Source organism: Micromonospora sp. WMMD812, from assembly GCF_027497215.1.
Lineage (GTDB): Bacteria > Actinomycetota > Actinomycetes > Mycobacteriales > Micromonosporaceae > Micromonospora.
In genome coordinates this window covers 3,161,645-3,274,806 of the sequence record NZ_CP114904.1, presented here as the reverse complement: position 1 = coordinate 3,274,806, position 113,162 = coordinate 3,161,645, and the positions used below count along the sequence as shown (strand labels likewise).

Here is a 113,162-nt window from a genome sequence, read left to right as displayed (position 1 = left end):
TGGGCACGCTCTCCGGCGGGCAGCGGGGCCGCCTGGCGCTGGCCGCGCTGCTCATCCGCCGGCCTGGCGCGCTGCTGCTCGACGAGCCCACGAACCACCTGGACGACGCGGCGGCGGCCTTCTGCGAGGAGCAGTTGCGTGGCCTGCCCGGCGTGGTCGTGGTGGCCACGCACGACCGGGAGTTCCTGGACGCGGTGTGCACCGACCTGGTCGACCTGGACCCGGCGGTCGACGGCCCGCTCCGCTACGGCGGTGGCTACACCGCCTACCTGGCGACCCGGCGCGCGGAGGCCGAACGCTGGCGCCGGCGGTACGACGAGGAGCAGAAGCAGCTCGCCGAACTTCGCCTGGCCGCCGCCGTGACCGGGCATCAGGTCGCCCACGGCCGTGATCCCCGGGACAGCGAGAAGATGGGGTACGGGCACACCGCCGGCCGGGTGCAGAACCAGATCTCCCGCCGGGTGCGTGACGCCGCCCGCCGGCTGAAGGTGCTGGAGCGCGATCAGGTGGCCGCGCCGCCGGAGCCGCTGCGCTTCCACGCACCCGTCCTCGCCGTCGGCGACGGTGACGCGGTCGTGGTCGCGGTGCGCCGGGCCTCGGTGCCGGGGCGGCTGCGGATCGAGCACCTCGACGTCACGGCCACCGACCGCGTGCTGGTGAGCGGGCCGAACGGGGTGGGGAAGTCGACCCTCCTCGCGCTCCTCGCGGGCACCCTGCGCGCGGTCGGAACCATCCGGCGGCGGCCTGGGCTGCGCGTCGGCCTGCTGGCTCAGGACACCGTCTTCGACGGCCCCGACCGGACCGCCCGGGAGATCTTCGCGGCGACCGTCGGCCCGGACCGTGCCGAGGAGGTGCCGCTGTCCTCGCTCGGACTGCTCGCGGTCACCGACCTGGACCGGCCGGTGTCGGAGCTGTCCGTCGGCCAGCGTCGCCGGCTCGCGCTCGCGCTGCTCGTCGCCGACCCGCCGGACCTGCTGCTGCTGGACGAGCCGACCAACCACCTTTCGCCGCGACTCTGCGACGAACTGGAGGAGGCCCTGGGCGTGGGTCCGGGCGCGATCGTGATCGCCAGCCATGACCGGCGGCTGCGGTCCCGCTGGCCCGGCCGGCAGCTCGCCCTCGCCGCAGAGCGGTGGGAATGAGCGGCCGGCGCGACATCACGCGGGCGACTTCTTCGTGGCCCCGCGCAGCCCGAGCAGGGCGATCAGGGCCAGGACGATGACGAAGACGGTGTACTCGTCGGCGGTGCGGGGCAGGCCGCCGCCGTTCACCACGAGGTAGCCCGCGATGACGGCGGGCAGGCCGAGGCCGATGTAGCAGACGATGTAGATCAGGGAGAGCACGCTGGCGCGCTCGTGCGCCTCGACCAGCGGCATCACCGTCTTGAGGCTGCCCTGGAAGGCGGCGCCGAAGCCGATGCCCCCGAGCGCGATGCCGACGAAGAAGCCGGCGACGGACTTGGTGTTGATCGACAGCATCGTGACGATCGAGCCCAGGACGAGGGCGGTGATCCCGGTGAGCATCAGGGCTCGGGCGGACGTGTTGCGCAGCACGAGGACGGTGACGGACGACAGGCCGGCGAGGACGAAGAGCGCCACCCCGCCGAACACGATCGAGGTGGGTCCGAGGGCGTGCACGAGGGCCGGGCCGAGCGCGCCGAAGAAGCCGGCCAGCGACCAGCCGGCGAAGAGCACCGGGGCGACCACCAGCACCGGCCCCCGTACGGAGCGGGGCAGGCTGATCTCCGGTCGCAGGCTGCGCAGCGCTCCCCGCATCGGGGTGACCGTCTCCGGCATCAGCAGCACCCCGATCCCCTGGATCAGCAGGATCACCAGCAGGACGACGTACACCAGCCGGGTCGGCGCGGGCAGGAACTGGACGAGCAGCGCCGACAGCAGCGCGCCGCCGCCGGTTCCGATGCCGGGAGCGATGGAATTCGCGAGGGTGCCGCGGGCGCGGTTGACGTCCAGCATCGCGGCGCCGATGGCGCCCGTGGCGGCGCCGGTGGCGAGCCCCTGCACGATGCGGGCGGTCAGCAGCGCGGGTACGCCGTTCGCGAAGATGAAGACGACGAGCGAGGCTATCTGGACGGTGATCGCGACGAGCAGGACCGGGCGGCGTCCGACATGGTCGGACAGCTTGCCGACGGTCAACAGGGTGCCCAGCACCGCGAGCGCGTAGATGCCGAAGATGACCGTGGTGGTGATCGGCGAGAAGTGCCAGTTCGCCTGGTAGATCGCGTAGAGGGGGGTCGGGGCGGCCGAGGAGGCCAGGAACGACACCAGGATCGAGGCGAGCAGGAACAGGGAGAGGGTGGGCGAGAGGCGTCGCCGTCCGGTGCCGGCCGTGGCGGCCGTGCCGGCGCGCGTGGTGCGGTCGCTACTCATGTCTCCTGCTTCTCGGATGAGCGGCGGGCGGGCTGCCCGGCGCGCTCGACCTGGACGCTTGCCCCGGTGGGCGAACGCGGCGGAGTACCCGATCTGCCCCGCCGCACGCAGCACGGAGGGCCGGCGAGGCCGTTTGCCCTCCGGGGACGCGGGTAGCCACGCTTCTCCGGAACGGGAAGGACGGGGCATGGCCGAGCTGAAGTTCTTCGACAAGGTGGCCGCCCGGGCGGGTGTCCCGGACGACACGGCACAGGCGCTGACCGAGGCCACTCTGCGCACCCTCGCGGAGCGGATCAGCGGCGGCCAGGCGGCCGACCTGTCCGCCCACGTGGCCCACGAACTCCGCCCGCTGCTGGCCCGCGCCGCGCCGGAGGAGCCGGAGTCGTTCGCGTACGACGAGTTCGTGCGCCGGGTGGCCGAGCGCGCGGGGGTGGGTCCGAGCCTGGCCGAGCGGGGTGCGGGGGCGGTCCTGCAGACCCTGCACCGGGTGGTCGGGCACAAGGAGTTCGAGCAGGCGATGGCGCAGGTGCCCACGGAGATCCAGGCCTTGGCGGAGCCCGTGCCGCAGGGCCCCTGACCGGGTCCGACACGAACGAGAGGCCGGTCCGCCGTGGACCGGCCTGTCGTCGTGGACCCGACGACACCGATTCGTCAACCGATGGTTGACGGGTGGAATGCGTCAACCTATGGTTGACGCATGAAGAATCCTGAGCCCGTGGGCAACCCCGTACGGCTGGACGAGATGATCCAGGCGATCAAGACGGCGCACAGCGAACCGCTCGACCAGCTCACCGACGCGGTCATCGTCGCCGATCACCTCGGCGAGGTGGCGGACCACCTGATCGGGCACTTCGTGGACCAGGCACGCCGGGCGGGCGCCTCCTGGACCGACATCGGCCGCAGCATGGGGGTCACCAAGCAGGCGGCGCAGAAGCGCTTCGTGTCCCGACCCGCCGAGGCGCCGCTGGACCCGCAGCAGGGGTTCAGCCGGTTCACTCCGCGCGCCCGGAACGTGGTGACGGCAGCGCAGGACGAGGCACGGGCCACCGGGCACGCCGAGATCCGCCCCGAGCACCTGGTGCTGGGGCTGCTCAGCGAGCCGGAGGCGCTCGCCGCCAAGGCGATCGTCGCGCAGGGCGTGTCGCTGGAGCGGGTGCGCGAGGTCGCGACCGCGGTGCTCGGGTCGCCCTCGTCGGGCGAGGTGCCGGAACTGATCCCGTACGACGCGCAGTCCCGCAAGGCGCTGGAGCTGACCTTCCGTGAAGCGCTGCGGTTGGGGCACAACTACATCGGCACCGAGCACATCCTGCTCGCTCTGCTGGAGTTGGAGGACGGGACCGGGGTGCTCGCCGGTCTCGGCGTCGACAAGGCCGCCGCCGAGACCGCGCTCCTCGCGGCGCTCGAGGCCGCCGTGCGGAAGCAGGCCTGAGCCGGCGGCTCAGGACGCGGTCGGGAAGCCGTACCGCGCGGCGTGCTCCGGGTCGGTCGGGTCGACCTGGCGGAGGCCGGCGTCGGCGAGGCGCTTGTTGACCTCGTCCAGGCGCTCCCGCACCAGGTGGGCCTCCTCCTCGGTGACGCGGCCCCGGTGTGGCTTGCCGGCGTGCTCGATGGTGGCGTAGTCGATCCGCTCCGCGCTCTTGCGGGCCTTGGGTGGGCGCACCCGCTCGGCGGTCCGCAGCAGTTGCGCCATCGGCACGTCGGTGGCCATCGCGTCGAACTCGCTGGCGGTGAGGACCACCCGGCGCGGCTCGCCACCACCGTGCCGGTCGTGGATCTCGACCACCGCCACGTCCAGCGCGGCGTCGTCGATGCTCTCCACCTCCACAGGGGTGGCGTCCAGTTGCACGGGCCCAGCCACCAGGTCAGGGTGCTCCAGCACGACGACGCGGACCGCCTCGTCGTCGGGCTGCAGAACCGTGCCGCTGAAGTCGGAGACGTGGATGGTCTTCTTACCCATGCGGGGAGCTTCTCCTGTCGTCGGCCGGGATTCCGGACCAGAAGACGTTACCCGACAGGTGTGCGAACGCCCCTGGTGGACCGTCCGGGTGTGTCGCCCGCGGTCAGCGGCTGTTGAGGCCGTGCCGGGCGGAGGCGCCGGCCGGAAGCTTGTTCAGCTCGGCCCAGCTCAGGGCGGCGTCGTCGGAGCGGGCGCCTCGGTGCGGCGGTTGGGCCGGGAACCGTCCGGCCTCCGGGACCCGCCAGAGTCGCTCGGTGTCCTGCTGGTACCGGTCATTCGGCTGATTCGGCATGACCATACCGTCCCAAAGAAAGTTGTCCATGTATGGAAATAGGTGTGACGCGATGTCTGGGCGTCCGGTTCCCCTGCGGGCAAAGGAATTCCCGCCGGTTGCGGCGTGCGGTGTCCGATACCCACCCGACGCCGCAGCCAAGCGCGCGACGCGGGAAGAAGTGACGCCGCGGGCGCGATGGGCGCCGGGCTGACCGACCCGCTGTTCTGGGGCGCGCTGGCCGGCGCGCTGGCGGTGGCCTTCCTGGTCACCGTCCCGGTCAACCGTGCGCTGATCGCCCGCAGGCGGGGGCACGCGGTGACCCACCGGTTCCACCACGGCGCCGGTGACCCGGCCGCCGCCGGTCACCCGACCGGGCCGGGTCACGACGCGCCCGGCGTCGGCCACCCCACTCCCGCCGGTCACGCCGCCCGCGAGGCAGCACGATCCGGCGCGGACGCGCACGCCGCCGAGGAGGCGGAACGTTCCGGCGCGGACGCGCACGCCGGCCACCACCGGCGCTGACGGATCCGCCCGCCCCGGCCGCCGCGCCCGGCGTACGGTGATCGGCGACGGCGCCCGGCGGGGCCGGACGCCCGCGCCGGACGGTGCGGCCCGGACCGGGACGGGTGGATCGCGGGAGGTGGTGGAGTGCTCGACCGGCGGCTCCACCTGCACCTGGCGACGTGGTTGGGGCAGTGGCCGGCTGGTCCCGGGCTGCACGTGGTCGGCACGGGGCGACGGGCCCGCCCGGCCTGGGACGGCCGTCTTCGGCCCGCCGTCGCCGTCGGCACCGGGCGCAGCACGGTGCTCTCGGTGCCGCCGGACCGGGCCGCGGCGGTACGCGCGCTCGCCGACCGCCCGGTGGACCGGCTGATTCCGGCGCTACCCGCCGCTGTCGGCCTGCCCGACTGGCCCACCCACGACGGCGCCTTCCGGTGGAGCCTGGCCCCCGCGCCGCTGCCGGACGTCGGGGAGTGGGTCGCGCCCACGTCGCCGGGGCTGCCTCCGTGGCTGCGGCTGTTCGACCGCGAGGTGCTGGTGGTCCACGGTTCCGACGGCCGCTACCTGGCCGGGGCTGGCATCAAGCGGCACGACCGGCACGGCCACGAACTGGCCGTCGGCACCGTGCCCGCCGCGCGGGGTCGTGGGCTGGCCCGACGGCTGGTCGCCCAGGCCGCCCGCCGGGTTCTCGACGAGGGCGCGGTGCCGACCTACCTGCACGACCGGAACAACCAGGCGTCCGCACGGGTCGCGGAGGCGGCCGGCTTCCCGGACCGGGGCTGGCGCTCATTCGGCGTGTATCCGGCCTGATCCGGGGCCGCGTGCCGGGCGGTGCGCGACCGGGCGATGGACGGCGGCGGCGTGACCCGGCGAGGGTCACGTGGCGACCGCGCGAGGGTCGGCGCGAGGCGGGAATCAGGCGGCGGCGCGGTGGGGGCGCAGAGCGCGGACCGTGGATCCCGGGCCGGATCCACGGTCCGCAGCCTCCCCCCAGGTCCCCGTGCGCGCGACCGACGGTGATGCGCCGGTCGCGTCTTGTGCTGATCACGCTACGTATTGAATCGGTCCGGGGCAAGACGCGCCGACCCGGTCCGGCGTGTCGAATAGTGGACTTGACCTGGAGCGGAGGCTGCGACCCGGAACGTGAGTCTCGGTGACGCAGCGTGCGGACGAGGCCGAGCGCCCGTCGAGTGAGGAGCTCCGAGGAATACGGGCTGGTCGGCGAGGTGGGTTCGGCCGCGGTCGTGAACCAGCTGGCCGCGTAGGGCCACTGCGGTGGCCGCCACCTGCCGGTATGGTCGGCTGGCGTCGGCGGTCGGCCGGTGCACCGAGGACCCTCAGCGCCGGAGAGGTGGCCGATGGACGTGCGCCTGTGGGACACCGGGCCGGGGCAGCTGACCGTGCAGCCGGTGGGCGAGGTCGACATGGCCACGGCGGACGCGCTCGACGCCGCCCTGGCCGATGCGCTGAGCCGGTCGGGCACGAGCGAGGTCGTCGTCGACCTGGCCGGCGTCGGCTTCCTCGACTCGAGCGGGATCCGTGTCCTCGTCAGCGCCGCAGCCACCGCCCGGCGTGGTGGCATCACCTTCCGGGTGGCCGATCCGCGGCCGATGGTGGCCCGGGTACTCCGGATCACCTCGGTCGGCGCACTCCTCGGGCTCTCCGCGGACGCCCCGCCCCCGTCGGCCGCGCGCGGCTTCCGCGGCCTCGAATAGGGGCCGTGGGCAGGCCGGCGCGTCGCGGTCGCCGTGCGGGCCGAGGTACCGTCGGTCGCCCGGTCACGGCTCGAGCCGCGCCGACGCCTCCGGCGACCACTCGACCAGCAGCAGCGTGGCGTCGTCGCGCAGTGGGCCGTCCTGGTGGCCGCTGACCGCGTGGCTGAGCCGGCGCAGCGTCTCGGGCGTGGGCAGGCCGGAGGCGACGTACCGCTCCGCGAGGTCGGCCAGTCGGGCCAGGCCGAACATGCGGCCCGCCGCGTCCCGGGCCTCGGTCACGCCGTCGGTGTGCAGCAGCAGTCGGTCGCCGGGCTCCAGCCGGGTCCGGGCGACGTCGCTCCGGTCGTCCGCCAGGCCGAGTGGGAGCCGCCGGCCACCGTCCAGCGCCTGCACCGCCCGACCACGGCGCAGCAGCAGCGGCGGCGGATGCCCGGCGTTGACGTAGCGCAGCAGGCCGCTGCCCGTGTCGAATTCGGCGAGCACCGCGGTGACGAACCGGCCGTCGCGCCACTGCCCGGCGACCGCCGCGTCGACCGCCCGGCCCAACCCGGCCAGGTTCTCCCCGGACCGTCGTGCGGCCCGCATCGCCGCCAGCGCGACCGAGGTGGTGAGCACCGCCGGGAGGCCGTGGCCCACCCCGTCGAGGATGGCCAGGGTGATCCGGTTCCCGTTCAGGCTGTAGTCGAAGGCGTCGCCGCCCACCTCGTAGCAGGGCTCCAGCACCGCGCTGATCGTCGCGTCCGGGGTGGCGAACGTCAGTGGTGGCAGCAACTGCCAGAGCAGTTCGGCGGAGACGCCCATCGGCCGGCTGCGGCGGGCCCGGTGCAGGCCGTCGCCGTACGCGCTCTTGCTGGTCATCAAATGCCCGATCAGTCCGGCGATCAGCCTGCAGCCGCCGCGAAGCGCCGCGTCGGTCAGCTCCAGGCCGGCGGGTGGAAAGACCTCCAGCAGCCCCAGCCGGTCGGTGCCGTCGACGAGCGGCACCCAGAGCCGGGGCGGTGGCCCCTGGCCGGCGTGCATCTCGACCTGGGTGAACGCGCGGCCGGCGAGGCTGGCGTCGATCGGCAGCGGGTCCGGTGCCGGCCGACCGGGCTGGGGCAGCGGTCGCAGGTCCCGCTGCTCCACGTCGACCAGGTAGATGGTCACCGCGACCCCCAGCGGCCGCAGCACCGTGTTGACCGCGTCCGTCAGATCGTCCGGCGGCAGCCGGTGCGACCGGGCCGTCAGGTCGGCCAGGGCCCGGAGCCAGAGGTCGTCGGCGGTCATCCCGCCCGTTTACCCCAGCTCGGCCCGGCCAAAGCCGGAACGCGAGCCGGGTAGGCCGGGACGCCCGGGTTGTCCGGTCTCAGCCGGCGAGGCCGAGCGCCTCGGCCGCGGCGCGACCGTTGGCGTGGCTCGCGCCGTACGTGGTGACGAAGGCCCGGACGCCCGCCGGTCGCCACTGTGCCGGCCAGCCCATCTCCACCACGGTCACCGGGTGCTCGGCGGCCAGCGCGGTGACCAGCTCGGGACCGCCCGGCAACCGGTGCAGGTGCCGGCCGACCAGGACGATCGGCCGGTCTCCGGCGAACCGGCGCAGGGTATCCGCATCCGTCTCGGCGGCGACCGCGCGGATCTCCTCGGCACCGGCCAGGTGCGGGCCGAGCCCCCAGGGCACGCGCCCCTCGGCGATGGTCGAGGCGGCGTGCAGCTGCACGACGAGGGGTCGGTCCAGCTCGGTCAGCACGCCCTCGATCCGCACCGCGCGGCGCGCTGCCGCGTACCCCAGGTCGGTGCCACCGCCGGCGGGCGGCCGGGTGGCGGCCCGGGTCCAGGCGGCGAGCGTGGCGGCGCGCCCGGCCGCCTCCTCCACGCGGGCGCGGTCCAGCTGGCCGTCCTCAAGCGCCGCCACGATCTCGGCGGCGACGTGCTCGACCAGCCCGGCGTCGACCTTGGCGCCGATGCAGAGCAGGTCCGCCCCGGCGGCGAGGGCCCGTACGGCGGCCGGCCCGACCCCGCCAGCGGCGACCGACGCGCCCTTCATCTCCAGCGCGTCCGTGATCACCGCGCCGGTGAAGCCGTACTCGGTGCGGAGCAGGTCGACCAGGACGGCCCGGCTGAAGGTGGCCGGGCCGGTGCCGGTCAGCGCCGGCACCCGGATGTGCGCGGTCATCACGGCTTGGGCGCCGGCGGCCACCACGGCGGCGAACGGCGGCAGGTCCCGCCGGCGCAGGAGGTCGAGTGGGACGTCCACGGTGGGCAGTTCGTGGTGCGAGTCGGCGACGGTCGCGCCGTGCCCGGGGAAGTGTTTGGCGCAGGCCGCAACGCCGCTCGCCTGGAGCCCGGCCACCGCCGCCGCCGAGTGTGCGGCCACCCGGACCGGGTCGGCGCCGAACGAGCGCGTGCCGATCACCGGGTTTTCGTCCGCGGTGTTCACGTCGACGGTCGGGGCGAGGTTCACGGTGATGCCGAGTCCGGCGAGTTCGAGGCCGATCGCCTCGTAGACCCGCCGGGTGAGTGCCACGTCGCCGATCGCGCCGAGCGCGGCGTTGCCGGGGTACGGGCTGCCCGTGGCGTGGGCCAGGCGGGTGACGTCGCCGCCCTCCTCGTCGATGGCGATCAGCACGTCCGCCCGCCCCTCGCGCAGCGTGGCGGTGGTCGCCGCCACCTGCGCCGGGTCGTGCACGTTGGTGCCGAACAGGGTGTGCCCGGCGAGGCCGTCGGCGACCAGGTCGACCGCCCAGTCCGGCGGGACCGGCCCGGAGTACGCGGCCAGCAGCGTGCCCAGCGCGAGCCGGCGCAGTCCTGGATCGAGCCCCACGTTCTCTTCCCCTTTCGGTGCCGTACGGCACGGATGTCGTACCGGGTCCCGGCCGTCCCGGTCGCGGAGCGCTGCCGGGTCGTCCGAGTACTCCCGGTCCGGGTGGCCGCTACGCTACGGCTACCCGTTCGCAGGTCGGTTTACAGTTAGCAAAGTTTACTAAATCTAGAGGACGTGGCATGAGTGCGACCCGGCTGCCCGGCACCCCCCGCCTGTTGCGGGCGCTCAACGACCGTGCGGCGCTCGAACTCCTGCTCGAGCGCGGGCCGCTGACGCGGGCCCGGCTGGGCGAGCTGACCGGGCTGTCCAAGGTCACCGCCTCGCAACTGGTCGAGCGCCTGGAGGAGCGCGGTCTCGTCACCCGGGTCGGCGAGCAGGCCGGCGGGCGGGGACCGAACGCCCAGCTCTACGCCGTACGCCCGGGCAGCGCGCACGTCGTCGGCGTGGACGTCGGCCCGGACCGGGTGGTGGCCGCCTGCGCGGACATCACAGGCGCGGTGATCGGCCGGGTGGAGCAGTCCACCCGGGACACCGACGATCCGGTGGGCGTGGTGCACAACGCGGTCGTCCAGGCGGCGAGCAGCGCCCAGGCGCAGCTGTCGAGCGTACGGCGCATCGTGCTCGGCACGCCGGGTCTGGTCGACCCGGGGACCGGCGACATCACCTTCGCCTTCAACCTGCCGCGCTGGCACAGCGGTCTCCTCGCGGCGCTGCGCGAGGACCTGCACACCCCGGTGGTCTTCGAGAACGACGTGAACCTCGCCGCGGTCGCCGAGGCGCAGTCCGGCGCCGCGCAGGGGGTGCAGGACTTCGTCCTGGTGTGGGTCGGCGCCGGCGTCGGCCTGGCGATCATGCTCGGCGGGCGGTTGCACCACGGCAGCAGCGGCGCGGCCGGCGAGATCGGCTACCTGCCGGTGCCCGGCGCCCCCATCCCGCGCGACGTCTCCCGCCGGGCGAAACCGGCGTTCCAGCAGCTCGCCGGGGCCGACGCCGTCCGGGCGGTGGCCCGCGAGCACGGCTTCCGCGCGGGCAACGCCGCCGCGGCCGTGTCGGCGGCGATCGAGGCCGGTGCGGCCGGTGGCGCGATGCTGGACGAGTTGGCCCGCCGGCTGGCGCTCGGGGTGGCGAGCACCTGCGTGGTGCTCGACCCGCCGCTGGTGGTGCTCGCCGGCGAGGTGGGACAGGCCGGCGGCCTGGCCCTGGCCGAGCGGGTGCAGCACGAGGTCGCGGCGATCACGCTGGTCCGGCCGCGGGTGGTGCCGACCGGGCTGACCGAGGAGCCGATCCTGCGCGGCGCGCTGCGCACGGCGCTGGACGCCGTCCGCGACGAGGTGTTCGGCTCCACCGTGGGCTGACCGGTTCCGGGGGGACCGGGCGACGGGGTCCCGGGCGCTCCCGCACCGACCGGCCCGGGCGGATCCCACCTGCGTCGGTCGGGTCCCGCCGCGGTCCGTCATGCGAAGGAATTCTTCACCATCGGCCCGGGCGCTGCAAGGTGTTGCCTTCGCGCCCGGGCCGGGCGTCGCCGCAGCTCAGATGAGGTCCCGGCGGCGGAAGGCGGTGAAGGCGGCCGTGGTCAGCGCGGCGGTCAACCCGAGCAGCACGACGAGCGCCGGCCCCCAGGTCAGCGTGTAGGAGCCGTCGCAGAAGCCGTTCCCGCTGCCGATGCAGGCCCGCGGGTCGTAGAAATGGGCCTCACCGGAGAGCCAGGCGCCGAGGTAGCTGGTCAGCATGAGCTGGTCCGGGCGGGCCGCGTCGACGATCTGCAGCACCAGCCGCGCGCCGAGCTCCCAGACCACCGCGTACGCGGCCGCCGCGCCGAGCGCGGCCGAGGTGTGCCGCCCCAGCGTGGCGAGGGCGAAGCCCGTCGCGGTGGCGAGCAGCACGAGCACCATCCCGCGACCGTGGATCTGACCGAGCTCCCGCCAGAACGTGCCGGTCAGCCCACCCGCCAGCCCGGCGGTCTGCCCGATCACCCAGAACGTGGCGAGGTACAGGGCGGAGGCGAGCAGCGACAGCACGAGCACCCCGCCGAGCAGCGTGCCCAGCTTCGCGCCGAGCACGGTAAGCCGCCGTGGCCGCCACAGCAGCAGGTTGACCACTCCGCCCGAATTGAGGTCGGCCCCGATGTAGGACGCCCCGATCAGAAACCCGAACAGCACCAGGAAGGCGATCAGGAAGTAGAGCAGCGGCCGGGCCTGGTTGGCGAAGGTGAACACCCCGATGAGGTAGTCCGCCGCCACCGGCAGCCGCTCCATGCGTCCCGGATCGACCTCGCTGCAGTCGGCCGGGAAGTAGTTCGTCTCCGTGCCAGGCTGCAGATTGCCGTTCACCCGGGCCACGCAGTCCTGGTACGTCGCCTCCAGCTTCTGCCGCTCCTGGGCGGCCAGGTTGCCGGCGGTGATCAGCTCCGACGAGGTCGGCCGGTGCGAGCCGGCCAGGGTGGTCGCCGCGGTGACGCCGAACGCCAGCACCAGCAGCACGATCATGAGCTGGACGAAGCGGCGCGCGCTCAACCGTTCCAGCTCGGCACGGACCAGGTTCACGCGTCCCCTCCTCTGCCGCCGACACCGGCGTCCAGGTCGATCACCGCTTCGCCGGCCGGCCCCGCCTGGTGCGGCGCCGAACCGTCGACCTGCCGGGGCAGCGCCGGGTGGCCGCCGTCGGCGGTCAACTCCAGGAAGACGCTCTCCAGATCGGGGCGCAGCGGGGTCAGCTCGCCCACCCAGAGCCCCTGCTCGCCGAGCAGCCGGCTGACCACGGTCGGATCGGTCACCTGGCCGACCACGAGGTGGTCGGGGTACTCGGCCACCGCCACCCCGGCGTCCCGCAACAGCTCCGCGGCCCGCTCCGGCTCGGCCACCCGGACCAAGAACTCGTGCTGGTCGAAGCCGGCCAGCACCTCGTCCACCCGGCCGGCCGCCACCCGGCGACCTCGCGAAATGATCGTCACGTGGTCGCAGATCAGCTGGATCTCGCCGAGGATGTGACTGGAGACCAGGACGGTGACCCCAGCCGCGGCCAGCGACCGCATCAGGTCCCGCATCTCCCGGATCCCGGCCGGGTCCAGCCCGTTGGCCGGCTCGTCGAGGATGAGCAGCTCCGGATCCTTGAGCAGCGCCGACGCGACGGCCAGCCGCTGCTTCATGCCGAGCGAATAGCCCTTCACCCGCTCGTGTCCCCGGTCGGCCAGGCCCACCTGCTCCAGCACCTCGTCCACCCGGCCGAGCGGCACACCGCCCGCCAGGGCGAGCAGGCGCAGCGTGCGGTGCGCGGTGAAGTTGCCGAAGAACTGCGGGCTCTCGACGATCGCCCCGACCCGCCCGGCCACCCGCGGCAGCAGCTCGGGCGACGGGGCACCGAGCACCGTCATCCGACCGCCGTCGGCGCGGACCAGCCCCAGCAGGGCACGCAGGGTGGTGGTCTTGCCCGAGCCGTTCGGGCCCAGGAAGCCGTGGACCTGCCCCGCCTCGACCAGCAGGTCGAAACCGTCGACAGCGACCCGGCGGCCCTGCCGCACGCTGTGGAAGGCCTTGCGCAGACCCTCGATCTCGATGACCGCGCTCATCCGCGCGGCTCCCTGCTCGAACCCGGCATCGACCGTCCTTCGGGTGTGGTGACCAACGACACGGCGCCTCACCCTATGGCCGGCGTGCCGCCCGTGGGGGGCACCACGGCGCTGCGTGGTTGGATGGGCGGGTGACTGGTGACCTGATCCCTGGCGCCTCCGGCGCCGCCCCCGCCGCCACCCCCGTGGACGCGGATCTGGTGGTCAGCCTCGACGGCGTCGGCGTACGCCGGTCCGGCACCGCGCTGCTGCACGACGTGACCTGGCGGGTCGAGCTGGACGAGCGCTGGGTGGTGCTCGGGCCGAACGGCGCCGGCAAGACGACGCTGCTCAACCTCGCCGCGGGTCGGCTGCACCCGACCATCGGCACCGCGCACGTGCTCGGCGAGCGGATCGGCCGGACGGACGTCAACGAGCTGCGGACCCGCATCGGCCTCTCCACCGCCGCGCTCGCCGAGCGGGTCCCCGCCGACGAGCGGGTCGCCGACGTCGTGGTCACCGCCGCCTGGTCGGTGGTCGGCCGCTGGCGGGAGAGCTACGACCGCACCGACGAGGCCCGGGCCCACGCGCTGCTCGGGCAGCTCGGCATCGGCGGGCTCGCCGACCGCCGGTACGGCACCCTGTCCGAGGGCGAGCGCAAGCGGGTGCAGATCGCCCGGGCCCTGATGACCGACCCGGAGCTGCTCCTGCTCGACGAGCCGGCCGCCGGGCTCGACCTCGGTGGGCGGGAGGACCTGGTCGCCCGGCTCGCCGAGCTGGCGTACGACCCGGACGCCCCGGCGCTGGTGCTGGTCACCCACCACGTCGAGGAGATCCCGCCGGGCTTCACCCACGCCCTGCTGCTGCGCGAGGGCGGCGTGGTGGCGCAGGGCCTGCTGGGGGACACCCTCACCGGGGACAACCTCTCCAAGACCTTCGGGCTGCCGCTGGTGGTCGAGCGCTCGGGCGACCGGTACACCGCCCGCGCCGCCTGAGGCGCGCCGCGCGTCCCGCCGACCCCGACAGGAGACTCCCGTGCCGCAGACCCGGGTGACCGTGGTGGGCAGCGCGAACATGGACCTGGTGGCCATGGCGCCCGCGCTGCCCCGGCCGGGGGAGACCATGCTCGGCACCGACTTCGTCATGGTGCCCGGCGGCAAGGGCGCCAACCAGGCCGTCGCCGCCGCCCGCGCCGGCGCGGCGTGCACCTTCCTCGGCGCGATCGGCTCGGACTCCTTCGGGGTCACCCTGAAGGCCCGCATCGCCGCCGCCGGGGTGGACACCGGGCACCTACGGGTGGTCTACGGCACCTCCGGCGTGGCCCTGGTGATGGTCAACGCCGAGGGGGAGAACGCGATCCTGGTGACCCCGGGCGCCAACGGCGCGCTGACCGGCCTCAGCGATGAGGAACTGGGCAGCGTACGGGCCGCGGACGTCCTGGTCGCCCAGCTGGAGATCCCGGTCGAGACCGTGACCGAGGCCGCGGTCGCCGCCCACGCGGCCGGTACCCGGGTCATCCTCAACGCCGCGCCGGCCCGCCCGGTCCCCGACGAACTGCTCGCCGCGGTGGACCTGCTCGTGGTCAACGAGCGTGAGGCGCAGGCGCTCACCGGGCGCGGCCGGGAGGCGCCGCATGCCCTGCTGGAGCTGACGCCCCGGGCCGTGCTCACCCTCGGTGCCGACGGCGCCTGGTACGGAGACCGGGACGGGACGGCCGTGCACGTGCCCGCGGTCAAGGTGGACGTGGTGGACTCCACCGCCGCCGGGGACGCGTTCACCGCGGCACTCGCCGTCGGCTGGGGCGAGGGGCGGGACCTGGTCGACGCGGTCCGGTGGGCGGCGGCGGCCGGCGCGGCCTGCACCCGCCGGCTCGGCGCGTCGGTGGCGCTGCCACACCGGCCCGAGATCGACGCGCTCTACACGCCGGCCTGACCCGCCGCGCCCGCCGTCGGCCCTCCACCGGTCCGGAACGCCCGCCGGTACGCCGACGGCGACGTGCGCATGGCCCGGCCGAAATGATGGCGGTAGGTCACCGGGGTGTCGAAGCCCATCGTCGCGGCGATCTCCTCGACCGGCGCGTCCGTCGTCTCCAGCAGCGCCACGCTGGCCCGCACCCGCTGGTCGATCAGCCAGCGGATCGGGCTCGTCCCGGTGGCCCGGGCGAAGTGCCGCAGGTAGGTGCGGGTCGACATGTGCGCCTGCCCGGCCAGCCGCGCCACGGTCAGCGGCTCGGCGAGGTGGGCCAGCGCCCACGCGATGCTGCCGGCGATCCGGTCGTCGTCCGGATCGTCCGGCACCGGCGCCTCGATGTACTGGGCCTGCCCGCCGTCGCGGTGCGGCGGGATCACCAGCCGCCGGGCGACCGCGTTGGCGATCGCCGCGCCGTGGTCCCGCCGGACCAGGTGCACGCAGAGGTCCAGCCCCGCCGCACTGCCGGCGCTGGTGAGCAGGTCACCGTCGTCGAGGTAGAGCACGTCCGGGTCCACGTCGACGGCCGGATACCGACGGGCCAGCAGGTCCGCGTACTGCCAGTGGGTGGTGGCCCGGCGCCCGTCGAGCAGGCCCGCGCCGGCCAGCGCGAACGCGCCCGAACAGATGGACATGATCCGGGCGCCCCGCCGGTGTGCCCGACGCAGCGCGGCGACGAGAGCGGGCGAGGGGTCCGCGGTGACGTCCGGAACCCCGGGCACGATCACCGTCCGTGCCGCGGCCAGCACGTCCAGACCGTACGGGGTGTGCAGGTTCGCGCCGCCGACCATCGGCACCGGGCCGGGCCGCTCCGCGCAGACCCGCAGGTCGTACCAGTCGACGTCGAACTCGGGCCGGGGCAGTCCGAACACCTCGGTGACGATCCCGGTCTCGAAGACCGACATCCCCGCGTACGCCAGCACCGTGACGCTGCGATCGGCCGGCGGGCGGCTGTCGGGCCCGGTCAGCGGACGGGGCGGAGCGAGCTGGCGGGGCATGGCGGGATGTTAGCGCAGGACGTCTTTCCAGCCACTCGTTTCACCCGACGCCGCCGCGCACGATCGGTGCCATGACGAACACCTTCGCCGTACCGGCGGCCGACCCCGCGTCCGCCGCCGCCCACTTCCGCGCCCGGCTCAGCTACGAGACCGACGTCAGCGACGTGCACGCCGACCTGACCGCCGGGGTGCCCGGCCTGGTGGTCGTCGACTCCCGGGGCGCCGCCGCCTGGGCGCAGGGGCACCTGCCGGGCGCCGTGCACCTGCCGACCGCCGAGATAGCCACCCGCGCCACCGAGCTGGTACCGGCCGGCTCGGCCGTGGTCACCTACTGCTGGGGGCCCGGCTGCAACGGCGCCACCCGGGCCGCGCTGGAGTTCGCCCGGCTCGGCCACCGGGTCAAGGAGATGCTCGGCGGCTACGAGTACTGGGTCCGGGAGGGGCTGCCGGTGGTGACCGGGACCGGTCTGACCCGACGCCCGGTCGACGACCTGACCGCACCCCGGTCGACGATCAGCTGCGACTGCTAACCGCTCTGCTCGGCGGTCTCGTCGACGAGCTTCTCGCCCCGCCGGCGCAGCATGCCCAGCCCCGGGATGCCGGCGACGGCGAGCTTGAGGTCACGGGTGACGTCCAGCAGATCGTGCAAATCCGGGCCGACCCGGTCGAGGGTGGCCAGGATCGGCAGGATGTCCGCCGTCAGGTGCTCCCGCAGCTTCGGCAGCTCGTCGATGAGCCGGATCGCCGCGGTCACCTCCTCGTGACTGAGCTGCTCGACGAACCGGGTCGTCATCGGCGCGGCCCGACGCAGCGCCGGCTCGTACGCCACCAGCAGCTCGGCCGCGGTCGCTGCCGCCTCGGCCGCGGTGCCCACCGCGGCCGAGGCCCGCCCGGCCACCGACTCCGCCTCGACCACCACCGCGCCGGCCGTACGGGACACCTGCTCCGCCTCCCCGACCACCACCGCGGCGGCGGTCGCGACCTCGGTGGCGGTCTCGATCGCGCTGGTCGCCGCGGCACTGATCACCGCCACCTCGCGGACCGCCGACTCGGCGTCGGTCAGCACCCGGTCGGTGCGCTCGAGGGTCCGCTCGATCCGGTCCACCACCCCGTTGATCCGGGCCAGCAACGCCTCCACGTCGTCCAGCACCGCGAACGCGCGCGCCGGCACGGCCGCGAACGAGGCGGCCGAACCGAGGGCCTGGTCGAGGGCGGACCGGGTGAGACCGACGACGGTGGACGGCCGGGGGAGGGGAATCGCCATGGCACCCAGTGTGCGTCGCCCGCGCCCGTGCCGCCCGCCGGCGTCCACCCGCCCGGCCGGTCAGCGCCGGTCCGGGTGCTGCTCCATGGCGCGCTGCACGGCCCGGTAGATCTGCCCGAACCGCAGCGCGTCCGGCGTACGCACCAACAACTCCTCCCGGCCGTGGTGCTGCACCCAGAGCTCGTGCACCCGGTTGCCCCGCTCGTAGGAGCGGTCCAGCCAGCCCAGCGGCACCTCCAGGAACGGGGTGAGGGCGAGCGCCCCGACCGCGCAGCCGGCGAGGATGATCAGCGCGAGCTTCCACTCGCCGCGGTCCTGCGCCGACCAGACCAGGGCGACGACGCAGACCAGCGCCACCAGGGGCGGCAGCGACAGCAGCAGGACCAGGACGCCCCGGCCCAGCACCCGGCCCCGCACGGCGAGCGTCGTGCGACCGCGGGCGTGCCAGACGTACGTCACGTCGGTGAGCGCCACGGCGTGCCCGCCCGCCCGGATCGAGTCGGAGGTCACCTGCACCGTGGCGTCCCGGTAATAGACCACCATCACTCAGCCTAACCACGCCCCGGCAACCTCACGCCGGGCGCGAATCCTGCCGGGCCGAGAGCGAGGACCGCCCGCACCAGCGGCTCTCCTCGGCAAGCCGGCGAGGCGACGGCGGCGGAGTGGGGCGGTGCGCGTCCTTTAGAGCTGAGTCGTCTACGACATCACGCAGGCGCCCGGCCCGGCGGATCGGGGAAACCCGGCACCACCGCGGGTGCCTGCCCCTTCGCGCGTCGCCGGCCGCCGGACAAGCTCCACGCGCGGCCGTAGGTGCCCTGCCCCTCCATCCTGCTCTCGCCGCCGGCCGCCGCACGGCGTCTCGGGCCGGGACCTCTCCGTCACCCCCGCGCCCGTGTGGTGGCGCCCAGCAGCCGGCGGATCGGTTCGGTGAATCGTTTACGTCATCAGCTCCAAAGGCTCCGCAGGACACCGGCGGACTCCTCCGGGGCCCCCCGGGTCGGGCGTCGGCCCCGGGGTCGGGGCGGATAGCGTCGCGGTATGACGGGGGAGGAGCGCAACGTCGAGGTCGTCCGTCGGTACCTGCGGACGTTCGTCACCAAGGACCTGGCCGAGCTGCGCGCGGTGGTCGCGGAGGACGTGCTCATTTACGGCTCCGGCACGGCCGTGCGAGGCCGCCACTTCGTGGAGCGGGCCGTCGCGTCACCCGGGCTCACCGTGCTCGACCAGCAGATCCACGAGCTTTTCCCGGCCGGCGACCGGGTCACCGTCGTGATGGCGCAGACCTACCGGCGGGACGCCACCGGCGCGACCGCGGTGCAGAGCGCCTGCAAGATGTACCGGCTGGCGCAGGACAGGATCGTGCAGTTCTGGGGCGAGCAGGACCTCTACGGCCTGCTGCGCGGCCTCGGCATGCTGCCGGACGAGCCGATCCGTTTCTAGCTCCGCCGCCCGCGGCTCGGCGCCCCGGCAGCCCGCGCCCCGGCGCGTACCGGCTGCCCCTGCTCCATCGCCCGCTGCAGGGCCCGGTAGATCTGGCCGAACCGGAGCGCGTCACCGGTACGCAGCAGCCGCACCGGTTGGCCGCGCCAGCGCGCCCAGATCTCCAGCTGGCGGCTGCCTCGGGCGTACGAGCGGTCGAGGTGTTCGAAGAGGAAGTCGGCGACCGGGCCGACCGCGAGCCCGACCAGCACGGACGCGCCGACGATGGCGATCGTGACGGTGGTCGAGCGGTCCAGCCAGACCGCCAGCGCGATCCCGAGGAGCGCCGCCACCAGCGGGCCGGTCATGGCGGCGCCGATCGCGCCGCGACCGGCGAGCACCCGCCAGGAGCGGCTGCCCCGCCGGTGCCAGACCATGCTGATCTCGGCGAGCGGGACGGTCCGGCCGTCCACGCGGACGGCGGTGGAGGTGACCTGCACGGATCTGTCGTCGTAGTAAGTGATCATCGCTGGCCTCCCGGGCCGGGGCTGCTACCAGACTACGTACCCAAACGAGGTGGGCCGTAAGGTTGGCACGCGACTTCGACGAGGAAGTGAGGGCAGCGTGAGCGAGTTCGTGCGGCTGGAGATCAAGGACGGGATCGGCACCATCCGGCTGGAGCGGCCGCCGATGAACGCGCTCAACACTCAGGTCCAGGAGGAGCTGCGCACCGCCGCGACGGCGGCCACCGCCGATTCCGAGGTCCGCGCCGTGATCGTGTACGGCGGCGAGAAGGTCTTCGCCGCGGGCGCGGACATCAAGGAGATGGCCGACATGTCCTACGTGGACATGGCGGAGCGGGCCGCCGACCTGTCCAGCGCGCTCGGCGCGATCGCCCGGATCCCGAAGCCGGTGGTCGCCGCGATCACCGGGTACGCCCTCGGCGGCGGCTGCGAGCTGGCCCTCGCGTGCGACTGGCGGGTGGTGGCCGAGGACGCGAAGCTCGGCCAGCCGGAGATCAAGCTGGGCATCATTCCCGGCGCGGGCGGCACCCAGCGGCTGGCTCGGCTCGTCGGCCCGGCCCGTGCCAAGGACCTCATCATGTCCGGCCGGATGGTGGACGCCCAGGAGGCGCTGCGGATCGGCCTGGCCGACCGGGTCGCCCCGGCGGCCGAGGTCTACGCGACCGCGGTCGAGCTGGTCCGCCCGTACCTCAGTGGTCCGAGCCAGGCGCTGCGGGCGGCCAAGCTCGCGGTCGACGGCGGCCTGGACATGGACCTGTCCTCGGGTCTGGCGTGGGAGAGCCAGCTGTTCGCCGCGCTCTTCGCCACGGACGACCGGCGTGAGGGGATGGCGGCGTTCGTCGAGAAGCGCAAGCCGAACTTCACCGGTCGCTGAACGGGCGACTGCCGGTCAGACCCAGCCGCGGCGGACCGCCTCCATGCCGGCCTGGAAACGGGTCTCGGCACCGACCATCGTCATGATCCGGTGCACCTGGCGGTGCACGGTCCGGACGCTCAGGCCCAGCGTGCGAGCGATCCGCTCGTCGGTGGCGCCGCCGGCCAGCAGGCCGATCAGCTCGATGTCCCGGTCGGACAGCCGGTCCGGGTGGTCCTCCGCGGCGCGGTCGCCGGTGCCGGCGCGGTCGGCAGTGCCGTTGCGGCCCACGACGTCGGACCGGTTGATCGCGACGGCCCGGGCCCAGAGCGCCTCGAACAGCTCGCTGAACGCGTCGAGCAGTGACGACGGGTGGACCAGGTACGCGGCGTCGGCCAGGGGGCCGTCCGCCATGACCGGGACGAGCGCGTAACGGTCGTCGCAGAGCACCAGCTTCATCGGTACGTCGCTGGCGACGCGGGCCCGCTCGCCGCTCTGGATGCCCCGCCAGATCTCCGCCATCCGCCCCGGAATGTCCAGCGCCGACCGGTCGTAGATGACCCGGTAGGTGAGGCCACGGTCGGCGAGCTGGTGGGTCTCCTCGGAGTTGCCGGTCACCGGGTTGTCGAGGTAGGGCCCCCGGTCCAGGCCACGGATCTGCACCTGTGCCTCGCGCTGGAGTCGGACGAGCGTGGCGCGCAGGTTCGCCGCGCCCTCGACCACCTCGACCAGTTCGGCGGGGTGCCGGCCCGTCCCGTCGCGCCGCCGGATCTCCTTGGCCAGGTGGTCGGCGTGCGTGCGCAGGCGGAGCAGGTCGCGCTCCCGTTCGGCGATCAGCGAGGTGGCCACCTGGTCCGGCGGCGTGGCCGCGTACCGGGTCGGACGCCCGGGCAGCCGGCTGGCCAGGCCGCGGTCGACCAGGCGGCCGAGCGTGCGGGACAGCTGCGCCTGGGAGAGCGCGACGTCGTCGACGAGGTCGGCCCGGGTCGCCTGCCGCCGACGGGTCAGCGCCTCGTAGACGCGCTCCTCGGGTTCGGACACACCCACCACATGCCACATCCGAAGCCTCCGTCGGGATCCGGCCAGCTGTCCGGAACAGGAATGTCCCGGGACATTGTCCGGCTCTTCGCGTGCGTGCCAAGATCCCCGGTCAATGGCCGCCAATTTCGTGTCAGGAATCATCTTCGATCTGGTGGCGGTGGTCGAGGTCTCCCCACAGCCGGGCGCGACCGTGCCGGCGGTGCGGACACCGGGGGTGACCTCGGTGGCGTCCGGCGGCCGGGGCCACGGTCGGTGCGACAGGTGACCGGTCGGTAACCTGTGACCCCGGCCACGGAGAAGGGGAGCGAGCATGACGGAGCGGATCGAGGGCCACGGCGGCGAACTGGCACTCGCGGCACTACGCGCACACGGCGTACGGGAGATGTTCACCCTCTCCGGCGGGCACGTCTTCCCGCTCTACGACGCCGCCCACAAGAACGACTTTCCGATCTACGACGTGCGGCACGAGCAGTCCGCGGTGTTCGCGGCGGAGGCGGTGGCGAAGCTCCAGCGCCGCCCCGGCCTGGCGGTGCTCACCGCCGGGCCCGGCGTGACCAACGGGATCTCGGGCCTGACCAGCGCCTTCTTCAACGCCTCCCCGGTGCTGGTGCTCGGCGGCCGGGCACCCGCCTTCCGCTGGGGCTCGGGCAGCCTCCAGGAGATGGACCACCTGCCGCTGGTCGCGCCGGTCACCAAGCACGCCGAGACCGTGTTCAGCACCGACGACATCCCGCGCGCGGTGACCGCCGCGCTCACCGCGGCGCTCACCCCGCACCGCGGCCCGGTCTTCCTCGACTTCCCGCTGGAGACCGTCTTCTCCGTCTCCGACGCGGACGTTCCGGCGCCGCCCGGGGTCGACCCGGTCGAGCCGAACCCGGAGGAGGTCGCCCGCGCGGCCGGCCTGATCGCCGCCGCGCAGCGGCCGGTCATCATCGCCGGGTCGGACGTCTACGCCGGCGACGCGGTGGCGGCGCTGCGCGAGGCGGCGGAGGCGTTGCAGGTGCCGGTCTTCACCAACGGCATGGGCCGGGGCTCGCTCCCGCCGGAGCACCCGCTCGCCTTCGCCAAGGCCCGTCGGGCCGCGCTCTCCGGCGCCGACGTGGTCGTGGTGGTCGGCACCCCGCTCGACTTCCGGCTCAGCTTCGGCGACTTCGGCGACGCCAAGGTGGTGCACATCGTCGACGCGCCCAGCCAGCGGGCCGGGCACGTCCAGCCGGCCGCCGCTCCGGCGGGCGACCTGCGGCTCATCCTCTCCGCGCTGGCCGACCACGCCGGCGACCGGGCGGACCACAGCGGCTGGATCGCCGACCTGCGCGCCGCCGAGGACGCCGCCAAGGCGCGGGACGCCGAGGAGATGGCCGCGGAGACCGACCCCATCCGTCCGGCCCGGATCTACGGCGAGCTGCGTAAGGTGCTGGCGCGCGACGCGATCACCATCGGCGACGGCGGCGACTTCGTCTCGTACGCCGGGCGCTACCTCGAGCCGGCGCAGCCCGGCACCTGGCTCGACCCCGGCCCGTACGGCTGCCTCGGCACCGGCATGGGTTACGCGATGGGTGCCCGGGTCAGCCACCCGGACCGGCAGATCTGCGTGCTGATGGGCGACGGCGCCGCCGGGTTCTCGCTCATGGACGTCGAGTCGCTGGTCCGCCAGAAGCTGCCGGTCGTGATCGTGGTCGGCAACAACGGCATCTGGGGGTTGGAGAAGCACCCGATGCGGGCGATGTACGGCTACGACGTGGCCGCGGACCTTCAGCCGGAACTCCGCTACGACCAGGTGGTGAGCGCGCTCGGCGGCGCCGGTGAGACGGTGGCGAAGGCCGCCGACCTCGGGCCGGCGCTCCAGCGCGCGTTCGACGCCGGGGTCCCGTACCTCGTCAACGTGCTCACCGACCCGGCCGACGCGTACCCCCGCTCGTCCAACCTCGCCTGAGCCGCCCGCCGCGCCGTCGCCGCAGGTCGGCGGCGGCGCGGGGCGGGCGCCGCTGGGCCCGGCCGCGCCCGCCCTCGATCACCTACACCTCCGGGCGGTCCTCCTCGCGCGGCGGCTCGCCCTCACGGGGGCGCAGCGCCTCCCCGCGCGGGCGCGGCCCCTCCGGCGGTGTCTCGTCGCGGCGGCGCAGGTCGTCCTCACGGCGGCGCAGGTCCTCCTCCCAGCGCCGGAAGAGCTCCTGGTCCTCCTGCCGAGACCGGTCGGCGATGGAGCCGAGGAACTCCGGGTCGTCGTCCGGGGCGACCGGGCGAGGGCGTTCGCGCGTCGGCGCCCACCGCTTGGGCCCGCCGGTCGCCGGGCGGCCGGGGGCGGCCTCCCGGCCGGCGACGAACCAGGCGATCGAGCCGACCAGCGGGAAGAACAGGATGATCAGCACCCAGGCGATCCGGGGCAGGGCGCGGATCTCGCCCTCCTCCGCGGACAGGCAGCTGATCAGCGCGCAGACGGCGAGGACGATCTGCGCCACGAAGAGGAGTGCGTACACCCGGACCATGCCTCCATCATCGCGCAACCGGCAGGGTCACCACAGCCCGCGCAGCACCAGCGACACGCCGAGCAGTGCCAGCAGCACGGTGCCCAGGGCGGCCAGCGGCAGGGACCGTCCACCGCTGGGCGCCGGCCCGGTCCCGGTGCCCCGCCGCCAGCAGAGCCGCAGCAGCGCGCCCCAGGTGAGCACCGCGATACCGGTGAGAACCGCGCCGGGCGCGCCGCCGGTCGACGCCAGCCGGACGGCCAGCGCGGTGACCACGGTGGCCGAGAGCGCCGTGCGCCGCCAGGCGAGCCGGGTGCGCTCGGGTTGCAGCCCGGGATCGCGCGGCGGTCGGCCCTGATCCGCTGCTCCTGGCGGTCGGGCGTACTCCCGCGGGCCGGGTGCGTCGGTCACTGGCCGCCGATCGCCCGGACGAGCACGGCGACCACCAGCAGCAGCGCGCCGAGGCCGACCGCGAGGGCGAGGACGGCCGGGAAGCGGGAGGCGGGCAGCTCCTCGCCGAGCCGGATGGCCCGCTCGGTCCGGGCCCAGTGGTCGACCGCGCGTACGGCGACTGCGCCGCCGAGCACGAGTAGCGCGATCGCGATCGCCTCACGCAGGTGCCGCAGCGGCAGCGGGGGCAGGAACTGGGCGGCGGCCAGCCCGCCCGCGACCAGCGCCAGGCCGGTCCGCAGCCAGGCCAGGAAGGTCCGCTCGTTGGCCAGCGAGAACCGGTAGTCCGGGGTGCTGCCCACCGAGCGCAGCTCCCGCGGGTCGAACCAGCGCCTGATCGACTCCCACACGTCACCGATTATCCGGTGGTGCCCGGTCGTAGCCTGAAGTGATGACGGATCTTGGTGCGACCACTCTGCGCATGGCGTACGACACCCAGCTGCGGCCGGAGCTGCCCGACCCGGTTCCGGCCGGTGTCACCGTCGAGCGGGACGGGCCGTTGCACCGGGTGCTCGGGCTCGGCCGCGGTGGTTTCCTCACCTACCGGGACCTGGGTGGGCTGACCGGCGCCGCACTGGACGAGCTGATCGCCCGGCAGGTCGAGCTGTTCCGGCAGCGGGGCGAGCAGGTGGAGTGGAAGCTCGCGGGGCACGACGAGCCGGCCGACCTCCCGGACCGGTTGCGGGCCGCCGGGTTCGTGCCGGAGGAGCGGGAGACCGTCGTGATCGGCCCGGTCGCGCCGCTGGCCGCCGCGCTGCCGGTGGTGCCCGAGGGCGTACGCCTGCGGGAGGTGACCGCCCGCGCGGACCTGGACCGGATCGTGGTGATGGAGGAGGCCGTCTGGCAGGCCGACCGCAGCCACCTCGCCGACGTTCTGGAGCGGGAGATCGAGGCCGATCCGCGGTCGATCGCCGTGGTGGTGGCCGAGGCGGAGGGGGCGGTGGTCAGCGCGGGTTGGATCCGCTACCTGCCGGCCACGGGTTTCGCCTCCCTGTGGGGCGGGTCGACGCTGCCGCAGTGGCGGCGCCGGGGGATCTACCGGGCGTTGGTGAGCTACCGGGCCCGGCTGGCCGAGCAGCGCGGACGCACGCTGTTGCAGGTGGACGCGTCCGACGACAGCCGGCCCATTCTGGAGCGGCTCGGCTTCGTCCCGGTCACCACGACCACGCCGTACGTCTACACTCCGTGATCATGGAGCAGCGATTGACGGACGAGGAGCGGCTGACCCTCAAGACCGGCGCGTTCGGGGCGGTCTTCCTGGTCTCGAACGCCGACCCCGGCGTGCTGTCGGTGCTGCGGGAGAGCGCCGCGGCGTCCGGGGCGTTCGCCGGCTCCAGTGGGGTGGTCAAGGAGGCGCTGACCACCGGGCCGTTGCCGAAGCTGCCTCGGGACTCGCCGTTGGAGATCGAGTCGACGGTGTTGCCGGCGCTCGGTCGCGCGGTGCGGATCCTGGCCGAGAAGTCGCCGGCGGACGTGGCGGCCTACCGGTCGGTGGTGCTCGCCGCCGCCGACCGGGTCGCCCGGGCGCACGCGGGAGTCGCCCCCGAGGAGGCGGCGATGATCGAGCGGATCAGGGACGCGCTGGCGGAATCGGCCTGAGTCCACCGCTCGCGCCGGTCCAGCGGTGACCTGTGTCACGCTGAGTGGCCGGAAGGCCGATGCTACTGGCAGGTAACATGGCGTCCGTGGGCAACCGCACAACAGCCCGTGGTTGACCGAGCGTTAAGTCACGCGGCAGGCTGCGCCCCAAGACCGGGCGAGCGAATCGCACCACCACACAGGAGGGTCGTCGAAGCGCGATGAACATCGTCGTACTCGTCAAGCAGGTGCCCGATTCGGGCGCGGACCGCAACCTGCGCAGTGACGACAACACCGTCGACCGCGGCTCGGCGAACAACGTCATCAACGAGATGGACGAGTACGCCATCGAAGAGGCGTTGAAGATCAAGGAGGCGCACGGCGGCGAGGTCACCATCCTGACCATGGGTCCGGACCGGGCGACCGAGTCGATCCGCAAGGCGCTCTCCATGGGCCCGGACAAGGCCGTCCACGTCGTGGACGACGCGCTGCACGGCTCCTGCGCCGTGGCGACCTCGAAGGTGCTCGCCGCCGCGCTGGGCACCCTCAACGCCGACCTGGTCATCTGCGGCGCGGAGTCGACCGACGGCCGGGTGCAGGTCATGCCGCACATGATCGCCGAGCGGCTGGGCGTGGCGGCGCTGACCGGCGCCCGCAAGCTCACCGTCGACGGCGGCACGCTCACCGTCGAGCGGCAGACCGAGGAGGGCTACGAGGTGGTCACCGCCTCGACCCCGGCCGTGGTCTCCGTGTGGGACACCATCAACGAGCCGCGCTACCCGTCGTTCAAGGGCATCATGGCGGCCAAGAAGAAGCCCGTGCAGACCCTCTCCCTGGGTGACCTCGGCGTCGCCCCGAGCGAGGTCGGCTTCGACGGCGCGACCAGCGCCGTGGTGGAGCACGCCAAGCGCCCGCCGCGCTCCGGCGGCGAGAAGATCACCGACGAGGGCGAGGGCGGCGTCAAGCTGGTCGAGTTCCTCGCCACCGAGAAGTTCGTGTGAGAGGTCTGGACATGTCTGAGGTTCTCGTCGTCGTCGAAGCCACCCGCGAGTTCGGCGTCAAGAAGGTCACCCTGGAGATGCTCACCCTCGCCCGCGAGCTGGGCACGCCCAGCGCCGTGGTGCTCGGCGGCCCCGGCGCGGCCGAGGCGCTGAGCGGCAAGCTGGGCGAGTACGGCGCGGAGAAGATCTACGCCGCGGAGAGCGAGGAGATCGACGGCTACCTGGTGGCCCCGAAGGCCACCGTGCTGGCCGAGCTGGTCCGCCGGGTCGAGCCCGCCGCCGTGCTGCTCGCCTCCTCGCAGGAGGGCAAGGAGATCGCCGCCCGGCTGGCGGTCAAGCTGGACAACGGCATCCTGACCGACGTGGTCGCGCTGACCGCCGACGGCACCGCCACCCAGGTCGCCTTCGCCGGCTCCACCATCGTCAAGAGCAAGGTCACCCGCGGCCTGCCGCTGGTCACCGTCCGGCCGAACTCGGTCAACCCGGCGCCGGTCGCCGCCACCCCGGCGGTCGAGCAGCTCACCGTCGCCGTGGCCGACGCCGACAAGCTGGCCAAGGTGGTGGACCGGGTCGCCGAGCAGAAGGGCTCCCGGCCCGAGCTCACCGAGGCGTCGGTGGTCGTCTCCGGCGGCCGCGGCGTCGGCAACGCCGACAACTTCAAGCTGGTCGAGGAGATGGCCGACCTGCTCGGCGGCGCCGTCGGCGCGTCCCGGGCGGCCGTCGACTCCGGCTTCTACCCGCACCAGTTCCAGGTGGGTCAGACCGGCAAGACCGTCTCCCCGCAGCTCTACGTCGCGCTCGGCATCTCCGGCGCGATCCAGCACCGGGCCGGCATGCAGACCTCCAAGACCATCGTCGCGGTGAACAAGGACGCCGAGGCGCCGATCTTCGAGCTGGCCGACTTCGGCGTGGTGGGCGACCTGTTCAAGGTCGTTCCGCAGGCCGCGGACGAGATCCGCAAGCGGAAGTGATCCGGTCCCGGCGGCGGTGCCGCCGGGAACCGACACGCGAGTGGCCATCCGGCACGCCGGATGGCCACTCGTCGTATCTGGGGCTGCGCGTCGTCGCGGACGAGGGAGCTGATCGGCGGGCCGGGGAGCTGAGCCGGCCCGCCGATCAGCCCGTCACGGTGCCCCTGGGCGTGCGGTCGCCGCAGGAGCCAGTTCGTGTCGTTCCGCTCGGCGGAGACGTCGACAACCGAGTATGCCTGACGCGCGCCGCCCGGTGGCGACCGTCTCGGCGCTTTCGGATGTGACGGCTCGAATCTTCCAGTACCCGCACACCCGCCGGAGATGCGTCGACGGCCGTCCGGGAACCGGCCGGAAGGACGGTCCGGCCGGCCGCGCGCCCCGGTGCCCTCGCCCGCCGGCCGCCGGGGCGCGGCCGTAGGCTGGACGGTGATGGCATACCTGGATCACGCGGCGACCACTCCGATGCTCGACGAGGCACTGGAGGCGTACGTCGCCACCGCCCGCGAGGTCGGCAACGCGTCGTCGCTGCACGCGGCCGGCCGGTGTGCCCGGCGCCGGGTCGAGGAGTCCCGCGAGCGGGTCGCCGCGGTGCTCGGCGCCCGCCCCTCCGAAGTGATCTTCACCGGTGGCGGGACGGAGAGCGACAACCTCGCGGTCAAGGGCATCTTCTGGGCCCGGCGGGCCACCGGTGACGGCCGCCGCCGGGTGGTCTCCAGTGCGGTCGAGCACCACGCGGTGCTGGACGCGGTGGACTGGCTCGTCGCGCACGAGGGCGCCGACGTGGGCTGGCTTCCGGTCGACGCCGCCGGGCGGCTCGACCCGCAGCGGCTTCGGTCCGAGTTGGCGGCGCACGCCGACCAGATCGCCGTGATCACCGCGATGTGGGCCAACAACGAGGTCGGCACGGTCCAGCCGGTCAGCGAGCTGGCCGCGGTCGCCGCCGAGTACGGCGTGCCGTTCCACACCGACGCGATCCAGGCGGTCGGCCAGGTGCCGGTCGACTTCGCCGCCAGCGGCGCCGCGGCGCTGACCGTGTCCGGGCACAAGCTCGGCGGCCCGGTCGGCGTCGGCGCCCTTTTGCTCGGCCGGGACGTCGCGGCGACCCCGCTGCTGCACGGCGGCGGCCAGGAGCGCGACATCCGGTCGGGCACCCTGGACACGGCCGGCATCGTCGCCTTCGCGGTCGCCGTCGAGGCCGCGGTCAAGGGCCAGCAGGAGTACGCGGCCCGCGTCGCCGCGCTCCGCGACGACCTGGTGGAACGGGTCCGCCAGGCGGTGCCCGAGGTGATCTACAACGGCGACCCGGCCGAAAGGCTGCCCGGCAACGCCCACTTCTCCTTCCCCGGCTGCGAGGGAGACGCCCTGCTGCTGCTCCTCGACGCCCAGGGGATCGCCTGCTCCACCGGGTCGGCCTGCTCGGCCGGCGTGGCGCAGCCCTCGCACGTGCTGCTGGCGATGGGCGCCGACGACGACCGGGCCCGCTCGTCGCTGCGCTTCACCCTCGGCCACACCTCCACCCGTGCGGAGGTCGACGCGCTCATCGCCGCCCTCCCCGCCGCCGTGGAACGCGCCCGCCGCGCCGCCGCCCACCGCACCCCCCGCTGACCCCGCCCGTCCCCGGTCGATCATGCAGTTGTGGTGCCCGTTCGCCGGTGGTGCGTGCCCTTTGTCCCCCACCACAACTGCATGATCGACCGCGGGGCCGAGCCCGGGCGGGTGGGGGCGGGCGCCGTGAGCGGGCGGTTAGGGTTGACGGGGCGAAGGGAGTGAGCTGGTGAGGGTGTTGGCGGCGATGTCCGGCGGGGTCGACTCGGCGGTCGCGGCGGCGCGTGCGGCCGAGGCCGGGCACGACGTGACTGGCGTGCACCTGGCGCTGGCGCGCAACCCGCAGACCTACCGGACCGGGGCGCGCGGCTGCTGCACCCTGGAGGACTCCCGGGACGCCCGGCGGGCCGCCGACGTGATCGGCATCCCGTTCTACGTGTGGGACATGGCCGACCGGTTCCACGCCGACGTGGTCGACGACTTCGTCGCGGAGTACGCGGCGGGCCGTACGCCGAATCCGTGCCTGCGCTGCAACGAGAAGATCAAGTTCGCCGCGGTGCTGAACCGGGCGGTGGCCCTCGGGTTCGACGCGGTGGTCACCGGCCACCACGCCCGCCTCGGCCCCGACGGCCTGCTGCGCCGCAGCGTCGACGCCGCCAAGGACCAGTCGTACGTGCTGGCGGTCCTCACCCGCGAGCAGCTGGACCGGTCGATGTTCCCGCTCGGCGACTCCACCAAGGCCGAGGTGCGCGCGGAGGCCGCCCGGCGCGGGCTGGCCGTCGCCGACAAGCCGGACTCGCACGACATCTGCTTCATCGCCGACGGCGACACCCGGGCGTTCCTGGCCCAGCGGCTGGGCGAGACGCCCGGCGACGTGGTCGACGCCGCCACCGGCGCGGTGGTCGGCAGCCACGCCGGCGCTTACGCGTACACCGTCGGCCAGCGGCGCGGCCTGCACCTGGACCGGCCGGCCGCGGACGGCCGCCCGCGCTACGTGCTCTCCATCACGCCGAAGACCAACACGGTGACCGTGGGCCCGGCGGAGGCGCTGGAGGTGTCCCAGGTCCGCGCCGAGCGTCCGGTCTGGACCGGCGGCCCCCGCCCGGGCGCCCCGGTCGAGTGCGAGGTGCAGTTGCGCGCGCACGGCGACGTCGTGCCCGCCACCGTCGTGCTCGACGGCGACACGCTCCACGCCGAGCTGCGCCGGCCGGTCCGGGGTGTCGCCGCCGGTCAGGCCGTGGTGGCGTACCGGCCGGATCCGGCCGGGGACGTGGTCCTCGGCTCGGCCACCATCGCCTCCTGAAGCGGAGCCCGCGCGCGGATCGCCGGCGCCGCCCGCGGGTTGCCGGCGTCGTGCGGCGGATCGCCGGCGGTGGGTCCCGGCCGACGGCGCACCGGATACCCTTCGGCCGTGACAGATCAGGCGTGGCCGTGGCCGGCCGGCGCGGCGACCGGCATCGGGTCGCTGCCCGGCACCGACATCGCCGAGGCACAGCGAATCGTCCTCGGTGAGCTCCCCGCCCTGCCCCACCTGCCGGAGCTGCCCGCCCGCGGCCCGGGCGCCGACCTGATCGGCCGCACCGCCGGCCTGCTGGTCGAGCTGCCCGTGGAGCTGTACGCGGCCCGCTGGCGGATCGCCCCGCGCCCCGGCCGGGACCTGCGCCGCGCGCGGGACCTGATGGAGCGCGACCTCGACCAGCTCGCCGAACAGGCCGAGGAGTACGCCGGACCGGTCAAGGTGCAGGCGGGTGGCCCGTTCACCCTGGCCGCAGCCCTGGAGCTGCCGATCGGCGGCCGCGTGCTGCGCGACCCCGGGGCGGTGCGGGACCTCGCCGGCTCGCTCACCGAGGGGCTGCGCGGGCACGTCGAGGCGGTCACCCGCCGGCTGCCCCGGGCGTCGGTGCTGCTCCAGCTCGACGAGCCGTCGCTGCCGGCGGTGCTCGCCGGGCGGATCCCCACCGAGAGCGGCCTCGGCGTCTACCCGGCGGCGGAGTCCGGGCTCGTCGCGACGCTGCTGCGCTCGCTTGTCGAGGCGGTCGGCGTGCCGACCGTGGTGCACTGCTGCGCGCCGGACGTGCCACTGGAGCTGATCCGCTCGACCGGCGCCGTCGCGGTCGCCCTCGACCTGGCGCTGGTCACCGACCTGGACCCGCTCGGCGAGGCGATCGACGCCGGGCTCGGGCTGCTGGCCGGCGCCGTGTCCACCCAGCCGCCGTCGACCGGTCGCCCGCCGACCTCGGCCCAGGTGGCCGACCGGGTACGCCAACTCTGGGACCGCCTCGGCTTCCCGCGCTCCCGCCTGGCCGAGCAGGTCGTGGTCACCCCCGCCTGCGGGCTGGCCGGCGCCACCCCGGAGTACGCGCGCGCGGTGCTCGCCGCGTGCCGCGACGCCGGCCGGCGGCTCGCCGAGGATTGAGGTTTCCTGTCGTACGTCGGGGGCAGCATGACCGGCATGATTGGACAGCTGCGTTCGACGGTGATCGACTGCCCGGATCCACGAGCCCTGGCCGCGTTCTACGCGGAGCTGCTCGGCCTCGACCTGATCGAGGACGACTCCGAGGGCGACGAGTGGGTGGTCCTCGGCGGCCACCCCGGCCACCAGCCGCGCCTGGCGTTCCAGCAGGCGCTCAACCTGCGCCCGCCGTCCTGGCCCGACCCGGAGCGGCCCCAGCAGTTCCACCTCGACGTCACGGTCGACGACATCGAGACCGCCGAGAAGGCGGCGCTCGCGCTCGGCGCCCGGCGACTGCCCGGCGAGGGTGAGGGCTTCCGGGTCTACGCCGACCCCGCCGGCCACCCGTTCTGCCTCTGCTGGGACTGAGTCGACGACGAGCCCGGCACGTGCGCGGGTGCTGCGACGTTGGCGCCGGCGGGCGGGGCCGACGACGTGCCCCGGGTGTTTCGCAGCGTGCCAGTGCTGGCGGGCGGCGTTGCCGGGCCCGTGGTTCCGAGGTGTGCGGTGCTGGCGGCCGGCGTCCGGCGTCCGGCGTCCGGCGTCGATGTGCCCACGGTTGGGTGGTGTGGCGGTGCTGGCGGCCGGCGGGCATGATCACTCGAGTGATCGACGCCTCGCTCGGCCGCGCCGCCGGCTCGCTCTTCGGCCTCGCCTACGGGGACGCGCTCGGCAAGGAGACCGAGTTCCTCCCGGTCGCCGAGATCGTCCGCCGCTACGGGCCGGCCGGCCCTCGTGACCTCGTCGGCGACCCGGCGCTGGTCACCGACGACACCCAGATGGCGCTGGCGGTCGGCTGGGCGCTGCGCGAGGCGCCGGCGCTCACGCCGGAGGCCGTGGAACCGGCGCTGCGGCAGCGCTTCCTGGCCTGGGCCGTGAGCCCGGAGAACAACCGCGCCCCGGGCATGACCTGCCTGCGGGCGTGCGGCGAGCTGGCGCGGGGGCTGCGCTGGCAGGAGGCGACCGTGGCCGGGTCGAAGGGCTGCGGGGCGAACATGCGGGTCACCCCGGTCGGGCTGCTCGACGTCGACCTGGACACGCTCGCCGGGCTCGCCCAACTGCAGGCCGGCCTGACTCACGGCCACCCCACCGGGCTGGCCGCCAGCGAGCTGACCGCGTACGCGGTGCGGGTGCTCCGCGAGGGCGCGGCGCTCGACGAGGTGCCCGCCCTGCTCACCGCGCGGGCCCGGGAACAGCGCACCCGCTACCGCGCCGACTGGCTCGGTGACCTGTGGCAGCGCGCCGGGGTGACGACGCCCGAGGAGTTCATCGCCCGGGGCTGGGACGAGTGCCTCGCGGCGCTGGCCCGGCTGGCCGGGGCGCTGGCGGCTCCCGACGACGGCGGTGACCCGTGCCGGCTGACCGGCGAGGGCTGGGTGGCCGAGGAGGCGCTGGTCACCGCGCTGTACTGCGCGCTGCGGCACGCCGACGACCCGGTCGGCGCGCTGGCCCGCGGCGCCACTACGGCGGGCGACTCGGACTCGATCGCCGCCCTCGCCGGCGCCTTCGTGGGCGCCGCCGCCGGCATGTCCGCCTGGCCCGCCGACTGGTCGACCCGCATCGAGTACGCCGACCAACTAAAGACCCTGACCATCTGACACCCGTCCCCACCCCCTCCCGCGATTCCCCTCCCGCGGTCCCCCGTGTTGATCATGAAGTTATTGCCGCGACATGCCGGTGCGGGGGGCAACAACTTCATGATCGACCGGGCGGGTCGGCCGGAGGCAGCGAGGGGTCAGGTGGAGAGGTGGGGGAGGGACTCCAGGCGGCGCCAGAGGGTGGGGTCGCAGTCGCCGGCGTGGTCCCGGAAGGCTGTCCGGGGCACCGGGATCGGGTCGCTCAGGTCCAGGTAGCTGTCGTGGTCGGCGTCCGGGTCCCAGTCCCGCGTGGGGATGCGGACGTGGTCGTCGCGGTCGCTCTTGTCCTGACTGGTGATTTTCAGGACGTCGGCGCTCCGGCCGTCGGCCCGCAGCACCAGGCACGGTCGGACCTTCGATCCGCTGCCGTCGGCGTACGGGACGTCGGCCCACCAGATCTCGCCGGGGCGCGGCGGCCCGGCGGCGGCCCGGCCGTCCGTCCGCGGCCGGGGCGGGGCGCCCGCCCGGCCCGCGTCCGGCCCGCGTCCGGCCGGGCGCTCCTCGTCGCCGCCGCGTCGGCCGGTGCGTTGCCGCCGGTCCTCGTCGTCGCCGCGCTGCCGCCGGTCCTGCCACAGCCAGCCGGCCGCGAAGGCGAGCAGTACCGCTGCCGCCCAGAGCATCCATTCCGGCATCCGTACCCCGCCTCTCGCCGCGCCGTCCGGCGATCCTCGCACGTCAGGGCGCCGGCCGCCCGGCCTGGCGCGGCGGGTGGCCGGTGGATTGTCCGACCGGCCGGCTACCGTGCCGGAGTAGCGTGATCAGGGGAGGTCGTAGCGGTGTCCGAAGGTGGCGGCGTGTCCGAGGAGCAGATCGGCCAGCAGGTCAGCGCGGCGCAGGAGGCGGCGGCCGGCGGCGAGCCGACCCCGGAGGCGCGGGAGCGGCACACCACGCTGAGCCGTGAGCTGACCGAGCACCAATACCGCTACTACGTGCTGGATTCGCCCACCATCACTGATGCCGAGTTCGACCGCCAGCTGCGCGAGCTGGAGGCGCTGGAGGCCGAGTTCCCGGCGCTGCGCACTCCCGACTCGCCCACCCAGCGGGTCGGCGGCACCTTCTCCACCGACTTCACCCCGGTCACCCACGTCGAGCGGATGATGTCGCTCGACAACGCCTTCGCCGACGAGGAGCTCGCGGCGTGGGCCGAGCGCGTCGAGCGCGACGCCGGCGGCCCGGTGCCCTACCTCTGCGAGCTCAAGGTGGACGGGCTGGCCATCAACCTCACCTACGAGGGCGGCCGACTGGTCCGGGCGGCGACCCGCGGTGACGGGCGCACGGGTGAGGACGTGACCGCCAACGTCCGCAGCATCCGCGACGTGCCGGGTCAGCTCACGTCGTCCGCCGAGTTTCCCGACATTCCGGAGTTCCTCGAGGTCCGGGGCGAGATCTACTTCCCGGTGGCGGCCTTCGCCGACCTGAACGCCGGCCTTGTCGAGCAGGGCAAGGCGCCGTTCGCCAACCCCCGCAACGCCGCGGCCGGCAGCCTGCGGCAGAAGGACCCGCGGATCACCGCGTCCCGTCCGCTGCGCCTCGTGGTGCACGGCATCGGCGCCCGGCGCGGCTTCCAGCCGGTCGCCCAGTCCGAGGCGTACGCGGCGCTGAAGGCGTGGGGCCTGCCGACCAGCGACCGGTGGCGGGTGGTGCCCGACCTCTCCGGCGTCGCGGAATACATCGCCTACTACGCCGAGCACCGGCACGACGTCGAGCACGAGATCGACGGCGTCGTGGTCAAGGTCGACCCGGTCTCGATCCAGGGCCGCCTGGGCTCGACCAGCCGCGCGCCGCGCTGGGCGATCGCCTTCAAATACCCGCCGGAGGAGGTCAACACCAAGCTGCTCGACATCGACGTCAACGTCGGGCGCACTGGCCGGGTCACCCCGTTCGCCGTTCTCGAGCCGGTCCGGGTGGCCGGCTCCACGGTCGCCCTGGCCACCCTGCACAACGCCCGCGAGGTCGAGCGCAAGGGCGTGCTGATCGGCGACACGGTGGTGATCCGCAAGGCCGGCGACGTGATCCCCGAGGTGCTCGGCCCGGTGGTCGACCTGCGGCCCGCCGACGCCCGGCCGTTCGTGATGCCGGCCAACTGCCCGGCCTGCGGCACGCCGCTCGCCCCCGCCAAGGAGGGCGACGTCGACATCCGCTGCCCCAACACCCGCAGCTGCCCGGCCCAGCTGCGGGAGCGGGTCTTCCACCTCGCCGGCCGCGGCGCGTTCGACATCGAGGTGCTGGGCTACAAGGGCGCCGCCGCGCTGCTCGACGCGGGGATCATCCACGACGAGGGTGACCTCTTCCTGCTCGACGCCGAGCAACTGCTCCGGTCTCCGTTCTTCGTCAACAAGGACGGCAGCCTCGGCAGCAACGCGACCAAGCTGCTCGACAACCTGGCCGTGGCCAAGGAACGCGACCTGTGGCGGGTGCTGGTGGCGCTCTCCATCCGACACGTCGGCCCGACCGCCGCGCAGGCGCTCGCCCGGCACTTCCGGTCCATCGACGCGATCGACAAGGCGAGCGAGGAGGAGCTGGCCTCGGTTGACGGGGTGGGTCCGACCATCGCCGCGAGTATCCGCGAGTGGTTCGCGGTGGACTGGCACCGCGAGGTCGTCCGCAAGTGGGACGAGGCCGGCGTACGGATGGCGGAGGAGGCGGTGGACGAGGGCCCCAGGCCGCTGGAGGGGATCACGGTGGTGGTCACCGGGACGTTGGCCGGGTTCTCGCGGGACCAGGCCGCCGAGGCGGTGCAGAGCCGCGGCGGCAAGGTGAGCGGCTCGGTCTCCAAGAAGACCAGCTTCGTGGTGGTGGGCGACAACCCGGGCTCGAAGGCCGACAAGGCGGCCAGCCTCAAGGTGCCGGTCCTCGACGAGGACGGCTTCCGCCAGCTGCTCGACGGGGGCCCGGAGGCCGCCCGCGAGGTGGCCCGCATCGAGGGCTGACGAGGCATCAGATGGTCGTCGTGCCCGGCTCACCGCGTATACCAAGTTAATTACGACTACGACCGATTCGTGACTGTCATACCGGGAAATCGGGCACCGAGGGCGTTTCATTGGTGCACGGCGTGTGAACGGGCACGTCGACCGTTGTCCGGGAGGTGTGATGGAGGTCGCCGACCCGCGCAACGTCGTCCCGCCCGGGCGGGTGGCGCCGTTCGCCACCTTCATCGCCACCGTCCTGGCGCTGGCCGTGCTGGTCTCGGCCGGTCCACTGGCGACGCTGCCGGATCAGCTGCCCCGGATGCCCGTGGCGTTCTGGACGATGGCGGCGCTCGCCGTCGTCTGCGACGCCCGGCCGTTCGTCCCGCCCGGTCGCCGGCAGTCGTCGGCGGTCTTCCCGTCCACCTGCTTCACGTTCGCCATCCTGCTCGGCTGGGGTCTCGGGGCCGCGGTGGCGGTGCAGGCGATCGCCGTGGTCGTCTCCGGCTGGCGGCTGCGTCACGCCGCCTGGCGGACGGCGTTCAACGTGGGCCAGTACGCCTGGGCGCTGGCCGCCGCGTACGCGATCACCCGCATCGGGCCGGGCCCCGTCTTCGCGGGCGGTGAGCTGCACGGCTCCGACGTGCTGGCGGTGGGTGGCGCGACGCTGGCCTGGTTCCTGGTCAACTACGGTCTGGTCAGCACCGCCGTGCGGCTCCGCTTCGGGGAGCGGTGGTGGCCGAGCTTCCGGCAGGGCCTCGGGTTCGAGCTGCTCTCGACCGGGTCGCTGCTGCTGCTCGCCCCGGTGCTGGTCGCCGCGGCGGCCACGAGCGCGGCGCTGATTCCGCTGGTGCTGGTGCCGCTCTTCGCCGTCTACCGGATGGCCCGGCTCACCGTCGAGCAGCAGCAGCTCGCGTCCCTCGATCCGCTCACCGGCCTGCCGAACCGCAAGGCGCTGCTGGCCGAGGTCGCCGAGCAGGTCCACCTGCACGCCGAACGCTCGGCGCGCGGCGAGCCCGACGGGCACCTCGCGCTGCTCCTGATCGACCTGGACCGGTTCAAGAACGTCAACGACGCGCTGGGGCACGCGGTGGGGGACCGCCTGCTGGTCGAGGTCAGCCAGCGGCTCACCGGAGTGGTGGCCGGCCGGGACATGGTCGCCCGGCTCGGCGGGGACGAGTTCGCCATCGTGATGACCGGCCTGGCGGACGTCGCCGAGGCCCGTGAGCTGGCCGACGAGGTGGTGCGGACGCTCGCCGAGCCGGTGCCGCTCGACGGCCTGCCGCTGGACGTGGGCGGGTCGATCGGCATCGCGCTCTTCCCCGAGCACGGCGAGGACTTCGCCACCCTCATGCGCCACGCCGACGTGGCGATGTACGACGCCAAGCACCGCAACGACACGGTCGCCGTGTACGCCGCGGAGTCCGACCACAACTCCGCCGAGCGGCTCGGCCTGCTGGCCGACCTGCGCCGGGTGCTGGAGTCCGGCCCCGTCCTCGACGCCAACCCGCACACCGACGCCCAAGCCGACCCGCACGCCGACGCCGACGCTCACACCGACGCCCAGGCCGACGCTCACACCGACGCCCAGGCCGACGTGCACGCCGGCGCCCACGCGCGCGCCAAGGCCCACGCCGACACCCATGCCCGCCCGCCTACCGGCGCCGACGCGATCGCGGAAGCCGGCGACGATCCGTCCGGGGTGGAGCCGGAGCAGCCGGTGGTCGCCGGGACCCGGGGCGGGGACGGAGCCGCCCTCGCCGCCCCCGATGACCCCGCGGGCGAGCGCGTGGACCTGACCGGGGCGCCCGCTCCGCAGGGGAGCCGGACCGGCCGGTGGTGGCCGCGCCGCCGCGGGCACCAGCCCGAGGTGGTGCCCGACGACGAACTCATCAGCCGGATCGTGACCGGCGCGGACCCGATCCGGCGCCGCGCCGGCCGGCCCGCCGCGGCGGTGGTCGACCGGGGCTCGGTCATCGACCGGAGGCCGGCGAACGGCCGCCGCCCGGGGGCGGACGCGGCCCACCCCGCCGTCGCGCCGGAGACGGCCGGGACCGGTGCCGGTGCCGCGGCGGAGCGTGGCGCCGGATCGCGCGGCCACGGCGGGTCCCGGCCGGCGGCCGACGCCGGGCGGCCGGTCGATCGGAGTGAGAGGGGCCGGCCCGGCGATCGGGACGCGGACGCCGAACCGGCGACCGACGCGGGCGAGATCACGATGTACTACCAGCCGCAGATCGCCATCGCGACCGGCGAGGTGGTGGGCGTCGAGGCGCTGCTGCGCTGGCGGCACCCGCGACGCGGGATGGTCGACCCGGAGGAGCTGATCCGGGTCGCCGAGCAGAGCGCGGTGATGCGGCTGCTGACCCGCCGGGTGGTCGACGACGTGGTGGAGCAGCTCGCCAAGTGGTCGGCCGCCGGCGTCGGGCTGCGCGCCGCGCTCAACGTGAGCGTCCGGGACCTGCACACCGGGGAGATCGCCGACCAGATCGCCGACCGGCTGGCGCGGTACGGCGTGCCGCCGGAGCGGCTGCAACTGGAGATCACCGAAGGGGCTCTGATGGCCGACCCCCGGCGGGTGCTGGCCACCATCTCCCGGCTGCACCGGATCGGGGTGGCGATCGCGCTGGACGACTTCGGCACCGGGTACTCGTCGCTGCAACACCTGCGCCGGCTGCCGCTGTCCGAGGTGAAGGTGGACCGCAGCTTCGTGCTCGGCATGGCCGACGACGCCGACGACGCCGCGATAGTCCGGTCGATGATCGAGCTGGCCGGTGCGCTCGGCCTGCGGGTGGTCGCCGAGGGGGTGGAGGACGAGCGGACCTGGCGGATGCTGCACGCCGCCGGCTGCGACGCCGCGCAGGGCTGGTTCTACGCCCGGCCGATGCCGGCCGAGGAACTGGTCACCTGGCTGGCCCGGTACCGCCCGGTCCGCCCGACCGGCGGCCCCGAACCGGGCACCCGCCGCCGGCACGCCCGCTAGACGAGACCGGCGATCCGGGCAGCGCGACCGGCCGCCGGAACCGGCCGGCCGCCGACCCGGACGGGCCCGGCGCTCGTGAGGCGTCGGGAAACCACCCGGGACGGCGGAGGGGGAGTCGGGGACGCGACGCCGACGCGGAACAATAGACTCGCTCCGGTCACCGCGCGTCACTCCGTACTGCCGCGCGGTCGGCAGACCGGCCGGACACAGACCGTTACGAAGGGGGCACCGATGGCCGCCATCTCCCGCGAGGAGGTCGCGCACCTCGCGCGCCTGTCGCGGCTCGCCGTCACCGAGGAGGAGCTGGACACGTTCGCCGGCCAGCTCGACGTGATCCTCCAGGCGGTCGCCCAGGTCGGCAAGGTCGCCGCCGCGGACATCCCGCCGACCTCGCACTCGGTGCCGCTGACCAACGTCCTGCGTGAGGACGTGGAGACGCCGTGCCTGACCCCCGAGGAGGCGCTCTCCGGCGCGCCGGACGCCGATCAGCAGCGGTTCCGCGTCCCGCGCATCCTGAACGAGGACCTGGCGTCATGAGCGAGCGGATCAGCATCATCACCGCGCGGCACGGTGCCGGCGAGCGAAGCGAGGCGGCGGCATGAGCGACCTGACGAGAATGACCGCGACGGAGATCGCGGGGCTGGTGGCCGGCGGGGAGACCTCCGCCGTCGAGGTCACCCAGGCCCACCTGGACCGGATCGCCGCGGTCGACGACCGGGTGCACGCGTTCCTGCACGTCGACGGCGAGGGCGCGCTGGCCGCGGCCCGGGCGGTGGACGAGCGGCGGGCCGCCGGCGAGCCGCTCGGCCCCCTCGCGGGCGTGCCGGTGGCGGTGAAGGACGTGCTCACCACCAAGGGCGTGCCGACCACCGTCGGGTCGAAGATCCTGGAGGGCTGGCGCCCGCCGTACGACTCGACGATCGTCGAGCGGCTGCGTGCGGCCGGCACGGTGATGCTCGGCAAGACCAACATGGACGAGTTCGCGATGGGCTCCTCCACGGAATACTCGGCGTACGGCGCGACCCACAACCCGTGGGACCTGAGCCGCATCCCGGGCGGTTCGGGCGGCGGCAGCGCCGCGGCGCTGGCCGCGTACGAGGCGCCGCTGGCGATCGGCTCGGACACCGGCGGCTCGATCCGCCAGCCGGGCGCGGTCACCGGCACCGTCGGCGCGAAGCCGACCTACGGGGGCACGTCGCGGTACGGCCTGGTGGCGTTCTCCTCGTCGCTGGACACGCCCGGCCCGTGCGCACGTACGGTGCTGGACGCCGCGCTGCTGCACCAGGTCATCGGCGGGCACGACCCGCGCGACTCGACCTCGATCCCGCAGCCGGTGCCGGACGTGGTGGCCGCGGCGAAGCTCGGCGCGACCGGTGACCTGACCGGCGTGAAGCTCGGCATCGTGACCGAGTTCGCCGGCGAGGGCGCCGAGCCGGGCGTGGTGGCGGCGTTCCGCGAGGCGGTCGACGCGCTGACCAAGCTGGGCGCGGAGATCGTCGAGGTGTCCTGCCCGCACTTCACCTACGCGCTGCCGGCGTACTACCTGATCGCGCCGAGCGAGTGCTCCTCCAACCTGGCCCGGTTCGACGGCGTCCGGTTCGGCCTTCGGGTCGGCGACGACGGCGCCCGGTCGCTGGAGGAGGTCATGTCGCTGACCCGGGAGGCCGGCTTCGGGCCCGAGGTCAAGCGGCGGATCATGCTCGGGACGTACGCGCTGTCGTCGGGTTACTACGACGCCTACTACGGCCAGGCGCAGAAGGTCCGCACGCTGATCACGCGGGACTTCACCGCGGCGTTCGAGCAGGTGGACGCGCTGATCTCGCCGACCACCCCGTTCGTGGCGTTCCCGATCGGGGCGCGCACCTCCGACCCGTACCAGATGTACCTGGCCGACCTGTTCACCATCCCGACCAACCTGTACGGCGGTCCCGGCATCTCGGTGCCGTGCGGCCTCTCCGACGGGCTGCCGGTCGGTCTGCAGGTCATGGCCCCGACGATGGCCGACGACCGGATGTACCGGGTCGCCGCCGCGCTGGAGAGCGCCGTCGGCACGTTCACCCCACCGGCACTGTGAGGCAGGAGAACCGATGACGACGACGCTGCCCGCGTACGACGAGGTCGTGGCGCGCTACGAACCGGTGATCGGCCTGGAGACCCACGTCGAGTTGGGCACCCGGACCAAGATGTTCTGCGGCTGCCCGACCGACTTCGGCGGCGAGCCGAACACCCGGACCTGCCCGGTCTGCCTGGGCCTGCCCGGCTCGCTGCCGGTGGCCAACAAGGCGGCGATCGAGGCGACGATCCGGATCGGCCTCGCGCTGAACTGCTCGATCGCCGAGTGGTGCCGGTTTGCCCGGAAGAACTACTTCTACCCGGACATGCCGAAGAACTTCCAGATCAGCCAGTACGACGAGCCGCTGTGCGTCGACGGCTACCTGGACGTGGAGGTCAACGGCGAGACCGTCCGGATCGGCATCGAGCGGGTGCACCTCGAGGAGGACACCGGCAAGACGCTGCACGTCGGTGGGGCCACCGGGCGGATCCACGGCGCGACCGAGTCGCTGGTGGACTACAACCGGGCCGGCATCCCGCTGGTCGAGATCGTCACCAGGCCGATCCCGGGCACCGGCGCGCTCGCGCCCGACGTGGCCCGGGCGTACGTGACCGAGCTGCGCGACGTGATCCGCTCGCTGGGCGTCTCCGACGTCCGGATGGAGGAGGGCTCGCTGCGCTGCGACGTGAACACGTCGCTGAACCTGCCCGGCCAGGAGTGGGGCACCCGGACCGAGACCAAGAACGTCAACTCGCTGCGTTCGGTGGAGCGGGCGGTCCGGTCGGAGATGCTGCGCCAGGCCTCGGTGCTCGACGCGGGCGGCAGGATCATCCAGGAGACCCGGCACTTCCACGAGGACACCGGCGACACCACGCCGGGTCGCTCGAAGGAGACCGCCACCGACTACCGCTACTTCCCGGAGCCGGACCTGGTGCCGCTCGCTCCGGACCCGGCCTGGGTGGCCGAGCTGAAGGCGGCCCTGCCGGAGCTGCCCCGGGTGCACCGGCGGCGGCTTCAGGAGCAGTGGGGCCTGTCCGACCTGGACATGCAGTCGGTGCTCAATGCCGGTGCGGTCGAGCTGATCGAGCAGACCGTGGCCGCCGGCGCCACCCCGGCCGCGGCCCGCAAGTGGTGGCTCGGCGAGCTGTCCCGGCGTGCCAACGAGAGCGGTCTCGAGCTGGCCGACTGCGGCGCGACCCCGTCGCAGGTCGCCGAGCTGCAGAGCCTGGTCGACGCGGGCAAGCTCAACGACAAGCTGGCCCGGGTCGTGCTGGAGGGCGTGGTGGCCGGCGAGGGCTCGCCCACGGAGATCATGACCAACCGGAACCTGGAGGTCGTCTCGGACACCGGCGCGCTGACCGCCGCCGTGGACGAGGCCATCGCGGCCAACCCGGCGATCGCCGACAAGGTCCGCAGCGGCAAGGTCGCCGCGGCCGGCGCGCTGGTCGGCGCGGTCATGAAGACCACCCGTGGCCAGGCCGACGCCAAGACCGTCCGCGACCTGATCCTGGAGCGCCTCGGCGTCCAGGGCTGAGCCCCAACCCCGGAGGCCGTCGCCCGACCGGCGGCGGCCTCCGGCCCGTTCTTCGCGCACGCGGACATCCCGCACCCCTCGCGAGGGCGTCAACGGCGACGCCCGGATGGAGCCACCGTGAACCAGCACGACCTCGACGTCCTCGACGAGATCCAGCGGCGGGTGCTCTGGCTCGCCACCCGCATCGTGGACGCGGCCAACCACGACCGGAACACCGGCGACGGGGTGAAGGTCGGCGGGCACCAGGCGTCCAGCGCGTCGCTGGTCACCGCGATGACCGCGCTCTGGTTCGCCCACCTCGACGCCGCCGACCGGGTGGCGGTCAAGCCGCACGCCTCCCCGGTTTTCCACGCGATCCAGTACCTGCTGGGCAACCTGGACCGCTCGTACCTCACGAAGCTGCGGGCGCGCGGCGGTCTCCAGTCCTACCCGTCGCGCACCAAGGACCCCGACGAGGTCGACTTCTCCACCGGCTCGGTCGGGCTGGGCGCGGCGGCCCCGCTCTTCGCCGCGGCGACCCGCCGCTACGTCGACGCGCACTTCGGCGCCCGGCCGCGGTCCCGCTTCATCGCCCTGATCGGCGACGCCGAACTGGACGAGGGCAACATCTGGGAGGCGGTCGCCGACCCGGCCACCACCGGCCTCGGCGACGTGATGTGGCTGGTCGACTTCAACCGGCAGTCGCTCGACCGGGTGGTGCCCGGGGTGCGGATCAACCAGTGGCGGGGGCAGTTCGAGGCGGCCGGCTGGCACGTTGTCGAGGTCAAGTACGGCCGCAAGCTGGCCGAGGCGTATGCCCGGCCGGGCGGTGCGGCCCTGCGCGACTGGATCGACGCGATGCCGAACGAGCAGTACCAGTCGCTGTTCGGGCTGGCCGGGCCGGCGCTGCGCAAGCAGTTCCTCGACGGCGCGCCGGAGGGCATCGAGGCGTTCATCGCCGACATCCCCGACGCCGAGCTGGGCCCGCTCGTCACCGACCTCGGCGGGCACGACCTCGCCGCGCTGCTCGACGCGTACGCCCAGTGCGACGCCGTCACCGACCGGCCCAGCGTGGTGTTCGCGTACACGGTGAAGGGCTGGGGGCTGCCCATCGCCGGCAACCCCCGCAACCACTCGGCCCTGCTCACCACCGAGCAGGTCGACGCGCTGCGGGCCGCGCAGGGCCTGACCCCGGAGACCGAGTGGGACCGGCTCGACCCGGCCACCCCGGCCGGCATCCGGGCCGGCGAGCGCCGGGAGTCGCTGTCCCGCGCGCCGCGCCAGCGGGCGCTGGGGGTCACCGTTCCGGAGACCACGAACGTACGCGCGAACAAGCCCATCTCCACCCAGGAGGTCTTCGGCCGGGTGCTGGTGGACCTGGCCCGCGACGCCGAGGTCGGCCGCCACCTGGTGACCACCGCCCCCGACGTCGCCACCTCCACCAACCTCGCCGGGTTCATCAACAAGACCGGGGTGTTCGCCCCGACGGCGCAGCGGTCCTGGACCGAGGACCGGATGCTGCGCTGGACCGAGGGCCCGACCGGGCAGCACATCGAGCTGGGCATCTCGGAGATGAACCTGTTCCTGCTGCTGGGCCAGCTCGGCCTGGCGTGGGACCTGTCCGGTCAGCCGCTGCTACCGGTCGGCACGGTCTACGACCCGTTCGTGCTGCGCGGCCTGGACGCCTTCCTCTACGGCACCTACTCCGGCTCCCGGTTCGTGGTGGCCGGCACCCCGTCCGGGATCACGCTGGCCCCCGAGGGCGGCGCGCACCAGTCGACCATCACCGCCTCGGTCGGGCTGGAGCTGCCCGGGGTGACCTTCATCGAGCCGGCGTACGCCGTCACCCTGGACTGGCTGCTCTGCGACGCGCTCGGCCAGATCGCCGCCGGCGCACCGGCCCCGGCGACGGCCGCGCCGGCCGAGGACGGGGCGTACTACTTCCGGCTCAGCACCCGGCCGATCGACCAGGCGCCGTTCGAGGCCGCCCGGGCCCGGCTCGGCGACGCGGTGCTGCGCCGGCAGGTGGTCGCCGGGGCGTACCGGTTGGTCGACGCCCACCAGGCGCATCCGCAGCTGGCCGACGCGCCGGTGGTGCAGCTCGCCGCCTCGGGCGCGGTGCTGCCCGAGGTGCTCGCCGCGGCCGCGGAGCTGGCGGACGAGGGCGTCGCCGCGCACGTCGTGGACATCACCTCGCTGGACCGGCTCTACCGGGCCTGGCAGCGCACCCTGCGTCAGGGCGTCCGCACCGCGACCGTGCCGAGTGTGCCGGGGGCGCTCCGCGCGGCCTTCGACGACCGGGCGCCGGTGGTCACCGTGCACGACGCCGCCTCACACGCGATGGCCTGGCTCGGTTCGGCCCTCGGCGTGCCGGCGGTGCCGCTGGGAGTGGACGAGTTCGGCCAGTCTGGCAGCGTCGCCGAGCTGTACGAGCTGCACGACCTGCTCCCCGGCAGCATCGTCAACGCCGCCCTGGCCGCCCTCTCGCTCCGCCGTTGACGCCCCCGCCCCGACCGGGCGGGGTCAGCGGGTGGGGGTGGGGGTGACCGGGACGGGTTCGCCGGCCTTCGGATCCTGGATCACGTGCCGCTCCAGGCTCACCTGCGCCTGACCGGTGCCGCCCACGGTGATGTCGTCGTACGCCTGGAGCAGCTTCTCCTTGTCGAAGTAGAGCACGCTCATCGACAGCGGGGTCGGCTTCTCGCCCTCCAGGCCGCGCAGCCCGGCGCCACCGGTCGAGCCCTCCACCATCAGCTGGGTCGGCATCAGCCCCGGCTGCTGCGGCAGCTTCGACACCTGCCGGGCGTGGGTGTGCCCGGCCAGCACCAGCGGGCAGGTGCCGGACAGCGGACCGGCCGAGGCCGGATCGTGCACCAGCGCGATGTTCACCGGCTCGGGCGACTTGCGGACGGTGTCGGCGAGCTGCTCGCCGACCCCGATGACCTGCTCGGCCACCTGCTTGGTGAGCCCGCTGCCGGCCGGGGAGGTGTTCTTGTCGGGCGTGAACCGCGGGTCGCCGATGCCGGCGATGGTGAGCCCGGCGACCGTCGTGGTCGAGTTCTGCAGCACGATCGCGTTCGGCTGCCGGGCCACCGCCGCCGCCGTCCGGCCCGAGTCGTGGTTGCCGCGGATGAACACGTACGGCTTCTGCAGCACGCCGATCGAGCCGACGAACGAGGCCTCCGGCTCGCTGCCCCAGTCGGTGATGTCGCCGGTGTCGATCACCACGTCGATGTCGAACTGCTCCACCACCGTCCGGATCAGCTGCCAGCCGGTCGGGTTGAGGTGCATGTCCGAGACGTGCAGCACCCGGGTGGTGTCGGGCGCGGGCTCGAACACCGGCAGCCCCGACACGGTGGTGTAGAGCTGGCTCACGTTGGTGACCAGCCGCTGGAGCTGTTCGGCGTACCGGGTGTAGTCGTTGGCGATCCGCCGCGCGTCACCGACGACGGCCGGCGCGTTGACCAGCAGTCCCTCGTACCGTGGCTCCTCGATCGCCTGCGGGCGCAGCGTGCCCGCGGCCGTGGCGAGGCTGCCGACGGTGAGCAGCAGAGCCAACCCGCCGGACCAGGCGGTGCGGCGCGCGTTGCGGAAGACCAGGGCGGCCAGCAGCATGGTGGCCAGCACGGCGGAGGCGACGGTACGCAGCCCCAGCCGCATCACCCCCGCCCGCACGTCCTCGACGGCGGACTGGCTGGCCCGCTGGATGCTCGCCGGGTCGTCGATCAGCGCCTCGGTGCGCCGCTGGTCGAGCGCCCCGAGCCGGACGGTCAGCCGGGTCGGCCCGTCGTGGCTGTCCAGCAGCAGCGCGCCCAACGGCGGGATGTCCACCGTGGTCCCCCCGTCGGTGGTGGGGGAGATGGTGAGGGTCGCCTGGAACGGCCCGAGGTCGGTGTCCACCCGGCCGCCACCGACGACGCCGATGATCACCCCGGCCAGGGTGACCACCATGACCGCGAGCGTCATGCCCGCCATCCGCAGTGGGCTGCGTCGACCGCTCCGGGCCGTGGCGACCCGCGCCGCCCACGCGCGCCAGGCGGTCCAGGCGCGGCGACGGCCGGTCGCCGGGGTCTCGTCGCCCCCGGTGCCGTGCTGCTCGTTCTGCTGCCCGTCCATGCTGAAATCCTGACCTGCCCGTAGAAGGATCTTGGCAAACCTGAGTGCGACGCGCCGCCGACCGGGGCGGATCCGCCGGCGCCGGCGGTCGGTCGGCCCGGGTCAGCTCCGTCCGGCGCCGCCGTCGGCGAAGACCAGCCGCAGGATCCGGTCGTCCTCCGCGGTCGGGTCGCCCCGCCCGTCGTGGTTGGACGTGGTCACCCAGATCGACCCGTCCGGCGCGGCGGCGACCGCCCGCAGCCGCCCGTACCGGTTGGTCAGCAGTTCCCGAGGCTGGCCGAGCACCGTGCCGGTGTCGGTCAGCTCGACCACCCAGAGCCGCTTCCCGCGCAGGCACCCGGTGACCAGCAACCGGTCCACCGCGGCCAGCCCAGAACAGGAAGCGTCCGAGGTGGCCCACTGGGTGATCGGGTTGGCGAAGCGCTTGTCGTCGGACCGCCCCTCGACCTGTGGCCACCCGTAGTTCTTTCCCTTGACGATCTCGTTGATCTCGTCCCAGGTGTTCTGGCCGAACTCCACCGCGTACATCCGCTTGCTGGCGTCCCAGGCGAAGCCCTGCACGTTGCGGTGCCCCAGCGACCAGACGGGTGAACCCGGGAAAGGGTTGCCGGACGCCGGCTTGCCGTCCCGGGTGATCCGCAGGATCTTGCCGCCCAGGCTCTTGGCGTCCTGCGCGTGGGGGCGGTCGCCGGCGTCGCCGGTGCTCGCGTAGAGCTGGCCGTCCGGGCCGAAGCCGAGCCCACCGCCGTTGTGGATGCCCGCCTTCGGGATGCCGGTGAGGATCGGCGTGGGCTCGCCGCCGAGCTGCAACCGGACGATCCGGTTGTCCTCCTCGGTCGTGTAGTAGACGAAGAGCGTCCGGTCCCGCTGGTAGTCGGGGGACACGGCGAGGCCGAGCAGGCCGCCCTCACCGGCCGCGGCCACGTCGGTGATGGTCTGCGCCACGGTGACCCGCAGGCCGTCCGGCCCCGACTCCGGGCCCACCTTGAGGATCCGGCCGCTGTCCCGCTCGGTGACCAGCGCGGCGCCGTCGGGCAGGAACCCGATCGCCCAGGGCACCCGCAAACCCTTAGCCAGCACCGTGGCGACCACCTGCTGGCCGGCCCCGCCCTGCGCCGGCGAGGCCGACGGGGTCGGGAAGGTCGGCGGCTCGCCCGCCGGGTCGGGATCGGGCTCGCCGAAGCTGCATCCGGTCGCGGCCAGGAGCAGCGCCGCGCACGACGCCACCAGTGCCCTCCGGGCACGGCGGGTGCGAGGGTACGGGGGACGGGCGCTCACCCGGCCCAGGGTATCCCGCCGGACGGCTCGTGCACGGCCGTCGCCTCGCAGGAGTAGCCCGCTCGGTGGCCCACCCCGACCGGACGGCCCCCGTGCGCCGCCGCGCGGGCCGGACCGTCGCCGCTCACCGCGCCCGGACGGCCAGCAGCGCCACGTCGTCCTCGCCGCGGTGGGCCGCGTCGAGCAGCAGGTCGCAGAGGTCGTCGAGCGGTATCCGGTCCTTTCCCGCGAGCCGGGCGGCCAGCTCGGCCAGCCCCTCGTCGATTGGCCGGTCCCGCCGCTCGATGAGCCCGTCGGTGTAGAGCAGCAGGGTGTCCCGGCCGGCCAAGCCGGTCGCCCGGCTGCTGCGGCGGGTCGGCCGGGCCAGGCCGAGCAGCGGCTCCGCCGGCCCGGCGAGCACCTCCACCGCGCCGCCGGCCCGGACCAGGAGCGCCGGCGGGTGGCCGGCGTTGGACCAGGTGACCGCATGACCGCCGGCCCCGTCGGTGCGGAGCCGGACCAGCGTCGCGGTGGCGGCGGTGCGCAGGCGTAGCCCGCGGATCACGTCGTCCAGGTGGGTCATCAACTCGCTGACCGCGTCGGACCGGCCGTACGCGTTGCCCCGGACCAGGTTGCGCAGCTGGCCCATGGTCGCCGCCGCCTCGATGTCGTGCCCGGCCACGTCCCCGATCGCCGCGATCAGGTCCCCGTCGGGCTGGAGGAAGGCGTCGTACCAGTCGCCGCCCACCTCGACCCGGTCGGCCGCGGGCTGGTAGCGGGCCGCGAGCTCCAGCCCGGGGACCTCCGGCAGCCGAGGCAGCATGCTGTGCTGGAGCACCTCGGCGACGTGGCGCTGCTCGCCGTACCTCGCGCTGTTGCCGATCGCCTGCGCCGCCCGGCGCCCGACCTCCACCGCGGTGATGAGGTCCCGATCGTCGAAGGCGGGCCGGCGCGCGTCATTGACCAGGGTGATGGCGCCCAGCACGGTGCCGCCGGTAGCGGTGATCGGCACGGTCAGGTGGGAGGCGAATCCGAGCCGGGCGGCGATCGCCGGCATCGCCGGGCTGTGCGTGGCCCGCTCGATGTCGGCCAGGGTGGCCGCGCTGACCAGCACCGGCTGACCGGTGCGCAGCACCGCCCGGGTGATCGACCGCGGGCCGAGTTCGGTACGCAGCAGCTCGGCGAACCGGCTGACGTCGGCCGCCCGGGCCGGATCGCGGTGCACCGCGGTCACCTCGCGGGGCACACCGGTCGGGCCGACCAGCGACACCAGGCACCAGTCGGCCAGCAGCGGCACCGTGGCGTCCGCCAGCCGGTGCAGCGCGGTCGCCACGTCGAGCGTCCCGCCCAGCCGTTCGCTCAGGCCTGCCACCAACCGCAACCGCTCGTGCGCCTCCTCTGCCCGCCGCCGCGCCTGGTCGGCGCCGTCCAGCGCGATCCGCAACCGCAGCTCCGACGAACACGCCGCGGCCAGGTCGGCGAGGGTACGCAGCTGGGCCGCCGTCCACGCCCGGGGCTTGCTGTCGATGGCGCAGAGCGATCCGAGGATGTTTCCGGACAGGTCGGTCAGCGGCATGCCGGCGTACGCGACCACGCCGAGGTCGGGGATCGCCAGGTTCTCCCGGACCCGCGGATAGAGCCGGGCGTCCGGCAGCACCATCGGCACCTCGAGGTCGACCACGTGCTGGCAGAACGAGTGGCTGAGCGGAGTCTCCCGCCGGTCGGCCCACGGTTCCGGAAGGCCGACCGCCCCGGGAAAGAACTGGCGGTCGATGGCGACCAACGAGACCAGCGCGACCGGCACGTCGAGCAGGTCGCTCACCAGCCGGGCGAACCGGTCGAACGCCTCGTCCGGCGCCGCGTCCAGGCCGGTCTCGGCGAGCGCCCGCAGCCGAGCCGGGTCGCCGAGCGCCGGGGGAGGGCCGACGGCACGCGGGACAGCGTCCTGGGGAGAGCCGTCGATCATCGAGCACCTGTCTGACGGAGCGGTCGGAGACCGACCGGCCTCCGGCGTTCGTTATACCCCGCCGCGCCGCGCTTCGACCCCGGCGTGTGCCGGGGCCGGTCCCGGCCGTCGAGCGTGGACACCCGCGAAAGGAGAGGTCCGCCGCCGTCGCGGTCGGTCGGCCCGGGCCCGCGGGGGACGTGCCGGCATGGCCGCCGGAGCGAAGGCTAACCTCGGCGGGCGTGAAGGTATGGATTCCGCACGAGACCGGTCAGCCGCTCCTCGGTGAGCTGCCACCGGCGGTCACCGTCGAAGTCGTCGAGGACCCCGACAAGCTCCCGTCCGGGGCGACCGGCGTCCGGTTCTGGGTGCCGCCGTTCCTCGCCGGTTCGGACGCCGCCCGGCTCCTCCACGAGCTGCCCGACCTCGAGGTGGTCCAGTTGCTCTCCGCCGGCGCGGACGCCTGGGTCGGCCGGATGCCGGAGGGGGTGACCCTCTGCGACGCCCGCGGGGTGCACGACCCGTCCACCGCCGAGTGGGTGGTCGCCGCGATCCTGGCCCAGCTGCGGGCGTTCCCCGTGTTCGCCCGCGCGCAGGCCCGGCGGGAGTGGGCGTACGAGGCGGTGGCGCCCACCGACGAGCTGACCGGCAAGCGGGTGCTGATCGTCGGCGCCGGCTCGATCGGCTCCGCGGTACGCGACCGGCTGGCACCGTTCGACGTGACGTTCACGCTGGTCGCCCGGACGGCCCGTCCGGAGCAGGGCGTGCACGGCGTGGCGGAGCTGCCCCGGCTGTTGCCGGAGGCCGACGTGGTGGTGGTGCTGGTGCCGCTCACCGACCAGACCCGCGGCCTCGTCGACGCGACGTTCCTCGCCGCGATGCGGGACGGGGCGCTGCTGGTCAACGCCGCCCGTGGCCCGGTGGCCCGGACCGAGGCGTTGGCCGCCGAGCTCGGCACCGGGCGGATCTCCGCCGCGCTGGACGTCACCGACCCCGAGCCGCTGCCCGCCGATCACCCGCTGTGGAGCATGCCCAACGTGCTGCTCACGCCGCACGTCGCCGGCTCGGTCCGGGGTCTGCTGCCGCGGGCGTACCGGCTGGTGGGTGACCAGGTGCGGCGGTTCGCGGCGGGTGAGCCGCTGCTCAACGAGGTCGTCGACGGCTACTGACGGGCGGCCGCCGGGCGGGGTGGACCGGCGCTCGGGTCAGCCGGCGGCGCCGGGCAGCGTCTGCCCGGTGGCCGAGACGAGCCGGGGCAGGTCGGTCGCGCGGACCGCGGGCAGGAGGACCTCCTGCCCGTCGTCGAGCCGGGCCACGGCCCGCCCGCGCGGGTCGGTGGCCAGCTCGACCACGTGGTCCCAGGGGATCCGGCGCTGCCCGGCGAGCGCCCGCACGCGCAGCTCGCGGGCGTCCGCGTCGGTGCCGGCCCGCCAGGCCCAGATGCCGACGGCGAGCGGGACGAGCAACACCGGTAGCAGGTACGTCCGCGCGTTGGCCAGCGGCAGGGCGCCGATGAAGGCGATGATCGCCGCGGCGAGGATGGCCTGGTTGTACCGGAAGCGGACGCTGTCGGACCTACTCACCCAGCGATGATCCCACCCCCGCCCGGCGTCCCTCGCGGCGGGCGGGGGCTGAGCCGCCGTTCCGCCGGACCGTGACGAGGGTCACGGCCTCTCCTGAGCAGGGGCACGTAACCGGCGTGCATGGCGATTCGTTTCCCACAATTGGGCACCGGACTCGCCCGTCCGGCACCCCGCACCGCCGCACCGCCCCCGTGCCCCCTCACGAAGGCGACCGCCGTGCCCCTCGCCGCACCGTTCCACGCCCCCGCCCGCCCGGAAGCCGCCGTTCTCGCGGCGGTCGCGCTGCTCATCCTCGCCGGCGCGGCCGGCCAGCTTCCGCCCGCGGCGGTGGTCGCGCTCGCCGCCGGCGTGTCTGCCGCGCTGGCCGGCGTACGGCTCTCCCGGCTCGCCGTCCGGCCGCCCACCCACGCGGGCCAGGGCGCTACCGAGCCGATGCTCCGGCCGGGCACGCGGGCCGCCCGCCGGGCCTGGACGTCGACCCGCACGGCACTCCTGCTGCTCGACGCCACCGTGGCCGCCGCCGGTCTGGCCGCCGCCGCGGTGCCGCTGCTCCGCCCGGCATCCCCGGCCGTCGCCGGAGCCGGCCCGGCCGTCGTGGCGACGCTCGCCGCCCTCGGGTTGCGCCGGCTGCCCGGCGGGCCGCGTCCACCCGCCCGGGTCCGCCTGCGCCGGCTCGTCGACGCGCTCGGGCCGGCGGTCGGCCTGGTCCTCGCGGGCTGGCTCCTGCTGCCACCGGCAGTCCTGCCGTCACCGGCCCGGCTGCCGGTGACTCTGCTGCTCGGCGCGCTCGGGATGGCGGCGCTCACCGCGCTGACCGGGGCGCACCGGAGGGTGGCGGCGGCCGTCTGCCGCGGTGGGGTGGCGCTGATCCTGTTCGGGCTGGTGCTGCTCGCGACCCTCACGACCGGGGCGGCGACGGGCTGGTTGGCGCTGCTGGCCGTGCCCCCGCTGGTGCTGGGCATGCTGCTCGTCTCGGCAGGAGCGACGCGGGCGGCGGCCCCGGCGGCGGTCGAGCGCCCCGCGCCACTCTGGCCGCGTGTGGTGGTCCCGGCGGTGGCGTTGCTGCTGGCCGCTGGTCGGCACGTCGGCTCGGGGCTGCCGCCGGACCGCACCACTGTCCTGCTCGCCCTGGCGGCGGTGCCACCGCTCGTGCTCCGCGAACTGCTGCGCGGCGACGACCGGCCGGGGACGGGGCGACCCGCCGGGCACCGCCGCCACCGGAGCCATGCGTCGGAGGGCGGGCCGGGGGTCGGGGGGCCGGCGGTGGACGGGACCGGGGCCGTCGCGGTGCGACCGCCGGACCGGCCGGAACAGGCTCACCCCGCACCGGAGCCGGCCGACCCGGGCCCGGCCCGATCCGGGCGCGAGGTGGCGGTGGTCGGCCCGGTGGCGACCCCCACCCGGGCCGGGCTGGCCGATCGGGCGGCGCTGCTGCGCGCCCTCGCCACCGTGGCTGACGCGCCGACGCCGGCCGGGGCGTTGCTGATGGTCGACCTGCACATCCCGGGCGCGGGCGGGAGCGCGCCCGGACTCGACGAGGAACTGGTGGCCGAGGTGGTCCACCGGGCCCGCATGGTGGTCGGCCGCGACGACCTGGTCGCGGGCCTGGGCGGCGCCGCCTTCGCGGTGGTCACCACGGCCGGCCCGGTCCTGGCGTACGAGGTGGGCACGCGACTGCTGGCCGCGCTGATCCAGCCGTACCAGTTGGCCGGGTCGACGCTCCGGGTGCACGTGAGCATCGGGCTGGCCGAGATCGGTGCCGACGGGCCGGATGACGTGCTCCGCCAGGCCGACCTGGCCCGGCGGCGGGCCGTGCAGCTCGGCCGGGACCGCGTCGAGTGGTACGACGCGTTCCTGGAGGAGCAGCTGGTCCGCCGGCTCGACCTGGAGCGCGAGTTGCCCGGCGCGGTCGCCCGAGGCGAGTTGGACCTGGTCTACCAACCGGTGCTCGGCTTGGCCGACCGGTCACCGGTCGGCACCGAGGCGCTGCTGCGCTGGCGCAGCCCGGTGCTCGGCACGGTGCTCCCCGCCGAGCTGCTGCCGGTGGCGGAGGACCTGGACATCGTGGGTGAGCTGGAGTGGTGGGTCCTCGACCGGGCCTGCCGCCAGCTCGCCGAGTGGTCCGCGGAGAGCCGGCAGCTCTGGATGGCGGTCAACGTCACCACCAGGGAGCTGACCACACCGGACTTCGTGCAGCGCACGTCCGCGGTCCTCGCCGCGTACGGGGTGCCGGCGGACCGGTTGGTGGTGGAGGTGGCCGAGCCGCGGGTCGGACCCGACCTGCCGACCGTGGTGGCCCGGCTGGCCGGGCTGCGCTCGCTCGGCGTCCGCACCGCGCTGGACCACTTCCGCGCCGAGCAGGCGTCGCTGGCCCAGCTCCGCCGGCTCCCGATCGACCTGCTCAAGGTCGGTGCCCGTCTGGTCGACGGGGCCCCGGCCGCGCCGCGCCCGCTGATCGACGTGGTGGTGAGCGTCGGTGACCGGCTCGGGGTCGAGGTGGTGGCGGAGGAGTTGGAGTCACCGGCGCAGGTCGACGGCGCACACCGGGCCGGCTGTCGCTACGGGCAGGGTTTCGCCCTCGCCCGGCCGGCCACCGCCGAGCGGGTCGAGGCGTACTTCGAGGAGTTCCCGTCCGCGTCGCGCTGACCGCGTGGCCCGCGCCCCGCCGCGGAAACGGCCGCGCCGCGGGCCGTCGCGGTGACGACGACCCGCGGCGGCGGGGTCAGGACGTGCCGGTCAGGCGCGGGCGGCGGCGAGCACCCGGCCGACCAGCTCCCCGGACGTGCCGGAACGTTCGTACTCCGGCCGGTGCAGGGTCCCACCCATGAGCGGGCGCGGGTTGCGGTGCACCGCCGGGCTGTCGGAGGTGACCAGCGCCGCGAAGTGGTACTCGGTCGCCCCGGTCGCCTCGATGATCCGGGCGATGTTGCGGGGGGTGATGCCACCGCCCGGCATGACGATGATGCGGTCCCCGGCCCGGCGGACCAGGTCGGCGATGAGCGGCGCGCCCTCCAGGACGCTCACCTCCTGACCCGAGGTGAGCACCCGGTCCACGCCCAGCTCGACCAACTGCTCCAACGCCTCGAACGGGTCCCGGACCATGTCGAACGCGCGGTGGAAGGTGATCCTGGCGCCGCCGGCCGCCTCGATGAGCTTGCGGGTGGTGGGGACGTCGACGTCCCCCTCGGCGGTCAGCGCCCCGATCACCACGCCGTGCGCGCCGGCCGCCACCGCCGCCCGTACGTCGCGCACCATCGCGTCGACCTCGGCCGGCGAGTAGATGAAGTCGCCGGCGCGCGGCCGGACGATGACGTGCACCCGGATCCGGTCCACTCTGTGCAGGGCCGTCTCGATGGTGCCGATGCTCGGGGTCAGCCCGCCGTCGAACAGCGCGGAGCAGAGCTCCACCCGGTCGGCGCCGGCCGCCTCGGCGGCGAGCGCGCCCTCGACGCTGTCGATGCAGATCTCGAATGTGGTCATCAGTCTTCCTTCTCCGTGCGGAGCGGTCCCGCACTCCAGTCGATGGCGGCGGTGACGGCGCCCACCGGTTCGCCCCCGCCGAGCACCGGCACCCGACGCAGCTCCGGGGCGCCGTCGACGGCCGCGCCGGCCGCCGTCAGGGCGGCGAGCGCGATGACGGTGGTGGCCCGCGGGCTGCCGTCGACCGCCTTCACGGCGACCGCGTACCCGTCGGGTGTCGCCACCCCCAGTACGCCCTCGGCGCCGCCCTTGGCGAGGACCCCGGGCAGGGCCCGCATGAGGTCGGTGTTCGGGTGGCCGTGCCACCCGCCGACGTGTTCCGGATGGCGGCGCATCGCCTCGGCCACCCGGGCCTCGGCGCTGCCCGACTCCGCGGTGACCAGGGCCTGGAACGTGCGGGCCAGGCCGGTGAGTGGCAGCCCGAACAGCGGCGCGCCGCAGCCGTCCACCGCGACGGTGCTGACCGGGGCGCCGGCGAGGCGGGCGACCGCGGCGGCGACCTCGCGCTGCACCGGATGCGCCGGGTCGAGGTAGTCGTGCGTCGACCAACCGTGGGCGACGGCCGCGACCAGCATGGCGGCGTGCTTGCCCGAGCAGTTCATCCGGATCCGGCTGCGCTGCTCGCCGGCCCGGATCAGCCGTTCCCGGGCCGCCTCGTCCTCCGGCCAGTCGACCGGGCAGCCGAGCGCCTCCTCGGTCAGCCCGGCGGCGGCCAGCAGGTCACGGACGACGGCGACGTGCCGGTCGTCGCCGGTGTGGCTGCCGGCGGCGATGGCCAGCGCGGGGCCGGCGAGCACCCGGCCGGCCGGCGACGCGGGGCCGGCGGCGTCGGCCGTAGTCAGGCAGGCCAGCGCCTGCACCGGCTTCAGGGTGGAGCGCGGCAGCACCGGTTCGTCGGGTACGCCGGCGCTCAGCGCGACGGCGCCGGACGGGTCGAGCACCACCACGCTGCCGAAGTGCCGGCTCTCCACGACGCCGTTGCGGGTGACCCGGGCCAGTTCGGCGTACGGGGCGGTGGTCATCGGGCGGTACCCCCTCCGGTGAGCGGTGGCGCCGCCGGCGTCGGCTCGGCCGACGGGCCCCGGACGGTGAACCGTCCGTTGCGGGCCTGCAGGACGCGGGCGACCTTCGACAGTGACGCGTTGACCGCCAGGTAGATCAGCGCCACCACGAGGAACGTCTGGATCAGCAGATGGGTGTACGAGGCGAGCACCTGACCGCTGTAGAGCAACTCGGTGTAGCTGACCACGAAGCCGAGCGAGGTGTCCTTGAGCAGCCCGACCAGCTGACTGACCAGGGAGGGGGTCAGTTGGCGTACGGCCTGCGGCAGCACCACCAGCCGCATCACCTGGCCGCGCCGCAACCCGATCGTCAGGCCGGCCTCGGTCTGGCCCCGGTCCAGCGCCTTGATGCCGGCCCGGAAGATCTCGGCGAAGGCCGCCGAGTTGGCCACCACGAGGGGCACCACGAGCTTCCAGAACAGCGGGAAGTTCAGGCCGTACTTGGGGAGCGCGAACAGCGTCACGTAGATCAGCAGCAGCACGGGTACGGTCCGGAAGACCTCCACGTACGCACCGGCCAGCCACCGGACCGGCCGCCGGGACGACAGTCGGCCGAGCGCGAGCAGCAGCCCGAGCGCTCCGCTCAGGACGGCGGTCGCCGCGGCGGCGAGCAGGGTGGACCAGAGCGCGTCGAGCAGGTAGCGCCAGATCGGCCAGGTGGTGAAGGGCTGCCAGCGCTCGGCGGCGAGTTCGCCGTGGCTGGCGAACTGGTGCACCGCCCAGCCGAGCCCGCCGAGGACGGCGACGGCGCCGAGCACGGTGGCGATCCGGATCCGCCGTCGGGCCCGGGGGCCTGGTTCGTCGAAGAGGATCTGCTGGTTCATCGGACGATCGCCAGCCTTCGTTCGAGCATGCCGGTGAACCGACCGATCAGCAGCGCCAGCAGCATGTAGGCGAGGCCGCCGCCGGTGAAGACGGCGATCGGCTGCGCCTCGACGAGGTTGACGTTGTTGGCGGCCTGGGTCAGCTCGACCACGCCGACCGCGGCGGCCAGCGAGGTGTTCATCAGCAGCGCGATGTAGATGTTGCCCATCGGCTGGATCACCGCGCGCAGTCCCTGCGGCAGGATGACGTACCGCAGGGACTGGCTGAAGGTGAGCCCGATCGCGCGCGCCGCCTCGGCCTGCCCCACTCCCACCGTGTTGATTCCGGCCCGGATCGCCTCGGCCAGGTACGCCCCCTCGTAGGCGGCGATGACGATGGCCGCCGAGGTGAACAGCGGGAACGTGATGCCGATCGTCGGCAGGGCGAACACGAAGAGCACCAGCAGGGCCAGCAGCGGCAGGTTCTGGAGCACCTCGACGTAGACCATGCCGACGGTGCGCAGCAGGGGTACCGGGCAGATCCGCAACGTGGCCACGACGACGCCGAGCAGCAGGGCGCCGATGCTGGTCACGACGGTCAGCTGGACCGTCGTGACCAGCCCGTGGCCGAGTGCGTCGAGGTGACTGGTGAGGGCTTCCATGGCGGAGGGGGAGTCCTCAGGAACCCTCGACCGAGCCGATCGCCGGCGGGGTGGGCGTGCCGCCCTCCACCACCGAGCCGAGGCTGTTCTGCCAGACCTTGGCCCAAGTGCCGTCGGCCTGGATCTTCTTGAGCCAGTTGTTGACGAACTCCTTGAACTGGGCGTCCTCCCGGTTGAGGCCGATGCCGTACGCCTCCGTGGTGAACGGGTCGCCGACCACCTTCATGCCGGGATTCGTCTTGGCGTTCGACGCGAGCAGGGTGAAGTCCTGCACGTACGCGTCGCCGCGCTTCTGCAGCAGCGCCTGCACGGCCTGCGGGTCGGTGGCGAAGGCGACCTGCTTCGAACCGGGGGCCGCGGTCGGCAGCGCGGTGACCGCCGGGGTGTTCGCGCCGACGATGACGGTCTTCCCCGCCAGGTCCTGCACGCTCTTGATGCCCGTCTCGTCCTTGCGCACCGCGACCGCCAGGCCGGAGGTCAGGTACGGCCCGGCGAAGGCGACCTGGGTGGCCCGCTGCGGGGTGATCGTGTAGGTCTGGAAGACGGCGTCGACCGACTTGGCCTGGAGCATCGCCTCCCGGGTCTGGGTGCCGATGGTGACCGTCTTCACCTCGGGCTTGCCGATGATGTACTTGGCCAGCAGCTTGGCCATGTCGGCGTCGAAGCCCTCGATGTCGCCGCTGACCGGGTTCTGCTGGGACAGCAGCGGCGCGTCCAGGGAGCCACCCACGAGCAGGTGGCCGCGCTTGCGGATCAGGTCCATGGTGGAGCCGGCCGGGATGTCGGCGTCCGACGCCACGGGGGCGGCGTCGAGCACGGACTGGGCGTTGTTCCCGCCGGCGGGCGCGCCCGGCAGGGCCGGGGCGGAGCCGCCGTCACCGCAGCCGGCGGCGGCGAGCGCGACGGTGACGGCCGTGGCGGCGATGGTGATCGCACGGCGTCGTGTGAAGCTCGTGGAGAGAATCGACATGCCAACCTCCTCGGGGGTCAGTGCTGGAGGATCTTGGAAAGGAAGTCGCGCGCCCGGTCGGTGCGGGGGGCGGCGAAGAACTCGTCAGGGGAGCCGGATTCGAGGATCCGGCCGTCGTCCATGAAGACGACGCGGTGCGCGGCGCGGCGGGCGAAGCCCATCTCGTGGGTCACCACGATCATGGTCATCCCGTCCGCGGCGAGGGAGACCATCACGTCCAGGACCTCGTTGACCATCTCCGGGTCGAGGGCCGAGGTGGGCTCGTCGAAGAGCAGCGCCTTCGGACGCATGGCCAGCGCACGGGCGATCGCGGCGCGCTGCTGCTGCCCGCCGGAGAGCTGTGCCGGATGGTGGTCGGCCTTGTCGGCGATGCCGACCCGGTCGAGCAGGGCGAGCGCCTGGTCGCGGGCCGCCGCCTTCGGCACGCGACGGACCCGGACCGGGCCGAGCGTGACGTTGTCGAGCACGGTCCGGTGGCCGAACAGGTTGAACGACTGGAAGACCATGCCCACGTCGGCGCGGAGCCGGGCGAGGCTCCGCCCCTCGGCCGGCAGCGGCTCACCGTCGATCTCGACGCTGCCGGCGTCGGCGACCTCGAGACGGTTGAGGCAGCGGCAGAGCGTCGACTTTCCGGAGCCGGACGGGCCGACCACGACGACCACCTCGCCGGTGGCGACCGTCAGGTCGATGTCCTTGAGCACGTGATGGGCGCCGAACGACTTCTGCAGTCCGCGGACGGCCACCATCGGCCGATCCGGCCGGGACGGCCCGGGCCGGTTCGCGAGGTCGGGTGCCGGCGTCGGTGCCACAGCTCGCCTCACTTTCTACGACTCTCGAACGAAGAAGTGTTCACTTCGAATCAACGTCGCCATCTAATGCGAGAGGCAAAATGAAGTCAACCGCTTGCTGGAATGAAGTTCGGGTGTTAAGAACCTCGGGTGACGATCGGTGACGCCCCACGTGAGGGCCTGCGCGGCGGCCCACGCGAGCTGCTCCGGCTGGTGGCCAGCGGGGCGGCGGCCAGTCGCGCCGATCTCGCCCGGCTCTCCGGGCTGTCACCGTCCACCGTGTCCCTGCGGGTCGAGGCGCTGATCAGCGAGGGGCTGCTCCAGGAGACCGGCGACGGGAGGTCGCGGGGCGGCCGCCGTCCCCGCCAGCTCGCGGTGCCCACCGGCGGCGCCCTGGTCGGCGCGATCGACCTGGGCGCGCACCACGCCCGACTCGGCACCCTCGACCTGTCCGGGCGGCTCGTCGAGGTCCGGTCCCGGCCGATCCGCATCGAGGACGGCCCGGAGGCCGTGCTCGGCACGCTGCTCGACGAGGTCGCCGCGCTGGCGCCCGGGGCCGCCGCCCCGGTGCCCGGCCAGCGGGGCGGTCCGGCCGCGGGCGGCGGGCTGCGCGGCATCGGCATCGGCATCCCCGGCCCGGTGCAGTTCGACACCGGCCGGGTCGTCAGCCCCTCCCGGATGCCCGGCTGGAACGGCTTCGACGTGCGCGCCTTCTGCGCGGAGCGGACCGCGACGCCGGTCGTCGTCGACAACGACGCGAACCTGATGGCGCTCGGCGAGCACCGGACCACCCATCCCGAGCTCGAGCACGCCGTCTACGTCAAGGCCGGCACCGGCATCGGCGCCGGCGTGATCTCCGGCGGCCGGTTGCACCGGGGCGCCCAGGGCTCCGCCGGCGACATCAGCCACTGCCGGGTGGTGGCCGACCCGGAGCCGCTGTGCAGCTGCGGCAACACCGGCTGTCTGGAGGCGGTGGCCAGCGGCGCGGCCCTGGTCGCGGCGCTGCGCGAGCAGGGCGTGCCGGTCGAGGACCTGACCGGTGTGATGCGGCTGATCGACGACGGTGACCGGCACGCGACCGCGCTCGCCCGCCGCGCCGGGCGCTCGATCGGCGAGATCCTCGCGGTGGTGGTCAACTTCTTCAACCCGCAGGTGGTCGCGATCGGCGGCCGGCTCGCCGAGTGCGAGCCGCTGCTGGCCAGCATGCGGGCCACCCTCTACGAGCGCTGCCTGCCACTGGCCACCCAGGCGCTGCTCATCGAGCGGGTCGTCGCCGGCCCGGACGTCGGCATCCTGGGCGCCGCCCAACTGGTCATCGACCGCATCGTCGACCCCGTCTGACCAGCGCCGGCCGCGGCCGGCGCGTTTCGGATCTTGGTAGGAAAGTGCCCCTCCAGGGCCATTACCTACCAAGATCTATCCGGTCGTCACCGGCTCACTCGGGGACGCGGCGGTAGGCGCCGTCGCTGGCCGAGGTGGCCATCGAGGCGTACGCCCGCAGCGCGGCGGAGACCGGGCGCTGGCGGTCGGCCGGCGTGTAGGGCCGGTCGCGCTTCTCCTCGGCGACCCGCCGGGCCTGCAGCACGTCGTCGGGCACGTTCAGGTGGATGGACCGGGCGGGGATGTCGATGACGATCTCGTCGCCCTCCCGCACCAGCGCGATCAGCCCACCCGACGCCGCCTCGGGCGAGGCGTGCCCGATGGACAGCCCGGAGGTGCCGCCGGAGAACCGGCCGTCGGTGAGCAGCGCGCAGGCCCGGCCCAGGCCCCGGCCCTTGAGGAACGACGTGGGGTAGAGCATCTCCTGCATGCCCGGCCCGCCCTTCGGCCCCTCGTACCGGATCACCACCACGTCGCCGGCGACGACCTCCTTGGCCAGGATCGCGGTCACCGCGTCGTCCTGCGACTCGTAGACCTTGGCGGGGCCGCGGAAGGTCAGGCACTCCTCGGGCACCCCGGCGGTCTTCACCACGCAGCCGTCCGGCGCGAGGTTGCCGTGCAGGATCGCCAGCCCGCCGTCGGCGGAGTACGCGTGCTCCCGGTCCCGGATACAGCCGTCGGCCGCGTCGGTGTCCAGCGACGACCAGCGGTTGGTCGTGGAGAACGGCTCGGTGGTGCGCACCCCGCCCGGCGCGGCGTGGAACAGCTCGGCCGCCTCCGGCGTGGCCTTTCCGCCCCGGACGTCCCAGTCGGCCAGCCACTGCTCCAGCGAGGGGGCGTGCACCGCGTGCACGTCCCGGTGGAGCAGCCCGGCGCGGTCCAGCTCGCCGAGGATGGCCGGGATGCCGCCGGCCCGGTGCACGTCCTCCATGTGGTACTGGGGCGAGTTCGGCGCCACCTTGGCCAGGCAGGGCACCCGGCGGGAGATCTCGTCGATGTCGGCCACGCCGAAGTCCAGCTCCGCCTCGCGGGCGGCGGCGAGCAGGTGCAGCACGGTGTTGGTGGACCCGCCCATCGCCACGTCGAGGGCCACGGCGTTCTCGAACGCGGGCCGGGAGGCGATCGCGCGGGGCAGCACCGAGGCGTCGTCCTCCTCGTACCACCGCTTGGCGATCTCCACGACGGTGCGGCCGGCCTCGACGAAGAGCGACCGGCGCGCGGCGTGGGTGGCCAGCGTCGACCCGTTGCCGGGCAGCGCCAGGCCGATCGCCTCGGTGAGGCAGTTCATCGAGTTGGCGGTGAACATGCCGGAGCACGACCCGCAGGTCGGGCAGGCCGAGCGCTCGATCTGGCCGAGCTGGTCGTCGGTGACCGCCTCGTTCGAGGAGGCGATCATGGCGTCGATGAGGTCGATCTTCGAGTGCACGACGCCCTCGATCGCCACCGTCTTGCCGGCCTCCATCGGGCCGCCGGAGACGAAGACGGTGGGGATGTTGAGCCGCAGCGCGGCCAGCAGCATCCCGGGCGTGATCTTGTCGCAGTTGGAGATGCAGACGAGGGCGTCCGCGCAGTGGGCGTTGACCATGTACTCCACCGCGTCGGCGATCAGCTCCCGGCTGGGCAGCGAGTAGAGCATGCCGCCGTGCCCCATCGCGATGCCGTCGTCGACCGCGATCGTGTTGAACTCCCGCCCCACGCCGCCGGCCTCGGCGACCGCGTCGGCGACCAGGCCACCCATGTCCTTGAGGTGGACGTGGCCCGGGACGAACTGGGTGAAACTGTTGGCGATGGCGACGATCGGCTTGCCGAAGTCGTCGTCGGTCATCCCGGTGGCCCGCCAGAGGGCCCGGGCGCCGGCCATCGTCCGACCGTGCGTGGAGGTCTTCGACCGCAGCTCAGGCATGCACACCAGTCTGGCACCGCCACGGGCACCCCCGGCGTGCGTGTGGGCCGTGTCCCAACAGATGCACATCCGGTCCCCCACGACGAGCCCTCATCCGGCACAGTTGACGACGTGCATCTCCCCCCGGGCGTGACCGCGGTCGCGGCGCTGAGCTGGCTCGTCGCCGCCTCGGCCACCGCGCTGCTGGTGGTCGCCGCCCGGCGGCGCAACGGCTCCTACCGGCCGGCGCTCGTGCTGCTCGCGGTCGCCGCCGGGGTCGCCCTGGCCGGCCTGCTGACCGGGCTCGTCGCGACGCTCGACGCCGTCCCGCACTGGAAGCACGACCAGGGGCAGCGCACCGGCTGGGCGACGCTGGTCTCGATCGGCACGGGGGCGAGCGGGCTGATCTTCCTGGCCGGTCTGCTCCGGCTGCCCGGGGTGGCGTCCGGTCCGGCGGCGACCCTCCGGCTCGCGCTCGACGGGCTGATCGCGGCCGCCGCGCTCTGGTTCGTCGGCTGGGTGCTGTTCGCCGAGCCGACCCGGCTGCTCGGCGACGCGACCCCGATGGCGTGCGTGCCGATCCTGCTCGCCACGGTCAGCGCGGCGCTGGCCGCCGGTCTCGCGCCGACCGCCGTCTTCCGGGCCGCTGCTCCCCGTCGCCGGCTGACCGGCCTCGGCGCGGGCATCATCGCGGTTACCTGGGGCGGGCTCGGCGTCGCCGCCGGGCTCTGCCAGGCCGGCCCGGCGATGGTGCTGGTCGGCGCCGGGCTGCTCGCCGCGGGGCTGCTGGCCGCCGCGCTCGCGGTCCGCCGGGTCGACCGGCCGCGCCCGGTCGAGCCGGACGTGATCAACCGGTACAGCGCCTACTCGATCATCCCGATGCTCGCCATGGCCGTCTCGGCGATGTACCACCTGCTCCAGGACGGCCGGTTCGGCGTGCTCGCCATCCTCGCCGGCACGGTCGAGGGCTTCGCCCTGGTGGCCCGGCAGCACCTCACACTCCGCGACGTGCGCGGGTACGCGGAGCGGCTGGCCGAGCGGGAGGCCCACTTCCGCGAGCTGGCGCACACCGACCCGCTGACCGGGCTGGCCAACCGACGCGGGCTGCTGCGCGCGCTGCACCGCTGCGCCGAGGCGGGCACTCCCAGCGTGCTGCTCGGGCTTGACCTCGACGGCTTCAAGAACGTCAACGACATGCGCGGGCACGACGTGGGCGACGCCGTGCTGGCCGAGGTGGGCGAGCGGCTGCGCGGCAACCTGCGCCCCGGCGACGTGGCGGCCCGGCTCGGCGGCGACGAGTTCGCGGTCCTGCTGCAGGGCCGGCCGGCCGACGCCGACCGCGTCGCCGAGCGGCTGCTGGGCGTGCTCGGCCGGGCGTACGACCAGCCGGAGGCCCCCGTCTTCCTCTCGGTGAGCATCGGGGTGGCCGGTTGGGCCGGCGAGCCCGACGTGGAGCTGCTGCAACGCCACGCCGATCTGGCGCTGCGCTACGCCAAGCAGCGCGGCAAGAACCGGATCGAGCGCTACGACGCCGCGTACGACCAACTGCTGCGCCGACGGACCACGCTCGAGCACGAGCTGCGCGGCGCCATCGAGCGCGACGAGCTGCGGCTCGCCTTCCAGCCGGTCGCCTCGCTGCCCTCGGTCCGTCCGGTCGGCGCCGAGGCGCTGCTCCGCTGGCACCACCCGGAGCTGGGCAACGTCCGCCCGGACGAGTTCATCCCCCTCGCGGAGGAGTGCGGGATGATCGCCAAGCTCGGCGCGTGGGTGCTGCACCAGGCCTGCTACCAGCTCTCCCGCTGGCTCGCCGACGGGCACGACGTCTGGGTCTCGGTGAACGTCTCGCCGCGCGAGCTGCACGCCCCGGAATACGTGGTGCTGGTCGCCGAGGCGCTGCGCGCGCACCACGTGCCGCCGCAGCGGCTGGTGCTGGAGGTGACCGAGCACGCCGTCGCCACCGACCTCGACGAGCTGGTCCGGCGACTGACCGCGCTGCGGCTGACCGGAGTGCGGATCGCCCTGGACGACTTCGGCGCCGGCTACTCCTCGCTCGGGCAGCTGCGCCGGCTGCCGATCGACATCCTGAAGATCGACCACAGCCTGGTGGCCGAGCACGAGCCGGTCCGCCCGGTGGGCCGGGACGGTCCGGCGTTCGCGCCGATGGTCGACATCGTGATGCGTCTCGGTCATCAGCTCGGGCTGGAAGTCATCGCCGAGGGGGTCACCACGCCCACCGAGCTGGCCGCCGTGGTGGCCGCCGGCTGCCGGTTCGGCCAGGGGGCGCTCTTCGGCTGGGGGGTGCCGGCCGAGCACCTGGAGGCGATGCTCGACGCGGCCACCTCGCCCGGCGCCCGGCCCGTTCAGGTGCCCGCCCCACGCCGCCCACAGGGCGGGTCCGAGCAGGTCACCGCGGGCGTCGAGCGCGCGTCGCGGGGCGACGCGCCGACATCCGTAAACCAACATGTGGGATCAGTTGACTCATCGCGTGAGATGCGTCAGGCTTGAGCCCATGTCGTCGTACCGGTCGCTGCGAGTACTTACCTGAGCGCACTCTCCCTCACCGAGAGTGCGCTGGCCCCGTGCATCTGCACGAGGGCCGTTTTTATTGCCGTCGGACCCACCCGGGGCGGGCCCCGCCCGCGTTCCACCCGCAACACCTGCCGCACCCACTCCAGCCGAAGGCCTGAACCGCCATGACGAGACCCACGCCAGAGACCCTCGCCCACTCCGCACGGCGGGCCCGCGCGACCGCCGCGCCGGCGATCGACGCCGAGCCCGCGGCCGCCCGGGTCGCCGCCACTCCGGCCGCCCCGGCGGTACGGACACCCGCCCCGGCCGAGGTCTCCGGGGCCGGCTCGCTCGTGCGGTCCCTCGAGGCGCTCGGTGTCGACGTCGTCTTCGGCATCCCGGGCGGCGCCATCCTGCCGGCGTACGACCCGCTCTACGACTCCACCGTGCGGCACATCCTGGTCCGTCACGAGCAGGGCGCCGGGCACGCGGCCACCGGCTACGCGCAGGCGACCGGCAAGGTGGGTGTCTGCATCGCGACCTCCGGCCCCGGTGCGACGAACCTCGTCACGCCGATCGCCGACGCGTACATGGACTCGGTCCCGGTGGTGGCGATCACCGGGCAGGTGGCCCGGCCCTCGATCGGCACGGACGCCTTCCAGGAGGCGGACATCCAGGGCATCACCCTGCCGATCACCAAGCACAACTTCCTGGTGCAGAGCGCCGAGGAGATCCCCCAGGTGCTCGCCGAGGCGTTCCACCTGGCGAGCACCGGGCGGCCCGGCCCGGTGCTCGTCGACATCCCGAAGGACGTGCTGCAGGCGCCGACCACCTTCGCCTGGCCGCCGACCCTGGACCTGCCCGGCTACCGGCCGACCCTGCACCCGCACGGCAAGCAGATCCGCGAGGCGGCCCGGCTGATGACCACGGCCCGCCGGCCTGTGCTCTACGTCGGCGGCGGCGTGCTCAAGGCCGGCGCCACCGACGGGCTGCGCCGGCTCGCCGAGCTGACCGGCATCCCGGTGGTCACTACGCTGATGGCGCTGGGCGCGTTCCCCGACTCGCACCCGCAGCACCTCGGCATGCCCGGCATGCACGGCACGGTGGCCGCGGTCTACGGGTTGCAGAAGGCGGACCTGATCGTGGCGCTGGGCGCGCGCTTCGACGACCGGGTCACCGGCCGGCTGGACTCCTTCGCCCCGGACGCGACGGTGGTGCACGCCGACATCGACCCCGCGGAGATCGGCAAGAACCGGCACGCGGACGTCCCGATCGTCGGCGACGCCCAGCACGTCATCGACGAGCTGATCGCCGCGGTCACCACCGAGCGGTCGGCCGGTCACGTCGCCGACCTGGGGGACTGGTGGACCCAGCTCGACGACCTGCGCAAGCGCTACCCGCTGGGGTACGAGGAGCCGGCCGACGGCACGCTCTCCCCGCAGTACGTGATCAAGCGGCTGGGCGAGATCGTCGGCTCGGACGCGATCTACGTGGCCGGCGTCGGCCAGCACCAGATGTGGGCCTCCCAGTTCATCTCGTACGAGAAGCCCCACACCTGGCTGAACTCCGGTGGCCTCGGCACCATGGGCTACGCCGTCCCGGCGGCGATGGGCGCCAAGGTCGGCAAGCCGGATGCGGTGGTCTGGGCGGTCGACGGTGACGGCTGCTTCCAGATGACCAACCAGGAGCTGGCCACCTGCGCCCTGGAGGGCATCCCGGTCAAGATCGCGGTGATCAACAACGGCAACCTCGGGATGGTCCGGCAGTGGCAGACGCTCTTCTACGGGGAGCGCTACTCCAACACCGACCTCGGCACCCACAAGCACCGCATCCCCGACTTCGTGAAGCTCGCCGAGGCGCTCGGCTGCATCGGGCTGCGCTGCGAGACCGCCGAGGACGTGGACAAGACCATCGCGGCCGCCATGGAGATCAACGATGCCCCCGTGGTCATCGACTTCGTGGTCGGCAAGGACGCGATGGTGTGGCCGATGGTCGCCGCCGGCACCAGCAACGACGAGATCATGTTCGCCCGCGGCGTCCGCCCGGCCTTCGACGAGGATGACATCTGATGACCATGCACACGCTGAGCGTCCTCGTGGAGAACAAGCCGGGCGTCCTGGCTCGGGTCTCCGGGCTCTTCTCCCGGCGCGGCTTCAACATCGACAGCCTGGCCGTCGGCGAGACCGAGAACCCGGACGTCTCCCGGATCACCATCGTGGTCAACGCCGAGTCGTCCCCGCTGGAGCAGGTCACCAAGCAGCTCAACAAGCTGGTCAACGTGCTCAAGATCGTCGAGTTGGACGCGCAGGTCTCGGTGGCCCGGGAGCTGCTCCTGGTCAAGGTCCGTGCCGACCGGTCCGCCCGCAGCCAGGTGCTGGACACGGTGAACCTGTTCCGGGCCCGGGTGGTCGACGTGGCGCCGGACACGCTCACCATCGAGGCCACCGGGACCCCGGACAAGTTGGACGCGTTGCTGCGCGACCTCGAACCCTTCGGCATCAAGGAAATGGTCCAGTCCGGGCTGGTGGCGATCGGGCGTGGCTCGCGCTCCATCACCGCCGGTCCCGCCCTACGGGCCGCCTGACCCGACTGCCGGGCGGCCCGCACGGGTCGCGCCGGCGACCCAACCGCACAGACCACGACGGGCCGTCCCGGCCGTCGTACGAAAGGGAAGTCTCATGAGCGTTGAGGTGTACTACGACGACGACGCCGACCTGGGCCTGATCCAGGCCAAGAAGGTCGCCGTCATCGGCTACGGCAGCCAGGGCCACGCCCACGCGCTGTCGCTGCGCGACTCGGGCGTCGACGTGGTGATCGGCCTGCCGGTGGGCTCGAAGAGCCGGCCGAAGGCGGAGGAGCAGGGCCTGCGGGTGGTGACGCCGGCCGAGGCGGCGGCGGAGGCCGACGTCATCATGGTGCTCGCCCCGGACACCGCCCAGCGCACGCTCTACACCGAGGCGATCGCGCCGAACCTGGCCCCGGGCAAGGCGATCTTCTTCGGCCACGGCTTCAACATCCGCTACGACCTGATCAATCCGCCGGCCGAGGTGGACGTGGCGATGGTCGCCCCGAAGGGCCCGGGCCACCTGGTCCGCCGCCAGTACGTCGACGGCAAGGGCGTGCCGTGCCTGGTCGCCGTCGAGCAGGACGCGTCCGGCAGCGCCTTCGCGCTGGCCCTGTCGTACGCCAAGGGCATCGGCGGTACCCGCGCCGGGGCGATCAAGACGACGTTCACCGAGGAGACCGAGACCGACCTCTTCGGCGAGCAGGCGGTGCTGTGCGGTGGCGCGGCGGCGCTGGTGCAGACCGGGTTCGAGGTGCTCACCGAGGCCGGCTACGCGCCGGAGATCGCCTACTTCGAGTGCCTGCACGAGCTGAAGCTCATCGTCGACCTGATGTACGAGGGCGGCATCGCCCGGATGCGCTACAGCGTCTCGGACACCGCCGAGTACGGCGACCTCTCCCGGGGCCCGCGCGTCATCGACGCCCGCGTCAAGGAGGAGATGCGCAAGATCCTCGGCGAGATCCAGTCCGGCGAGTTCGCCCGCGAGTGGATCGCCGAGGACGACGCGGGTCGGCCGAACTTCGCCAAGTGGCGGGCCGAGGGTGCGGCGCATCCGATCGAGGAGACCGGCCGGAAGCTGCGCGGCATGATGAGCTGGGTCGACCGCCCGATCACCGAGACCGCCTGACGGTTCCGGTCCGCGACCGCCGGCCCGCCCGGCGGTCGCGGAGGGCCGCCGGTCCTCAGGGGAGAGTGCCCCGCGATGGGCGTTCGCCGCCAGGATCGGAGGCCGCGCTACCCGTCGAGTTCGCGACGGATCGTCTCGCACTCGCGGCGCAGGTCATCCGCCTCGTCGGGGTTCCCGGCCCGGTCGACCGCCCGCGCCAGCACGGCCAGTGTGCTGGCCAGCTCCGCCCGGTACCGCCCGTCCGCCCCGGCCAGCTTCCGGTGCAGCTCCACGGCCTCCCGGCCGGCCGCCACTGCCGCCGCCCACCGCTCCGCCGTCGGTGACCCGTCGGCCGGCTCCCGTTCACAGCGGGAGCGCAGGGCGCGGGCCAGTCGTGGGCGCCACACCTCCGGCAGGTCGTCGACGTTCACCCGGCTGCGGGCGACCGCCTCGGCCAGCAGCGACTCCGCCTCGGCGCGCTCACCGGCGGCGTACCGCAGGTCACTCAGGTCGAGCAGGGCCGGGACCAGCGCGTCGTCGTCGACGTCCCTCGCGAGTTCCACCGCCTCCCGTAGCGGTGCGAGAGCGTCGTCCGGATCGCCCGCCCGCACCGACCGGACCGCCAGCGTCCGCAGCGCTACGGCGAGATCGGCCTCGTACCGGCCGGGGTGCGCGGTGACCAGCCACCGTTGGTGTCCGACCGCCTCCTCCGCCGCCCGGCGCGCCTCCTCGGTCTCGCCGAGCGCCTCCCGGCTCTGCGCCACGATCTGGAGCAGCTGTCCCAGCAGCGCGTGGGCGCGCCGGGGCAGCAGGCGGACGACGAAGTCGAGGTCGGACCGGGCCTCGTCGGCCAGGGCGACGGCATCGGTGTGCCGTCCGAGCGCGGCCATTGAGTCGGCGAGCCCCACCATGGCGAGCCAGCCGGTCGGCGCCCAGCGCGCCCGCCGGCGGAAGGAGAGCGCCCGGTAGCGGTCGAGCGCGTCCTGGCGTACGGCCAGCGCCTCCGCCTGCCGGTCCAGCCTCGCCCGGCAGTCGCCGATGACCAGCAGCGTCCGGACCAGGCTCATCCGTTCGCGGAGGTCCAGTGGCTCGCAGCGACGCCAGGCCGCCCGGGCGGCGTCGGCCAGCGGCAGCGCCTCCCGGGTCGCGCTGTGGGTGGTGAGCGAGGCGACCAACAGCCGCGCCTCGGCCAGGGCGACCAGCGCCGGACGGTCGGTGGCGTCCCGTACGTGGCCGATCGCCTCGCGGCCGCGTTCGAGGGCGGCGCCCACCGTCTCGTCGTCGGGGACCCAGCTGCGGGCGACCAGGGCCCGTGCCAGGCCGACCCGGAACCGCCCGGGCCGCTCCTGTTCGAGCCGGCGGTAGAGCGCCACCGCCTCCTCGGCGGACGCCGTCCGCCGGGCCACGAACTCCGAGCGGACGCTCACCTGGCGGGACCGCGTGACCAACGCCTCGGCCAGCGGTGGCCCGAACCGGGAGAGATCGCGCCGCGCCAGGCGGCGGAGCAGAGCGACACGGACGGCGAGCGGCACGAGCTGCTCCTCCCCGGGGGATGCTGCCTCCCGTTGTAGCCCGGCGACGCAACGGTGAACGGACGATGGCCGGGGGCCGACGCGGTGTGAGGGCCCTCACCCCACAGTCCGGAACACGTCGGGCAAGCCGCCCCCTACGATCGCGATAGGTGCGTAGCCGGCACCTGACGGCCATGACCCGGTTCGGCGCAGGGCGCAGTGCGGCGTCCGACAGCCCGGCCGACCGCTCTGACTACAGCTACGAGGACCGATGAATCCTGTCGTACTGATCGCCGAAGAACTCGCTCCCGCCGCCATCGAGGTGCTCGCGCACGACTTCGACGTCCGGCACGTCGACGGCACCGACCGCCCGGCCCTGCTCTCCGCGCTGGCCGAGGCCGACGCCGTCATCGTGCGCAGTGCCACCCAGATCGACGCCGAGGCCATCGCCGCGGCGCCGCGGCTCAGGGTGGTCGCCCGCGCCGGCGTGGGTCTGGACAACGTCGAGGTGCCGGCCGCCACCGCACGCGGCGTCATGGTCGTCAACGCCCCCACGTCCAACATCGTCTCCGCCGCCGAGCAGGCCGTCGCGCTGCTGCTCGCCGTCGCCCGCAACACCGCGAGCGCCAGCGCCGCGCTGAAGGCGGGGGAGTGGAAGCGGTCCAAGTACACCGGCGTGGAGATCCAGGGCAAGACGGTCGGCGTGGTCGGCCTCGGCCGCATCGGCGTGCTCTTCGCCCAGCGGATCGCGGCGTTCGGCACTCGGCTCATCGCGTACGACCCGTACATCCAGCCGGCCCGCGCGGCCCAGCTCGGTGTCCGCCTGGTCGGTCTGGAGGAGCTGCTGCGGGAAGCCGACTTCATCTCCATCCACCTGCCGAAGACTCCGGAGACCGTCGGCCTGATCGGCGAGAAGGAGTTGGCCGTCGTCAAGCCGGGCGTCCGGATCGTCAACGCGGCGCGCGGCGGGCTGGTGGACGAGCAGGCCCTGGCCGACGCGATCGCCGAGGGCCGGGTGGCCGGGGCGGGCGTGGACGTCTACGCCAAGGAGCCGTGCACCTCCTCGCCGCTGTTCGCCTTCGACAACGTGGTGGCCACCCCGCACCTGGGTGCCTCCACCAACGAGGCGCAGGACAAGGCCGGCCTGGCGGTGGCCAAGAGCGTGAAGCTCGCGCTGCAGGGCGAGTTCGTGCCGGACGCGGTGAACGTGCAGGCCGGCGGCGTGGTCGCCGAGGACGTGCGACCGCTGCTTCCGCTGGCCGAGAAGCTCGGCCGGGCCTTCACCGCGGTGGCCGGCGGGGTCGCCGCGAGCGTGACCGTCGAGGTGCGGGGCGAGATCGTCAGCCACGACGTGGCGGTGCTCAAGCTCGCCGCCACCAAGGGCCTGTTCAGCTCGGTGGTCGAGGAGCAGGTCACCTACGTCAACGCGCCGCACCTGGCGGCGGAGCGCGGTGTCGAGGTCACCCTGGCCACCCTGGCCGACACGGTCGACCAGCCGACCCTGGTCACCGTCCGCGGCGCCCTGCCGGACGGCCGTACGGTCCGCGTCTCGGGCACGGTGACCAGCAGCGGAGTCCGCGACGTCATCAAGCTGACCGAGGTCGACGGGTTCGACGTCGAGATCGGCGCGGAGGGCATCCTGCTCTTCCTCCGCTACGTCGACCGGCCCGGCGTGGTCGGCACCGTCGGGACCCTGCTCGGCGAGGCGGGCATCAACATCGCGGCGATGCAGGTGGCTCGCCGGGAGGCCGGCGGTGAGACGCTGATGACGCTCACCGTCGACCAGGCGCTCGGCGCGGACCTGCTCACCTCCGCCGCCGACTCGATCGGCGCGACCGCGGCCAGCGCCGCGGACCTGCGCGACGAGTGAGCTGACGGCAGCACGACGGGGGGCCCGGCGATCCGCCGGGCCCCTTCCTCGTGCCGGGGCCGGTTGCCGGGCCCGGGTCAGCCGGGCAGCCGGGCCGGCGGTGGGTAGACCGAGCCGTCCTGGGCGTCGAAGAGCATCAGCCCGTTCTCGCCCGCGAGCCGCTCGATGTCGAGCAGCACCTGGTCCTCGCAGGTCGGATGCAGGTTCAGCTCGATGTGGTCGTTGGCCGCGTGCAGCGGCGCGACCGCCCACGGGCTGTCCGGGCCGGGATGCCGGTCGGGGTAGACGGCGGTGATGGCCCGGTAGAACCGGACGACACGCGGGTCGGGGTGGCGGTCATGGTGCTGCCCCTGACGGCACCGCTGCACCGCTGCCCGCACGTCCTCGGGCGTCGCGCCGTCGGCCAGGGCCCACACGCTGAGATCGAAACTCACGGCGCACAGCGTGCCATTCAACGTTCACCATGTCGAAACTGCCCCGCCGCTGGCCAGCCGCCGAGTTGACAGCCTCTCGCCGGGACAGTCCGCTGTGGAGACTCTTGCGTCGAGTTGCGTCGATTCGCTAGCGTACCCGTGCGGTCACCGGCCGAGTACGTGACGTCGGCCCGTCTTCGGGTGGCGAGGTCGACGCCCTGACCCGACCGGTCCGCACCCCTCGATTGCGCGAGCCACGCGCACTCGTCGCTGACCGGCCCCCACGGCCGTTGCCGCGGGCGTGGGGGCCGATCGCCGGCCCCCGGTCGGGTTGCCGCTCAGCGGCGGTGGGCGAAAAGCGCCCGGTATTCGGAGCCGTCGCGGAACCAGGACAGGCCGGCCGGGCCGGCGGCGTAGAGCGCGGTGGCGTAGGCGTCGGCCACCGCGAGGTCCGGGCCCACCACGGTCGCGGCGACCAACTGGTCCGCCGGCTCCCCGGTGTGCGGGTCGATCACATGCCCCTGCCGTCCGCTGACCCCGGACGTGCCGACCGCGCCTTCGGTCATCTCCAGCACCAGGGGCGGCCGGTCCTGGTCGGTGGGGTGGTGCACGGCCACCCGCCACGGGCCGCCGTGCGGTGCGTGGCCGCGTACCACCAGGTCGGCGCCCGTGACCAGGGCGTAGTCGTGCACGCCGTTGGCGCGCAGCCGGGCGGCGGCGCGCTCCACGGCCCAGCCGCCGAGCAGGCCACCGGGGTCGAAGCCGCCGGGCACCGCCCAGGCGTCGAACCAGCCGTCGGTGGCCGCGCGCATGGCGGCGCAGCGGTCCACCAGGTCGGCCAGCGGGGGGTACGACTCCGGGCTGATCTCGTCCCGGCGCAGTCGGGACACCAGGCTCTCCGGGCGGGTCGGGCCGTAGGTGAGGTCGATGGCGCGCAGTTCGGCGACCGCGTCCCGTAGTGCCTCGCCGACCGCGCGCCGGCCCAGCCAGCCGGGCGCGTTCAGCAGCAGCGTGTATTCGGCCGTCGCGGTGGCTACGGTGTGCTGCACGGTGATCCGGTCCCCGGGCACCGCGCCGGGCCGCTCGATCCGCTGGAGACGGCTGCCGAGCCGGAGGTCGGGCCGGCGATGCCGGAAACCGGACAGATCGGGCCAACGGGTCCGCGGCTGCTCGTCGATGCGCACTTGCGATCGCCCCCTCGCGACGGGCAGCCGCCCCGTCGCAGCCGCCGGCGCGGGCCCCGTGACCCGCTCGCCCCCAGGCTAGGCAGCGAAGATGACTGCTCCATGAATCTCACCTGGGAGGGTCCTGTGCATCGCCGCATCTCATAATCTGGACGTAGCGTACCGGGGGACGGGACGGCGGCGTACCGTGGTGCGGACGGCGAGCAGAGGAGTACGGGCGTGGCACGGATCGCGGTGGTGGCCGGGGACGGGATCGGTCCCGAGGTGGTCGCGCAGGCCCGCAAGGTCCTCGACGCGGTGCTTCCCGGCGTGCAGGCCACCGACTACGACCTCGGCGCCGCGCGCTGGCACCGGACCGGCGAGGTGCTGCCGGACTCCGTGCTGAGCGAGCTGGCCGGGCACGACGCGATCCTGCTCGGCGCGGTCGGCGACCCGACCGTCCCGCCCGGCGTGCTGGAGCGCGGCCTGCTGCTCAAGCTCCGCTTCGCCTTCGACCAGTACGTGAACCTCCGCCCGTCGCGGCTCTGGCCCGGCACGACCGGCCCGCTCGGCAGCGTGAAGCCGGGCGAGGTCGACCTGGTGGTCGTGCGGGAGGGCACCGAGGGGCTCTACGCGGGGGCCGGCGGCTCGCTGCACCGGGACACGCCCGCCGAGATCGCCACGGAGGAGAGCCTCAACACCCGCCACGGGGTGGAGCGGGTCATCCGGGACGCGTTCGCCCGCGCGCGTCGCCGGGAGCGGCGCAAGGTGACCCTCGTGCACAAGACCAACGTGCTCACCCACGCCGGGTCGCTCTGGTCGCGCACCTTCGAGGCGGTCGCCGCCGAGCACCCCGACGTGACCACGGAGTACCAGCACGTCGACGCCGCGGCGATGTTCCTGGTCACCCAGCCCCAGCGCTACGACGTGGTGGTCACCGACAATCTCTTCGGTGACATCCTCACCGACATCGCCGCCGCGGTCACCGGCGGCATCGGGCTGGCGGCCAGTGGCAGCATCAACCCGGAGGGCACCTACCCCTCGATGTTCGAGCCGGTGCACGGCTCCGCGCCGGACATCGCCGGGCAGGGGGTGGCCGACCCGGTCGCCGCCGTGCTCTCCGCCGCGCTCCTGCTCGACCAGCTCGGGCACGGCGAGGCGGCGGCCCGGGTCACCGCGGCGGTCGGCACCGAGCTGGCCAAGCGGGTGCCGGGCGTACCCGTACGCACCGCCGAGGTGGGCGACCGCATCGCCGGCTACGCGGCCGGCTGACGGCGACGCTGCCCGGGCGTTCCGTGCGGTCCGGCGGATGCGGACGGACGTCCGCTCCGCGCCAGCGGCGCGATTCCCACGGTGCGGCCGTCGTGCCGGCCGGCACGGTCCGGCGACGGGGCGGGGCCGGCGCGGGCCATCTCCGGCACCGCCCGATCGGAGCCCTCGACGGCCCGGGCGGCGCTACCCGCTGAACGAACGTTCGGGGTAAGTTTCTGAGCACCAGTGAAGCCGGTGTGCGGTCCCGCATGCCGTTGTCCCGCAGGGAGGTCAGCGCGATGAGCGGTGGTGACAAGCTCGACTTCGAGATCCGTCCGAATCCCGCGCCGGTATCCGCCGAGGACCGGGCCGCCCTGCTGGCCAACCCCGGATTCGGGCGGGTCTTCACCGACCACATGGTGACCATCCGGTACGCGGACGGCAAGGGCTGGTACGACGCCCGCGTCGAAGCGCGTGCGCCGATCCCGATGGACCCGGCCGCCGCCGTGCTGCACTACGCGCAGGAGATCTTCGAGGGGTTGAAGGCGTACCGCACCTCCGACGGCGGCGTGACGATGTTCCGCCCCGAGGCCAACGCCGCCCGGTTCGCCGCGTCGGCGCGGCGGATGGCGATGCCGGCGCTGCCGGAGGGGGCGTTCGTCGACTCGCTGCACCGGCTCATCGAGATCGACCGGGAGTGGATCCCGACCGGCGCCGACGGCAGCCTCTACCTGCGTCCGTTCATGTTCGCCAGCGAGATCTTCCTCGGGGTCCGGCCGGCCAACGAGTATCTCTACGTGGCGATCGCCTCGCCGGTCGGGGCGTACTTCGCCGGCGGGGTCAAGCCGGTGAAGGTGTGGGTCTCGCCGGACTACACGCGGGCCGCCCCCGGTGGCACGGGCGCGGCGAAGTGCGGCGGCAACTACGCGGCCTCGCTGGTCGCCCAGGCTGAGGCGATCGAGCACGGCTGCGACCAGGTGGTCTTCCTGGACGCGGTGGAGCGCCGGTTCGTCGACGAGCTGGGCGGCATGAACGTCTTCTTCGTCTACGACGACGGCACCGTGGTGACGCCGCCGCTGACCGGCACGATCCTGCCCGGCATCACGCGGGAGTCGGTGCTCGCCATGGCCGCCGGGGCGGGGCACCGGATCGAGGAGCGGCCGATCACCTTCGCCGACTGGCAGGCGGACGCGGCCAGCGGGCGGCTGCGCGAGGTCTTCGCCTGCGGCACCGCCGCGGTCGTCACCCCGATCGGCGAGGTCCGCTTCCCCGACGGGGAGTTCCTCATCGGCGGCGGCGAGCCGGGGCAGGTCACCATGGCGCTGCGCCAGCAGCTGGTCGACCTCCAGCGCGGCGACGCCCCCGACCCGCACGGCTGGGTGCAGCGGGTCCTCTGACGCGCGCGGCCCCTCGGCGACGTCCGGCGTCGCGGCGGGGCCCCGCCGGCGGTGAGTCAGCCGGCGGTCGGTGTCGCACGACGGCCCGACCGCCCGGCGACCCGCATCGGGTCGATCTCGGCCGGCGGCCGTGCCGGGTCGGTGCCGACCGGGCTACGCCAGCAGGTGGTCGCGGAGGGCGGTGAGCTGGGCGTCGGTGACGCCGGCGTGGCGCAGGTAGCCCTCGACCGACCCGTGCCCGACGCGCAACTCGTCGAGGAAGAGCCGCATCGCGTCGGGCGGCGAGGCGAGGAACGGCGCCGGCGGTTCGGTGCCCTCCGGTCTGGTGGCGGCGAGCCAGGCGGTGAACCGCTGCGACGCCACACTGCTCAGCGCGTAGTCCTCGGCGATCTCGTCGTCGGCCACGCCCAGCACTGCGAGGGTGAGCGCGCAGACGATGCCGGTGCGGTCCTTGCCGGCCACGCAGTGCACGACGACGGGTGCGTTGGTGGTGTCGGCGATCAGTCCGATCGCCTCGGCGACCCCGGCCGTGCCGGTCTGCGCGAGGTCGGCGTAGCGGTCGGCGAGGTAGCGGGCCAGGCTGCTGCCGGACTCGTACGGCCGCTCGCCCCACTCGGCGTGCTCGGGGTGGATGTGCCGCCAGGTCAGACCGTCCCAGTCGGGAACGCGGCCGTCACGCTCCACCTCGTACGGACGGCGCAGGTCGATCACCGTGCGGACGCCGAGGGCGGTGAAGGCCGCGCGGTCGGTCTCGTCCAGCCGGTGCAGGGAGTCGGAGCGGTAGAGCCGGCCCTGGCGCACGGTGCGGCCGTCGTGGCCGGCGTAACCGCCGACATCGCGGAAGTTGAACGTCGCGGAGAAGGGGATGTGCCGGGTGACCTCGGTGGCGTCCACCCCTGACACGGTACCGGCCGGTGGGGCTGAACCCCACCGGCCGGCCAACAGGATCAACCGTCACCTGGCGGTACCCGGCGGGATGGCCGAGTACGTGTCGCCGTAGTAGCCACCGAGCTTGTCCCGGTAGGCCGGGTCGGTGTCGGCGGTCTCGTCGAACTCGGGCGCGGCCTTGATCTGGTCCTTGTTCCGGTCGACGTAGACCTTCCGCTCCTCGTGGTCGACGTGGTTGACGGTGCCGGCAGGGATCATGACCTTCTTGCCGAAGATCCACGGACCGATGTCGACCACGAGGTAACTGGAGTTGACCTCGTGGCTGGCCCGGTCCACCTTGCCGATGCTGCCGTCGCTCGCCTCCACCTTGTAGCCCACCAGGTCGACGCCGGTCACGCCGGAGTCGTCGCGGTAGCGCCACGGATCGAAGGTGCCGCCGGGCGTGTCACCCGGGAAGGCGCCATGGCCACCGTGGACGAGCGGATCTGGCGTCCCGTGGGTCGTTCGAGGGTCGAGCCGCTCCATGGCGTTTCACTCCTCTTTTCGACTGATCGGGGGTTGGTGCCCTGTCAGCCCCATGTCCTACCCCCTGTCGAGATCGCTACACCCGCCGTACCCAGAAGAGCCGGCCCGCAGCTGAAATCGGTCGCGGAACTCCGCCCGCCGTCCCGACATCTGGATTGTTTCTCCCAAAACCGCGATCGAGTGGCAGAGTGGTGATCGTGACCAGCACCGCCCTGCTTATTCGCAACTAGCGCGCCGGCTTCCTCTCCGCCGAGCGCGCAGACCTCCCGCATTCGCGGGGGGTCTTTTTGTTGCTCCCGGTGGTCTGGTCCGGCCGCTGCCCGCCCGCGTCCCGCAGTTCGTGCAGAGAGAGGCACACCATGAGGTTCCAGGTCTACGACACGACGTTGCGCGACGGCGCGCAGCGCGAGGGGCTCAGCTACTCGGTGGTCGACAAGCTGGCCGTGGCCCGGCTGCTCGACGAGTTCGGAGTGGGTTTCATCGAGGGCGGCTGGCCGGGGGCGGTACCCAAGGACACCGAGTTCTTCCAGCGGGCGCGCGCGGAACTCGACCTGCGGCACGCGGTGCTCGTCGCGTTCGGGGCCACCCGCCGGGCCGGCGTCGCCGTCGCCGAGGACCCCCAGGTGCGCGCCCTGCTCGACGCGGAGACCCCGGCGGTGGCGCTGGTGGCGAAGGCCGACCTGCGGCACGTCGAGCGGGCGCTGCGCACGACCGCGGGGGAGAACCTCGCGATGATCCACGACACGGTGGCGCACCTGGTCGCCGAGGGACGCCGGGTCTTCGTCGACGGCGAGCACTTCTTCGACGGCTACCGGCACGACCCGGCGTACGGGGCGGCGGTCGTGGAGACCGCACTCGCCGCCGGCGCGGAGGTCATGGTGCTCTGCGACACCAACGGCGGCATGCTCCCGTCCCAGGTCACCGCGGCCATCGCCGACCTGACCGAGCGGCTCGGCGTCGCCCCCGAGCGGTTCGGGATCCACTGCCAGAACGACACGGCCTGCGCGGTGGCCAACACCATCGCCGCGGTCGAGGCGGGGGTCCGCCACGTCCAGGGCACCGCCAACGGCTACGGCGAGCGCCCGGGAAACGCGGACCTCTTCGCGGTCGTCGCCAACCTCCAACTCAAGCTCGGGCTGCCCGTCCTACCGGCGGGCTGCCTGGAACAGATGGTGCGGGTCTCGCACGCCATCGCCGAGATCGCCAACATCGCCCCCGACACCCACCAGGCGTACGTCGGGGCAGCCGCCTTCGCCCACAAGGCAGGGCTGCACGCGAGCGCGATCAAGGTCGACCCGTTGCTCTACAACCACGTGGAACCGTCGGTGGTGGGCAACGACATGCGGATCCTGGTGACCGAGATGGCCGGCCGGGCCAGCGTCGAGCTCAAGAGCCGCGAGCTCGGGCTGGACCTGGCCGGCCATCCGGACACCCTGTCCCGGGTGACCCGGCGGGTGAAGGAGCTGGAGGCCGGCGGCTGGTCGTTCGAGGCCGCGGACGCCTCGTTCGAGCTGCTGGTCCGCTCCGAGCTGCCGGAGGGCGCCCCGGCGCGGCCGTTCGCGCTCGAGTCGTACCGCGTGCTGGTCGAACACCGGGAGGACGGCGCGGTCGTCTCCGAGGCGACCGTCAAGATCCGGGTACGCGGCGAGCGGGTGATCGCCACCGCCGAGGGGAACGGCCCGATCAACGCCCTGGACGAGGCGCTGCGGGTCGGGCTGGCCCGGCACTACCCCGAGCTGCGCGACTTCGAGCTGGCCGACTACAAGGTGCGCATCCTGGAGGGCAGCCACGGCACCGGCGCGGTCACCCGCGTGCTGGTCGAGACGGCCGACGGCGCCGGCCGGGACTGGACCACCGTGGGCGTGCACCACAACGTGGTCGAGGCGAGCTGGCACGCCCTCGTCGACGCCCTCACCTACGGCCTGGCCCGCGCCAAGGTCTGACCCGCTCGCGAGGGCGGAAGGGTCAGGGGGCGGGAAGGCGGAGGGTGGCCAGGACGGGACGGTGGTCGGTGCCGGGCAGGTGCAGGACCTCGACCTCCTGGGCGGCGATCCGGCGGTCGACCAGGACGTGGTCGATCGTGACCGGAGGGATCGGATCGCCGTCGTACGGGCCCCAGGTGCCGACCAGCCCCTGCCCGGTGGCGTCGGCCGCGTCGACGTAGCCGGTGCGCAGCAGGGCCCGCAGCGGTGAGTGGTCCAGGGTGGCGTTGAAGTCGCCGGCCAGGATCCGCAGCGGCCCGTCCGGGGTGGCCGGCGGCTGCGCCGCCAGGTCGGCGCGCCAGAAGTCGACCTGGTCCACCGCGTACGGCGCGGCCGGGTGCGCCGACTCGACGCGGACCGGGGGCGCGCCGGGGACGGCGACCGTGGCGTACGCCTGGGTGAAGCCCCACGCGCCGCGGTGCTGCCGGACGCCCGGCTCGCTGACCGGGAAGCGCGCGTAGAGGCCGGATCCGGGGGTGCCGACCAGTGGGTTGAGCTGCCGGTGGGGCAGCAGCTGGTCGAGCCCGAGCCGGTCGAGGTCGGCCAGCGCGCCCGGGGTGAACTCCTGCACGACCAGCACGTCGACGTGGTGCCGCCGGACCAGGTCGACCAGCACGGCCGGGTCGGCGGCGCCGGCGAGCAGGTTCGCGGTGAGCAGCCGTACGGTCGGGCCGGTCACCCGCGGCTGCGGGGAGTCGAGGGCCCGCGGCGCCACCACGCCGACCAGGGCGACCGCCGTGACCGCCGCGAGCACCGCCGGCCACCGGCGCCGCAGGGCGAGGGCGAGCACCAGCGGCAGCGCGCTCCAAGCCGCAACGTACGGGGTGAAGGCGAGCGCCTGCACCAGCGGTCCCCGGTCCACCCCGGCCAGCCGGAGCGCGGCCCAGACGGCCCCTGGCGCCACCGCCAGCCAGCAGAGTGCGTCCACCGTCCGCCGTACCCGGCTCCCGGTCGTCCGCTCCGGAAGGTCGACGATCATGCGAGCAACCTATCCCGGTTCGCCGGCACCCCGGGCCCCCGCCCGGCACCGCCATTTTCATGAATGGTCGAGCTTTCACTTTTCACAATTTCTGGCGGGTTGCGGACAGTCCAAACAGCACCCATCCGCTATTGACGCCCAGCTTTTTTCGGTGCTACCTTCCTCGTGGTCGGCGCTCCGCGACTCTGAGTAGTAATCGCTGCTCAGCAGGTGTCCAGATCGTCCTGAGAAACAACATCGACGGTGCGGTCAAGCAATTTCCCCGGCGATTCACCGTGGAGCCACCCGGCATATTCACAAATGGGCAGTCATCCGTCCCGCCCCGCGGGTCGGCCGAATTCGCACGGTCACACAAGGGGGACCACCATGACCACTTCCTTCCGACGCAAGGCGGCCGCGATCACGTTCGCCGTCCTGGGGCTCACCCTGGCCGGGGGCGGGATCGCCGTCGCCCAGCCGGCGGCGAAGGCGCCCGACGCCGTCCAGCCGGCCGCGCGTGCCAACGGCGGCCAGCCGCCGGTGTCGGCCGAGTCGGCCCGCCTCTCGCGTGCCGCGCTCAAGTCCGGCGTGAGCACGCTCGCCGCCAGCACCAGCATCACGGTCGTCAACGCCAACGGCACCAAGGCCCGTGGCGCCGGCACCGTCATCAAGTACGGCGTGGGCCAGTACGAGGTCCAGTACGGCTACGTCGTCACGGGCGCCGTCTACGTGGCCACCATCGGCCGGCCGGACTCGTGCTGCATCCCGGCGGGCGGCGAGGTCGCCGTGGCGCCGCGGCTTCTCACACCCAACGGGGTCTTCGTGCAGACCCGCAACTCCGCGGGCGTCGCGGCCGACCTGCCGTTCCACCTGGTCGTCCACACCTCCTGACCGCACCGGAGTCGGCCCCCGCGCGTGACGCGGGGGCCGACTTCATGTCCGGCCGACGCCACCCGGCCTCGAAACCGCCCCGGACGTCCCACCGGCGCCCCGTCTGCGCCGGCCGCGTCTCTCCTACCGTCTCGGGCTGTCCGTCCCCCGGTCGGGCGGGTTGTCCCGATCCGGGAGTGAAACCGCCACTCCGACGCTGATAATCCGACGTTTGCCGACCGTCGGCCCGGGAAGCAAGCACCGTGACGGACATCTCGGACACCCTGGCCAGCGTGCCCAGCCCGGTCGAAGCCGAACCGACACCCGCCGAGCTGGAACAGACCCTCTTCGAGGTCAGACGCGTGATCGTCGGGCAGGATCGGCTCGTCGAGCGCCTGCTCACCGCCCTCCTCGCCGACGGGCACTGCCTCCTCGAAGGAGTGCCCGGCGTGGCGAAGACCCTCGCCGCACAGACCCTCGCCACCGTGGTGGGCGGCACCTTCTCGCGGATCCAGTTCACCCCCGACCTCGTCCCCTCCGACATCGTCGGCACCCGGATCTACCGGGCGTCGCAGGAGACGTTCGACATCGAGCTGGGGCCGGTGATGGCCAACCTCGTGCTCGCCGACGAGATCAACCGGGCCCCGGCCAAGGTGCAGTCCGCGCTGCTGGAGGCGATGGCCGAGCGGCAGGTCTCCATCGGCGGGCGCACCTTCCCGGTGCCCAGACCGTTCCTGGTGCTCGCCACCCAGAACCCGATCGAGTCGGAGGGCGTCTACCAGCTGCCGGAGGCGCAGCGGGACCGGTTCCTCATGAAGGTCGTCGTCGACTACCCCAGCGACGCGGACGAGCTGGCGATCCTCTACCGCATGAGCACCGACCGGCCCACGCCCCACCAGGTGCTCGACCCGGACCGGCTGCGGCACCTGCAGGGCCGGGCCGAACGCGTCTTCGTCCACCATGCGCTGGCCGAGTACGTGGTTCGGCTCGTCCTGGCCACCCGGGACCCGGGGCGGTTCGGCCTGCCCGACATCGAGCCGCTGCTGGCGTACGGGGCCAGCCCGCGGGCCACCCTCGGCCTGGTCGCCGCGGCCCGGGCCCAGGCCCTGCTGCGCGGCCGGGAGTACGCGCTGCCGGAGGACATCCGGGAGTTGGCCCCGGACGTCCTGGCACACCGGCTGGTGCTCTCCTTCGACGCGATCGCCGACGGCGTCACCGCCGACTCGGTGGTGCGCCGGCTGGTCGACGCGGTACCCCCACCCCGGCTCGCCACCCAGCCGGAACCGGCTGCGGACCTGGCGGCGGCATGAGGCGCTGGGGCAGCAGCACCCCCGCCGCCGTCCCGGCGGATCCGGGCCTCGCCGAACTCGCTCCCGACCAGCGGCTGCGCCGGCTGGAACTGACCGTCACCCGGCGGCTCGACGGCCTGCTGCACGGGCAACACCGCGGCCTGCTTCCCGGGCCGGGCAGCGAGCCCGCCGGTAGCCGCGAGTACCGGCCGGGCGAGGACGAGGTGCGCCGGATGGACTGGGCGGTCACCGCGCGGACCGCCGTACCGCACGTCCGTGAGGTCGACGCCGACCGGGAGCTGACCACCTGGCTGCTGGTGGACGCCAGTCCGAGCATGGAGTTCGGCACCGCCGAGCTGGACAAGCGGGAGCTGTCCGTGGCCGCGGTCGCCGCGGTCGGCTTCCTCACCGCGGGAGTCGGCAACCGGCTCGGCGCACAACTGCTCGCGCCGGCGGGGCTGCGCCGGTTCCCGGCCCGCAGCGGGCGTACCCATCTGCTGGGCCTGCTCCGAGCCCTGCTGGCCGCCCCGCGCAGCGGCGCGTACGACCCGGCGGGCGGCGCACCCGCGCCGCCGGACCTGGCCGACGGGCTCGAGGCCCTGCACCGCGTGGCGACCCGGCGCGGCCTCGCCGTGGTGGTCTCCGACTTCCTCGACGGCCTGCCCGACGACCCCGACGACCCGCCGCCCTGGGAGCGGGCCCTGCGCCGGCTGGCCGTCCGGCACCAGGTGCTGGCGGTGGAGGTGACCGACCCGCGCGAGCTGGAACTGCCCGACGTCGGCCTGGTCACGCTCGTCGACCCGGAGACCGGGCGCCGCCGCGAGGTGTCCACCTCGGACCGCCGGCTGCGGGACCGGTACGCCGCCGCGGCGGCGGCCCAGCGCGACCAGGTGCGCCAGGCACTGCGCCGCAGCGGGGCGACCCACCTCCCGCTGCGCACCGACCGGGACTGGTGCGCCGACATCGTGCGGCACGTGCAGGACCAGCGCCGGCTGGCCGCGGCTCCCGGCCGCGCGGCCCGAGGAGGTGCCGCATGACCTGGCTGTCACCGGCCCGGCTCTGGCTGTTGCTCGGAGTGCTCGTCCTGGCCGGGGCCTACCTGCTGATGCAGCGACGGCGCAGCCGGTACGCCGTCCGTTTCACCAACCTGCGGCTGCTCGACCGGATCGCGCCGGACCGTCCGGCGTGGCGCCGGCACGTGCCCGCCGGACTCTTCCTCGCCATGCTCGCGCTGCTGGTGGTCGGGTTCGCCCGGCCGACCGCCGAGGTGCGGGTGCCCCGGGAGCGGGCCACCGTGATGGTGGCGGTGGACGTCTCCACCTCGATGCTCGCCACCGACGTGGAGCCGGACCGGCTCGCCGCGGCCAAGGGCGCGGCTCGGCGATTCGTGGACGGGCTGCCGGACGAGTTCAACGTCGGGCTGGTCGCGTTCGCCGGCAGCGCGGCGGTGCTCGTGCCGCCCGGCACGGACCGGGAGTCACTGCACGAGGGGATCGACCGGCTCGCCGAGGGGATCACCGGCGTGCAGGGCACCGCCATCGGAGAGGCGATCAACACGTCGCTCGGCGCGGTGAAGGGCCTGGACAGCCAGGCCGCGAAACAGCCACCGCCGGCCCGGATCGTGCTGCTCTCCGACGGGGCGAACACCTCGGGCCTGGACCCGATGGAGGCCGCCGGGGCGGCGGTCGCCGCCAAGGTGCCGGTGCACACCATCTCCTTCGGCACGCCCGGCGGCTTCGTGGACCGGGGCGGCCGGCCGATCCAGGTGCCGGTGGACGGACAGACGCTCCAGGCCGTCGCCGACGAGACCGGCGGCATGTTCCACGCGGCCAGCACCACCGACGAGCTGCGCGCGGTCTACGACGACATCGGCACCTCGGTCGGCTACCGCACGGAACGGCAGGACGTCTCCGCCCGGTTCATCGGTCTCGGGCTGGTGTTCGCGATGGGCGCGGCGGCCGGCTCTATGCGTTGGTTCTCCCGCCTGCCCTGACCCGCCGGCCGGGCCGCACCCGGCCACCCGCCCAGACACCGACGTGAGGAGTACGCATGGCAGTGCAGACCGGACTGGGTGAGCCGCGCGGTCCCTGGTTCGTCTCCCCGGAGCTGGACCCGGACGGGCGGGGACGCTGGGACGGGCCCGGCTCGGGGCGCGACGCGGGTGGCCGGCGCTGGCGGCGCCGGGCGCTCGCCGCACTGGCGGTGGTGGCCCTCTCCACGGCCTCCGGCGCGGCGGCCGGCGGCTGGGTGGCGAGCCGCGACGGCGCACCCGGCCCGGCGGCGGCGTCGGCGGCACCCGTGCCGGCGGAGCTGGTCACGGCGGCCGAGCGGACGGTGCCCGGCGTGGTGTCCGTGATGGTCGGCGGCGGCGGGTCCGGCGCGGCGACGGCCACCGGGTCCGGCTTCGCCGTGGACGACCAGCAGCACATCATCACGAACGACCACATCCTGGCCAAGGGCGGCGGCGGGTCGGTCACCGTCGAGCTGCCGGACGGCCGGCGGTACACCGCGGAGGTGGTCGGCCGGGAGGCGCGCAGCGACCTGGCGGTGCTCAAGGTGCCGTCGAACGCGGGGTTGGCGCCGTTGCCGCTGGCGAAGCCGGGGTCCACCCGGGTCGGCGAGCCGGTGCTGGCGGTCGGGTCGCCCCTCGGCCTCGCCGGCACCGTCACGGCCGGGATCGTCAGCGCGTTGAACCGGCAGGTGCGGCTGGGCGCGAACCGGCACACGGCGGTGCAAACCGACGCGTCCATCAACCCGGGCAACTCCGGCGGCCCACTGGTCAACGCCCGAGGTGAGGTGGTCGGGGTGAACACCGCGATCGCCACCATCGACGGCAACGGCTCGATCGGCATCGGCTTCGCCATCCCGATCGACCAGGTGCAGCAGACCGCCGACACGATCATCGGCAAGGGCGGCTGAGCTGCGGGTACCGGCGTTCTGCGCCGCGTGGGAAGGCTTTCACTGTCGGATATCCGGCCCGGGAGCATCGGGCCATGGAAATATTACGCTCAGTATGGATACTGGCGTGGGTGGAGCGTCCTCTCATCGCGGTCCTCCTGGTGGTGGGCCTGCTCATCGGGTTGGGTGTGGGATCGGCCTACACGCGCGCGCGGCGCGGCTGGGCCGACTATCAGACGGTCAAGAAGAGCGTGCCGGGCGCGCGGAAGACGGCCTGGCTGCTGATCCGCGCGGTCACCACGAAGGTCGGCGTCATCGCCCTGCTCCTGGTCGGCGCGGTCGCGTACGCCGCAGCCGGCTCCGACGACGAGACGGCCGGACCGGCGCCGAGCCCGTCCGTGACGAGCCCGTCCCCGTCCCCGAGCGAGCGGGCCGGGCGATAGCCTCGGGGAGTGGATGACGGACTGCGGGTGAGCGACCGATGGGTCGTTCCCGCCGGTGAGCTGCGGGAGCGGTTCTCCCGGTCGTCCGGCCCGGGTGGGCAGGGAGTCAACACCGCCGACTCCCGGGTCGAGCTGAGCTTCGACCTGGCCGGCTCGCCCAGCGTGCCGGAATCGCTGCGCGCCCGGGCGCTGAGCCGGCTCGCCGGCCGGCTCGTCGACGGCGTGTTGACCATCGCGGCCAGCGAGCACCGGGCCCAGCTGGCCAACCGCGAGGCCGCCCGGGAGCGGCTGGTCGCGCTGCTGCGGGAGGCCGTGGCGCCGCCGCCTCCGCCCCGCCGGCCGACCCGTCCGTCGAGAGGGGCCAAGGAACGCCGGCTGGCCGAGAAGAAGCGCCAGTCGCAGCGCAAGCGGGAACGCCGCGTCGACGGGGAGTGACCGCCGCTCCGGACCGGCCGCGCCAGCTCGGGCCCGGCCGCCTCGCGCGGCCGGGGCGCGCTACGCCGGGAGCGTCGTGCCGCGGCCGGTAAATCGGCGGCGTCCGGCGGGCTTCGGGCCGTACCGTCTCGGGGCATGACCACCGACACCCTGCGGGACCTGCACGGCGTACCCGTGCTCGACTGCGCCGACGACGGCCCGGCGCTGCGCGACGACGCCGACGCGCTCGACGTGATCGGCGACGCGCTGGGGCGCGGCGCGGAGCTGGTCGTGCTGCCGGCCGGCCGGCTCGACGACGCGTTCTTCCAGCTGCGCAGCGGGGTGGCCGGCGAGATCGTCCAGAAGTTCGTCAACTACCGGCTGCGGCTCGCCGTCGTCGGTGACATCTCCGCGCACCTGGCGGCCAGCTCGGCGTTGCGGGACTTCGTGACCGAGTCCAACCGCGGCCGCCAGCTCTGGTTCCTGCCCAGCCGGGCCGACCTCGAGGAGCGGCTCGGGCCGGCCGGCCCGCGATGACCGTCCCCTTCTCGGTCAAACCCACGCTGACCGGCGAGCGCGTGCTGCTGCGCCCGTTCGTCGACGCGGACCTGGACACATTCCGGGTCGTGCTGGCCGACCCCGAGGTGTGCCGGCTGACCGGCAGCCCGCCGGACGACGCGCCGGACGAGGAGCGGCTGCGGCAGTGGTATGGCAGCCGCAACGCGCAGACCGACCGTCTCGACCTGGCGGTGGTGGACCGGGAGCGCGGCGCCTGCGTCGGGGAGGTGGTGCTCAACCTGTGGGAGCCGCACAACCACAGCTGCAGCTTCCGCATCCTCATCGGGCCGGGCGGGCGCGACCGCGGCCTGGGCGTTGAGGCCACCCGGCTGATGGTCGGGTATGCCTTCGAGCAGCTCGGCCTGCACCGGGTGTCGCTGGAGGTGTACGCCTTCAACCCGCGCGCCCGGCGGGTGTACGAGAAGGTCGGGTTCGTGGCCGAGGGGGTGCTGCGGGACGCGCTGCGCGACGGCGAGGACTGGGTGGACGCCAGCGTGATGTCGATCCTGGCGCCGGAGTGGGCGGCGCACCGGGGCCACCCGGAGGACGTGCCCGCGCGGGGTCTCACCTAGGGCCGCACCCGCTCAGAGAAGGCGGTCGCACGCCGCGACCAGGCGCTCCCGCAGCGGCGCGGAGCGCTCCGCGAACGACCGCTGCGCCCGCACGTACTCGTGCCGGCCCTTGACCGTCTCGACGCGACGGGCGGGTAGCCCAGGTCGGCGAGGTCGTACGGGCTGGCCCGCATGTCCAGTAGAGGTCCATGTACACGGCGATCGCGTACATTTCGTCACCGCATGCGTCCGCTATCGCCGCTCGCACCGTCTTCTGGCAGGCTTGCAGACCGTGATCGATGAGTTCGCCAAGGATTACCTCCACCATGAACTGCGCACAGTGCGCGAGGCGCTGGTCTGGAAACTTGACGGGCTCTCCGAATACGACATCCGCCGCCCCCTGACGGCGACGGGCACCAACCTCCTCGGGTTGGTCAAGCACAAGGCTTACTCGGAGGCCAGGTATTTCGGCGAGGTCTTCGCCCGGCCGTTCCCCGGACCGATACCGCGGTGGAACGATGCGGGCGCCTGGAAGAACGAACACTGGGCCACTGAGCACGAAACGCGCGCGCACATCGTGGGTCTCTACCGGTCCGTCTGCGAGCACTCGGATGCGACGATCAACGCCCTGCCCATCGACGCGCCTGGACACGTACCGTGGTGGCCAAGGCCAGACGTGAAGCTGTTCAACGTCATGGTCCACATTCTCAACGGCACCACCCGGCATGCCGGACACGCCGACATCCTGCGTGAACACTTGGACGGCAGGACCGGGACGACGGCCGCGTACGAGGAACCGATCGACGCCGCTGCCCGCGAAGCCTACTGCGCGAAGGTCGAACAAGCCGCCAAGGCTGCTGGCGCCCCCCTCGATCGCCGCGGTGACTGAGAGCGTTGGTCAGCCGCCAGAGGCAGCGAGGAGTCGGTCGCATTCCGCGATCAGGCGCGAACGCAGGGGCGCAGCCCGTTCCGCGAACGACCGCTGGGCCCGCACATACTCGTGCCTGCCCTCGACGGTCTCGACCTTTATGGGCGGATAGCCCAGTTCGGAGAGGTCGTACGGAGAGGCGCGCATGTCCAGCGTCCGGATCTCCTTCGCCAGCTCGAAGCAGTCGGCTACGAGTTCCGAGGAGGTCAGCGGTGAGAGCTTGCTTGCGTACTTATAGAGGTCCATGTTGGCGTGCAGGCAGCCCGGCTGCTCGTGCGCGTGCTGGGTCTCCCGTGTCGGGCTGAGCAGGTTCAGGGGACGGGCCGGCGCGGTGAAGAAGCGGAACGCGTCGAAGTGGCTGCACCGGATCCGGTTCTCCTCCACCGTCCGCGCGGTCTGCTCCGGGCTGAGCCGCAGGGGCCAGGCGTTGTGCCGGACCTCCGCCTGGGTCTGCCGGTAGACCATCGCCCACTCGTGCATCCCGAAGCAGCCGAGGTGCGCGGGCCGGCCGGCGGTCGCCGCGAGCAGCGACCGGATCCAGTGGATCGACTCGGCGCGCCGGGCGCGTACCGCCTCGGTGTCGAGCGTGACCCCGGCGGCGCCGGCGCGGTAGTCGCGGCCGAACTCGGCCGGGGCCGCGTCGCGCAGCTCGACCCCCGCGCCGGGGTGCCAGCGCCGCAGCTGGGCCGGACGGTACGAGTAGTAGGTGAAGAGGAAGTCCTCCACCGGATGCTTCTCGCCGCGGCGCCGCCGGGCCAGGTGCGGGGTGAGCCAGGCGTCGACCCGTTCCTCGTGCGCCGCCCGCCGGGCGCGCCAGACCGCCGCGTCGAGCGCGGTGGTGGAGGCGAGGGCGGCGGTCACGGACCCCAGGGTACGACCGCCGCCCACGAGCCGGTCAGGGCACGTCCACCCGCACCCCGGCGGAGAACACCCCGCTGCGCAGCTCGAGCTGCTTCGGCGGGTCCCGCCCGTCGACGGTGAAGACCAGCGGCAGCACCACCCGGCTTCCGGCGGCCACCGGTTGGGCGAAGACGTCCCGCCCCAGGTTCGCCTTCCGGGTGGCCGGCTCGTCGGTGCCCACCCACCGGCCGCCGGGCAGGTACGCCCGCTGGAGCTGCCCGTGCCAGGCCTGGTGCTCCGGGGTGAGGTTGCGCACACCGACCGTGGCCTGGCACTGCCGCCCGGTGGCGGCGCCGGCGGCCGAACAGGCGACCCGGTACACGGTGAACTCGAACGCCGTCTCGCGCAGCGGCACGCCCACCGCGCCGGAGACCCCCTTCCCGCGCCAGGCGCCGGCGGTCGGCTGCTTGTCCGTGTCGATCGCGGCGACCTCACGGGTGGCCGTCCAGCCGGCCAGGCCCACCACACCGGCGAGCACCGCCACGGCCACCGGCACGATCAGCCACACCGGCGGGGTGCGCCGGCGGGATACCGGCCGGGGCGTCGCCGGCCGCGGGTAGACGGTTCCCCTGCCGCGCCGAGGGTCGGCGGGCGGCTCGGCGTCGGCGGCGAGCGCGGCGGCCACCGGGCGGCGACGCCGGCGCCGCCACACCCACCAGCTCACTCCGGCGAGCAGCAGCACCGCGACCAGTGCGCCCACGAGCACCGGGGGCCGCTGCCATGCCGGCGTCCCCTCGTCACGGGTCACCGGCCCGGCCGCCGCGTTCCAGGTGGCGGTCGCGCAGTCGTACGGCCGGCTGCCGTCGCTCGTGAAGGCGCAGGCCGGCGCGGTCACCGGCTGGCCCACGGGGGCGGCGGCGAGCGACGTGTTCAACGTCGTGACGCTCCGCGCCGGCAGCTTCAACCGCCAGGTGACCTCGCTCGCCGACTGTCCGGTCATCCGGGTGGCCTGACCGCCGGCGGTGATGACCGAGGGTTCGGTCCCGGCCGGCAGTTCCTGGCGGATCGTGGTGTCCACCGGGGCGTTCCCGGTGTTGCGGACGTGGATCCGGTAGGCCGGCGCCGGTGTGGGGGCGGGCGCGACCGCCACGGTGACCGGCGGTTTGGGCGGTGGTGGCAGGGCCTGGGTGGGTGTGGGTATCGCCGGCGGCGCCGCGGGCATGCCCGGTCCGGCCGAGCCGGACGGCGAGGAGCCGGACTCCTCCGACGGCGACGGCTCCGGCGCCGCCACCGCCGCCGGTCGCGGCTGCGCGGCCGCCGGTCCGGGAACCACCGCGGGCAGTGCCGGCACGGCGGCGAGGATGCCGAGGCAGTGTACGAACACCGCGAGGGCCTTGTGTGGTCGTGTCGATGCAGGCATACGAACGAACCTCCGAGGCCGACGCTAGGGGCGCGGTCACGTCGTGCGGGTACGAAGTCGCGAAACCGGCCCCGCTCACCCGCCGTTCGCGTAGGCTGCGTCGCCGCCCCCGACCCGCCGGCCTGGCCCGGTCCGGCCGCGCGCGGGGATAGATTGTGCTGGTGCGTATCGCTCGTTTCGCTCATGCCAAGGGAATGTCGTTCGGGGTCGTCGAGGGCGAGTCGGAGGCCGGGCCGCAGGGCCTGACCATCGCCGAGATCGAGGGCCACCCGTTCGGCAAGATCACTTTCAGTGGGGCCCGCTGGGCCCTCTCCGACGTCCGCCTGCTCTCGCCGATCCTGCCCAGCAAGGTGGTCTGCGTCGGCCGCAACTACGCCGAGCACGCCGCGGAGCACGGCAGCGAGGTGCCGAAGGAGCCGCTGCTCTTCCTCAAGCCGTCCACCTCGGTGATCGGGCCGCGGGATGCGATCCGACTGCCGATCTTCTCCAAGCAGGTCGAGCACGAGGCGGAGCTCGCGGTGGTGATCGGGGCGCCGGGCGCGCGCCGGGCCGACCGCTCGGCCGCCGAGAAGGCCATCTTCGGCTACACCTGCGCCAACGACGTGACCGCTCGGGACCTGCAGCGCTCCGACGGCCAGTGGACCCGGGCCAAGGGGTTCGACTCGTTCTGCCCGATCGGCCCGTGGATCACCACCGGGCTGGACGTCCGCGACCTGGAGGTCCGCTGCGAGGTGGGGCCCGACCCGGACGCCCTGGAGGTCCGCCAGCTCGGTCGCACCAGTGACATGGTCTTCGACGTGCCGGCGCTGGTGTCGTACATCTCGCACGTGATGACGCTGCTGCCCGGCGACGTGGTGCTCACCGGCACTCCGGCGGGGGTTAGCCCGCTCACCGACGGGGATACGGTCACCGTGCGGATCGAGGGGATCGGCGAGCTCACCAATCCGGTGGTGCCGGTCGCCTGATCCGGCGTCCGACAACCCGAAACCCCAGGTCAGATGGGACGTAGGGGGTTGGATTTGGCCTGCTGGCGGCGGGAGGGTAAAGTTCATTCCCGGCGCCGCAAGGGGCCAATGGGGTATGGGGTAATTGGCAGCCCGACTGATTCTGGTTCAGTTAGTCTAGGTTCGAGTCCTGGTACCCCAGCAACCGGTGTTCGCGAGAATGTCGGTCGCTGCTGTGTGTCGGAGTTCCGCTCCGGCCCCCGCGAGGGGGGCGGAAAGAGTTCTGGTAGACTTCAGCGGCGCCGCTCGGCAGAGCGGCGAAGGAAAGATGGTTCTGGCCCCGTCGTCTAGCGGCCCAGGACGCCGCCCTCTCAAGGCGGTAGCGCCGGTTCGAATCCGGTCGGGGCTACAGCAGGAAGTGCCCGTCTCGCGTTAGCGAGGCGGGCACTTCGCCTTTTGCGCGACTTACCCCTCTCCGCCCCCGCCACACCCCCACGCACCTGTTGATCATGAGGTAGACGGCGAAGATGATCTCCGAATCCGCCGCAAAGCTCATGATCGACAGGCGCTTGGGGGTGGGGGTTAGAGGCCGGAGAGGCGTTGGCCGGCGCGGACGACGGCCATGGCGTGGCGTTCGCCCGGCCGGCGGCCGAGGCGCTCGATCGGGCCGGAGATGCTGACCGCGGCGATCACCCGCCCGGTGCGGTCCCGGATCGGCGCCGAGACGCTCGCCACACCGGCCTCCCGCTCGGCCACGCTCTGCGCCCAGCCGCGGCGCCGGACCTCGGCCAGCGTGCGGCCGGTGAACTTGGATCGCGGCAGCAGCGGCATCACGGCCTCCGGCGGCTCCCAGGCGAGCAGGATCTGGGCCGCCGATCCGGCCGTCATCGGCAGCACCGACCCCACCGGCACGGTGTCGCGCAGCCCGCTGGCCCGCTCGGCGGCGGCCACGCAGATCCGCTCGTCCGCGCGGCGCAGGTACAGCTGCGCGCTCTCGCCGGTGGCGTCGCGCAGCGCGGCCAGCAGCGGCTCCGCGGCGGTCAGCAGGACGTCCGGCGCCGCGTTGGCCAGCTCACCCAGCCGTGGCCCGGGACGCCAGCGACCCTGGGTGTCCCGGACCAGCATCCGGTGGATCTCCAGCGCCTGCGCCAACCGGTGCGCGGTGGCCCGGGGCAGCTTCGTGCGTTCAACGAGTTCGGCCAGGCTGGCGCCGTCGACGCAGGCGGCCAGGATGACCACCGCCTTGTCGAGAACGCCGACACCGCTCATACTGTGTCCCACAAGCCGAAATTTACCTCCCAGAATTTAGGATGTCCAGATGGTGGGAGTCACTCCCCGGCCAAGGACCTTGGCCGAAAAGGTGTGGGACGCGCACGTCGTACGATCCGCCGCGGGCGAGCCGGACCTGCTCTACATCGACCTGCACCTCCTGCACGAGGTGACCAGCCCGCAGGCCTTCGACGGGCTGCGGCTCGCCGGCCGCCCGGTGCGTCGGCCGGACCTGACGATCGCGACGGAGGACCACAACACGCCGACCGGGTACGCCGATCCGGCGTTCCGGCAGCGGCGCGGCGACCTGCTCACCATCGCCGACCCCACCTCGCGCACCCAGATCGAGACGTTGCGCCGCAACTGCGCCGAGTTCGGCGTGCGGCTGCACCCGCTGGGTGACGACAACCAGGGCATCGTGCACGTCATCGGCCCGCAGCTCGGGCTGACCCAGCCCGGCATGACCATCGTCTGCGGCGACTCGCACACCGCCACCCACGGCGCGTTCGGCGCCCTCGCCTTCGGCATCGGCACCAGCGAGGTCGAGCACGTGCTCGCCACCCAGACACTGCCGCAGAGCCGACCGAAGACCATGGCCGTCACCGTCACCGGCCGGCTCGGCCCCGGCGTCACCGCCAAGGACCTGGTCCTCGCGCTGATCGCCAAGGTGGGCACCGGCGGCGGGCGCGGGCACGTCGTCGAGTACCGCGGCGAGGCGATCCGCGCCCTCTCCATGGAGGGCCGGATGACGATCGCCAACATGTCCATCGAGTGGGGCGCCAAGGCCGGCATGATCGCGCCGGACGAGACGACCTTCGCGTACCTCAAGGGGCGGCCGAACGCGCCGCAGGGCGCGGACTGGGACGCGGCGGTCGCGTACTGGCGGACGCTGCCCACCGACGAGGGCGCGACCTTCGACGCCGAGGTGACTCTCGATGCCGGCGAGGTCACCCCGTTCGTCACCTGGGGCACCAACCCGGGGCAGGGCGCGCCGCTGAGCGCGTCGGTGCCGGACCCGGAGGAGTTCCACAGCGAGCCGGAGCGCGCGGCCGCCCGCCGGGCGCTGGAGTACATGGACCTGCGCCCCGGCGTGGCGCTGCGCGACCTGCCGGTCGACGTGGTCTTCGTCGGCTCCTGCACGAACGGCCGGCTGGAGGATCTGCGTGCCGCCGCCGACGTGCTCCGGGGGCACCGGGTGGCCGACGGGGTGCGGATGCTGGTCGTGCCCGGATCGGCCGCGGTCCGTGAGGCGGCCGAGACGGAGGGGCTGGACAAGGTCTTCACCGACGCCGGCGCCGAGTGGCGCTTCGCCGGTTGTTCGATGTGCCTGGGCATGAACCCGGACACGCTCAAGCCGGGCGAGCGCTCCGCCTCCACCTCCAACCGCAACTTCGAGGGCCGTCAGGGACGGGGTGGGCGTACGCACCTGGTCTCCCCGCCGGTCGCCGCCGCGACCGCCGTGGTCGGCCGGCTCGCCGCTCCCGCCGATCTGTGAGGGGACACCGCTGATGGAGAAGTTCACCACCCACACCGGCACCGCCGTGCCGCTGCGTCGTTCCAACGTGGACACCGATCAGATCATCCCGGCCGTGTACCTCAAGCGGGTGACCCGGACCGGTTTCGCCGACGGACTCTTCAGCGCCTGGCGGGAAGATCCGGAATTCGTTCTCAACGATCAATCGTATTCAGGTGCGTCGATTCTGGTCGCCGGCCCGGAGTTCGGCACCGGGTCCTCCCGGGAGCATGCCGTCTGGGCGCTGCGGGACTGGGGGTTCCGGGCGGTGATCGCCCCCCGCTTCGGTGACATCTTCCGCGGCAACTCGCTCAAGGAGGGTCTGCTGCCGGTCGAGTTGGAATTGAAAGCCGTCGAAGAAATCTGGAACGCCGTCGAGTCCGACCCGAGCACGCCGGTCACCGTCGACCTGACCGCCCGCGAGGTCCGCGCCGGGGACGCCACCTGGTCGTTCCCGCTGGACGATTTCAGCCGCTGGCGCTTGATGGAGGGCTTGGATGACATTGGACTCACCCTTCGCCACGAGGCCGAGATCGGCGCCTACGAGGGCGGCCGACGGCCGTTCCTGCCGTCCGTGGCATAGCCGTACGCCCGACCGCACATCGGATTCCGCCCCCACCGGCCCCGCCGGTGGGGGCGAATCCGTTACGACACAAGGGCTTTTTTCCACCGAATGTTTGTGTCCAGCCAGCACAGGGCATACCGTGCGCGCAGAATGGCTCGCGACGAGTCAGTTGCACAATCGGGAGGAAGTCGTGAACAAGGCCGAGCTCATCGAGGCGCTCGCTGTTCGCCTGGGGGACCGGAAGACGGCGTCGGCCGCGCTCGAGGCGGTCCTCACTGAGGTCCAGGCGGCGGTCACCAAGGGCGAGAAGGTGGCGATCACCGGTTTCGGAGCGTTCGAAAAGCGTGTCCGTGGCGCGCGAACAGCCCGGAACCCCCGTACCGGCGAGGCGGTGAAGGTCAAGAAGACATCGGTCCCGAGTTTCCGACCCGGGGCCGGGTTCAAGGAGATGGTGGCCAGCGGCAAGGTGCCGAAGGCCACGGCGGCGGCGAAGAAGACCGTCACGGCCGCCAAGACGACCGGGGCGAAGGCGACCGGCGCCAAGGCCACGGCGGCCAAGAAGACCGCAGCGGCGAAGACGGCGGCGGCGAAGAAGACCACCACCGCGACGAAGACCGCCGCGGCGAAGAAGACCACGGCGGCGACCAAGGCCGCCACCACCAAGAAGGCCGCCGCCAGCAAGAAGGCCGCCCCGGCGCGGAAGACCGCGGCGGCGGGCCGGACCGCCGCGGCGAAGAAGACCACCACGGCGGCCAGCAGGACCACGGCGGCCAAGAAGGCGCCGGCGAAGAAGGCGCCGGCTAAGAAGGCCACCACCCGGCGCTGACCGGGCCGGTTCGAAGGGCGTCCCCCGCAACGGGTGGGCGCCCTTCGGCGTACCCGCAGGCGTCGGCCCCGGCCGACCGCCGCGCGGAGAATCGTCGGGCCGCGCCCGGCCGGCGCGACGACGGTCAGAGGCGCTCGGTGGAGAGCAGCCCGTCGGCGGCGAAGGCGAGCAGCCAGCCGCCGCCCTTGGACGTGGTGAAATCCTCCCCGACGCGGCCGGTGAGCCGCTCCAGAGCACCGGGGATCACCTTGCCCTGGCTGCACACCGCGACCCGCTCGTCGGCACCGGCCAGCTCCAGCAGGCGGGCGGCGAGGGCGAGCGTGCGCTCGTCGTGCTGCTGGCCCGGCCCGGGCTCGTCCAGGTCGCCGCAGATCTCGATCGGCAGGTCGAGCTGGGCGGCGGCCGGGTCGAGGGTTTGGACGCACCGGCGCGGTGACGCCGAGACCAGCCGGGTCGGCCGTACCAGCGCGACCAGCGCCGCCACCGCCCGCGCCTGCGCCCAGCCCTCGGCGTCGAGCTGCCGGGCGGTGTCCGGCCCGGACCAGGTGCCCCGCTTCCCGGCGTGCGCGTGCCGGAACAGGGCCACCGTCCCGGTCACCGGCGGCAGCGCGGCGAACGCCGCCAGCACCTCGGCGTCGTGCGGGTAGCTGACCAGCCGGATCGCCTCGTCCACGCCGAGCCAGCACACCTCGTCGACCTCGGTGCCGGGCTGGAAGCCGCCCTTCGCGACCGCCCGCATCGACCAATAGTCGACCACCTTGGGCTGGCCCTCGCTGCGGTAGTGGGCGGACGGCAGCCGGACCTGCGGCACCGCGCGTACATCGGTCTCCTCGGCAACCTCGCGTACCGCCGCCACCAAGGGGTGCTCGGCCGGCTCCAGCTTTCCCTTCGGCAGCGACCAGTCGCCGTAGCGGGGGCGGTGCACCAGGCAGACCTCGACCCCGGCCGGCGTCGGCCGCCAGGCCACGCCGCCGGCGGCCCGGATCTCGGTCACCTCAGCCACCTGGTCCGTTTCCGCCGGGTCGCCCGGTGCCAGGCGGCCGGGAACTCCGCCCGCACGCGGCGTACGGTGGCCCGCTCCCGTTCGGCGAGCCGGCCGGCGGTCACGGCCAGTTCGTGGTCCGTCGGATTCGCGGCGGCCAGGGCCAGCCAGGTCTCCGCGGCGACCGCCGCGTCCTGGTGCTCGCCGAGCAGGTCCTGCACCCGGGCCAGCGCGGTGGCGAGCTTCCGGGCGCCCCCGCCGAGCACCGGCGCGACGGCGCCCACGGCGTACCGGGCCTGCTTGCCCTGCTTGCGCACCGCGTGCCACCGGTCGTCCGGGCCGGTCGGGTCGAGCGACGCCACCTCGCCCGGACGGTCCTTCCCGCCGGCGAGCCGCCGCCAGGGCTTCGCGACCAGCCTGGGCAGCACCCGGGTGGCGGGCTCTGCCGCCTCCGGCGTGAGCCGGGGCGCCCGGGCGGCCAGCACCAGGGCGTCCACCAGGGCCAGATAGCGCGGGGAGCCGAGCGCCTCGTCCACCGCCGCGAGCGCCCGCTCCTGCCGGTCGGCGAGCGCGGCGTCCAGCCGGTCCACGGCGGCCGGGTCGAGCGGGCTGGTGGGGTCGGCCGTGGCGGTGCGCCGCAACCGGTCACGCAGCACCTCGGCGTCGCGGGCCGCGCCGAGCACCCCGGCGAGCCAGCGCAGCTCGTCGCGGAGCGGGCGGGACCACGCCGACCGCAGCACCGGGGCGAAGGTCCGCAGGTCGCTGCGGAGCCGCCGGCAGGCCACCCGCATCTGGTGCACCGGGGTGTCGCCGTCCAGCGGTACGCGGAGCCGGACCAGCGGGTCGTGCTCCACCAGCCGTCGTACGCCGTGCCGGACCGCCTGGGTCACCACGTCCCCGGCGGTCGGGTGGGCCGGCAGGCCGGCGGGCGCGGTGAGGTCGGGCTCGCCCTGGGCCGCCGGGCCGAGCGCGCGGACGTGCTTCGGCACGAACGAGCCGCCCCGCGCCCCGGCCGCCCGCAGCACCGACCCGACCCGGTCCAGCAGCGCCCGACCGCCGGCCTTCCGCTCCACCTCCAACTCCCGGAAGGCGCCGGTGGTGGACCCGTCGCCGGCGAGCGTGGTCACCCGGTCGTCGACCACCTCGGCGAGCACCTCGCCGCCCGCCCCCACGACGTCGTACGCGTGCCGCTCGGTGCGTACCACCGTGGCCGGGGCCAGCGGCGCGCCCCGGGCGTGGACGCTGACCAGCCCGGCCAGCTCCGCGGGCGGGTCACCGGCCGGCCCGGGACGGGAGATCTCCTGCCGGATGCCCGGGATGTCGGTGGGCAGCTTCACCGTCCACGGCAGCTCGTCGCCCTCACGGCGGCGCAGCGAGACGCCGGCCCGGGCCAGCCGCAGGTCGACCGTGTCGAAGTAGGTGGCGACCAGGGTGACCGGCGGCCGGGCCCGGACTCCGCCGCCGGACGGTGCGGCGCTGGCCAGGTCGGGCAGCACGAAGGTGTCGTCCACCTCGTACTTTCGCTCCTCCTCCACCATCCCGTCAGCCTATGCCTCGCGGTCAGCCGGCGGTGCCGCCCACTCGGCGCAGCAACAGCTCCTGCAGGTGGGCCAGCGGCTCCTCCGCGGTGCCCGTCCGCCGGAACCACGTGCCGTCCGCGGACAGCTCGAACGCCTCCACGTCCGGGCTCATCGCGGCGGTCACCACATGGTCCAGCTCGGCCCGGGCGACCGGGTCCGTGACCTGCACCAGCGCCTCCACCCGGCGGTCCAGGTTGCGGTGCATCAGGTCCGCCGACCCGATCCAGAACTCGGCGTCACCGTTGTTGCCGAATCGGAAGATCCGCGAGTGCTCCAGGAACCGGCCGAGGATCGAGCGGACCCGGATGTTCTCCGACAGCCCGGACACCCCGGGCCGCAGCGTGCACATGCCCCGGATCAACAGGTCGACGTGGACCCCGGCCCGGGAGGCACGGTAGAGGGCGTCGGTGATCTGCTCGTCGACCAGCGAGTTCACCTTGAACTGCACCAGGCCGGGCATGCCGAGCCGGACGTGCGAGATCTCCCGTTCGATCCGTTCGATGAGCCCGCTGCGGATGCCCTGCGGGGCCACCAGCAGCCGCCGGTACGCGGTCTGCCGGCTGTAGCCGGTGAGGACGTTGAACAGGTCGGTCAGGTCGGCCCCGATCTCCGGGTCGGCGGTGAGCATGCCGAAGTCCTCGTAGAGCCGGGCGGTCTTCGGGTGGTAGTTGCCGGTACCGATGTGGCAGTAGCGACGGATCTGGTTGCCCTCCTGCCGGACGACGAGCGCCGTCTTGCAGTGCGTCTTCAGCCCGACCAGGCCGTACACCACGTGGCAGCCGGCGCGTTCCAGCGTCCTTGCCCAGCCGATGTTGGCCACCTCGTCGAAGCGCGCCTTCACCTCCACCAGCACCACCACCTGCTTGCCCGCGGCGGCGGCGTCGACCAGGGCGTCGACGATGGGGGAGTCGCCGCTGGTGCGGTAGAGCGTCTGCTTGATGGCCAGCACGTTCGGGTCGGCGGCCGCCTGCTCGATGAAGCGCTGCACGCTGGTCGCGAACGAGTGGTACGGGTGGTGTACGAGGATGTCACCGTCGCGCAGGGTCGCGAAGACGCTGCGCGGCACCTCGCCCTCGGTGAGCCGCGGGTGGGTGGCCGGCACGAAGGGCTTGTCCTTCAGGTCGGGCCGGTCGGCCTCGTTGTAGAGCTGCCAGAGCGCGGAGAGGTCGAGCAGGCCGGGCACCCGCAGCACGTCCTGGTCGTCCATGTCCAGCTCGCGGACCAGCAGCTCGAGCGTGTGGTCGGTGATCGACGCGGCCACCTCCAGCCGCACCGGTGGGCCGAACCGGCGCCGGGCCAGCTCCCGCTCGAGCGCCTGGAGCAGGTCCTCGTCGCGGTCCTCGTCGACCTCCACCTCGGCGTTGCGGGTGACCCGGAACAGGTGGCACTCGACCACCTGCATGCCGGAGAACAGCTGCCCCAGGTGCACCGAGATCAGGTCCTCCACCGGCAGCATCCGCAGCCCGGGCTGGTCCCGGGCGACCCGGACGAACCGGGGCACGTTGTTCGGCACCTTCACCCGGGCGAACAGCTCCGACCCGCCGTCCGGATCGCGTACCGCGACGGCCAGGTTGAGCGACCGTCCGGAGATGTACGGGAACGGGTGCGCCGGGTCGACCGCGAGCGGCGTCAGGACCGGGAAGATCTGCTCGCGGAAGTACGTGCGCAGCCGCTCCCGCTCGGCGTCGTCCAGGTCGCTCCAGCGCAGGATCCGGATGTCCTCGGCGGCGAGCTTCGGCAGCACGTCGTCGACGAAGCACGCGGCGTGCCGGGCGACCAGCGCCGCGGTCTTCTCCGAGACCTGCTCCAGCTGGGTCCGCAGCGGCATCCGGTCGCCACCGCGGACCGGCAGGCCGGCCTGCAGCCGGCGCTTCAGCCCGGCGACCCGCACCATGTAGAACTCGTCCAGGTTGCTCGCGAAGATGGCCAGGAACTTGGCCCGCTCCAGCAGCGGCGTGCGGGGGTCCTCGGCGAGCGTCAGCACCCGGGCGTTGAAGTCGAGCCAGGAGAGCTCGCGGTTGAGGAACCGGTCCTCGGGCAGCGGCTCGACGACCGGTGGTTCGTCGTCGGGCAGGCCCGGAACCGGGCCCGGGGTGGCGGGACCGGGGGTGGCGACCGGGTCCAGCACCTCGTCCAGCCCAGAGGAGGCGGCCGGCGCGTCGGAGTCGGGGACGTCGGTGCGGGCGGCCGAGGATTGCTCGGCCTGGTTCAGGTCGTCGGGCAGGTCGTCCGGGCGAAATCGGCCGTCGGCGCCGCGCAGGCGGGTGCCGTTGCGGGCCGCGGAGCGCTCGGTCGCGGGCTGGGCGGGGTTCTCGCGAGGGGTGCTCACCTGCTCATAATCACCCGATTTCAGTGAACGCAAAATGAACTTGGCGGCGACGCGTCAGCTCATCGTCGGCAACGTCACCCGTATCACGTCGCCGGCCGCGTCGGTCTCCACCCGGAGCCGCTGGCCGAGCCGCAGCAGGCGCAGCCCGGAGGCGTCGAAGGCGCGGGTCGGGAACGCGAGCTCGGTCCCGTCGTCGAGCAGCAGCACGCCGCTGCGGGTCGCCGCGTCGTAGGTGGCCACCGTGCCCTGCATGCCAGCACCGTACACCGGACGGGGCACGCTCAGCCCGGCGTGGCGGCCGGGCAGCGGGGTCCGGCGAGGCCGGCGGTGCGCGGCCCCAACCCGAGCCCGACCGCGGCGGCGAGGTCGTCCGCGGTGTCCACGTCCCGGCGCAGGCTCGGCCAGTCGCCAACCAGCGGCAGCGCCCCGCTGGCCAGGTGCGCCGCGGCCGAGCCGACCCCGAACCGGGGGTCCAGCGGCACCCCCGGCGGCGCGGCGAGCAGCACGGTGCCGTCGCCGGGGGCGTCGGCCACGAACCGGCGTACGGGCGGGCCGTCCTGCGCCGCCCGCAGCGCGGCGGCCAGCTCGGCCGGGCGCAGCGCGGGCAGGTCGGCGGTGAGGCCGGCGACCCACCCGCCGGGCGCGGCGGAGGCGCCGTGCCGGAACGCCGCGTTCAACCCGGCGTCCGGCAGGTCCGGCAGCACCCGCGCACCCGCCTCCCGGGCCACCGCGCCCACGCGGGTGTCGTCAGTGACGACCACCACCCCGGCGACCGCCGGGCAGGCCAGCACCGCGCGGACCGTGTCGGCCGCCAGGGCGAGCGCCAGCTCCTCGTGGGGTACGCCCGGCAGGGCCCCCCGCAGCCGGCTCTTCGCCGCGGCCAGGGGCTTCACCGGCACCACCACGGTCCACCTCGGCTGACTCACACCGCAATCCTGCCAGCCGGACGGCGGTACCCTCACTGGCCCGTACCACGGGGGAGCAGGCATGATTTCGGCTGCGGGTGGCACCGGCGGGTCCGGTGCCGGGGCCCGGGCGGCACGAGGAGGCGCGGTGGCACGGCGGAGGCTGGGGTTCTGGGCACGGTTTGCCGTGGTGCTGGTGAAGCCGCTGATGACCGTGTGGACCCGGCGGACCTGGCGCGGCATGGAGCACCTCCGCCGGGACGGCGGCATGATCATCGTGCCGAACCACCTGTCGCACGCCGATCCACTGGTCTCCGCGCACTTCATCTACGACGCCGGGCGCTGGCCGCAGTACCTGGGCAAGGCGAGCGTGTTCCGGGTGCCGGTGGTCGGTTGGATCCTGCACCGCTGCCGGCAGATCCCCGTGGAGCGCGGCACGGTGGACGCGGCCAGGTCGCTGGACGCGCTGGTCGCCGCGGTCAACGCGGGCGGCGCCGTGGTGATCTACCCCGAGGGCACCACCACCCGCGAACCGGAGCTGTGGCCGATGAGGGGCAAGACCGGCGCCGCGCGGCTGGCGCTGGCCACGGGCGCGCCGGTCGTCCCGGTGGCCATGTGGGGGCCGGAGCGGATCTTCGACCCGCGGACGGCCCGGCTCAGCCTGCGCCCGCGGATCCCGGTGACCGTGGTGGCCGGCCCGCCGATCGACCTGACCCGCTGGGCCGGCGCCCAGCCGACCCGGGCCACCCTCGAGGAGATGACGGACGTGATCATGCTGCGCCTGCGCGACATGGTCGCCGACATCCGCGGCGGCACGCCGCCGCCGCTCTGGGAGCGACCTGGTCGGGCGCAGCGCCAGCAGCAGGGCGATGTGGCGTGAGCGAGCGGAGCGAGCGAACCATCGGGCACAGCAGCGGGGCGCCTCACGGCGCCGCGGAGCGAAGCGGAGCGGCGGCGTGAGCGAGCGGAGTGGGCACGTCGCGGTGCTGGGTGCGGGCTCGTGGGGCACCGCGTTCGCCAAGATCCTCGCCGACGCGGGCCGGGACGTCACGATCTGGGCCCGGCGGCAGCGGATCGCCGACGCCCTGCGCGCCGAGCGGCGTAACCCGGAGTACCTGCCGGAGCTGGTCCTGCCGGCCCGGGTGACCGCGACCGGGGACGCCGCCGAGGCCATCGCCGGCGCCGAGCTGGTGGTGCTGGCGGTGCCGTCGCAGACCCTGCGGGGCAACCTCGCCGAGTGGGCCGGGCACCTGCACCCGGACGCCACACTGGTATCGCTGATGAAGGGCATCGAGCTGGGCACCACCCGCCGGATGAGCGAGGTGATCGTGGAGACCGCCGGGGTGGCGGCCGACCGGGTCGTGGTGGTTTCCGGCCCGAACCTCGCCCCGGAGATCGCGGGCGAGCAGCCGGCCGCGACCGTGGTCGCCGGGACGGACAGCCGGCGGACCACGCTCGTGCAGTCGTCGATCCGGACGCCGTACTTCCGCCCCTACACCAACGACGACGTGATCGGCTGCGAGCTGGGCGGGGCGGTCAAGAACGTGATCGCCCTGGCGTACGGCATCGCGACCGCGATGGGTTTCGGCGACAACACCCGGGCGATGCTGATGACCCGAGGCCTGGCCGAGACCGCCCGGCTGGGCGTGGCGCTCGGCGCGGACCCGATCACCTTCGCCGGCCTGGCCGGAATGGGTGACCTGGTGGCCTCCTGCTCGTCCCCGTTGGCCCGCAACCGCACGTTCGGCGAACACCTGGGCCGCGGCGAGACACTGGAGCAGGCGCAGACCGCGACCCGGCAGACCGCCGAGGGCGTGAAGAGCTGCCTGGCCATCCGTGACCTGGCCCGGGCCCACGGCGTGGAGATGCCGATCACCGAGCAGGTCGAGCGGATCTGCCACGAGGGGATGGACCCGCGTCTCGCCGTGGACACCCTGATGAGCCGCACCGCCAAGCCCGAGTCGTACGAGTGAGGATCTGATGAGCGACATGGGGGACGGCACACGCTGCGTGCACGCCGGCCTGCCGGAACCCGAGCCCGGGCAGCCTTTCCTGCCCGGCCCGGTCTTCGCCGCGCCGTACCACCTCGACCCGTTCCAGGGCCCCTCGGCGGCACCGAACGGCTACGGCCGGCCCGACAACCCGACCCGGCGGCTGCTGGAGGCGGCCATCGGCGAGCTGGAGGGCGGCGACTGCCGGGTCTTCGCCAGTGGGCAGGCGGCGATCACCGGGCTGCTGCTGACCGTGCTGCGGCCGGGGGACACCGTGGTCCTCCCCACCGACGGGTACTTCCCGGTGCGAGCGTTCGCCACCGACGTGCTGGCGGAACTGGGCGTACGCGTGCGCTACGCGCCGACCGTCGGGCCCTACCCAGCCCTGGACGGCGTCCGGCTGGTGCTGGTGGAGACCCCGGCGAACCCGGGCCTGGACGTGGTCGACGTGGCCGCCCTGGCGCACCAGGCGCACGCGGCGGGCGCGCTGCTCGCGGTGGACAACACCACCGCCACCCCGCTCGGCCAGCGGCCGCTGGACCTCGGCGCGGACCTGGTCGTCGCCTCCGGCACGAAGGCGCTCACCGGCCACTCCGACCTGCTGCTCGGCTACCTGGCCAGCCGGTCCGCGAAGCTGCTCGACGCGCTGACCGGGTGGCGCAACCTGACCGGGGCGATTCCCGGCCCATTCGACGCGTGGCTGGCCCACCGGTCGCTGGCCACCCTGGACCTGCGGCTGGCCCGGCAGACCGCCAACGCGGCTGCCGTCGCGGCGCTGCTCGCCGGCCGCACGGACGTGACCGGCCTTCGCTGGCCCGGCCGGCCGGAGGACCCGGCGTACCCGGTGGCCTCGGCCCAGATGCGCCGGATGCCCGGCGTGCTCTCCTTCGACCTCGGCGACGCCGACCGGGTCGGCCGGTTCGTCGACGCCGCCCGGCTGGTCGTCGCGGCCACCTCGTTCGGCGGGCTGCACACCACCGCGGACCGGCGGGCCCAGTGGGGCGACGACACGGCGCCGGGCTTCGTCCGGCTCTCGTGCGGGGTGGAGGACACCGCGGACCTGGCGGCCGACATCGCCGCCGCGCTCGACGCCAGCGGGCCGGCGGACTGACCGACGACCGGGCGGGTTATCGTTCGGGTTGCCTGTCGAAGGCCCCGACCAGAGGAGGTGAGTCCGATCCACCAGACAGCAGGACCGGCGCTCCCTCCCGGATCCACGCCGCGCCGATAGCGGCCACCGGGAGCGCCGACGAGCGCATCCGGAGGCTTGCCATGACCGTGCCGTTCTCTCCCGACCGCCCCTCCCTCGTACGCCAGCTGCGCGCCGCCGGCTGCGTCTACGCCGAGGACGAGGCGGACCTGCTCCTCGACGCCGCCGACTCGCCGACCGCGCTGGCCGACCTCGTCGACCGTCGCATCGCCGGGACGCCGCTGGAACACCTGCTCGGCTGGGCGGAGTTCTGCGGCCTGCGGGTGTCCCTCGACCCCGGCGTCTTCGTGCCACGCGGGCGGACCGCCCTGCTGGTCGCGGCCGCCGCGGCGGTCACCGGCCCGGCACCAGCCGTCGTGGACCTCTGCTGCGGCTCCGGGGCCACCACCCTGGCCCTGGCACGGCGGCTCGCGCCACGCTGGCTGGCCGCCGCCGACATCGACCCGGCCGCGGTGGCGTGCGCCCGGCGCAACCTCGCCGCCCTCGACGTGCCGGTGTTCCAGGGGGATCTGTTCGCGCCGCTGCCGAACCGCTGGCAGGGACGGTTGGACCTGGTCGTCGCCAACGCCCCGTACGTGCCGACCGCGGCGGTGGCGCTGATGCCCCCGGAGGCACGGCTACACGAGGCGCCGGTGGCCCTGGACGGCGGCCCGGACGGGCTGGCCGTGCTGCGCCGGGTGGCCGCCGGAGCGGCCCGCTGGCTGGCACCCGGCGGGCACCTGGTGGTCGAGGCGGCCGCACGGCAGACCGGCGCCCTCTGCGCCGAGCTGACCGCCGCCGGGCTGGTGCCCAGCGTGCGGCACGACGAGGACCTGGAGGCGACCGCGGTGACCGCCCGCCGCCCGGCCTGACCGCGCCGCGTCGGCTGGCTGGCCGCGGTGTCGGGGCCCGGCAGACGGACCACGGGTGAGCGTCATGACTCTGAGGCATATTTCTGCCTCAGAGTCAGCGCTTTGGATGACATGTCCGTCCATGCCCGCCCCCGCACAGCGAGCAGCCCGATGCCGAGGGGCGGCCCCATCCTGAGCGCTGGGAACGGGCACTAGCGTCTCAGGTTCCCTATGTGGTCCTCAGTACCGGGACCAACCGCAGCACGACATGAATAAAAATTAGAACTATGATCGCATAGAGAATTCGCCGGCAGTTGCGCACCCTCGGCTCAGGGCCCGCCGGTCCGCTGTGGTGGTACACGGGTAGGACCGGCGTGACGAGGGACGGGAGGCGGTTCGTGGGCAGCGCAGGCGTGCCGGTGGTCGTCGGGTTGGACAACGGCGGCACCAGCAACAACGCGACGGTTCTCACCCTGGACGGGCGGTTCCTGGTCGACGGGCTGGTGGAGATACCGAGTGAGGTGCAGGACGGGCCGGACGCGGCGATCGAGGCGCTCGCCCGTGCGCTCGACGGCATCCTGGCCCGCACCGGCGTGCCGCGCGAGCTGGTTCGGGCGGTCGGGTTGGACACGCCGGGGCCGGCCAGCGCCACCGGCGTGATCTCCTCGCGCGGCTCGACGAACTTTTCCCAGCCGGCCTGGCGCGGCTTCGACGTGCGGGGTGCGCTCGAACGCCGGCTCGGCCTGCCGGTGCTCTATCACAACGACGGCAACGCGGCGGCGCTCTACGCCCACCACGTCCACTTCGGAGCCGACGCGATGGTCCGCTCGTCGGTCTCCGCGATCGTCGGCACCGGGCTGGGCGGCGGCGTGGTCGAGGCGGGCCGGGTGGTCGCCGGAGCGGCCGGGATGGCGGGCGAGCTGGGCCACGTGCACATCCCGCTGCACGGGTTGCTCGCGCCGGAGCAGCCCGTGCCGACCTGTGCCTGCGGCTTCGCCGGGGACACGGAGAGCATCGCGTCGCTGACCGCTATCGAGCGAAACCTGTTGCCGTACTGGCTGACCCGGTACGCCGGTCACCCGCTCGCCGCCGAGCCGCCGGCCCGGGCCGCCAAGCTGGTCCGTGCCTACGGCGAGCGGGGCGACGAGCTGGCCCGGGCGATCTTCACCCAGCAGGCGATGGCGCTCGGCCGGCTCTTCACCATCGCCGCCAACTTCACCGACCCGCACGCGTACTTCGTCGGAGGTGGGGTGGTGGAGGCGGCGCCGGAGTTCCGCGACTGGTTCCTGGCCACCGTCCGCGAGCACACCGTGCTCCGGGAGGAACAGGCCGCCGTGGCCGCGTTCGCGCTGGTGCCGGACCGGGACATGGCCGGCGCGCGGGGGGTGGCCATCGCGGCGCTGGAGGCGCTGCGGAGCGGCCCGGCGCCTCGACCCGTGGTCGCCTGAGGCCGACGCGAACCGGCTCGGCCGGCCGCCGCCCACCGGCGGCCGGCCGAGCGCCCAGGGCCGGCCGCCGCCCACCGACGGCCGGCCCCGGGCGGGGTCAGCGGCGCGGCGGCGCCTGGGCGAACGCGGCCCAGGCGGCCGGCGCGAAGAGCAGCGCCGGGCCGGCCGGGTCCTTGGAGTCGCGGACGGCGACCAGCTGGGGGATCACCGCCACCTCCACGCAGGCACCCTCGTCGCCGCTGCGGCTGCTCTTGCGCCAGCCCGCCGCGGCCAGCGCCGCGCTGATCGTCGGTGTCATCGGTCCTACCGTCCCTTCAGGAGTTGGAGGAGCTGGTCGCGGCTGTCGGCCGGGCTCAGCGCGACCGTCCGCAGGTGTTCCATGATCTTGGTGCAGGTGCGGAGGTCGCCGGGGCGGTCGAGGATCATCTGACCGGCCACCGTCTCCACCGAGGCGATGATCGGGTCCTCCGGGTCGGCGAACTCCAGGATGTGCAGGGACCCCCGGGTGCCGCGGTGGTAGCCGGCGGCCAGCGGGATCACCTGGACGGTGATGTTCGGCAACTCGGCCATCTTCACCAGGTGCCGCAGTTGGCCCTCCATGACCGACCGGTCGCCCACCGGCCGCAGGAGCGCGCCCTCGTCGATGATGGCGTCGAGGATGGGCGGCTCCTTGGCGGTGAGCCGCTGTTGACGGTCCAGCCGGAACTTGACCCGCTGTTCGACCTGATCGTCGCCGAGGGTGTGCGGGCCGCCGCGCATCACGCCGCGGATGTAGTCGGCGGTCTGCAGCAGGCCCGGGACCACGGAGGGCTCGAAGTTGGCGATGCCGGTCGCCTCGGACTCGAACGCGATGAAGTCGATGGTGCGGCGGTCCAGCAGGTACGAGTAGGAGACCCACCAGCCCGGCTTGCGGGCGTCCTTGGCCAGCTCGACGGCCGCGGCGACGTCCTCCGGGGCGACCCCGTAGAGGGTGAGCAGCGCGCGCACGGTGGCCGGGCTGACCAGCGTCTGGGCGTTCTCGTAGCGGGACAGTGTGCTGCGGGTGCTGTTGATCTCGTCCGCCGCCGTCTCCAGGGTCAGGCCGGCGGCCTCCCGGTGGGTGCGCAGGGCCATGCCGAGGCGGCGGGCGCGGGCGGTCTTGGGGGCCATGCATCGATAGTTACACACATTTGGGAGTCGGTACATGAGAGAACGCCGATGAGAGTTGCATTCATGGCTGTACAGCTGTCAATCTGTTACCGCGTCCTCACCGCCGGTTGTCGTGGCGACGGTGGCGGTGAGCGACCGGAGGGGATGGGGCGCGCGGCGATCGGGTTTCTCCCCCGTACCCGGTCGCCGCGTGCCGCGCCGTCCCGGCCCGTCCGAAGGGAGTCAGCGTGCCCAGCGGTCCGCACGTCCACGCCGGCCAGCCCGGGGGCCGGCGATGACCCGCTTCCTGGTGGTGCTCACCGACGTGCGCCCCTTCGAGGGGCCCGGCCGCAACGAGCGGACCAGCCCGGAGCGGCGCCGCCAGGTGGTCGGCGCAAGCAGCCGCGAGGCGGCCGACCGGATCGCCGGCGCGTTCATGGCGCTGGGCATGGTGCGGGCCGGCCGCCAGCGGGTGAAGGTGATCGCCGTGGGCCGGCGGCACGCCCGCGACTGACGGCGCCGGGGCGCAGACCGGGGCCGAACGTCCGCCGTGAGCCGGGCGCGGTCGCCGTCGGACCGGTCCGCCAGGCGGTCAGAGCAGCTTGCGCTTCTTGAGGTAGGCGACCAGGTCGTCGTAGACGCCGCCCTCGTTGGCGAACATCGCCACGTTGCGGGCCGTGGACATCCAGGGCCGGGTCGACGGCCGGACCTCCTTCAGCGCCCGGTCGAAGTCCCGCTGCTCGATCATCCGTACCTCGCCGCTGCGGACCGAGTCGGCCATCGCGTACTCGGCGGCGGTCTCGCAGAGGTGGGCCAGGTCCGCGCCGGACAGGTCCTCGGTGGCCGCGACCACCTTGTGCAGGTCGATGCCGGCGATCGGCCGCTCCCGCAGGTGGTACTCGAGGATGGCCCGGCGGGCCTCCGCGTCCGGCGGCAGGACCAGGACCACCCGGTCGAGGCGGCCCGGGCGGCGCAGCGCCGGGTCGACGTCCCACGGCGTGTTGGTCGCGGCGAGCACGAAGACGCCCTCGTTGCTGCCCTCCATGCCGTCCAGTTCGGCCAGCAGCTGGTTGCCCAGCGTCCGCATCGAGCTGGAACTGACCTGGGAGCGCTTGTGACCGAGCGCGTCGACCTCGTCGAGGAACAGCACGCACGGCGCGTTCCGGCGGGCCGCCTGGAACAGCTCGTGCAGATTCCGCTCCGAGTTGCCCATCCACATGTCCAGCACATCCACGATGGACAGCGAGATGAACTTGGCGCCCATCTCCCCGGCCACGGCGCGGGCGAGGAACGTCTTGCCGCAGCCGGGCGGCCCGTAGAGCATCAGGCCGCCGCGCAGGCTCTTGCCGTACATCTTGCGCAGCTGCGGGTTGCGCAGCGGGCCGAGGAAGGCCAGCTCCAACCGCTCCTTCACCGCCGACATGCCGCCCACATCGGCCAGCCGGATCGTGGCGGTCTCGACGTCATACACCCGGTCGTGGTCGCCGGCCACGGGTTCCGGCTCGTCGCCGGCCCGGGCGAAGCGCGGCGGCACGACGTCGGCCAGCTCCTGCTCGTAGGCCGCCAGCGGATCGTCACCCGCGGCACCGGCGGGGGCCGGACGCTGCGCCGGCGCGGCGGGCGCCGGGCCGGCCGACGCCGCGTCGGGCGTGGGCGGCGGCGGGGGTACGGCGGCGCCGAGCGCCCGCTGCATCAGCGCCTGCGCCTGCTCGTTGCCCGGGTCCCGGGCGAGCGCCTGGCCGACCTGGGCGATCGCCTCACCACCGCGACCGGCGTCCAGCAGCATCGTGGCGAGGTGCAAGCGGAGCGGCAGGTCGTCCGGGCGCGCGTCGATCGCGGCCGACAGGGACTCGATGAGGGCGTCGGAGCTCACAGCCGAGCAGCGTAGTGGGGCGAGCGGCCGGACCGCCGACCCGCTCCACCGCACCGGCGATTCGCCGCCCCGACCCGCTCCGCCACGCCGGCCGCGACTCGCCGCCCCGACCGGAGGGGCGATTACGCACCGTATATCGGCTGCTGACCGATTGCGGTATCGCGCCGCGTCTCACCGGGTATGCCCTCGGTCCGCCGCCACGCACAGTAAGGTCAACCGGGTGAGCGACGCGCCCACGTCCGCGACCGGAGAGGTGACCGGAGTGACCACCCCAGGCAAGACCCGCGTGGCGATCGTCTTCGGCGGCCGCAGCCCGGAGCACGGCATCTCCGCAGTCAGCGCGGGCAGCGTGATCGGCGCGCTCGACCCCGACGAGTACGAGGTGGTGCCGGTCGGCATCACGCGGGCCGGGCAGTGGGTGCTCACCAGCGGCGACCCGGAGCAGCTCGCCATCCAGTCCCGCCAGCTCCCGGAGATCACCGCCCAGTCCGGCGTCGACCTCGTGCTGCGCGCCGACCCGACCGGCAACGGGCTCATGGTGCTCGACCCGGCCGAGGGGCCCCAGGCCCTGGCCGACGTGGACGTGGTCTTCCCGGTGCTGCACGGCGCGTACGGCGAGGACGGCACCATCCAGGGAATGCTCGAGATGGCCGGCATCCCGTACGTCGGGGCGAACGTCTTCGCCTCCGCCGCCGCGATGGACAAGGAGTTCACCAAGAAGCTCTGCGCCGCCGAGGGCATCCCGGTCGGCCCGTACGTCGTGCTGCGCAGCGGGATGACGCTGACCGAGGCGGACAAGGACCGGCTCGGCCTGCCAGTCTTCGTCAAGCCGTCCCGGGCCGGCTCGTCGTTCGGCATCACCAAGGTGAGCGACTGGGCGCAGCTGGACGCGGCGGTCGCCACGGCCCGGCAGATCGACCCGAAGGTGCTGATCGAGGGGGCGATCGTCGGCCGTGAGATCGAGTGCGGCGTGCTGGAGGGGGAGGCCGGGGGCGCGCCCGAGGCGTCGGTGCTGGCCGAGGTGCGGGTCGTCGCCGATCACGACTGGTACGACTTCGAGGCGAAGTACCTCGACGACTCCTGCGAGTACGACATCCCCGCCGGCCTGCCCGACCGGGTGACGCGGCAGGTCCAGGAGTACGCGGTGCGCGCCTTCACCGCGCTGGACTGCGCCGGCCTGGCCCGGGTCGACTTCTTCGTCACCCCGGAGCTGGACGTCTACCTCAACGAGATCAACACCATGCCGGGCTTCACGCCGTCGTCGATGTTCCCGCGGATGTGGGCGGCCGCCGGCCTGGAGTACCCGAAGCTGGTCGACCGGCTCATCCGCACCGCCCTCAACCGCGGGGTCGGCCTGCACTGACCGCCGCGGTGGAGCCGGGGCGGGTCAGCCCCGGCAGCCGGTGGGAATGTCGCCGCCGGAGGGCACCGCGGCCACGACCGTGTCCGAGATCGGAGCGACCCGCTGCAACGGCTGCCCGTACTCGCGTGGCACCCGGACCGCCACCGCGGTCTCCCGGTCCACGGTGGTGAGCACCGTGGCGTCGGCCTGCTCGGCCGCGTACCAGCAGACCTTGTTGACCATCCACACGTCGCCGGTGGCCGGGACGGTCGGCTCGGCGCCGCCGCAGGCCAGGGTGAGCGCGGGGTCGCCGTACGCGGCGTTCTGCTCGGGACCGGCGGTGACCGGGCGCTGGTTCAGGTCGCCCACGGTCGGCGGCAGCTGGGAGAGCAGGGCACGGCAGAGAACGGCCGGTCGCTCGGCCAGGGCCGGGGCGGCCATCTCGACCGGCGCGGTGGACTGGGCCCGGGCGGTGGTCGCCGACGGGGAGGGTGCGGGCGCCGGGTCGTCCGGAGCGAGCCGGGCGAAGGTCACCCCGGCCACCAGCAGGGTGATCGGCAGCGCCACCAGCGTCGCGATCAGGGCCGCGCGCCGGTTCGTCCGGTCCCGACCCGGTCCGGTGCCGTCGCCGACCGTGGCCGGACTCTCGTCGGCCCGGTCCCGGTCGTCGACGGACGAGGTAGTGATCTTGTCCACTTACAGCCGCACCACCGAACACGTGAGGGTGCGGGTGATGCCGGGCACCATCTGCACCTTGCTGACGATGAGTTTGCCGAGCTCGTCGACCGTGTTCGCCTCAGTGAGGACGACCACGTCGTACGGCCCGGTGACGGCGTCGACGCGCACCACGCCGGCGAGGTCCGCGATGAGACCGGCCACGTCACGTGCGCGGCCGACCTCGGTCTGGATGAGGATGTACGCCTGTACCACGACTCGACCTCCCTCCGTCGCCGCCTGGGGCGGCCCGAAGGGTGAAACTACCGTACGGAGCAGGCCCGATCCCTATCGGTGGTCGGGGAGATGCCAGAACGAGCACGGCGGGGCCGGGCGGCAGGAGCGGAACGAGGTGGCGGGGTGAGCGTCGCAGGGGTCGGCGAGTTCGGGCTGATCGAGAGGGTGACGGCCCGGCTCGCGTACGGGCCGGCCACCCTGCTCGGGCCCGGCGACGACGCGGCGGTGATCGCCGCGCCGGACGCCCGGGTCACCGCGTCGACCGACGTGCTGGTCGAGGGGCGGCACTTCCGGCGGGACTGGTCCAGCGCCCGCGACGTCGGTCACCGGGCGGCGGCGGCGAACCTGGCGGACATCGTGGCCATGGGCGCCGACCCCACCGCCCTGCTGGTGGCCCTGTGC

At 73.9% G+C, this 113,162-nt stretch carries 107 protein-coding genes, 2 tRNA genes and 1 pseudogene (2 of these 110 running past the window's edge); 63 read left to right on the top strand and 47 right to left on the bottom strand.

Going from position 1 to position 113,162, the window contains the following annotated elements; translation table 11 throughout:
• On the top strand, positions 1–1,142 hold the 3' portion of the coding sequence (locus O7603_RS14975) for an ABC-F family ATP-binding cassette domain-containing protein (RefSeq protein ID WP_281576320.1). It extends 514 nt beyond the left edge of the window; only the last 1,142 of its 1,656 coding nucleotides appear in the window; its start codon lies off the left edge, out of view; the stop codon is at positions 1,140–1,142.
• Positions 1,143–1,157: 15 nt separating this feature from the next.
• On the opposite strand, the gene O7603_RS14970 is transcribed toward O7603_RS14975, so the two are convergent.
• Complete coding sequence (locus O7603_RS14970; protein WP_281576319.1) at positions 1,158–2,387, bottom strand: MFS transporter; 1,230 nt, start codon at positions 2,385–2,387, stop codon at positions 1,158–1,160.
• A gap of 187 nt (positions 2,388–2,574) precedes the next feature.
• On the opposite strand from O7603_RS14970, the gene O7603_RS14965 reads away from it, so the two are divergent.
• On the top strand, positions 2,575–2,964 hold the full coding sequence (locus O7603_RS14965) for a DUF2267 domain-containing protein (RefSeq protein ID WP_281576318.1): 390 nt from the start codon (positions 2,575–2,577) through the stop codon (positions 2,962–2,964).
• A gap of 120 nt (positions 2,965–3,084) precedes the next feature.
• Entirely contained in the window at positions 3,085–3,816 is a 732-nt protein-coding gene (locus O7603_RS14960; RefSeq protein ID WP_281576317.1) for a Clp protease N-terminal domain-containing protein, read from the top strand.
• A 9-nt stretch (positions 3,817–3,825) separates the two neighbouring features.
• On the opposite strand, the gene O7603_RS14955 is transcribed toward O7603_RS14960, so the two are convergent.
• Positions 3,826–4,344: a hypothetical protein gene (locus tag O7603_RS14955; RefSeq protein ID WP_281576316.1), complete on the bottom strand. Its 519-nt coding sequence runs from the start codon at positions 4,342–4,344 to the stop codon at positions 3,826–3,828.
• A 103-nt stretch (positions 4,345–4,447) separates the two neighbouring features.
• Complete coding sequence (locus tag O7603_RS14950) at positions 4,448–4,636, bottom strand: DNA repair protein (RefSeq protein ID WP_281576315.1); 189 nt, start codon at positions 4,634–4,636, stop codon at positions 4,448–4,450.
• Between the two features lie 177 nt (positions 4,637–4,813).
• Here O7603_RS14950 and O7603_RS14945 point away from each other — a divergent pair, with 177 nt between their 5' ends.
• The 3 genes from O7603_RS14945 (at position 4,814) to O7603_RS14935 (ending at position 6,834) form a co-directional block, all read left to right on the top strand.
• Entirely contained in the window at positions 4,814–5,140 is a 327-nt protein-coding gene (locus O7603_RS14945; protein ID WP_281576314.1) for a DUF4396 domain-containing protein, read from the top strand.
• 126 nt (positions 5,141–5,266) lie between these two features.
• Positions 5,267–5,929, top strand: a complete 663-nt coding sequence (locus O7603_RS14940; RefSeq protein ID WP_281576313.1) for a GNAT family N-acetyltransferase — start codon at positions 5,267–5,269, stop codon at positions 5,927–5,929.
• A gap of 548 nt (positions 5,930–6,477) precedes the next feature.
• Entirely contained in the window at positions 6,478–6,834 is a 357-nt protein-coding gene (locus tag O7603_RS14935) for an STAS domain-containing protein (RefSeq protein WP_281576312.1), read from the top strand.
• Between the two features lie 63 nt (positions 6,835–6,897).
• Here O7603_RS14935 and O7603_RS14930 read toward each other — a convergent pair whose 3' ends face one another.
• Positions 6,898–8,100 (bottom strand): PP2C family protein-serine/threonine phosphatase, encoded by a 1,203-nt coding sequence (locus O7603_RS14930; RefSeq protein WP_281576311.1) that lies wholly within the window; start codon positions 8,098–8,100, stop codon positions 6,898–6,900.
• A 79-nt stretch (positions 8,101–8,179) separates the two neighbouring features.
• Positions 8,180–9,634, bottom strand: coding sequence for a glycoside hydrolase family 3 N-terminal domain-containing protein (locus tag O7603_RS14925; RefSeq protein WP_281576310.1), 1,455 nt, complete (start codon positions 9,632–9,634; stop codon positions 8,180–8,182).
• A 179-nt stretch (positions 9,635–9,813) separates the two neighbouring features.
• Here O7603_RS14925 and O7603_RS14920 point away from each other — a divergent pair, with 179 nt between their 5' ends.
• Positions 9,814–10,989: an ROK family transcriptional regulator gene (locus tag O7603_RS14920; RefSeq protein WP_281576309.1), complete on the top strand. Its 1,176-nt coding sequence runs from the start codon at positions 9,814–9,816 to the stop codon at positions 10,987–10,989.
• Positions 10,990–11,166: 177 nt separating this feature from the next.
• Here the strand turns inward: O7603_RS14920 and O7603_RS14915 are convergent, their stop codons facing one another.
• A complete protein-coding gene (locus O7603_RS14915; RefSeq protein WP_281576308.1) occupies positions 11,167–12,180 on the bottom strand; it encodes an ABC transporter permease subunit in 1,014 nt (337 codons plus the stop codon).
• The gene (locus O7603_RS14910; protein ID WP_281576307.1) at positions 12,177–13,202 is read right to left on the bottom strand and encodes an ATP-binding cassette domain-containing protein; all 1,026 of its coding nucleotides are present in this window, start codon (positions 13,200–13,202) and stop codon (positions 12,177–12,179) included. The genes O7603_RS14915 and O7603_RS14910 overlap by 4 nt, the downstream gene beginning before the upstream one ends.
• A gap of 131 nt (positions 13,203–13,333) precedes the next feature.
• Between O7603_RS14910 and O7603_RS14905 the strand changes: the two genes are divergently transcribed.
• Positions 13,334–14,176, top strand: a complete 843-nt coding sequence (locus O7603_RS14905) for an ABC transporter ATP-binding protein (RefSeq protein WP_281576306.1) — start codon at positions 13,334–13,336, stop codon at positions 14,174–14,176.
• 40 nt (positions 14,177–14,216) lie between these two features.
• Positions 14,217–15,113, top strand: coding sequence for a ribokinase (locus O7603_RS14900; RefSeq protein WP_281576305.1), 897 nt, complete (start codon positions 14,217–14,219; stop codon positions 15,111–15,113).
• On the opposite strand, the gene ftrA is transcribed toward O7603_RS14900, so the two are convergent.
• The gene (gene ftrA, locus O7603_RS14895; RefSeq protein ID WP_281576304.1) at positions 15,098–16,147 is read right to left on the bottom strand and encodes a transcriptional regulator FtrA; all 1,050 of its coding nucleotides are present in this window, start codon (positions 16,145–16,147) and stop codon (positions 15,098–15,100) included. The two genes, O7603_RS14900 and ftrA, sit on opposite strands and share 16 nt — an antisense overlap.
• A 71-nt stretch (positions 16,148–16,218) precedes the next feature.
• On the opposite strand from ftrA, the gene O7603_RS14890 reads away from it, so the two are divergent.
• Positions 16,219–16,677 (top strand): rhodanese-like domain-containing protein, encoded by a 459-nt coding sequence (locus O7603_RS14890; RefSeq protein WP_281576303.1) that lies wholly within the window; start codon positions 16,219–16,221, stop codon positions 16,675–16,677.
• On the opposite strand, the gene O7603_RS14885 is transcribed toward O7603_RS14890, so the two are convergent.
• Positions 16,674–17,411, bottom strand: a complete 738-nt coding sequence (locus tag O7603_RS14885; RefSeq protein ID WP_281576302.1) for a hypothetical protein — start codon at positions 17,409–17,411, stop codon at positions 16,674–16,676. The genes O7603_RS14890 and O7603_RS14885 overlap by 4 nt on opposite strands.
• A 60-nt stretch (positions 17,412–17,471) precedes the next feature.
• Entirely contained in the window at positions 17,472–17,954 is a 483-nt protein-coding gene (locus tag O7603_RS14880) for a DUF6232 family protein (RefSeq protein ID WP_281576301.1), read from the bottom strand.
• Between the two features lie 495 nt (positions 17,955–18,449).
• Between O7603_RS14880 and O7603_RS14875 the strand changes: the two genes are divergently transcribed.
• Positions 18,450–18,851 (top strand): nuclear transport factor 2 family protein, encoded by a 402-nt coding sequence (locus tag O7603_RS14875; RefSeq protein ID WP_281576300.1) that lies wholly within the window; start codon positions 18,450–18,452, stop codon positions 18,849–18,851.
• On the opposite strand, the gene O7603_RS14870 is transcribed toward O7603_RS14875, so the two are convergent.
• The gene (locus O7603_RS14870) at positions 18,848–19,357 is read right to left on the bottom strand and encodes a DUF6232 family protein (RefSeq protein ID WP_281576299.1); all 510 of its coding nucleotides are present in this window, start codon (positions 19,355–19,357) and stop codon (positions 18,848–18,850) included. The two genes, O7603_RS14875 and O7603_RS14870, sit on opposite strands and share 4 nt — an antisense overlap.
• A 97-nt stretch (positions 19,358–19,454) precedes the next feature.
• Between O7603_RS14870 and O7603_RS14865 the strand changes: the two genes are divergently transcribed.
• Complete coding sequence (locus tag O7603_RS14865) at positions 19,455–20,228, top strand: enoyl-CoA hydratase-related protein (RefSeq protein WP_281576298.1); 774 nt, start codon at positions 19,455–19,457, stop codon at positions 20,226–20,228.
• 15 nt (positions 20,229–20,243) lie between these two features.
• Here the strand turns inward: O7603_RS14865 and O7603_RS14860 are convergent, their stop codons facing one another.
• Positions 20,244–21,248, bottom strand: a complete 1,005-nt coding sequence (locus O7603_RS14860; protein WP_281576297.1) for a helix-turn-helix domain-containing protein — start codon at positions 21,246–21,248, stop codon at positions 20,244–20,246.
• A 310-nt stretch (positions 21,249–21,558) separates the two neighbouring features.
• Between O7603_RS14860 and O7603_RS14855 the strand changes: the two genes are divergently transcribed.
• Positions 21,559–23,181 carry an acetolactate synthase gene (locus tag O7603_RS14855; RefSeq protein WP_281576296.1) on the top strand — a complete coding sequence of 541 codons (1,623 nt, stop codon included), beginning with the start codon at positions 21,559–21,561 and terminating at the stop codon, positions 23,179–23,181.
• An 82-nt stretch (positions 23,182–23,263) separates the two neighbouring features.
• On the opposite strand, the gene O7603_RS14850 is transcribed toward O7603_RS14855, so the two are convergent.
• From O7603_RS14850 to O7603_RS14840, 3 genes are read right to left on the bottom strand one after another with little or no spacing between them, the layout of a single operon-like run.
• Positions 23,264–23,734, bottom strand: coding sequence for a PLD nuclease N-terminal domain-containing protein (locus O7603_RS14850; protein WP_281576295.1), 471 nt, complete (start codon positions 23,732–23,734; stop codon positions 23,264–23,266).
• 27 nt (positions 23,735–23,761) lie between these two features.
• Entirely contained in the window at positions 23,762–24,124 is a 363-nt protein-coding gene (locus O7603_RS14845; protein ID WP_281576294.1) for a DUF202 domain-containing protein, read from the bottom strand.
• Positions 24,121–24,513 (bottom strand): DUF202 domain-containing protein, encoded by a 393-nt coding sequence (locus O7603_RS14840; RefSeq protein WP_281576293.1) that lies wholly within the window; start codon positions 24,511–24,513, stop codon positions 24,121–24,123. The genes O7603_RS14845 and O7603_RS14840 overlap by 4 nt, the downstream gene beginning before the upstream one ends.
• A 41-nt stretch (positions 24,514–24,554) precedes the next feature.
• On the opposite strand from O7603_RS14840, the gene O7603_RS14835 reads away from it, so the two are divergent.
• The 9 genes from O7603_RS14835 (at position 24,555) to O7603_RS14795 (ending at position 33,308) form a co-directional block, all read left to right on the top strand.
• The gene (locus O7603_RS14835; protein ID WP_281576292.1) at positions 24,555–25,352 is read left to right on the top strand and encodes a GNAT family N-acetyltransferase; all 798 of its coding nucleotides are present in this window, start codon (positions 24,555–24,557) and stop codon (positions 25,350–25,352) included.
• Entirely contained in the window at positions 25,349–25,762 is a 414-nt protein-coding gene (locus O7603_RS14830; RefSeq protein WP_281576291.1) for a hypothetical protein, read from the top strand. Before O7603_RS14835 ends, O7603_RS14830 begins: the two co-directional genes overlap by 4 nt.
• A 200-nt stretch (positions 25,763–25,962) precedes the next feature.
• Positions 25,963–26,742 (top strand): electron transfer flavoprotein subunit beta/FixA family protein, encoded by a 780-nt coding sequence (locus O7603_RS14825; RefSeq protein WP_281576290.1) that lies wholly within the window; start codon positions 25,963–25,965, stop codon positions 26,740–26,742.
• 11 nt (positions 26,743–26,753) lie between these two features.
• Positions 26,754–27,713: an electron transfer flavoprotein subunit alpha/FixB family protein gene (locus O7603_RS14820; protein WP_281576289.1), complete on the top strand. Its 960-nt coding sequence runs from the start codon at positions 26,754–26,756 to the stop codon at positions 27,711–27,713.
• 429 nt (positions 27,714–28,142) lie between these two features.
• A complete protein-coding gene (locus O7603_RS14815; RefSeq protein ID WP_281576288.1) occupies positions 28,143–29,318 on the top strand; it encodes a cysteine desulfurase family protein in 1,176 nt (391 codons plus the stop codon).
• A gap of 169 nt (positions 29,319–29,487) precedes the next feature.
• Positions 29,488–30,561, top strand: coding sequence for a tRNA 2-thiouridine(34) synthase MnmA (gene mnmA / locus O7603_RS14810; protein WP_281576287.1), 1,074 nt, complete (start codon positions 29,488–29,490; stop codon positions 30,559–30,561).
• Between the two features lie 108 nt (positions 30,562–30,669).
• Positions 30,670–31,674 (top strand): methionine synthase, encoded by a 1,005-nt coding sequence (locus O7603_RS14805; protein WP_281576286.1) that lies wholly within the window; start codon positions 30,670–30,672, stop codon positions 31,672–31,674.
• A 36-nt stretch (positions 31,675–31,710) separates the two neighbouring features.
• Positions 31,711–32,079 carry a VOC family protein gene (locus O7603_RS14800; RefSeq protein ID WP_281576285.1) on the top strand — a complete coding sequence of 123 codons (369 nt, stop codon included), beginning with the start codon at positions 31,711–31,713 and terminating at the stop codon, positions 32,077–32,079.
• A 224-nt stretch (positions 32,080–32,303) separates the two neighbouring features.
• The gene (locus O7603_RS14795) at positions 32,304–33,308 is read left to right on the top strand and encodes an ADP-ribosylglycohydrolase family protein (RefSeq protein WP_281576284.1); all 1,005 of its coding nucleotides are present in this window, start codon (positions 32,304–32,306) and stop codon (positions 33,306–33,308) included.
• Positions 33,309–33,445: 137 nt separating this feature from the next.
• Here O7603_RS14795 and O7603_RS14790 read toward each other — a convergent pair whose 3' ends face one another.
• Positions 33,446–33,979 (bottom strand): type II toxin-antitoxin system PemK/MazF family toxin, encoded by a 534-nt coding sequence (locus tag O7603_RS14790; protein ID WP_281576283.1) that lies wholly within the window; start codon positions 33,977–33,979, stop codon positions 33,446–33,448.
• A 162-nt stretch (positions 33,980–34,141) separates the two neighbouring features.
• Between O7603_RS14790 and ligA the strand changes: the two genes are divergently transcribed.
• The 6 genes from ligA (at position 34,142) to O7603_RS14760 (ending at position 45,298) form a co-directional block, all read left to right on the top strand.
• Positions 34,142–36,277, top strand: coding sequence for an NAD-dependent DNA ligase LigA (ligA, locus tag O7603_RS14785; protein WP_281576282.1), 2,136 nt, complete (start codon positions 34,142–34,144; stop codon positions 36,275–36,277).
• A 160-nt stretch (positions 36,278–36,437) separates the two neighbouring features.
• Positions 36,438–39,233, top strand: coding sequence for a bifunctional diguanylate cyclase/phosphodiesterase (locus tag O7603_RS14780; protein ID WP_281576281.1), 2,796 nt, complete (start codon positions 36,438–36,440; stop codon positions 39,231–39,233).
• 231 nt (positions 39,234–39,464) lie between these two features.
• On the top strand, positions 39,465–39,770 hold the full coding sequence (gene gatC, locus O7603_RS14775; RefSeq protein ID WP_281576280.1) for an Asp-tRNA(Asn)/Glu-tRNA(Gln) amidotransferase subunit GatC: 306 nt from the start codon (positions 39,465–39,467) through the stop codon (positions 39,768–39,770).
• A 61-nt stretch (positions 39,771–39,831) separates the two neighbouring features.
• Entirely contained in the window at positions 39,832–41,307 is a 1,476-nt protein-coding gene (gene gatA, locus O7603_RS14770) for an Asp-tRNA(Asn)/Glu-tRNA(Gln) amidotransferase subunit GatA (protein ID WP_281576279.1), read from the top strand.
• A 13-nt stretch (positions 41,308–41,320) separates the two neighbouring features.
• A complete protein-coding gene (gene gatB, locus O7603_RS14765; protein WP_281576278.1) occupies positions 41,321–42,820 on the top strand; it encodes an Asp-tRNA(Asn)/Glu-tRNA(Gln) amidotransferase subunit GatB in 1,500 nt (499 codons plus the stop codon).
• Positions 42,821–42,937: 117 nt separating this feature from the next.
• A complete protein-coding gene (locus O7603_RS14760) occupies positions 42,938–45,298 on the top strand; it encodes a pyruvate dehydrogenase (protein ID WP_281576277.1) in 2,361 nt (786 codons plus the stop codon).
• A 24-nt stretch (positions 45,299–45,322) separates the two neighbouring features.
• Here the strand turns inward: O7603_RS14760 and O7603_RS14755 are convergent, their stop codons facing one another.
• The 3 genes from O7603_RS14755 to O7603_RS14745 all read right to left on the bottom strand — a co-directional run bounded on the left by O7603_RS14755 (position 45,323) and on the right by O7603_RS14745 (position 50,138).
• Positions 45,323–46,915 (bottom strand): metallophosphoesterase, encoded by a 1,593-nt coding sequence (locus tag O7603_RS14755; RefSeq protein ID WP_281576276.1) that lies wholly within the window; start codon positions 46,913–46,915, stop codon positions 45,323–45,325.
• Positions 46,916–47,017: 102 nt separating this feature from the next.
• Entirely contained in the window at positions 47,018–48,193 is a 1,176-nt protein-coding gene (locus O7603_RS14750; protein WP_281576275.1) for a PQQ-dependent sugar dehydrogenase, read from the bottom strand.
• Between the two features lie 124 nt (positions 48,194–48,317).
• Complete coding sequence (locus tag O7603_RS14745; protein WP_281576274.1) at positions 48,318–50,138, bottom strand: SpoIIE family protein phosphatase; 1,821 nt, start codon at positions 50,136–50,138, stop codon at positions 48,318–48,320.
• A gap of 221 nt (positions 50,139–50,359) precedes the next feature.
• Between O7603_RS14745 and O7603_RS14740 the strand changes: the two genes are divergently transcribed.
• Positions 50,360–51,286: a 2-hydroxyacid dehydrogenase gene (locus O7603_RS14740; RefSeq protein WP_281576273.1), complete on the top strand. Its 927-nt coding sequence runs from the start codon at positions 50,360–50,362 to the stop codon at positions 51,284–51,286.
• A 36-nt stretch (positions 51,287–51,322) separates the two neighbouring features.
• Here the strand turns inward: O7603_RS14740 and O7603_RS14735 are convergent, their stop codons facing one another.
• Complete coding sequence (locus tag O7603_RS14735) at positions 51,323–51,700, bottom strand: PH domain-containing protein (protein WP_281576272.1); 378 nt, start codon at positions 51,698–51,700, stop codon at positions 51,323–51,325.
• A 216-nt stretch (positions 51,701–51,916) separates the two neighbouring features.
• Here O7603_RS14735 and O7603_RS14730 point away from each other — a divergent pair, with 216 nt between their 5' ends.
• Positions 51,917–54,346 (top strand): EAL domain-containing protein, encoded by a 2,430-nt coding sequence (locus O7603_RS14730; RefSeq protein ID WP_281576271.1) that lies wholly within the window; start codon positions 51,917–51,919, stop codon positions 54,344–54,346.
• Between the two features lie 90 nt (positions 54,347–54,436).
• On the opposite strand, the gene O7603_RS14725 is transcribed toward O7603_RS14730, so the two are convergent.
• From O7603_RS14725 to O7603_RS14700, 6 genes are read right to left on the bottom strand one after another with little or no spacing between them, the layout of a single operon-like run.
• Positions 54,437–55,180, bottom strand: coding sequence for a copper homeostasis protein CutC (locus O7603_RS14725; protein WP_281576270.1), 744 nt, complete (start codon positions 55,178–55,180; stop codon positions 54,437–54,439).
• Positions 55,180–56,202 (bottom strand): asparaginase, encoded by a 1,023-nt coding sequence (locus O7603_RS14720; protein ID WP_281576269.1) that lies wholly within the window; start codon positions 56,200–56,202, stop codon positions 55,180–55,182. The genes O7603_RS14725 and O7603_RS14720 overlap by 1 nt, the downstream gene beginning before the upstream one ends.
• Complete coding sequence (locus O7603_RS14715) at positions 56,199–57,065, bottom strand: amino acid ABC transporter permease (protein ID WP_281576268.1); 867 nt, start codon at positions 57,063–57,065, stop codon at positions 56,199–56,201. Before O7603_RS14715 ends, O7603_RS14720 begins: the two co-directional genes overlap by 4 nt.
• Complete coding sequence (locus tag O7603_RS14710) at positions 57,062–57,706, bottom strand: ABC transporter permease subunit (RefSeq protein ID WP_281576267.1); 645 nt, start codon at positions 57,704–57,706, stop codon at positions 57,062–57,064. The genes O7603_RS14715 and O7603_RS14710 overlap by 4 nt, the downstream gene beginning before the upstream one ends.
• Positions 57,707–57,722: 16 nt before the next feature.
• Positions 57,723–58,676 carry a glutamate ABC transporter substrate-binding protein gene (locus O7603_RS14705; RefSeq protein ID WP_281576266.1) on the bottom strand — a complete coding sequence of 318 codons (954 nt, stop codon included), beginning with the start codon at positions 58,674–58,676 and terminating at the stop codon, positions 57,723–57,725.
• Between the two features lie 17 nt (positions 58,677–58,693).
• Positions 58,694–59,422 (bottom strand): amino acid ABC transporter ATP-binding protein, encoded by a 729-nt coding sequence (locus O7603_RS14700; protein WP_281576265.1) that lies wholly within the window; start codon positions 59,420–59,422, stop codon positions 58,694–58,696.
• 192 nt (positions 59,423–59,614) lie between these two features.
• Here O7603_RS14700 and O7603_RS14695 point away from each other — a divergent pair, with 192 nt between their 5' ends.
• Entirely contained in the window at positions 59,615–60,805 is a 1,191-nt protein-coding gene (locus O7603_RS14695) for an ROK family transcriptional regulator (RefSeq protein ID WP_281576264.1), read from the top strand.
• Between the two features lie 94 nt (positions 60,806–60,899).
• Here O7603_RS14695 and ilvD read toward each other — a convergent pair whose 3' ends face one another.
• Positions 60,900–62,747, bottom strand: a complete 1,848-nt coding sequence (ilvD, locus tag O7603_RS14690; RefSeq protein WP_281576263.1) for a dihydroxy-acid dehydratase — start codon at positions 62,745–62,747, stop codon at positions 60,900–60,902.
• A gap of 129 nt (positions 62,748–62,876) precedes the next feature.
• Between ilvD and O7603_RS14685 the strand changes: the two genes are divergently transcribed.
• The 4 genes from O7603_RS14685 to ilvC all read left to right on the top strand — a co-directional run bounded on the left by O7603_RS14685 (position 62,877) and on the right by ilvC (position 68,926).
• A complete protein-coding gene (locus O7603_RS14685) occupies positions 62,877–65,231 on the top strand; it encodes a bifunctional diguanylate cyclase/phosphodiesterase (RefSeq protein ID WP_281576701.1) in 2,355 nt (784 codons plus the stop codon).
• A 188-nt stretch (positions 65,232–65,419) separates the two neighbouring features.
• Positions 65,420–67,303: an acetolactate synthase large subunit gene (locus tag O7603_RS14680; RefSeq protein ID WP_281576262.1), complete on the top strand. Its 1,884-nt coding sequence runs from the start codon at positions 65,420–65,422 to the stop codon at positions 67,301–67,303.
• Positions 67,303–67,818 carry an acetolactate synthase small subunit gene (ilvN, locus tag O7603_RS14675; protein WP_281576261.1) on the top strand — a complete coding sequence of 172 codons (516 nt, stop codon included), beginning with the start codon at positions 67,303–67,305 and terminating at the stop codon, positions 67,816–67,818. The genes O7603_RS14680 and ilvN overlap by 1 nt, the downstream gene beginning before the upstream one ends.
• A gap of 94 nt (positions 67,819–67,912) precedes the next feature.
• Positions 67,913–68,926, top strand: coding sequence for a ketol-acid reductoisomerase (gene ilvC / locus O7603_RS14670; RefSeq protein ID WP_281576260.1), 1,014 nt, complete (start codon positions 67,913–67,915; stop codon positions 68,924–68,926).
• 107 nt (positions 68,927–69,033) lie between these two features.
• Here the strand turns inward: ilvC and O7603_RS14665 are convergent, their stop codons facing one another.
• Positions 69,034–70,437, bottom strand: coding sequence for a hypothetical protein (locus O7603_RS14665; protein WP_281576259.1), 1,404 nt, complete (start codon positions 70,435–70,437; stop codon positions 69,034–69,036).
• 250 nt (positions 70,438–70,687) lie between these two features.
• On the opposite strand from O7603_RS14665, the gene serA reads away from it, so the two are divergent.
• Entirely contained in the window at positions 70,688–72,286 is a 1,599-nt protein-coding gene (serA, locus tag O7603_RS14660) for a phosphoglycerate dehydrogenase (RefSeq protein WP_281576258.1), read from the top strand.
• Positions 72,287–72,363: 77 nt separating this feature from the next.
• Here serA and O7603_RS14655 read toward each other — a convergent pair whose 3' ends face one another.
• Together O7603_RS14655 and O7603_RS14650 are read right to left on the bottom strand one after the other, a co-directional pair.
• Positions 72,364–72,720 (bottom strand): hypothetical protein, encoded by a 357-nt coding sequence (locus tag O7603_RS14655; RefSeq protein WP_281576257.1) that lies wholly within the window; start codon positions 72,718–72,720, stop codon positions 72,364–72,366.
• Between the two features lie 317 nt (positions 72,721–73,037).
• Positions 73,038–73,883 carry an FAD:protein FMN transferase gene (locus tag O7603_RS14650; RefSeq protein WP_281576256.1) on the bottom strand — a complete coding sequence of 282 codons (846 nt, stop codon included), beginning with the start codon at positions 73,881–73,883 and terminating at the stop codon, positions 73,038–73,040.
• A gap of 219 nt (positions 73,884–74,102) precedes the next feature.
• Between O7603_RS14650 and O7603_RS14645 the strand changes: the two genes are divergently transcribed.
• Positions 74,103–75,134, top strand: coding sequence for a 3-isopropylmalate dehydrogenase (locus tag O7603_RS14645; RefSeq protein ID WP_281576255.1), 1,032 nt, complete (start codon positions 74,103–74,105; stop codon positions 75,132–75,134).
• A gap of 278 nt (positions 75,135–75,412) precedes the next feature.
• Positions 75,413–76,510, top strand: coding sequence for a branched-chain amino acid aminotransferase (locus O7603_RS14640; RefSeq protein WP_281576254.1), 1,098 nt, complete (start codon positions 75,413–75,415; stop codon positions 76,508–76,510).
• 153 nt (positions 76,511–76,663) lie between these two features.
• On the opposite strand, the gene O7603_RS14635 is transcribed toward O7603_RS14640, so the two are convergent.
• Together O7603_RS14635 and O7603_RS14630 are read right to left on the bottom strand one after the other, a co-directional pair.
• Complete coding sequence (locus O7603_RS14635) at positions 76,664–77,404, bottom strand: tyrosine-protein phosphatase (RefSeq protein WP_281576253.1); 741 nt, start codon at positions 77,402–77,404, stop codon at positions 76,664–76,666.
• Between the two features lie 60 nt (positions 77,405–77,464).
• Positions 77,465–77,923: a PRC-barrel domain-containing protein gene (locus O7603_RS14630; RefSeq protein WP_281576252.1), complete on the bottom strand. Its 459-nt coding sequence runs from the start codon at positions 77,921–77,923 to the stop codon at positions 77,465–77,467.
• 359 nt (positions 77,924–78,282) lie between these two features.
• On the opposite strand from O7603_RS14630, the gene cimA reads away from it, so the two are divergent.
• The gene (gene cimA, locus O7603_RS14625; RefSeq protein WP_281576251.1) at positions 78,283–79,866 is read left to right on the top strand and encodes a citramalate synthase; all 1,584 of its coding nucleotides are present in this window, start codon (positions 78,283–78,285) and stop codon (positions 79,864–79,866) included.
• Between the two features lie 22 nt (positions 79,867–79,888).
• Here cimA and O7603_RS14620 read toward each other — a convergent pair whose 3' ends face one another.
• A complete protein-coding gene (locus tag O7603_RS14620) occupies positions 79,889–80,884 on the bottom strand; it encodes an endonuclease/exonuclease/phosphatase family protein (RefSeq protein ID WP_281576250.1) in 996 nt (331 codons plus the stop codon).
• A gap of 366 nt (positions 80,885–81,250) precedes the next feature.
• On the opposite strand from O7603_RS14620, the gene O7603_RS14615 reads away from it, so the two are divergent.
• The 9 genes from O7603_RS14615 to O7603_RS14575 all read left to right on the top strand — a co-directional run bounded on the left by O7603_RS14615 (position 81,251) and on the right by O7603_RS14575 (position 87,907).
• The gene (locus O7603_RS14615; protein ID WP_281576249.1) at positions 81,251–81,754 is read left to right on the top strand and encodes a hypothetical protein; all 504 of its coding nucleotides are present in this window, start codon (positions 81,251–81,253) and stop codon (positions 81,752–81,754) included.
• Between the two features lie 242 nt (positions 81,755–81,996).
• Positions 81,997–83,043 carry a MoxR family ATPase gene (locus O7603_RS14610; RefSeq protein ID WP_281576248.1) on the top strand — a complete coding sequence of 349 codons (1,047 nt, stop codon included), beginning with the start codon at positions 81,997–81,999 and terminating at the stop codon, positions 83,041–83,043.
• Positions 83,040–84,059: a DUF58 domain-containing protein gene (locus O7603_RS14605; protein ID WP_281576247.1), complete on the top strand. Its 1,020-nt coding sequence runs from the start codon at positions 83,040–83,042 to the stop codon at positions 84,057–84,059. Before O7603_RS14610 ends, O7603_RS14605 begins: the two co-directional genes overlap by 4 nt.
• Entirely contained in the window at positions 84,056–85,015 is a 960-nt protein-coding gene (locus O7603_RS14600) for a VWA domain-containing protein (protein ID WP_281576246.1), read from the top strand. The genes O7603_RS14605 and O7603_RS14600 overlap by 4 nt, the downstream gene beginning before the upstream one ends.
• Before the next feature lie 56 nt (positions 85,016–85,071).
• Positions 85,072–85,941 carry a trypsin-like peptidase domain-containing protein gene (locus O7603_RS14595; RefSeq protein ID WP_281576245.1) on the top strand — a complete coding sequence of 290 codons (870 nt, stop codon included), beginning with the start codon at positions 85,072–85,074 and terminating at the stop codon, positions 85,939–85,941.
• A 110-nt stretch (positions 85,942–86,051) separates the two neighbouring features.
• Positions 86,052–86,363 (top strand): hypothetical protein, encoded by a 312-nt coding sequence (locus O7603_RS14590; RefSeq protein ID WP_281576244.1) that lies wholly within the window; start codon positions 86,052–86,054, stop codon positions 86,361–86,363.
• 9 nt (positions 86,364–86,372) lie between these two features.
• Positions 86,373–86,798, top strand: a complete 426-nt coding sequence (gene arfB, locus O7603_RS14585) for an alternative ribosome rescue aminoacyl-tRNA hydrolase ArfB (protein ID WP_281576243.1) — start codon at positions 86,373–86,375, stop codon at positions 86,796–86,798.
• Between the two features lie 135 nt (positions 86,799–86,933).
• Positions 86,934–87,314 (top strand): DUF4180 domain-containing protein, encoded by a 381-nt coding sequence (locus O7603_RS14580; protein WP_281576242.1) that lies wholly within the window; start codon positions 86,934–86,936, stop codon positions 87,312–87,314.
• Positions 87,311–87,907 carry a GNAT family protein gene (locus O7603_RS14575; RefSeq protein WP_281576241.1) on the top strand — a complete coding sequence of 199 codons (597 nt, stop codon included), beginning with the start codon at positions 87,311–87,313 and terminating at the stop codon, positions 87,905–87,907. Before O7603_RS14580 ends, O7603_RS14575 begins: the two co-directional genes overlap by 4 nt.
• A 12-nt stretch (positions 87,908–87,919) precedes the next feature.
• Here the strand turns inward: O7603_RS14575 and O7603_RS14570 are convergent.
• A pseudogene (locus O7603_RS14570) lies at positions 87,920–88,086 on the bottom strand (3-methyladenine DNA glycosylase); the annotation flags it as partial.
• Between the two features lie 92 nt (positions 88,087–88,178).
• On the opposite strand from O7603_RS14570, the gene O7603_RS14565 reads away from it, so the two are divergent.
• The gene (locus tag O7603_RS14565; RefSeq protein ID WP_281576240.1) at positions 88,179–88,775 is read left to right on the top strand and encodes a DinB family protein; all 597 of its coding nucleotides are present in this window, start codon (positions 88,179–88,181) and stop codon (positions 88,773–88,775) included.
• A gap of 9 nt (positions 88,776–88,784) precedes the next feature.
• On the opposite strand, the gene O7603_RS14560 is transcribed toward O7603_RS14565, so the two are convergent.
• Both O7603_RS14560 and O7603_RS14555 read right to left on the bottom strand, forming a co-directional pair.
• The gene (locus O7603_RS14560; protein ID WP_281576239.1) at positions 88,785–89,675 is read right to left on the bottom strand and encodes a 3-methyladenine DNA glycosylase; all 891 of its coding nucleotides are present in this window, start codon (positions 89,673–89,675) and stop codon (positions 88,785–88,787) included.
• Positions 89,676–89,709: 34 nt separating this feature from the next.
• Positions 89,710–91,074 carry a hypothetical protein gene (locus O7603_RS14555; protein ID WP_281576238.1) on the bottom strand — a complete coding sequence of 455 codons (1,365 nt, stop codon included), beginning with the start codon at positions 91,072–91,074 and terminating at the stop codon, positions 89,710–89,712.
• Between the two features lie 161 nt (positions 91,075–91,235).
• On the opposite strand from O7603_RS14555, the gene O7603_RS14550 reads away from it, so the two are divergent.
• The 3 genes from O7603_RS14550 (at position 91,236) to O7603_RS14540 (ending at position 92,427) form a co-directional block, all read left to right on the top strand.
• Positions 91,236–92,039 (top strand): fumarylacetoacetate hydrolase family protein, encoded by an 804-nt coding sequence (locus tag O7603_RS14550; RefSeq protein WP_281576237.1) that lies wholly within the window; start codon positions 91,236–91,238, stop codon positions 92,037–92,039.
• A gap of 109 nt (positions 92,040–92,148) precedes the next feature.
• Positions 92,149–92,220, top strand: a tRNA-Gln gene (locus O7603_RS14545).
• Between the two features lie 134 nt (positions 92,221–92,354).
• A tRNA-Glu gene (locus O7603_RS14540) sits at positions 92,355–92,427 on the top strand.
• Positions 92,428–92,600: 173 nt separating this feature from the next.
• On the opposite strand, the gene O7603_RS14535 is transcribed toward O7603_RS14540, so the two are convergent.
• Positions 92,601–93,287, bottom strand: a complete 687-nt coding sequence (locus tag O7603_RS14535) for an IclR family transcriptional regulator (protein ID WP_036374687.1) — start codon at positions 93,285–93,287, stop codon at positions 92,601–92,603.
• Between the two features lie 49 nt (positions 93,288–93,336).
• Between O7603_RS14535 and leuC the strand changes: the two genes are divergently transcribed.
• The 3 genes from leuC to O7603_RS14520 all read left to right on the top strand — a co-directional run bounded on the left by leuC (position 93,337) and on the right by O7603_RS14520 (position 96,191).
• On the top strand, positions 93,337–94,782 hold the full coding sequence (leuC, locus tag O7603_RS14530; protein ID WP_281576236.1) for a 3-isopropylmalate dehydratase large subunit: 1,446 nt from the start codon (positions 93,337–93,339) through the stop codon (positions 94,780–94,782).
• 13 nt (positions 94,783–94,795) lie between these two features.
• The gene (gene leuD, locus O7603_RS14525; RefSeq protein ID WP_281576235.1) at positions 94,796–95,383 is read left to right on the top strand and encodes a 3-isopropylmalate dehydratase small subunit; all 588 of its coding nucleotides are present in this window, start codon (positions 94,796–94,798) and stop codon (positions 95,381–95,383) included.
• Between the two features lie 172 nt (positions 95,384–95,555).
• Positions 95,556–96,191, top strand: coding sequence for an HU family DNA-binding protein (locus O7603_RS14520; RefSeq protein WP_348651062.1), 636 nt, complete (start codon positions 95,556–95,558; stop codon positions 96,189–96,191).
• A 124-nt stretch (positions 96,192–96,315) separates the two neighbouring features.
• Here O7603_RS14520 and O7603_RS14515 read toward each other — a convergent pair whose 3' ends face one another.
• Genes O7603_RS14515 through cofC form a run of 5 tightly spaced genes read right to left on the bottom strand, consistent with a single transcriptional unit; the run spans position 96,316 to position 102,008 of the window.
• Positions 96,316–97,194, bottom strand: a complete 879-nt coding sequence (locus O7603_RS14515) for an NUDIX hydrolase (RefSeq protein ID WP_281576233.1) — start codon at positions 97,192–97,194, stop codon at positions 96,316–96,318.
• Entirely contained in the window at positions 97,182–98,711 is a 1,530-nt protein-coding gene (locus O7603_RS14510; RefSeq protein WP_281576232.1) for a CYTH and CHAD domain-containing protein, read from the bottom strand. Before O7603_RS14510 ends, O7603_RS14515 begins: the two co-directional genes overlap by 13 nt.
• Before the next feature lie 22 nt (positions 98,712–98,733).
• The gene (locus O7603_RS14505) at positions 98,734–101,082 is read right to left on the bottom strand and encodes an RNA degradosome polyphosphate kinase (protein ID WP_281576231.1); all 2,349 of its coding nucleotides are present in this window, start codon (positions 101,080–101,082) and stop codon (positions 98,734–98,736) included.
• A gap of 54 nt (positions 101,083–101,136) precedes the next feature.
• On the bottom strand, positions 101,137–101,334 hold the full coding sequence (locus tag O7603_RS14500; protein ID WP_281576230.1) for a cold-shock protein: 198 nt from the start codon (positions 101,332–101,334) through the stop codon (positions 101,137–101,139).
• Between the two features lie 29 nt (positions 101,335–101,363).
• Positions 101,364–102,008 carry a 2-phospho-L-lactate guanylyltransferase gene (cofC, locus tag O7603_RS14495; RefSeq protein WP_281576229.1) on the bottom strand — a complete coding sequence of 215 codons (645 nt, stop codon included), beginning with the start codon at positions 102,006–102,008 and terminating at the stop codon, positions 101,364–101,366.
• A 127-nt stretch (positions 102,009–102,135) separates the two neighbouring features.
• Between cofC and O7603_RS14490 the strand changes: the two genes are divergently transcribed.
• The 5 genes from O7603_RS14490 to O7603_RS14470 all read left to right on the top strand — a co-directional run bounded on the left by O7603_RS14490 (position 102,136) and on the right by O7603_RS14470 (position 107,466).
• Positions 102,136–102,867, top strand: a complete 732-nt coding sequence (locus O7603_RS14490) for a lysophospholipid acyltransferase family protein (RefSeq protein WP_281576228.1) — start codon at positions 102,136–102,138, stop codon at positions 102,865–102,867.
• Positions 102,868–102,943: 76 nt separating this feature from the next.
• On the top strand, positions 102,944–103,960 hold the full coding sequence (locus O7603_RS14485) for an NAD(P)H-dependent glycerol-3-phosphate dehydrogenase (protein WP_281576227.1): 1,017 nt from the start codon (positions 102,944–102,946) through the stop codon (positions 103,958–103,960).
• A 7-nt stretch (positions 103,961–103,967) separates the two neighbouring features.
• Positions 103,968–105,089, top strand: coding sequence for a cystathionine gamma-lyase (locus O7603_RS14480; RefSeq protein ID WP_281576226.1), 1,122 nt, complete (start codon positions 103,968–103,970; stop codon positions 105,087–105,089).
• Between the two features lie 161 nt (positions 105,090–105,250).
• On the top strand, positions 105,251–106,039 hold the full coding sequence (locus tag O7603_RS14475) for a putative protein N(5)-glutamine methyltransferase (RefSeq protein ID WP_281576225.1): 789 nt from the start codon (positions 105,251–105,253) through the stop codon (positions 106,037–106,039).
• A 377-nt stretch (positions 106,040–106,416) separates the two neighbouring features.
• On the top strand, positions 106,417–107,466 hold the full coding sequence (locus O7603_RS14470) for an ROK family protein (RefSeq protein ID WP_281576224.1): 1,050 nt from the start codon (positions 106,417–106,419) through the stop codon (positions 107,464–107,466).
• Between the two features lie 97 nt (positions 107,467–107,563).
• Here the strand turns inward: O7603_RS14470 and O7603_RS14465 are convergent, their stop codons facing one another.
• Together O7603_RS14465 and O7603_RS14460 are read right to left on the bottom strand one after the other, a co-directional pair.
• Positions 107,564–107,764 (bottom strand): DUF397 domain-containing protein, encoded by a 201-nt coding sequence (locus O7603_RS14465; protein ID WP_281576223.1) that lies wholly within the window; start codon positions 107,762–107,764, stop codon positions 107,564–107,566.
• A 5-nt stretch (positions 107,765–107,769) separates the two neighbouring features.
• A complete protein-coding gene (locus O7603_RS14460; RefSeq protein WP_281576222.1) occupies positions 107,770–108,615 on the bottom strand; it encodes a helix-turn-helix transcriptional regulator in 846 nt (281 codons plus the stop codon).
• Between the two features lie 274 nt (positions 108,616–108,889).
• Between O7603_RS14460 and O7603_RS14455 the strand changes: the two genes are divergently transcribed.
• Complete coding sequence (locus O7603_RS14455) at positions 108,890–109,108, top strand: hypothetical protein (protein WP_281576221.1); 219 nt, start codon at positions 108,890–108,892, stop codon at positions 109,106–109,108.
• Between the two features lie 78 nt (positions 109,109–109,186).
• Here O7603_RS14455 and O7603_RS14450 read toward each other — a convergent pair whose 3' ends face one another.
• Complete coding sequence (locus tag O7603_RS14450) at positions 109,187–110,467, bottom strand: AAA family ATPase (protein ID WP_281576220.1); 1,281 nt, start codon at positions 110,465–110,467, stop codon at positions 109,187–109,189.
• A 262-nt stretch (positions 110,468–110,729) separates the two neighbouring features.
• Here O7603_RS14450 and O7603_RS14445 point away from each other — a divergent pair, with 262 nt between their 5' ends.
• A complete protein-coding gene (locus O7603_RS14445) occupies positions 110,730–111,830 on the top strand; it encodes a D-alanine--D-alanine ligase family protein (protein WP_281576700.1) in 1,101 nt (366 codons plus the stop codon).
• 24 nt (positions 111,831–111,854) lie between these two features.
• Here the strand turns inward: O7603_RS14445 and O7603_RS14440 are convergent, their stop codons facing one another.
• Positions 111,855–112,505, bottom strand: a complete 651-nt coding sequence (locus tag O7603_RS14440) for a DUF3515 family protein (RefSeq protein ID WP_281576219.1) — start codon at positions 112,503–112,505, stop codon at positions 111,855–111,857.
• Positions 112,506–112,739 carry an Lrp/AsnC ligand binding domain-containing protein gene (locus O7603_RS14435; RefSeq protein WP_013284547.1) on the bottom strand — a complete coding sequence of 78 codons (234 nt, stop codon included), beginning with the start codon at positions 112,737–112,739 and terminating at the stop codon, positions 112,506–112,508.
• Positions 112,740–112,829: 90 nt separating this feature from the next.
• Between O7603_RS14435 and O7603_RS14430 the strand changes: the two genes are divergently transcribed.
• Positions 112,830–113,162 carry the beginning of a thiamine-phosphate kinase gene (locus O7603_RS14430; RefSeq protein WP_281576218.1) on the top strand. The gene runs 660 nt beyond the window's last position, so only the first 333 of its 993 coding nucleotides appear in the window; its start codon is at positions 112,830–112,832; its stop codon lies beyond the right edge, outside the window.

Bases quoted from the DNA above. Each gene is read 5' to 3' on its own strand.
- O7603_RS14970 (WP_281576319.1), bottom strand. From the start codon at position 2,387: ATGAGTAGCGACCGCACCACGCGCGCCGGCACGGCCGCCACGGCCGGC.
- O7603_RS14965 (WP_281576318.1), top strand. From the start codon at position 2,575: ATGGCCGAGCTGAAGTTCTTCGACAAGGTGGCCGCCCGGGCGGGTGTC.
- O7603_RS14960 (WP_281576317.1), top strand. From the start codon at position 3,085: ATGAAGAATCCTGAGCCCGTGGGCAACCCCGTACGGCTGGACGAGATG.
- O7603_RS14955 (WP_281576316.1), bottom strand. From the start codon at position 4,344: ATGGGTAAGAAGACCATCCACGTCTCCGACTTCAGCGGCACGGTTCTG.
- O7603_RS14950 (WP_281576315.1), bottom strand. From the start codon at position 4,636: ATGCCGAATCAGCCGAATGACCGGTACCAGCAGGACACCGAGCGACTC.
- O7603_RS14945 (WP_281576314.1), top strand. From the start codon at position 4,814: ATGGGCGCCGGGCTGACCGACCCGCTGTTCTGGGGCGCGCTGGCCGGC.
- O7603_RS14935 (WP_281576312.1), top strand. From the start codon at position 6,478: ATGGACGTGCGCCTGTGGGACACCGGGCCGGGGCAGCTGACCGTGCAG.
- O7603_RS14930 (WP_281576311.1), bottom strand. From the start codon at position 8,100: ATGACCGCCGACGACCTCTGGCTCCGGGCCCTGGCCGACCTGACGGCC.
- O7603_RS14920 (WP_281576309.1), top strand. From the start codon at position 9,814: ATGAGTGCGACCCGGCTGCCCGGCACCCCCCGCCTGTTGCGGGCGCTC.
- O7603_RS14910 (WP_281576307.1), bottom strand. From the start codon at position 13,202: ATGAGCGCGGTCATCGAGATCGAGGGTCTGCGCAAGGCCTTCCACAGC.
- ftrA (WP_281576304.1), bottom strand. From the start codon at position 16,147: ATGCCCCGCCAGCTCGCTCCGCCCCGTCCGCTGACCGGGCCCGACAGC.
- O7603_RS14890 (WP_281576303.1), top strand. From the start codon at position 16,219: ATGACGAACACCTTCGCCGTACCGGCGGCCGACCCCGCGTCCGCCGCC.
- O7603_RS14885 (WP_281576302.1), bottom strand. From the start codon at position 17,411: ATGGCGATTCCCCTCCCCCGGCCGTCCACCGTCGTCGGTCTCACCCGG.
- O7603_RS14880 (WP_281576301.1), bottom strand. From the start codon at position 17,954: ATGGTGGTCTATTACCGGGACGCCACGGTGCAGGTGACCTCCGACTCG.
- O7603_RS14875 (WP_281576300.1), top strand. From the start codon at position 18,450: ATGACGGGGGAGGAGCGCAACGTCGAGGTCGTCCGTCGGTACCTGCGG.
- O7603_RS14870 (WP_281576299.1), bottom strand. From the start codon at position 19,357: ATGATCACTTACTACGACGACAGATCCGTGCAGGTCACCTCCACCGCC.
- O7603_RS14855 (WP_281576296.1), top strand. From the start codon at position 21,559: ATGACGGAGCGGATCGAGGGCCACGGCGGCGAACTGGCACTCGCGGCA.
- O7603_RS14850 (WP_281576295.1), bottom strand. From the start codon at position 23,734: ATGGTCCGGGTGTACGCACTCCTCTTCGTGGCGCAGATCGTCCTCGCC.
- O7603_RS14835 (WP_281576292.1), top strand. From the start codon at position 24,555: ATGACGGATCTTGGTGCGACCACTCTGCGCATGGCGTACGACACCCAG.
- O7603_RS14825 (WP_281576290.1), top strand. From the start codon at position 25,963: ATGAACATCGTCGTACTCGTCAAGCAGGTGCCCGATTCGGGCGCGGAC.
- O7603_RS14820 (WP_281576289.1), top strand. From the start codon at position 26,754: ATGTCTGAGGTTCTCGTCGTCGTCGAAGCCACCCGCGAGTTCGGCGTC.
- O7603_RS14815 (WP_281576288.1), top strand. From the start codon at position 28,143: ATGGCATACCTGGATCACGCGGCGACCACTCCGATGCTCGACGAGGCA.
- O7603_RS14800 (WP_281576285.1), top strand. From the start codon at position 31,711: ATGATTGGACAGCTGCGTTCGACGGTGATCGACTGCCCGGATCCACGA.
- O7603_RS14795 (WP_281576284.1), top strand. From the start codon at position 32,304: ATGATCACTCGAGTGATCGACGCCTCGCTCGGCCGCGCCGCCGGCTCG.
- O7603_RS14790 (WP_281576283.1), bottom strand. From the start codon at position 33,979: ATGCCGGAATGGATGCTCTGGGCGGCAGCGGTACTGCTCGCCTTCGCG.
- O7603_RS14780 (WP_281576281.1), top strand. From the start codon at position 36,438: ATGGAGGTCGCCGACCCGCGCAACGTCGTCCCGCCCGGGCGGGTGGCG.
- gatC (WP_281576280.1), top strand. From the start codon at position 39,465: ATGGCCGCCATCTCCCGCGAGGAGGTCGCGCACCTCGCGCGCCTGTCG.
- gatA (WP_281576279.1), top strand. From the start codon at position 39,832: ATGAGCGACCTGACGAGAATGACCGCGACGGAGATCGCGGGGCTGGTG.
- gatB (WP_281576278.1), top strand. From the start codon at position 41,321: ATGACGACGACGCTGCCCGCGTACGACGAGGTCGTGGCGCGCTACGAA.
- O7603_RS14755 (WP_281576276.1), bottom strand. From the start codon at position 46,915: ATGGACGGGCAGCAGAACGAGCAGCACGGCACCGGGGGCGACGAGACC.
- O7603_RS14745 (WP_281576274.1), bottom strand. From the start codon at position 50,138: ATGATCGACGGCTCTCCCCAGGACGCTGTCCCGCGTGCCGTCGGCCCT.
- O7603_RS14725 (WP_281576270.1), bottom strand. From the start codon at position 55,180: ATGACCACATTCGAGATCTGCATCGACAGCGTCGAGGGCGCGCTCGCC.
- O7603_RS14720 (WP_281576269.1), bottom strand. From the start codon at position 56,202: ATGACCACCGCCCCGTACGCCGAACTGGCCCGGGTCACCCGCAACGGC.
- O7603_RS14715 (WP_281576268.1), bottom strand. From the start codon at position 57,065: ATGAACCAGCAGATCCTCTTCGACGAACCAGGCCCCCGGGCCCGACGG.
- O7603_RS14710 (WP_281576267.1), bottom strand. From the start codon at position 57,706: ATGGAAGCCCTCACCAGTCACCTCGACGCACTCGGCCACGGGCTGGTC.
- O7603_RS14705 (WP_281576266.1), bottom strand. From the start codon at position 58,676: ATGTCGATTCTCTCCACGAGCTTCACACGACGCCGTGCGATCACCATC.
- O7603_RS14700 (WP_281576265.1), bottom strand. From the start codon at position 59,422: ATGGTGGCCGTCCGCGGACTGCAGAAGTCGTTCGGCGCCCATCACGTG.
- ilvD (WP_281576263.1), bottom strand. From the start codon at position 62,747: ATGCCTGAGCTGCGGTCGAAGACCTCCACGCACGGTCGGACGATGGCC.
- O7603_RS14680 (WP_281576262.1), top strand. From the start codon at position 65,420: ATGACGAGACCCACGCCAGAGACCCTCGCCCACTCCGCACGGCGGGCC.
- ilvN (WP_281576261.1), top strand. From the start codon at position 67,303: ATGACCATGCACACGCTGAGCGTCCTCGTGGAGAACAAGCCGGGCGTC.
- ilvC (WP_281576260.1), top strand. From the start codon at position 67,913: ATGAGCGTTGAGGTGTACTACGACGACGACGCCGACCTGGGCCTGATC.
- serA (WP_281576258.1), top strand. From the start codon at position 70,688: ATGAATCCTGTCGTACTGATCGCCGAAGAACTCGCTCCCGCCGCCATC.
- O7603_RS14640 (WP_281576254.1), top strand. From the start codon at position 75,413: ATGAGCGGTGGTGACAAGCTCGACTTCGAGATCCGTCCGAATCCCGCG.
- O7603_RS14630 (WP_281576252.1), bottom strand. From the start codon at position 77,923: ATGGAGCGGCTCGACCCTCGAACGACCCACGGGACGCCAGATCCGCTC.
- cimA (WP_281576251.1), top strand. From the start codon at position 78,283: ATGAGGTTCCAGGTCTACGACACGACGTTGCGCGACGGCGCGCAGCGC.
- O7603_RS14620 (WP_281576250.1), bottom strand. From the start codon at position 80,884: ATGATCGTCGACCTTCCGGAGCGGACGACCGGGAGCCGGGTACGGCGG.
- O7603_RS14615 (WP_281576249.1), top strand. From the start codon at position 81,251: ATGACCACTTCCTTCCGACGCAAGGCGGCCGCGATCACGTTCGCCGTC.
- O7603_RS14605 (WP_281576247.1), top strand. From the start codon at position 83,040: ATGAGGCGCTGGGGCAGCAGCACCCCCGCCGCCGTCCCGGCGGATCCG.
- O7603_RS14600 (WP_281576246.1), top strand. From the start codon at position 84,056: ATGACCTGGCTGTCACCGGCCCGGCTCTGGCTGTTGCTCGGAGTGCTC.
- O7603_RS14595 (WP_281576245.1), top strand. From the start codon at position 85,072: ATGGCAGTGCAGACCGGACTGGGTGAGCCGCGCGGTCCCTGGTTCGTC.
- O7603_RS14580 (WP_281576242.1), top strand. From the start codon at position 86,934: ATGACCACCGACACCCTGCGGGACCTGCACGGCGTACCCGTGCTCGAC.
- O7603_RS14575 (WP_281576241.1), top strand. From the start codon at position 87,311: ATGACCGTCCCCTTCTCGGTCAAACCCACGCTGACCGGCGAGCGCGTG.
- O7603_RS14555 (WP_281576238.1), bottom strand. From the start codon at position 91,074: ATGCCTGCATCGACACGACCACACAAGGCCCTCGCGGTGTTCGTACAC.
- O7603_RS14535 (WP_036374687.1), bottom strand. From the start codon at position 93,287: ATGAGCGGTGTCGGCGTTCTCGACAAGGCGGTGGTCATCCTGGCCGCC.
- leuC (WP_281576236.1), top strand. From the start codon at position 93,337: ATGGTGGGAGTCACTCCCCGGCCAAGGACCTTGGCCGAAAAGGTGTGG.
- leuD (WP_281576235.1), top strand. From the start codon at position 94,796: ATGGAGAAGTTCACCACCCACACCGGCACCGCCGTGCCGCTGCGTCGT.
- O7603_RS14510 (WP_281576232.1), bottom strand. From the start codon at position 98,711: ATGGTGGAGGAGGAGCGAAAGTACGAGGTGGACGACACCTTCGTGCTG.
- O7603_RS14500 (WP_281576230.1), bottom strand. From the start codon at position 101,334: ATGCAGGGCACGGTGGCCACCTACGACGCGGCGACCCGCAGCGGCGTG.
- O7603_RS14480 (WP_281576226.1), top strand. From the start codon at position 103,968: ATGAGCGACATGGGGGACGGCACACGCTGCGTGCACGCCGGCCTGCCG.
- O7603_RS14475 (WP_281576225.1), top strand. From the start codon at position 105,251: ATGACCGTGCCGTTCTCTCCCGACCGCCCCTCCCTCGTACGCCAGCTG.
- O7603_RS14465 (WP_281576223.1), bottom strand. From the start codon at position 107,764: ATGACACCGACGATCAGCGCGGCGCTGGCCGCGGCGGGCTGGCGCAAG.
- O7603_RS14460 (WP_281576222.1), bottom strand. From the start codon at position 108,615: ATGGCCCCCAAGACCGCCCGCGCCCGCCGCCTCGGCATGGCCCTGCGC.
- O7603_RS14455 (WP_281576221.1), top strand. From the start codon at position 108,890: ATGACCCGCTTCCTGGTGGTGCTCACCGACGTGCGCCCCTTCGAGGGG.